General features: G+C 47.6%; 127 protein-coding genes (2 of these 127 cut by a window edge). 96 read left to right on the forward strand and 31 right to left on the reverse strand.

Features of this window, described 5'->3' with window-relative positions; translation table 11 throughout:
• From dxs to spo0A, 5 genes are all read left to right on the forward strand, one after another.
• A protein-coding gene (gene dxs, locus KNO99_RS10035; RefSeq protein WP_214748045.1) for a 1-deoxy-D-xylulose-5-phosphate synthase crosses the window boundary here: on the forward strand, window positions 1-291 show its end. 1602 nt of this gene lie to the left of the window's left edge; only the last 291 of its 1893 coding nucleotides appear in the window; the start codon falls outside the window, past its left edge; it ends in the stop codon at window positions 289-291.
• 6 nt (window positions 292-297) lie between these two features.
• Window positions 298-1113: a TlyA family RNA methyltransferase gene (locus tag KNO99_RS10040; RefSeq protein ID WP_214748048.1), complete on the forward strand. Its 816-nt coding sequence runs from the start codon at window positions 298-300 to the stop codon at window positions 1111-1113.
• A gap of 155 nt (window positions 1114-1268) precedes the next feature.
• Complete coding sequence (gene ahrC, locus KNO99_RS10045) at window positions 1269-1718, forward strand: transcriptional regulator AhrC/ArgR (protein ID WP_214748051.1); 450 nt, start codon at window positions 1269-1271, stop codon at window positions 1716-1718.
• A gap of 13 nt (window positions 1719-1731) precedes the next feature.
• Complete coding sequence (gene recN, locus KNO99_RS10050; protein WP_214748054.1) at window positions 1732-3429, forward strand: DNA repair protein RecN; 1698 nt, start codon at window positions 1732-1734, stop codon at window positions 3427-3429.
• Window positions 3430-4161, forward strand: coding sequence for a sporulation transcription factor Spo0A (gene spo0A, locus KNO99_RS10055; protein ID WP_214748058.1), 732 nt, complete (start codon window positions 3430-3432; stop codon window positions 4159-4161).
• A gap of 655 nt (window positions 4162-4816) precedes the next feature.
• Here the strand turns inward: spo0A and KNO99_RS10060 are convergent.
• Window positions 4817-5065, reverse strand: a complete 249-nt coding sequence (locus KNO99_RS10060) for a DUF2627 domain-containing protein (protein WP_074033291.1) — start codon at window positions 5063-5065, stop codon at window positions 4817-4819.
• A 135-nt stretch (window positions 5066-5200) separates the two neighbouring features.
• Between KNO99_RS10060 and KNO99_RS10065 the strand changes: the two genes are divergently transcribed.
• From KNO99_RS10065 to KNO99_RS10100, 8 genes are all read left to right on the forward strand, one after another.
• A complete protein-coding gene (locus tag KNO99_RS10065) occupies window positions 5201-6838 on the forward strand; it encodes a sigma-54 interaction domain-containing protein (protein WP_214748061.1) in 1638 nt (545 codons plus the stop codon).
• Window positions 6839-6959: 121 nt separating this feature from the next.
• Window positions 6960-7856, forward strand: coding sequence for a phosphate butyryltransferase (yqiS, locus tag KNO99_RS10070; RefSeq protein WP_214748064.1), 897 nt, complete (start codon window positions 6960-6962; stop codon window positions 7854-7856).
• Between the two features lie 25 nt (window positions 7857-7881).
• Window positions 7882-9003, forward strand: coding sequence for a Glu/Leu/Phe/Val family dehydrogenase (locus tag KNO99_RS10075; protein ID WP_214748067.1), 1122 nt, complete (start codon window positions 7882-7884; stop codon window positions 9001-9003).
• Between the two features lies 1 nt (window position 9004).
• Entirely contained in the window at window positions 9005-10096 is a 1092-nt protein-coding gene (gene buk / locus KNO99_RS10080) for a butyrate kinase (protein ID WP_214748070.1), read from the forward strand.
• Entirely contained in the window at window positions 10080-11489 is a 1410-nt protein-coding gene (gene lpdA, locus KNO99_RS10085; RefSeq protein ID WP_214748073.1) for a dihydrolipoyl dehydrogenase, read from the forward strand. The genes buk and lpdA overlap by 17 nt, the downstream gene beginning before the upstream one ends.
• Window positions 11490-11501: 12 nt before the next feature.
• Window positions 11502-12509 carry a thiamine pyrophosphate-dependent dehydrogenase E1 component subunit alpha gene (locus KNO99_RS10090; protein WP_371743086.1) on the forward strand — a complete coding sequence of 336 codons (1008 nt, stop codon included), beginning with the start codon at window positions 11502-11504 and terminating at the stop codon, window positions 12507-12509.
• Window positions 12509-13486: an alpha-ketoacid dehydrogenase subunit beta gene (locus tag KNO99_RS10095; protein WP_214748076.1), complete on the forward strand. Its 978-nt coding sequence runs from the start codon at window positions 12509-12511 to the stop codon at window positions 13484-13486. Before KNO99_RS10090 ends, KNO99_RS10095 begins: the two co-directional genes overlap by 1 nt.
• Window positions 13487-13498: 12 nt before the next feature.
• Window positions 13499-14815 carry a dihydrolipoamide acetyltransferase family protein gene (locus KNO99_RS10100; RefSeq protein ID WP_214748079.1) on the forward strand — a complete coding sequence of 439 codons (1317 nt, stop codon included), beginning with the start codon at window positions 13499-13501 and terminating at the stop codon, window positions 14813-14815.
• A 43-nt stretch (window positions 14816-14858) separates the two neighbouring features.
• Here KNO99_RS10100 and KNO99_RS10105 read toward each other — a convergent pair whose 3' ends face one another.
• The 3 genes from KNO99_RS10105 to KNO99_RS10115 form a co-directional block, all read right to left on the reverse strand.
• Entirely contained in the window at window positions 14859-15074 is a 216-nt protein-coding gene (locus tag KNO99_RS10105; protein WP_214748082.1) for a hypothetical protein, read from the reverse strand.
• A 16-nt stretch (window positions 15075-15090) separates the two neighbouring features.
• Complete coding sequence (locus KNO99_RS10110; RefSeq protein ID WP_214748085.1) at window positions 15091-15471, reverse strand: hypothetical protein; 381 nt, start codon at window positions 15469-15471, stop codon at window positions 15091-15093.
• 118 nt (window positions 15472-15589) lie between these two features.
• Entirely contained in the window at window positions 15590-16363 is a 774-nt protein-coding gene (locus tag KNO99_RS10115) for a sporulation protein (RefSeq protein WP_214748088.1), read from the reverse strand.
• A 99-nt stretch (window positions 16364-16462) separates the two neighbouring features.
• Here KNO99_RS10115 and KNO99_RS10120 point away from each other — a divergent pair, with 99 nt between their 5' ends.
• From KNO99_RS10120 to KNO99_RS10155, 8 genes are all read left to right on the forward strand, one after another.
• Window positions 16463-17647: a class I SAM-dependent methyltransferase gene (locus KNO99_RS10120; RefSeq protein WP_214748092.1), complete on the forward strand. Its 1185-nt coding sequence runs from the start codon at window positions 16463-16465 to the stop codon at window positions 17645-17647.
• A 35-nt stretch (window positions 17648-17682) separates the two neighbouring features.
• Window positions 17683-18111 (forward strand): BrxA/BrxB family bacilliredoxin, encoded by a 429-nt coding sequence (locus KNO99_RS10125; RefSeq protein WP_214748095.1) that lies wholly within the window; start codon window positions 17683-17685, stop codon window positions 18109-18111.
• Between the two features lie 56 nt (window positions 18112-18167).
• Entirely contained in the window at window positions 18168-18509 is a 342-nt protein-coding gene (locus tag KNO99_RS10130; RefSeq protein ID WP_074033280.1) for a DUF952 domain-containing protein, read from the forward strand.
• 182 nt (window positions 18510-18691) lie between these two features.
• Entirely contained in the window at window positions 18692-19483 is a 792-nt protein-coding gene (locus KNO99_RS10135; RefSeq protein WP_012726549.1) for a transporter substrate-binding domain-containing protein, read from the forward strand.
• 60 nt (window positions 19484-19543) lie between these two features.
• A complete protein-coding gene (locus tag KNO99_RS10140; RefSeq protein ID WP_012726548.1) occupies window positions 19544-20203 on the forward strand; it encodes an amino acid ABC transporter permease in 660 nt (219 codons plus the stop codon).
• Window positions 20200-20922, forward strand: coding sequence for an amino acid ABC transporter ATP-binding protein (locus KNO99_RS10145; RefSeq protein ID WP_214748098.1), 723 nt, complete (start codon window positions 20200-20202; stop codon window positions 20920-20922). The genes KNO99_RS10140 and KNO99_RS10145 overlap by 4 nt, the downstream gene beginning before the upstream one ends.
• A gap of 30 nt (window positions 20923-20952) precedes the next feature.
• Entirely contained in the window at window positions 20953-21627 is a 675-nt protein-coding gene (locus tag KNO99_RS10150) for a metal-dependent hydrolase (protein ID WP_214748101.1), read from the forward strand.
• An 8-nt stretch (window positions 21628-21635) separates the two neighbouring features.
• Complete coding sequence (locus KNO99_RS10155; protein WP_224862752.1) at window positions 21636-22205, forward strand: HD domain-containing protein; 570 nt, start codon at window positions 21636-21638, stop codon at window positions 22203-22205.
• A gap of 38 nt (window positions 22206-22243) precedes the next feature.
• On the opposite strand, the gene fadH is transcribed toward KNO99_RS10155, so the two are convergent.
• A complete protein-coding gene (gene fadH / locus KNO99_RS10160; protein ID WP_224862750.1) occupies window positions 22244-23014 on the reverse strand; it encodes a 2,4-dienoyl-CoA reductase in 771 nt (256 codons plus the stop codon).
• A gap of 186 nt (window positions 23015-23200) precedes the next feature.
• Here fadH and KNO99_RS10165 point away from each other — a divergent pair, with 186 nt between their 5' ends.
• Window positions 23201-23815, forward strand: coding sequence for a hypothetical protein (locus KNO99_RS10165; protein ID WP_214748109.1), 615 nt, complete (start codon window positions 23201-23203; stop codon window positions 23813-23815).
• A gap of 47 nt (window positions 23816-23862) precedes the next feature.
• Here the strand turns inward: KNO99_RS10165 and KNO99_RS10170 are convergent, their stop codons facing one another.
• On the reverse strand, window positions 23863-24933 hold the full coding sequence (locus KNO99_RS10170) for an N-acetylglucosaminidase (RefSeq protein WP_251131028.1): 1071 nt from the start codon (window positions 24931-24933) through the stop codon (window positions 23863-23865).
• A gap of 77 nt (window positions 24934-25010) precedes the next feature.
• On the opposite strand from KNO99_RS10170, the gene KNO99_RS10175 reads away from it, so the two are divergent.
• Both KNO99_RS10175 and KNO99_RS10180 read left to right on the forward strand, forming a co-directional pair.
• Entirely contained in the window at window positions 25011-26009 is a 999-nt protein-coding gene (locus KNO99_RS10175) for an aromatic acid exporter family protein (RefSeq protein WP_214748112.1), read from the forward strand.
• A 173-nt stretch (window positions 26010-26182) separates the two neighbouring features.
• Window positions 26183-27310 (forward strand): M20/M25/M40 family metallo-hydrolase, encoded by a 1128-nt coding sequence (locus tag KNO99_RS10180; protein ID WP_214748291.1) that lies wholly within the window; start codon window positions 26183-26185, stop codon window positions 27308-27310.
• A 45-nt stretch (window positions 27311-27355) separates the two neighbouring features.
• Here KNO99_RS10180 and KNO99_RS10185 read toward each other — a convergent pair whose 3' ends face one another.
• Window positions 27356-27529, reverse strand: a complete 174-nt coding sequence (locus tag KNO99_RS10185) for a hypothetical protein (RefSeq protein WP_214748115.1) — start codon at window positions 27527-27529, stop codon at window positions 27356-27358.
• Between the two features lie 74 nt (window positions 27530-27603).
• Between KNO99_RS10185 and rnz the strand changes: the two genes are divergently transcribed.
• Genes rnz through KNO99_RS10220 form a run of 7 tightly spaced genes read left to right on the forward strand, consistent with a single transcriptional unit; the run spans window position 27604 to window position 32265 of the window.
• A complete protein-coding gene (gene rnz / locus KNO99_RS10190; RefSeq protein WP_214748118.1) occupies window positions 27604-28509 on the forward strand; it encodes a ribonuclease Z in 906 nt (301 codons plus the stop codon).
• A gap of 1 nt (window position 28510) precedes the next feature.
• Window positions 28511-29398, forward strand: coding sequence for a hypothetical protein (locus KNO99_RS10195; RefSeq protein ID WP_214748120.1), 888 nt, complete (start codon window positions 28511-28513; stop codon window positions 29396-29398).
• Window positions 29395-29802, forward strand: coding sequence for a DUF4430 domain-containing protein (locus KNO99_RS10200; protein ID WP_214748124.1), 408 nt, complete (start codon window positions 29395-29397; stop codon window positions 29800-29802). Before KNO99_RS10195 ends, KNO99_RS10200 begins: the two co-directional genes overlap by 4 nt.
• A complete protein-coding gene (locus KNO99_RS10205) occupies window positions 29753-30439 on the forward strand; it encodes a hypothetical protein (RefSeq protein ID WP_251131029.1) in 687 nt (228 codons plus the stop codon). Before KNO99_RS10200 ends, KNO99_RS10205 begins: the two co-directional genes overlap by 50 nt.
• Window positions 30417-31373, forward strand: a complete 957-nt coding sequence (locus KNO99_RS10210) for an ATP-binding cassette domain-containing protein (protein WP_214748126.1) — start codon at window positions 30417-30419, stop codon at window positions 31371-31373. The genes KNO99_RS10205 and KNO99_RS10210 overlap by 23 nt, the downstream gene beginning before the upstream one ends.
• Entirely contained in the window at window positions 31346-31891 is a 546-nt protein-coding gene (locus KNO99_RS10215; protein ID WP_214748129.1) for a hypothetical protein, read from the forward strand. Before KNO99_RS10210 ends, KNO99_RS10215 begins: the two co-directional genes overlap by 28 nt.
• A gap of 41 nt (window positions 31892-31932) precedes the next feature.
• Window positions 31933-32265 carry a hypothetical protein gene (locus tag KNO99_RS10220; protein WP_214748132.1) on the forward strand — a complete coding sequence of 111 codons (333 nt, stop codon included), beginning with the start codon at window positions 31933-31935 and terminating at the stop codon, window positions 32263-32265.
• A gap of 31 nt (window positions 32266-32296) precedes the next feature.
• Here the strand turns inward: KNO99_RS10220 and KNO99_RS10225 are convergent, their stop codons facing one another.
• Window positions 32297-33088 (reverse strand): SDR family NAD(P)-dependent oxidoreductase, encoded by a 792-nt coding sequence (locus KNO99_RS10225; protein ID WP_251131030.1) that lies wholly within the window; start codon window positions 33086-33088, stop codon window positions 32297-32299.
• A 148-nt stretch (window positions 33089-33236) separates the two neighbouring features.
• Here KNO99_RS10225 and KNO99_RS10230 point away from each other — a divergent pair, with 148 nt between their 5' ends.
• The 3 genes from KNO99_RS10230 (at window position 33237) to KNO99_RS10240 (ending at window position 36866) form a co-directional block, all read left to right on the forward strand.
• Window positions 33237-34139 carry a peptidase U32 family protein gene (locus tag KNO99_RS10230; RefSeq protein ID WP_214748135.1) on the forward strand — a complete coding sequence of 301 codons (903 nt, stop codon included), beginning with the start codon at window positions 33237-33239 and terminating at the stop codon, window positions 34137-34139.
• Between the two features lie 9 nt (window positions 34140-34148).
• Complete coding sequence (locus KNO99_RS10235; protein ID WP_214748137.1) at window positions 34149-35390, forward strand: peptidase U32 family protein; 1242 nt, start codon at window positions 34149-34151, stop codon at window positions 35388-35390.
• 78 nt (window positions 35391-35468) lie between these two features.
• Window positions 35469-36866, forward strand: a complete 1398-nt coding sequence (locus KNO99_RS10240) for an MATE family efflux transporter (protein WP_214748140.1) — start codon at window positions 35469-35471, stop codon at window positions 36864-36866.
• On the opposite strand, the gene KNO99_RS10245 is transcribed toward KNO99_RS10240, so the two are convergent.
• Window positions 36867-37730, reverse strand: coding sequence for a DMT family transporter (locus KNO99_RS10245; RefSeq protein ID WP_214748143.1), 864 nt, complete (start codon window positions 37728-37730; stop codon window positions 36867-36869).
• A gap of 200 nt (window positions 37731-37930) precedes the next feature.
• On the opposite strand from KNO99_RS10245, the gene KNO99_RS10250 reads away from it, so the two are divergent.
• On the forward strand, window positions 37931-40057 hold the full coding sequence (locus tag KNO99_RS10250) for a DNA topoisomerase III (protein WP_214748146.1): 2127 nt from the start codon (window positions 37931-37933) through the stop codon (window positions 40055-40057).
• Window positions 40058-40072: 15 nt separating this feature from the next.
• On the opposite strand, the gene ytzI is transcribed toward KNO99_RS10250, so the two are convergent.
• Complete coding sequence (gene ytzI, locus KNO99_RS10255) at window positions 40073-40264, reverse strand: YtzI protein (RefSeq protein WP_074033260.1); 192 nt, start codon at window positions 40262-40264, stop codon at window positions 40073-40075.
• A 144-nt stretch (window positions 40265-40408) separates the two neighbouring features.
• Between ytzI and KNO99_RS10260 the strand changes: the two genes are divergently transcribed.
• Window positions 40409-41521, forward strand: coding sequence for a PP2C family protein-serine/threonine phosphatase (locus KNO99_RS10260; RefSeq protein WP_214692854.1), 1113 nt, complete (start codon window positions 40409-40411; stop codon window positions 41519-41521).
• 39 nt (window positions 41522-41560) lie between these two features.
• On the opposite strand, the gene KNO99_RS10265 is transcribed toward KNO99_RS10260, so the two are convergent.
• Window positions 41561-42496 (reverse strand): magnesium transporter CorA family protein, encoded by a 936-nt coding sequence (locus KNO99_RS10265; protein ID WP_074033258.1) that lies wholly within the window; start codon window positions 42494-42496, stop codon window positions 41561-41563.
• Window positions 42497-42652: 156 nt separating this feature from the next.
• On the opposite strand from KNO99_RS10265, the gene KNO99_RS10270 reads away from it, so the two are divergent.
• Complete coding sequence (locus KNO99_RS10270; protein WP_214748298.1) at window positions 42653-43015, forward strand: Hpt domain-containing protein; 363 nt, start codon at window positions 42653-42655, stop codon at window positions 43013-43015.
• A gap of 35 nt (window positions 43016-43050) precedes the next feature.
• Here the strand turns inward: KNO99_RS10270 and KNO99_RS10275 are convergent, their stop codons facing one another.
• Entirely contained in the window at window positions 43051-43932 is an 882-nt protein-coding gene (locus KNO99_RS10275) for a chemotaxis protein CheV (RefSeq protein WP_214692850.1), read from the reverse strand.
• Between the two features lie 222 nt (window positions 43933-44154).
• Between KNO99_RS10275 and KNO99_RS10280 the strand changes: the two genes are divergently transcribed.
• The 9 genes from KNO99_RS10280 to KNO99_RS10320 all read left to right on the forward strand — a co-directional run bounded on the left by KNO99_RS10280 (window position 44155) and on the right by KNO99_RS10320 (window position 52449).
• The gene (locus KNO99_RS10280) at window positions 44155-45591 is read left to right on the forward strand and encodes an NADP-dependent glyceraldehyde-3-phosphate dehydrogenase (RefSeq protein WP_074033255.1); all 1437 of its coding nucleotides are present in this window, start codon (window positions 44155-44157) and stop codon (window positions 45589-45591) included.
• 108 nt (window positions 45592-45699) lie between these two features.
• Complete coding sequence (locus tag KNO99_RS10285) at window positions 45700-46674, forward strand: MBL fold metallo-hydrolase (protein ID WP_214748148.1); 975 nt, start codon at window positions 45700-45702, stop codon at window positions 46672-46674.
• Window positions 46671-47414 carry an SDR family NAD(P)-dependent oxidoreductase gene (locus tag KNO99_RS10290; RefSeq protein WP_214748150.1) on the forward strand — a complete coding sequence of 248 codons (744 nt, stop codon included), beginning with the start codon at window positions 46671-46673 and terminating at the stop codon, window positions 47412-47414. Before KNO99_RS10285 ends, KNO99_RS10290 begins: the two co-directional genes overlap by 4 nt.
• A 14-nt stretch (window positions 47415-47428) precedes the next feature.
• Complete coding sequence (locus KNO99_RS10295; protein ID WP_214748153.1) at window positions 47429-48604, forward strand: ABC transporter substrate-binding protein; 1176 nt, start codon at window positions 47429-47431, stop codon at window positions 48602-48604.
• The gene (locus tag KNO99_RS10300; protein ID WP_214748155.1) at window positions 48591-49364 is read left to right on the forward strand and encodes an ABC transporter permease; all 774 of its coding nucleotides are present in this window, start codon (window positions 48591-48593) and stop codon (window positions 49362-49364) included. Before KNO99_RS10295 ends, KNO99_RS10300 begins: the two co-directional genes overlap by 14 nt.
• On the forward strand, window positions 49361-50068 hold the full coding sequence (locus tag KNO99_RS10305; RefSeq protein WP_214748158.1) for an ABC transporter permease: 708 nt from the start codon (window positions 49361-49363) through the stop codon (window positions 50066-50068). Before KNO99_RS10300 ends, KNO99_RS10305 begins: the two co-directional genes overlap by 4 nt.
• A complete protein-coding gene (locus KNO99_RS10310) occupies window positions 50065-50952 on the forward strand; it encodes an ABC transporter ATP-binding protein (RefSeq protein WP_214748161.1) in 888 nt (295 codons plus the stop codon). The genes KNO99_RS10305 and KNO99_RS10310 overlap by 4 nt, the downstream gene beginning before the upstream one ends.
• Window positions 50945-51526 (forward strand): CDP-alcohol phosphatidyltransferase family protein, encoded by a 582-nt coding sequence (locus KNO99_RS10315; protein ID WP_214692829.1) that lies wholly within the window; start codon window positions 50945-50947, stop codon window positions 51524-51526. Before KNO99_RS10310 ends, KNO99_RS10315 begins: the two co-directional genes overlap by 8 nt.
• Window positions 51523-52449 carry an NAD(P)/FAD-dependent oxidoreductase gene (locus KNO99_RS10320; RefSeq protein WP_214748164.1) on the forward strand — a complete coding sequence of 309 codons (927 nt, stop codon included), beginning with the start codon at window positions 51523-51525 and terminating at the stop codon, window positions 52447-52449. Before KNO99_RS10315 ends, KNO99_RS10320 begins: the two co-directional genes overlap by 4 nt.
• Window positions 52450-52465: 16 nt before the next feature.
• On the opposite strand, the gene KNO99_RS10325 is transcribed toward KNO99_RS10320, so the two are convergent.
• The gene (locus tag KNO99_RS10325; protein WP_214748167.1) at window positions 52466-52819 is read right to left on the reverse strand and encodes an outer membrane protein assembly factor BamD; all 354 of its coding nucleotides are present in this window, start codon (window positions 52817-52819) and stop codon (window positions 52466-52468) included.
• A gap of 102 nt (window positions 52820-52921) precedes the next feature.
• Entirely contained in the window at window positions 52922-53236 is a 315-nt protein-coding gene (locus KNO99_RS10330) for a thioredoxin family protein (protein ID WP_012726511.1), read from the reverse strand.
• 129 nt (window positions 53237-53365) lie between these two features.
• On the opposite strand from KNO99_RS10330, the gene KNO99_RS10335 reads away from it, so the two are divergent.
• Window positions 53366-53908, forward strand: coding sequence for a PadR family transcriptional regulator (locus KNO99_RS10335; RefSeq protein WP_074033894.1), 543 nt, complete (start codon window positions 53366-53368; stop codon window positions 53906-53908).
• A gap of 6 nt (window positions 53909-53914) precedes the next feature.
• Here KNO99_RS10335 and KNO99_RS10340 read toward each other — a convergent pair whose 3' ends face one another.
• The gene (locus KNO99_RS10340; protein ID WP_214748169.1) at window positions 53915-54745 is read right to left on the reverse strand and encodes an aldo/keto reductase; all 831 of its coding nucleotides are present in this window, start codon (window positions 54743-54745) and stop codon (window positions 53915-53917) included.
• A 72-nt stretch (window positions 54746-54817) separates the two neighbouring features.
• On the opposite strand from KNO99_RS10340, the gene KNO99_RS10345 reads away from it, so the two are divergent.
• Entirely contained in the window at window positions 54818-55348 is a 531-nt protein-coding gene (locus tag KNO99_RS10345; RefSeq protein ID WP_214692812.1) for an NUDIX hydrolase, read from the forward strand.
• Window positions 55349-55460: 112 nt separating this feature from the next.
• On the forward strand, window positions 55461-55940 hold the full coding sequence (gene fur, locus KNO99_RS10350; protein ID WP_012726507.1) for a ferric iron uptake transcriptional regulator: 480 nt from the start codon (window positions 55461-55463) through the stop codon (window positions 55938-55940).
• Window positions 55941-55983: 43 nt separating this feature from the next.
• On the opposite strand, the gene KNO99_RS10355 is transcribed toward fur, so the two are convergent.
• The 4 genes from KNO99_RS10355 to KNO99_RS10370 are packed head-to-tail and all read right to left on the reverse strand — an operon-like array spanning window position 55984 to window position 59397.
• A complete protein-coding gene (locus KNO99_RS10355) occupies window positions 55984-56820 on the reverse strand; it encodes a Cof-type HAD-IIB family hydrolase (RefSeq protein WP_214748172.1) in 837 nt (278 codons plus the stop codon).
• Between the two features lie 20 nt (window positions 56821-56840).
• Window positions 56841-57221 (reverse strand): VOC family protein, encoded by a 381-nt coding sequence (locus KNO99_RS10360; protein ID WP_214748176.1) that lies wholly within the window; start codon window positions 57219-57221, stop codon window positions 56841-56843.
• An 11-nt stretch (window positions 57222-57232) separates the two neighbouring features.
• Window positions 57233-58387 carry an MFS transporter gene (locus KNO99_RS10365; protein ID WP_214748178.1) on the reverse strand — a complete coding sequence of 385 codons (1155 nt, stop codon included), beginning with the start codon at window positions 58385-58387 and terminating at the stop codon, window positions 57233-57235.
• An 11-nt stretch (window positions 58388-58398) separates the two neighbouring features.
• The gene (locus tag KNO99_RS10370) at window positions 58399-59397 is read right to left on the reverse strand and encodes an ROK family protein (RefSeq protein ID WP_214748181.1); all 999 of its coding nucleotides are present in this window, start codon (window positions 59395-59397) and stop codon (window positions 58399-58401) included.
• A gap of 223 nt (window positions 59398-59620) precedes the next feature.
• Here KNO99_RS10370 and xerD point away from each other — a divergent pair, with 223 nt between their 5' ends.
• From xerD to KNO99_RS10405, 7 genes are all read left to right on the forward strand, one after another.
• The gene (xerD, locus tag KNO99_RS10375) at window positions 59621-60505 is read left to right on the forward strand and encodes a site-specific tyrosine recombinase XerD (protein ID WP_214748184.1); all 885 of its coding nucleotides are present in this window, start codon (window positions 59621-59623) and stop codon (window positions 60503-60505) included.
• A 23-nt stretch (window positions 60506-60528) separates the two neighbouring features.
• Complete coding sequence (deoB, locus tag KNO99_RS10380; RefSeq protein ID WP_214748187.1) at window positions 60529-61695, forward strand: phosphopentomutase; 1167 nt, start codon at window positions 60529-60531, stop codon at window positions 61693-61695.
• Window positions 61696-61708: 13 nt separating this feature from the next.
• Window positions 61709-62518 carry a purine-nucleoside phosphorylase gene (locus KNO99_RS10385; RefSeq protein ID WP_214748190.1) on the forward strand — a complete coding sequence of 270 codons (810 nt, stop codon included), beginning with the start codon at window positions 61709-61711 and terminating at the stop codon, window positions 62516-62518.
• A gap of 28 nt (window positions 62519-62546) precedes the next feature.
• Window positions 62547-63848 (forward strand): pyrimidine-nucleoside phosphorylase, encoded by a 1302-nt coding sequence (locus tag KNO99_RS10390; protein WP_214748192.1) that lies wholly within the window; start codon window positions 62547-62549, stop codon window positions 63846-63848.
• 127 nt (window positions 63849-63975) lie between these two features.
• Entirely contained in the window at window positions 63976-64416 is a 441-nt protein-coding gene (locus KNO99_RS10395; protein ID WP_074033238.1) for a peptidylprolyl isomerase, read from the forward strand.
• Between the two features lie 89 nt (window positions 64417-64505).
• The gene (locus tag KNO99_RS10400; protein WP_031423428.1) at window positions 64506-64862 is read left to right on the forward strand and encodes a GCN5 family acetyltransferase; all 357 of its coding nucleotides are present in this window, start codon (window positions 64506-64508) and stop codon (window positions 64860-64862) included.
• Window positions 64863-64952: 90 nt separating this feature from the next.
• On the forward strand, window positions 64953-65159 hold the full coding sequence (locus KNO99_RS10405; protein WP_214748195.1) for a hypothetical protein: 207 nt from the start codon (window positions 64953-64955) through the stop codon (window positions 65157-65159).
• A 185-nt stretch (window positions 65160-65344) separates the two neighbouring features.
• Here the strand turns inward: KNO99_RS10405 and tnpB are convergent, their stop codons facing one another.
• Together tnpB and KNO99_RS10415 are read right to left on the reverse strand one after the other, a co-directional pair.
• Window positions 65345-66433, reverse strand: coding sequence for an IS200/IS605 family element RNA-guided endonuclease TnpB (gene tnpB, locus KNO99_RS10410; protein ID WP_214748198.1), 1089 nt, complete (start codon window positions 66431-66433; stop codon window positions 65345-65347).
• 259 nt (window positions 66434-66692) lie between these two features.
• Entirely contained in the window at window positions 66693-67160 is a 468-nt protein-coding gene (locus KNO99_RS10415) for a DUF309 domain-containing protein (RefSeq protein WP_214748201.1), read from the reverse strand.
• 83 nt (window positions 67161-67243) lie between these two features.
• Between KNO99_RS10415 and KNO99_RS10420 the strand changes: the two genes are divergently transcribed.
• The 22 genes from KNO99_RS10420 (at window position 67244) to KNO99_RS10525 (ending at window position 89302) form a co-directional block, all read left to right on the forward strand.
• Complete coding sequence (locus KNO99_RS10420) at window positions 67244-68011, forward strand: segregation/condensation protein A (RefSeq protein WP_214692804.1); 768 nt, start codon at window positions 67244-67246, stop codon at window positions 68009-68011.
• Window positions 67989-68582, forward strand: coding sequence for an SMC-Scp complex subunit ScpB (gene scpB / locus KNO99_RS10425; RefSeq protein ID WP_074033229.1), 594 nt, complete (start codon window positions 67989-67991; stop codon window positions 68580-68582). The genes KNO99_RS10420 and scpB overlap by 23 nt, the downstream gene beginning before the upstream one ends.
• A 4-nt stretch (window positions 68583-68586) precedes the next feature.
• A complete protein-coding gene (locus KNO99_RS10430) occupies window positions 68587-69345 on the forward strand; it encodes a pseudouridine synthase (RefSeq protein ID WP_074033228.1) in 759 nt (252 codons plus the stop codon).
• Window positions 69346-69481: 136 nt separating this feature from the next.
• On the forward strand, window positions 69482-70063 hold the full coding sequence (locus KNO99_RS10435; protein ID WP_074033227.1) for a redoxin domain-containing protein: 582 nt from the start codon (window positions 69482-69484) through the stop codon (window positions 70061-70063).
• Window positions 70064-70082: 19 nt separating this feature from the next.
• On the forward strand, window positions 70083-71627 hold the full coding sequence (gene resB, locus KNO99_RS10440) for a cytochrome c biogenesis protein ResB (RefSeq protein ID WP_214748204.1): 1545 nt from the start codon (window positions 70083-70085) through the stop codon (window positions 71625-71627).
• On the forward strand, window positions 71627-72811 hold the full coding sequence (gene ccsB, locus KNO99_RS10445) for a c-type cytochrome biogenesis protein CcsB (RefSeq protein ID WP_214748206.1): 1185 nt from the start codon (window positions 71627-71629) through the stop codon (window positions 72809-72811). The genes resB and ccsB overlap by 1 nt, the downstream gene beginning before the upstream one ends.
• Before the next feature lie 160 nt (window positions 72812-72971).
• Complete coding sequence (locus tag KNO99_RS10450) at window positions 72972-73688, forward strand: response regulator transcription factor (RefSeq protein ID WP_026825821.1); 717 nt, start codon at window positions 72972-72974, stop codon at window positions 73686-73688.
• Window positions 73685-75394: a sensor histidine kinase gene (locus KNO99_RS10455; RefSeq protein WP_214748209.1), complete on the forward strand. Its 1710-nt coding sequence runs from the start codon at window positions 73685-73687 to the stop codon at window positions 75392-75394. The genes KNO99_RS10450 and KNO99_RS10455 overlap by 4 nt, the downstream gene beginning before the upstream one ends.
• Before the next feature lie 49 nt (window positions 75395-75443).
• Window positions 75444-75995 (forward strand): cob(I)yrinic acid a,c-diamide adenosyltransferase, encoded by a 552-nt coding sequence (locus KNO99_RS10460; protein ID WP_074033223.1) that lies wholly within the window; start codon window positions 75444-75446, stop codon window positions 75993-75995.
• A 7-nt stretch (window positions 75996-76002) separates the two neighbouring features.
• Window positions 76003-77241: an EF-P 5-aminopentanol modification-associated protein YfmF gene (gene yfmF, locus KNO99_RS10465; protein WP_214748212.1), complete on the forward strand. Its 1239-nt coding sequence runs from the start codon at window positions 76003-76005 to the stop codon at window positions 77239-77241.
• On the forward strand, window positions 77238-78497 hold the full coding sequence (gene yfmH / locus KNO99_RS10470) for an EF-P 5-aminopentanol modification-associated protein YfmH (RefSeq protein WP_214748215.1): 1260 nt from the start codon (window positions 77238-77240) through the stop codon (window positions 78495-78497). The genes yfmF and yfmH overlap by 4 nt, the downstream gene beginning before the upstream one ends.
• Complete coding sequence (ymfI, locus tag KNO99_RS10475; RefSeq protein ID WP_371743087.1) at window positions 78476-79189, forward strand: elongation factor P 5-aminopentanone reductase; 714 nt, start codon at window positions 78476-78478, stop codon at window positions 79187-79189. Before yfmH ends, ymfI begins: the two co-directional genes overlap by 22 nt.
• A gap of 93 nt (window positions 79190-79282) precedes the next feature.
• Window positions 79283-80059 (forward strand): YmfK family protein, encoded by a 777-nt coding sequence (locus KNO99_RS10480; protein WP_012726484.1) that lies wholly within the window; start codon window positions 79283-79285, stop codon window positions 80057-80059.
• Window positions 80060-80086: 27 nt separating this feature from the next.
• Complete coding sequence (locus KNO99_RS10485) at window positions 80087-80959, forward strand: helix-turn-helix domain-containing protein (RefSeq protein ID WP_214748218.1); 873 nt, start codon at window positions 80087-80089, stop codon at window positions 80957-80959.
• 32 nt (window positions 80960-80991) lie between these two features.
• Window positions 80992-81570, forward strand: coding sequence for a CDP-diacylglycerol--glycerol-3-phosphate 3-phosphatidyltransferase (gene pgsA / locus KNO99_RS10490; protein WP_214692781.1), 579 nt, complete (start codon window positions 80992-80994; stop codon window positions 81568-81570).
• Window positions 81571-81632: 62 nt separating this feature from the next.
• Window positions 81633-82868, forward strand: a complete 1236-nt coding sequence (locus KNO99_RS10495; RefSeq protein ID WP_214748221.1) for a competence/damage-inducible protein A — start codon at window positions 81633-81635, stop codon at window positions 82866-82868.
• A gap of 66 nt (window positions 82869-82934) precedes the next feature.
• Window positions 82935-83984, forward strand: coding sequence for a recombinase RecA (gene recA / locus KNO99_RS10500; protein WP_214748224.1), 1050 nt, complete (start codon window positions 82935-82937; stop codon window positions 83982-83984).
• Between the two features lie 187 nt (window positions 83985-84171).
• Entirely contained in the window at window positions 84172-85734 is a 1563-nt protein-coding gene (rny, locus tag KNO99_RS10505) for a ribonuclease Y (RefSeq protein ID WP_214748227.1), read from the forward strand.
• Between the two features lie 48 nt (window positions 85735-85782).
• Window positions 85783-86577: a TIGR00282 family metallophosphoesterase gene (locus KNO99_RS10510; RefSeq protein ID WP_214692776.1), complete on the forward strand. Its 795-nt coding sequence runs from the start codon at window positions 85783-85785 to the stop codon at window positions 86575-86577.
• Window positions 86578-86603: 26 nt separating this feature from the next.
• Window positions 86604-86864, forward strand: a complete 261-nt coding sequence (locus KNO99_RS10515; protein ID WP_012726477.1) for a stage V sporulation protein S — start codon at window positions 86604-86606, stop codon at window positions 86862-86864.
• A gap of 166 nt (window positions 86865-87030) precedes the next feature.
• Entirely contained in the window at window positions 87031-88107 is a 1077-nt protein-coding gene (gene tdh / locus KNO99_RS10520) for an L-threonine 3-dehydrogenase (protein WP_214748230.1), read from the forward strand.
• A gap of 13 nt (window positions 88108-88120) precedes the next feature.
• Window positions 88121-89302, forward strand: a complete 1182-nt coding sequence (locus KNO99_RS10525; RefSeq protein WP_214748233.1) for a glycine C-acetyltransferase — start codon at window positions 88121-88123, stop codon at window positions 89300-89302.
• Between the two features lie 690 nt (window positions 89303-89992).
• Here KNO99_RS10525 and KNO99_RS10530 read toward each other — a convergent pair.
• Window positions 89993-90541: a DUF4256 domain-containing protein gene (locus KNO99_RS10530; protein WP_214748236.1), complete on the reverse strand. Its 549-nt coding sequence runs from the start codon at window positions 90539-90541 to the stop codon at window positions 89993-89995.
• Between the two features lie 88 nt (window positions 90542-90629).
• On the opposite strand from KNO99_RS10530, the gene KNO99_RS10535 reads away from it, so the two are divergent.
• Window positions 90630-91421 (forward strand): hypothetical protein, encoded by a 792-nt coding sequence (locus tag KNO99_RS10535; RefSeq protein ID WP_214748239.1) that lies wholly within the window; start codon window positions 90630-90632, stop codon window positions 91419-91421.
• Window positions 91422-91435: 14 nt separating this feature from the next.
• The gene (locus KNO99_RS10540) at window positions 91436-91954 is read left to right on the forward strand and encodes a hypothetical protein (RefSeq protein WP_214748242.1); all 519 of its coding nucleotides are present in this window, start codon (window positions 91436-91438) and stop codon (window positions 91952-91954) included.
• 32 nt (window positions 91955-91986) lie between these two features.
• On the opposite strand, the gene KNO99_RS10545 is transcribed toward KNO99_RS10540, so the two are convergent.
• Window positions 91987-93144, reverse strand: a complete 1158-nt coding sequence (locus tag KNO99_RS10545; protein WP_214748245.1) for an MFS transporter — start codon at window positions 93142-93144, stop codon at window positions 91987-91989.
• Between the two features lie 295 nt (window positions 93145-93439).
• On the opposite strand from KNO99_RS10545, the gene KNO99_RS10550 reads away from it, so the two are divergent.
• Together KNO99_RS10550 and KNO99_RS10555 are read left to right on the forward strand one after the other, a co-directional pair.
• A complete protein-coding gene (locus tag KNO99_RS10550; protein ID WP_214748248.1) occupies window positions 93440-93997 on the forward strand; it encodes a GNAT family N-acetyltransferase in 558 nt (185 codons plus the stop codon).
• Complete coding sequence (locus KNO99_RS10555; protein WP_251131031.1) at window positions 93990-94355, forward strand: transposase; 366 nt, start codon at window positions 93990-93992, stop codon at window positions 94353-94355. Before KNO99_RS10550 ends, KNO99_RS10555 begins: the two co-directional genes overlap by 8 nt.
• 97 nt (window positions 94356-94452) lie before the next feature.
• On the opposite strand, the gene KNO99_RS10560 is transcribed toward KNO99_RS10555, so the two are convergent.
• Window positions 94453-95457 carry a tyrosine-type recombinase/integrase gene (locus KNO99_RS10560; protein WP_214748251.1) on the reverse strand — a complete coding sequence of 335 codons (1005 nt, stop codon included), beginning with the start codon at window positions 95455-95457 and terminating at the stop codon, window positions 94453-94455.
• 101 nt (window positions 95458-95558) lie between these two features.
• On the opposite strand from KNO99_RS10560, the gene hflX reads away from it, so the two are divergent.
• The 4 genes from hflX (at window position 95559) to glnA (ending at window position 99992) form a co-directional block, all read left to right on the forward strand.
• A complete protein-coding gene (gene hflX, locus KNO99_RS10565; protein ID WP_214748254.1) occupies window positions 95559-96806 on the forward strand; it encodes a GTPase HflX in 1248 nt (415 codons plus the stop codon).
• Between the two features lie 2 nt (window positions 96807-96808).
• The gene (locus KNO99_RS10570) at window positions 96809-98107 is read left to right on the forward strand and encodes a methionine gamma-lyase family protein (RefSeq protein ID WP_214748255.1); all 1299 of its coding nucleotides are present in this window, start codon (window positions 96809-96811) and stop codon (window positions 98105-98107) included.
• A gap of 92 nt (window positions 98108-98199) precedes the next feature.
• On the forward strand, window positions 98200-98604 hold the full coding sequence (locus tag KNO99_RS10575) for a MerR family transcriptional regulator (protein ID WP_074033204.1): 405 nt from the start codon (window positions 98200-98202) through the stop codon (window positions 98602-98604).
• Between the two features lie 47 nt (window positions 98605-98651).
• The gene (glnA, locus tag KNO99_RS10580) at window positions 98652-99992 is read left to right on the forward strand and encodes a type I glutamate--ammonia ligase (protein ID WP_214692727.1); all 1341 of its coding nucleotides are present in this window, start codon (window positions 98652-98654) and stop codon (window positions 99990-99992) included.
• A 107-nt stretch (window positions 99993-100099) separates the two neighbouring features.
• Here the strand turns inward: glnA and KNO99_RS10585 are convergent, their stop codons facing one another.
• The 3 genes from KNO99_RS10585 to lexA all read right to left on the reverse strand — a co-directional run bounded on the left by KNO99_RS10585 (window position 100100) and on the right by lexA (window position 102232).
• Window positions 100100-100975, reverse strand: a complete 876-nt coding sequence (locus tag KNO99_RS10585; protein ID WP_214748258.1) for an AraC family transcriptional regulator — start codon at window positions 100973-100975, stop codon at window positions 100100-100102.
• Between the two features lie 196 nt (window positions 100976-101171).
• Complete coding sequence (locus KNO99_RS10590; protein WP_214748261.1) at window positions 101172-101612, reverse strand: metal-binding protein; 441 nt, start codon at window positions 101610-101612, stop codon at window positions 101172-101174.
• Window positions 101612-102232 (reverse strand): transcriptional repressor LexA, encoded by a 621-nt coding sequence (gene lexA / locus KNO99_RS10595; protein WP_214748264.1) that lies wholly within the window; start codon window positions 102230-102232, stop codon window positions 101612-101614. Before lexA ends, KNO99_RS10590 begins: the two co-directional genes overlap by 1 nt.
• A 203-nt stretch (window positions 102233-102435) precedes the next feature.
• Here lexA and KNO99_RS10600 point away from each other — a divergent pair, with 203 nt between their 5' ends.
• From KNO99_RS10600 to KNO99_RS10630, 7 genes are all read left to right on the forward strand, one after another.
• Window positions 102436-102675, forward strand: a complete 240-nt coding sequence (locus tag KNO99_RS10600; protein WP_214748267.1) for a hypothetical protein — start codon at window positions 102436-102438, stop codon at window positions 102673-102675.
• Window positions 102676-102746: 71 nt separating this feature from the next.
• A complete protein-coding gene (locus KNO99_RS10605) occupies window positions 102747-103391 on the forward strand; it encodes a YneB family resolvase-like protein (protein ID WP_074033881.1) in 645 nt (214 codons plus the stop codon).
• Window positions 103392-103451: 60 nt separating this feature from the next.
• The gene (locus tag KNO99_RS10610) at window positions 103452-103685 is read left to right on the forward strand and encodes a DUF896 domain-containing protein (RefSeq protein ID WP_074033199.1); all 234 of its coding nucleotides are present in this window, start codon (window positions 103452-103454) and stop codon (window positions 103683-103685) included.
• Between the two features lie 199 nt (window positions 103686-103884).
• Window positions 103885-105876, forward strand: coding sequence for a transketolase (gene tkt / locus KNO99_RS10615; RefSeq protein WP_214748269.1), 1992 nt, complete (start codon window positions 103885-103887; stop codon window positions 105874-105876).
• 125 nt (window positions 105877-106001) lie between these two features.
• The gene (locus KNO99_RS10620) at window positions 106002-106235 is read left to right on the forward strand and encodes a YneF family protein (protein WP_012726454.1); all 234 of its coding nucleotides are present in this window, start codon (window positions 106002-106004) and stop codon (window positions 106233-106235) included.
• A gap of 125 nt (window positions 106236-106360) precedes the next feature.
• A complete protein-coding gene (locus tag KNO99_RS10625) occupies window positions 106361-108115 on the forward strand; it encodes an ABC transporter transmembrane domain-containing protein (RefSeq protein WP_214748305.1) in 1755 nt (584 codons plus the stop codon).
• Window positions 108105-109868, forward strand: a complete 1764-nt coding sequence (locus tag KNO99_RS10630) for an ABC transporter ATP-binding protein (RefSeq protein ID WP_214748272.1) — start codon at window positions 108105-108107, stop codon at window positions 109866-109868. Before KNO99_RS10625 ends, KNO99_RS10630 begins: the two co-directional genes overlap by 11 nt.
• A gap of 77 nt (window positions 109869-109945) precedes the next feature.
• On the opposite strand, the gene KNO99_RS10635 is transcribed toward KNO99_RS10630, so the two are convergent.
• Window positions 109946-110128: an aspartyl-phosphate phosphatase Spo0E family protein gene (locus tag KNO99_RS10635; RefSeq protein ID WP_074033196.1), complete on the reverse strand. Its 183-nt coding sequence runs from the start codon at window positions 110126-110128 to the stop codon at window positions 109946-109948.
• A gap of 188 nt (window positions 110129-110316) precedes the next feature.
• Here KNO99_RS10635 and KNO99_RS10640 point away from each other — a divergent pair, with 188 nt between their 5' ends.
• Window positions 110317-111015, forward strand: coding sequence for a cytochrome c biogenesis CcdA family protein (locus KNO99_RS10640; RefSeq protein ID WP_012726450.1), 699 nt, complete (start codon window positions 110317-110319; stop codon window positions 111013-111015).
• A gap of 19 nt (window positions 111016-111034) precedes the next feature.
• Window positions 111035-111487 (forward strand): CcdC family protein, encoded by a 453-nt coding sequence (locus KNO99_RS10645; protein ID WP_074033875.1) that lies wholly within the window; start codon window positions 111035-111037, stop codon window positions 111485-111487.
• 34 nt (window positions 111488-111521) lie between these two features.
• Here KNO99_RS10645 and KNO99_RS10650 read toward each other — a convergent pair whose 3' ends face one another.
• The 3 genes from KNO99_RS10650 to KNO99_RS10660 all read right to left on the reverse strand — a co-directional run bounded on the left by KNO99_RS10650 (window position 111522) and on the right by KNO99_RS10660 (window position 114094).
• Entirely contained in the window at window positions 111522-113081 is a 1560-nt protein-coding gene (locus KNO99_RS10650; RefSeq protein WP_214748275.1) for a solute symporter family protein, read from the reverse strand.
• The gene (locus KNO99_RS10655; protein ID WP_214748277.1) at window positions 113078-113407 is read right to left on the reverse strand and encodes a DUF485 domain-containing protein; all 330 of its coding nucleotides are present in this window, start codon (window positions 113405-113407) and stop codon (window positions 113078-113080) included. Before KNO99_RS10655 ends, KNO99_RS10650 begins: the two co-directional genes overlap by 4 nt.
• A gap of 255 nt (window positions 113408-113662) precedes the next feature.
• Entirely contained in the window at window positions 113663-114094 is a 432-nt protein-coding gene (locus KNO99_RS10660; RefSeq protein ID WP_074033193.1) for a DUF2621 domain-containing protein, read from the reverse strand.
• 178 nt (window positions 114095-114272) lie between these two features.
• Here KNO99_RS10660 and KNO99_RS10665 point away from each other — a divergent pair, with 178 nt between their 5' ends.
• Window positions 114273-115343, forward strand: the 5' portion of a protein-coding gene (locus KNO99_RS10665) for a peptide chain release factor 3 (protein WP_074033192.1). 528 nt of this gene lie beyond the right edge of the window; only the first 1071 of its 1599 coding nucleotides appear in the window; it begins with the start codon at window positions 114273-114275; its stop codon lies off the right edge, out of view.

Genomic DNA, 115343 nt, shown 5'->3' on the forward strand with positions numbered 1-115343 from the left:
TGTCGCACGATCAAACCGCTCGATGACGCAATGCTCAATTCTTTATATGTAGAGGGAATTCCGCTCGTGACACTTGAAGAAGCAGCACTCGCAGGTGGCTTTGGAAGCAGCGTGTTAGAACATGCGAATGAAACAGGAGCGTTCCCGCGGATTCAACGCCTCGGGATTCCAGACCGATATATCGAGCACGGCGGCGTCAACCAACTTTTAGAAGAGATTGGTCTCCGGCCAGCCCAAATGGCGGAATCGATTGAACGGTTCGTGATGGAGACAAATCGACAGAATGTGTGAGGGATTATGGAAAAAAGAACGAAAACAAGATTAGATGTATTACTCGTCGAACGCGGTCTCGCTGAAACACGAGAGAAGGCGAAACGGGCCGTCATGGCCGGTCTTGTCTATAGCGGAACCGAACGTCTGGATAAAGCAGGCGATAAAGTGTTTGACGATATCCCTCTCGAAGTGAAAGGTCAAGTTTTACCGTACGTCGGACGAGGCGGGCTGAAGCTTGAGAAAGCACTGCAAGTATTCCCGCTCGACGTTCAAGGCCGCGTGGGGATTGATATCGGTTCCTCTACGGGAGGATTTACAGATTGTGCGCTTCAAAACGGGGCGACACAAATGTATGCGGTCGATGTCGGGTATAACCAGCTCGCCTGGAAGCTTCGTAGCGATGATCGCGTCATCGTTATGGAACGGATGAATTTCCGTCATGCGACAGCTGATCAATTCCCGGTCAAACCAGATTTTGCGACGATCGATGTTTCTTTCATCTCACTTCGTCTCATGGTGCCACCTCTTAAAACGATTTTAAAGCAGGAGGGTGTCGTCATGGCGCTCGTCAAACCTCAATTCGAAGCCGGTAAAGCCGACGTCGGGAAGAAAGGGATTGTACGAGACCGCGACGTACATGAACGAGTGGCGAGTGATATGGTGCGCTATTTTGCATCGGAAGGATTCTTCGTCGAAGGATTGGACTATTCCCCGATCACGGGTGGAGACGGAAATATTGAATTCCTCTTATTTGCCCGTTATACGGGAGTAGGTGGAGTCGAACCATCCCTTCAAGTCGAAGACGTGGTGGATGCGGCACATGCCAAACTAAAGGGATAAGCAATGGCTACAGGCAGATTTGTCTGTAGCTTTTTCTTATCGACGAAGAAGAGATGGGGAATGGTGGAAATACCCACTGGAATGCTAGACCTTTTTTCGACAATACTTTAGAATGATAATGTGTATGTGAAACGAAGAATGAGGTGTCAGCGCTTATGAATAAAGGACAGCGATTGATTAAAATTCGAGACATCGTGACGAATCGTGAAATCGAAACGCAAGATGAATTAGTAGACGAACTTCGTCGCCTAGGATATCCCGTCACACAGGCGACTGTATCTCGGGATATTAAAGAGTTACATTTAGTGAAAGTTCCTTTGAATGACGGACGATACAAATACAGCTTGCCTGCGGATCAGCGTTTTAACCCATACGGAAAAATGAAGCGCATCCTCGGTGACAGCTTCGTTTCGGTCGACTCAGCTCAAAACTTGGTTGTCATGAAAGTACTACCAGGTAACGCGGATGCAATCGGTGTCTTGATTGACCATCTGTCATGGGACGAATTGATTGGAACAGTTTGTGGAGATGACACGATTCTCATGATTGCTCGCGATGAGGAGAAAGCGAAACAAATCATCGATCGACTACTCGGAATGTTATGAGGTGAAAGTACGTATGTTGGCAGAACTATCAATCAAACAGTTTGCGATTATCGACGAATTAAACATTCCGTTTAATCGGGGCATGACCGTTCTCACGGGTGAGACAGGTGCCGGTAAATCGATTTTGTTAGATGCGATTGGGTTGCTTGTTGGAGGACGTGGATCGAGCGAATTCGTTCGTTATGGTCAGGATAAGGCCGAAATTGAAGGAATGTTCATGGTTGAATCGGATCATCCGGTCATTGAGGCGGCCGAACAATACGGCATCGAAATCGAGGACGGGACAGTCATTTTACGCCGAGACTTACATAGTAGCGGGAAAAGCGTCTGTCGTGTAAATGGGAAGATGATGCCACTCTCCACGCTACGTGAATTCGGTCGCTTACTTGTCGATATTCATGGTCAACATGAACATCAACACTTGATGGACTCAGAATTTCACTTGGGCATTCTCGATCATTATGCCGAAAAGGAAATCGGGCCACTATTAGAGGAGTATCAGACAGCGTACGCATCCTGGAAAAAAGTCGCGGATGAACTGAAGCGACTCAGCCAAAGTGAACAAGAGCTTGCACAACGCATGGATTTGCTATCGTTTCAAACGAAAGAGATTGAGGCGGCTGAACTAAAGGCAGGTGAGGAACAGGCGTTAATGGAAGAACGGGACGAATTAGCGAACTTTGAACGCATTCATCAACACATTCGCCTGTCTTATGAGGCGGTCGCGGAAGATTCGAACGGACTTGACCAAATCGGGGTCGCAATGCGCGAGATGGAAGAAGCTTCTCAATTGTCCTCTTCCCTCGCATCCGTGTCAGAAACAATCTCGAATGCTTATTATTTGCTCGAAGATGCGAAGTTTCAATTGCGGGATCAACTCGACTCACTTGAGTTCGATCCGATTCGGTTAGATGAAATCGAGTCACGTCTAGCGCTGTTCCAACAGCTTAAGCGGAAATATGGCACGACAATCGAAGAAGTCATCGCTTACGGTGAACAAGTATCCGATGAATTAAAATCGATGACGAATCGTGAGGAGTTGCTGCAAACACTGTCAGAAGACCTTGTCCGACTAGAGAAGGTTGCAAAAGAGGCAGGTGCACGACTGTCAGCGTCACGTAAAGCGGCGGCTGAGTCCCTTCAGCACGACATCCATCGAGAACTAAAAGAATTGTATATGGAGAAAACAGCGTTTGAAGTTCGATTCCGAACGACGCCATTAAAACAAGACGGTCTTGATGATGTCGAATTTTATATGATGACGAACGTCGGGGAACCGTTCAAGCCACTTGCAAAAGTCGCTTCAGGTGGTGAACTTTCTCGTGTCATGTTAGCCCTTAAATCAATCTTTTCCCGAACGGTGGGAGTCGCATCGATTATCTTTGATGAAGTTGATACAGGAGTATCAGGGCGTGTCGCACAGGCGATGGGAGAAAAAATCTTCCGTCTGTCTGTCGGGTCACAAGTGTTATGTATCACGCACTTAGCGCAAGTTGCTGCAATGGCAGATCAACACCTTTACATTACGAAGACGGAAACAAACGACCGGACGAAGACAAACGTTGCCACTCTTGACCGTGAGAGCCGGATTGACGAGCTAGGTCGAATGATTGCTGGTATTCAAATGACAGACTTGACGAAGCAACATGTTGAAGAGTTGCTCGAAATGTCACAGCAAGTAAAACAGAAGTTCATCAAAGGAGTGTCATAAGTGATTACATTATGTATTGCGGACGACAATCGAGAAATCGTCGATTTGTTGAGCCGACAACTAGAATCTGAGCCTGATCTCCGTGTCGTTGGAACAGCGCACGATGGTGAAGCATGCTTAGAGGTCGTCAAGACACACCAACCGGATGTACTCTTACTCGATATTATCATGCCTCATTTGGATGGAATCGGAGTATTGCAACGTTTACATGAAGAGCTCGGCGATGATAAGCCAGAAGTGATCATGTTGAGTGCGTTCGGAAAAGATGAAGTGACGAAACAAGCGGTTCAATTGGGTGCCTCTTACTTTCTCGTCAAACCTTTCAATATCCAACAACTGTTGACGAAAATTCGTGAGTTGTCGGATGGTGCGAATCGCGAATTCGAAGGAATGTCTCCAGACGAAATTGAAATTTCGCTCTTGCTCCAACAGCTTGGGATTTCTCCTCGAATCAAAGGGTTCAAGTATATCCGCCAAGCCGTCATTTACGTACGCGAGCGTCAAGATTTGCTTGGATTGATTACGAAAGAATTGTATCCGATGGTCGCAAAAGAGCACGATACGACTTCGTCACGTGTAGAGCGGGCGATGCGTCACGCCATCAAGACGGCGTGGGAGAATGGCATGCGCGATCATGAGATGTTTGAAGGGCGACCTGAGCGTGAGCGGAGTCCGAAGAACTCGGAGTTCATTTCATATTTCGTCACTTACTTGTCGTTTAAAAGCAATTGAATCGTTCAGAAGGACTAAGCCGTTTGATGGCTTAGTCCTTTTTGTAAAATAATTATTAAAAAATTTATTCACTTTATTAAAGAAAGCGCTTGCAAAAAGAGTGTGTTTTGTTATAATAAAGGTGTACCAAGTTACTTGGACAAGCGTCAGATGAACGCTTTTCAAACTTGTTCCGGAGCAATGTTTGAAGAAACAAAATCATCTCGGTTCGCTATCCGACAATAGCTCAGAGGTGGGAACGACATCTCAAGTCGTTAATGTCCCGACGTGAGGTCGCGACAGTCGCTCATTCGCGAGACGATTCTATCATCAACTCGAAGCTAGGGGTTGGTATAGGAAAAACAAATCGTTCAGTTAACCAAAAGGAGTGTTGTCAACCGTTGAACAGTTTATGGCAAGCGTTCGACTTCACGATGGATGGTTGGACATGATCCGATAACTAAAAAAGTTAGTAACTCGAATGGAAACGTTCCGTTCACGCAAGACGGCAGTTACTAAAGTTCTTTCATACTTCTTCATTAAGAAGACGTTGGATCTCATGTCAAAGGAAGTAAAGCAGTTGGAAAGGAGATCATCCGTAGTGATCACAATTCAATACGAATAAAAGGTTCCGCACTTGAAATGAAGTCAAGTTAGGGAACCTTTTTTTGTGCGCTTATGAGTCGAGTCGTTGTACTTTACCTGTTTTTTTGTCGCGGTTAAATATATAGCCAGCTACAAATCCGATCCCGCCCATGGCGAGCAGAAGTCCGAACGTCCCCTGCAACATGGAGGCGGCAGCGAGTGAATCAATCCATGTGAACGGTCCACTCGTCTTCAAAAAGAAGCTATCACGAAGTAATTTGATTCCGTAAACACCGAGTAAACCAGGGACGATTAAGATTAGAAGCGCGATGAAACGCATGCAATCTCCTCCTTTACCATACATTATTTTAACAGAAATCTAGTCATTCCACACTGTCTATTTTTAGGCGGCTTGCGCATCATGTTCGGATTCAGTAGCATGAAGATGAGAAGAGAGAAAGATGGGGGAATTCGTATGAACAAACGATTGATGATTGTCGGGGCAGGAAAAGGGGGAACGGAAGTCCTGAACATGTTGATGGACTCTCCGCTTGCTACGATTGTAGCGGTCGTGGACTCCGATGCATCAGCTGAAGGGATGGCACTTGCCAAAAGTTGTGGCATCGCCGTGACGGATAATTGGACGAAATATGCAGATGCATCATTAGACTTTGTCATTGAGACGACAGGGCAGCATCAAACGTTTGAAGAGTTGAAGGATCATTATCAAGATGCGGTTGTGTTGCCGGGAGAGTTTATTCGGATTGTTGTCGAACGATTGAAGCAGAACCAACAGATGCTTGAGGCGATCATCGAATGTACGAGTGAGGCGATTTCGGTAGCCGATCATCACGGCAACACCATATTGATCAATCCATCATATACCCGGTTGACGGGATTTAAAAAAGAGGATGTCGTCGATAAGCCTGCCACGGCCGACATCGGGATGCAGGAGAGTGTACATTTGAAAGTATTATCGACGGGGCAGGGTGTTCGAGATATTCGGATGCAAATCGGGGCGACGCGACGTGACATCCTTGTGAATGCCGAACCGATCATCGTAGAGGGGAAACTAAGAGGTTCGGTCGGCGTCATCCGCGACGTGTCTCAAATTCGTGCGCTTCGTGATGAATTACAAGAAGCGAAAACACGCATTCGAAATCTAGAGGCGAAATATCAGTTTGCCGATATCATCGCGACAAGTGATACGATGCGATTCGTCATCGATCAAGCGAAATTGGCAGCTGTGACACCGGTGACAGTATTGATTCGCGGAGAATCGGGAACAGGAAAAGAACTGTTCGCCCATGCCATCCATGGGGAGTCCCCTCGGAAATTCAAAAAGTTTATCCGGGTAAACTGTGCGGCCATTTCACCCACGCTTCTCGAAAGTGAACTGTTCGGCTATGAAGATGGCGCGTTCAGCGGTGCGAAGCGTGGCGGAAAGACGGGCTATTTCGAGGAGGCAGACGGCGGCTCGCTCTTTTTGGACGAAATCGGTGAACTGCCACTTGATGTCCAAGTGAAGCTTCTGCGTGTCCTTCAAGAAAATGAGATTGTACGAGTCGGGGGGACAACGGCGATTCCGATTGATGTTCGCATCATCGCTGCGACAAATGCCGACCTTGAACAGAAAGTGGCAGACGGGGCGTTTCGTGAAGATTTGTATTATCGCATCAATCGAATGCCCATCCATATCCCTCCCCTTCGTGAACGGTTGAATGAACTTGAGGCACTCTGTGATCGAATTATTCGAAAGTTGAATCAAGAATATGGTCGGAGTGTACAAGGAGTGGATGAAGATGCCATCGTGCTCCTAAAAAGTCAGCATTGGAAAGGGAACGTCCGAGAACTTGAGAATGTGATTGGTCGGGCGATGATTTATATGGCGAGCATGGAACAATGGATTGCTCCACATCACTTACAATTATCACCTCGCACGCCAACTCAGAAAGTCGTCGAGTCTCGAACGCTCCATGAAGCGGTAGCGAAATATGAGCGCGATTTGATTGAACGAACAATCGAAGAAACTGGTGGAAATAAGTCAGAAGCTGCTCGTCGTTTAAAAATTTCGATTCGGACTTTATATAATAAATTAGAAACCATGCAATAAAATGCATGAACTTTTATGCATGGTAAGCATTTATTTGCATGGTCGTCCGCATAATAAAGCGCTTACAATCTAGGAAACAAACTTGCTTATGTTATAGTGTAGAGAGCAAGGGGGGACAATGATGAATTTTGAACGGATGCTGACGAACGCAAAGCAACTAGAGGGTTGTACGGTATCCATTGCGGGGGCAGCGGATGAAGAAGTAATCCGAGCCGTAAAACTTGCCACAGATCATGGATTGTCACGTTTCATTTTATTTGGTGAAGCCCGGGAAATCCGAAAGTTATGTGAACAGTATGGAATCGATGAGTCAGACGTCGATATTTTACATGCAAAAGGTGATGTAGAAATTGCCAGACGTGCTGCACTAGCCGTGAAAAACAAAGAGGCGGATGTGCTCATGAAAGGGATGGTGTCGACATCGACATTCATGAAAGCCGTCCTCAATCGAGAGGCCGGTCTTCGGACGAACCGGACGCTCAGTCATATCGCACTCTTTCAAATTCCAAATCGGGAAAAATTGATTGGTGTGACCGATGCTGCAATCCATATCGCGCCAACGCTCGAAGAAAAGGTCGAAATCATTCATAATGCGGTAGAAGCGATGCATGACATCGGTTACGAATCGCCAAAAGTCGCAGCGATTGGGGCTGTTGAGGTTGTCAATCCTCAGATGAACGCGACGCTCGATGCCGCGTTGCTCAGTCAGATGAATCGTCGGGGACAAATCAAAGGCTGTATTGTAGATGGACCGCTCGCCCTTGATAACGCGGTCGATATGGTCGCAGCGAAACAAAAAGGAATCAATAGTGAAGTAGCGGGGCAAGCAGATTTATTAGTCGTACCATACATAGAGGTCGGCAACGTCCTTTATAAATCAATCATGTATTTCGCAGAGGCGAGCGTTGCGGCGATTGTCGTTGGCGCATCTGCCCCTGTCGTATTGACGAGTCGTGCCGATACAGCGGAGGCGAAACTTTATTCCCTCGCATTCGCTTTGTTACATGCCAAAAACTAATCGTACTTAACAGGAGGAATTGATCATGATGGAAACAAACACAGAACCACGCTTCCGTATTTTTGATGTCTTACAATCTGAGGATTATGAACAAATCGTATTCTGCCAAGACCAAGCGTCTGGTCTAAAAGCAATCATTGCGATTCACGATACGACACTCGGTCCAGCACTCGGCGGACTTCGTATGTGGAATTATGAGTCAGAGCAAGAAGCACTCACAGACGTGTTGCGTCTCGCAAAAGGAATGACTTATAAAAATGCTGCAGCCGGTCTCAATCTCGGTGGAGGGAAGGCTGTCATCATTGGGAATGCAAAGACGGACAAGTCAGAAGCTCTCTTCCGCGCATTCGGTCGTTACGTACAATCACTCAGCGGACGTTACATCACTGCTGAAGATGTGAATACGACGGTTGCTGACATGGACTTCATCCATATGGAGACAGATTACGTCACAGGAGTCAGCCCTGCTTTCGGTTCAAGTGGTAACCCATCACCAGTAACGGCGTATGGCGTCTACCGCGGTATGAAAGCCGCTGCGAAATGGAAGTTCGGAACAGACTCACTCGCAGGGAAGACGGTTGCCGTGCAAGGTGTCGGTAACGTAGCCTACAACTTATGTCGTCACCTCCACGAAGAAGGCGCGCATTTGATTGTGACAGACATCAACGAAGAAGCGCTCAAACGTGCGGAAGCAGACTTTGGTGCGACGGTCGTCAAACCAGATGAGATTTATGCAGTCGAGTGTGACATTTTCGCTCCATGTGCACTCGGTGCAGTCATCAACGACAAAACGATTCCACAATTGAAAGCCCAAATCGTTGCGGGTGCCGCAAACAACCAATTGGCTGAAGATCGTCACGGGGATGTACTTGACGAGAGCGGGATCCTCTACGCGCCAGACTTTGTCATCAACGCTGGAGGTGTCATCAACGTCGCGGACGAACTTGAAGGTTACAACCGTGAACGGGCAATGAAGAAAGTCGAACTCATCTATGACAACATGATGCGTGTCTTTGAAATCGCGGAGCGTGATGGAGTACCGACGCACGTGGCGGCTGACAAGATGGCCGAAGAACGGATTCACATGATGGCACGTTCACGTAGTCAGTTCCTGAAAGTTGAAAAAAGTATTCTAGGGAGACGCTAAGATGACAAAACGGCTAATTCTTGCAATCAACCCAGGGTCGACCTCGACAAAAGTTGGATTGTTTGATGGGAAGGAAGAAGTGATGACACGTACTGTCCGCCATGAAATTGACGTGACCGGTCTCAGCCTTCCTGAGCAGTTACCTCATCGTGAGCAAGAAGTGCGTGCCTTGTTAGAAGAGACTGGCATCGCGGTCAACGATTTGACCGCGATTGTCGGTCGTGGTGGCTTGCTTGCACCGATGACATCAGGAACGTATACCGTCAATGATTTGATGCGAGAGGACTTAACGAGCGGAAGATTCGGTATGCATGCGTCTAACCTAGGAGGATTGATTGCATCCAAAATAGGCGAGCAAGAGGGAATACCGAGTTTCATCGTTGACCCTGTCGTTGTCGATGAGATGCATGAGTTGGCAAGAAAGACCGGGATGGCCGACATCGATCGCCGTAGTATCTTTCATGCCCTGAATCAAAAAGCCGTCGCCAAACGCTTTGCGACTGAAAATGGAAGCGATTACAATGAGCTGAATTTGATTGTCGCTCACTTGGGCGGAGGGATTACGGTCGGTGCGCATCAGCATGGACGCGTCATCGATGTGAACAACGGACTAGACGGTGATGGGCCACTTGCTCCAGAACGGGCAGGCTCAATTCCTGTTGGACAGGTAGTAGAACTATGTTATAGTACCAGGTATAAAGAATCGGAAATGAAAAAGAAAATTGTCGGTCAAGGTGGGTTGTTCGCACACCTCGGTACATTCGATGCGATTGAGATTGAGCAACGAATGGAATCGGGAGATGATGAGGCGAGACTCCTTTATGAGACGATGGCTTACCGTGTCGCACAAGAGATTTCAAAACATGGTGCGACGCTCAGTGGTCGAGTGGATGCCATCTTATTGACAGGTGGGATCGCTTATTCTGACTGGCTGACTGACAAGATTAAAGAGCGTGTCGCATTCCTCGCGCCGGTATACGTTTATCCAGGCGAAGATGAATTGAAAGCCTTGGCAGAAGGGGCACTTCGCGTCATTGAGAAGGAAGAGACCGCAAGAGAATATGAGGGGGATACACATGGCACGAGAATTTGATGTTGTCGTCATTGGTGGAGGACCAGGAGGATATGTGGCTGCGATCAAAGCTGCACAGGCTGGTAAATCTGTCGCAATCGTCGAGGCGAGAAAATTAGGCGGCACCTGCTTACATAGAGGTTGCATCCCTACGAAAGCTCTTCTAAAAGCAGCCCATGTCTATCAAACGGCGAAACAGGGGGCAACGTACGGCGTAGAAACGGGAAGTGTGACGTTCAACATGGAACGAGCCCAAACGTATAAACGCGATCTTGTGGCTGGTCTTGAAAAAGGAATCGAGCACTTGATGAAACAAGGAAAAATTGAAGTGTTTCGCGGAAAAGCCTCGATCCTTGGACCAAGTATTTTCTCGCCACAACCTGGGACCGTATCCGTTGAAGATGAAAGCGGTGAGTCAGAACTCATCTTGCCAAACCAATTGATTATCGCAACAGGTTCGATTCCGCGTGAACTTCCTGGATTGCCGTTCAATCACGAACGTATCTTAAACTCGGACGACCTCCTCAATTTTGAGACACTACCTGAATCGATTGCGATTGTCGGTGGTGGTGTCATCGGAGTCGAATGGGCGTCCATGCTCGTCGATTTAGATGTGAACGTGACGTTGATCGAAGTAGGAGATCGATTACTTCCACTTGAGGACAAGGCGGTCTCTCGTGAGGTGGAACGTCTATTGAAGAAGCGTGGCGTCCGTGTGAAGAAGAGCGTGACGGTCGACGCCGAACGAACATTGATTCACGAAAATACAGTGGAGCTTGCTGTCGGGGAAGAGATGTTACAAGTAGACTGTGTCCTCGTCTCGGTTGGCCGAGTTGCCAACACTGAAGACTTAGGACTTCAAAACACTTCTATCGTCGTAGAAAATGGGATCATTCAAGTCGATAGTCAGTATCGAACGAAAGAACGTCATATCTTCGCAATCGGGGATTGCATCGGAAAATTACAACTCGCTCACGTCGCGTCTGCCGAAGGCGTGAAGGCGGTCGAAACGATTCTTGGACTTGAACCGACACCACTCGATTACGCGCTCATCCCACGTTGTGTATATAGCGTTCCTGAAGTCGCTTCGGTCGGCTTGACGGAAGAGGCGGCAAAAGATGCCGGACGTGATGTGAAGACGGGGACGTATCGATTCAACGGACTCGGGAAAGCGCGGATTGAAGGACAAGCCGACGGATTCGTCAAACTCGTTTCGGACAAAGAAACAGATGACCTTCTCGGTGTTCATATCGTCGGACCGAAAGCGACTGAACTCATCACAGAAGGTGGACTCGCGCTCGTCTTGAACGCGACAGCTTGGGAGATGGGACAACTTGTGCACCCACATCCTGCATTAAGCGAAGCCTTCCAAGAAGCGGCACTTGCCGTCGATGGATTACCGATTCACGCCTAAGGAGGAACAAGGATGGAACAGATGACTGTAAACTCATATGAAGAGCTTGGTTTAACCAAACAAGATTTATTGGCGATGTATGAAACGATGATACGCGCCCGTAAGATTGATGAACGGATGTGGAAGTTGAACCGCGCCGGGAAAATCCCGTTCGTCGTTTCATGTCAAGGACAAGAAGCTGCGCAGGTCGGTGCGGCGTTTGCGCTCGAGAAAGGAATCGACTACGTCTTGCCTTACTATCGTGATGTGGCGGTTGTCCTTCACTTCGGTCAAACATCAAGAGACTTGATGTTATCGGCATTTGCGAAAGCGGAAGACCCGAACTCGGGTGGTCGTCAGATGCCTGGTCACTTCGGCTCGAAAGAACATCGCATCGTGACGGGTTCATCTCCGGTTACGACACAAGTCCCTCATGCGGTCGGGATTGCACTTGCGGCGAAGATGAAAAAAGAAGAACTCGTCACGTTCGTCTCGTTCGGAGAAGGCTCTTCGAACCAAGGTGATTTCCACGAAGGGGCAAACTTTGCTGGTGTCCATAAATTACCGGTCATCTTGTTCTGTGAGAACAACAAGTATGCGATTTCGGTGCCACTTACGAAACAGTTGGCATGCGAGCGCGTATCAGATCGTGCAAAAGGCTACGGCATGCCAGGTGTGACAGTCGACGGGACAGACCCGATTGCTGTATATGCGGTCGTGAAGGAAGCGCGTGAACGTGCACTTCGCGGAGAAGGACCGACGTTAATCGAAGCAGAAGTCGAGCGTCTCGTACCACACTCATCAGATGATGATGACAAAGCATACCGTTCAGCTGAAGAATTGGCCGGATTAAAAGAGCGGGATGGAATTCAATTGTTCCGTCAACGACTGGTGAACGACGGTATTGCAACAGCGGATACACTTGCCGAAATCGATGCACAAATCGATGCTGAAGTGAATGAAGCGACGACATATGCAGACAAAGCACCGTACGCATCACCTGAATCTGCATTGGATTACGTCTATGAGGAGGAAAAATGATGAAAACGTTTATCGAAGCGATCAATGAAGCGATTCATGAGGAAATGGAGCGCGACGAAAACGTCTTCGTCGTCGGGGAAGACGTCGGCGTACGTGGTGGTGTATTCCGTGCCACACAAGGCTTGATTGAGAAGTATGGTGAAGACCGTGTCATCGACGCACCGCTCGCTGAAAGTGCGATTGCCGGTGTAGGAGTCGGGGCTGCCATGTACGGCATGCGTCCGATTGCAGAAATGCAATTCGCAGACTTTATTATGCCAGCAGTGAACCAAATCGTATCGGAAGCGGCAAAAATTCGATACCGCTCAAACAACGACTGGACGTGTCCGATGGTCATCCGCGCTCCTTTCGGTGGTGGCATTCACGGGGCACTCTATCACTCGCAATCTGTCGAGGCGATGTTCAGTTCGACGCCAGGTCTTAAAGTCGTCATTCCATCAGACCCAGTCGATGCGAAGGGCTTGTTGAAAGCAGCAATCCGTTCGAACGACCCTGTCCTCTTCTTCGAACATAAGCGTGCCTATCGTCTTTTGAAAGCGGACTTGCCGACTGACGAATACACGGTTGAAATCGGTAAGGCTGCGGTCAAACGTGAAGGTGACGATATCACAATCATCACGTACGGTCTTTGTGTCCATATGGCACAAGAAGCTGCGAAAACACTCGAAGAGGAAGGAATCAGCACGCATATTATTGATCTTCGTACCGTCTATCCGCTCGACCAGGATGCGATCATCGAGTCGGTCAAGAAGACCGGTAAAGTGTTACTCGTGACAGAGGACAACAAAGAAGGAAGCATCATTGGAGAAGTCGCGGCGATTATCGCAGAGAAGGCGCTCTTTGAACTCGATGCGCCGATTGAACGCTTAGCGGGTCCTGATGTTCCGGCTATGCCATATGCACCACCAATGGAAAAATTCTTTATCGTATCCCCAGAAAAAATTGCCGAGCGGGCGCGTCAGCTCGCCGCGTTTTAAGGAGGCGTCTCCATGGAACAAACGATTACAATGCCCCAACTCGGTGAGAGTGTGACGGAAGGCACGATTACGACCTATCTCGTCAAACCGGGCGACCGTGTGGAAGAATATGAACCACTCGCCGAAGTCATGACGGACAAAGTCACGGCGGAAATCCCGGCAACAAGTGCAGGAATCGTAAAAGAATTTCTCATTCCAGAAGGTGAGACGGTCAGTGTCGGGACACCTGTCCTAACGATGGAAGTCGAAAGTGCAGAGGAAGCTGTGACTGAGACGAAGACAGAACCAGTCGCGGAAGCGGCACCGTCAGTTCCATCTGAAGCGAAGCAAGCTGTCGCGACGGCTCCGAAAAAACAGAGTGGGAACGGTCGATATTCTCCTGCCGTCATCCGACTCGCCAATGAGAACAACATCGATTTGAATGAATTGAGCGGAAGCGGTCTAGGTGGTCGGATCACGCGGAAAGACATTCTTCGTTACTTATCAGAAGGACGTCCTGCATCAACTCCTGAGAAAGCGACACAAGCACCTGTCCAAGAGACAATGGTACAAACAAAAATGGATGTTCCGACTGAGGCACCACGTCCTGCCGTCGAGCCTTCACAACCGGCTGCCTCGACATCTACAGGTCGATACGAAACGATTCCGACAGCTGGTGTGCGTCAAGCGATTGCGAACAATATGGTTCGCTCGAAGCATGAGGCGCCTCACGCATGGCTCATGATTGAAGTCGATGTGACGAACCTCGTCGAGGCACGTGCGAAGTTAAAAGATGACTTCATGAAGCGGGAAGGGGTCAAATTGACGTTCATGCCGTTCTTCATGAAAGCGGCCATCGAGGCGCTTAAGAAGTATCCGATGATGAACTCGGAGTGGGCAGGCGATCACATCAAAGTTCACCAAGACATCCATCTGTCTGTGGCCGTCGCGGCAAACGACGCCCTGTATGTACCGGTCATTCGTCAAGCGGATGAGAAGAATATCAAAGGACTCGCTGTGGCGCTTCAAGACGTAGCGTCACGTGCGCGTGAGAATCGCTTGAAAGCTGAAGAGATGCGTGGCGGCACGTTCACGATCAACAACACAGGGGCGTTTGGCTCAATCCAATCGGCACCAATCTTGAACTACCCACAAGCGGCAATCCTATCAGTCGAGTCGATTGTGAAGCGTCCGGTCTGGATGAACGGAATGTTCGCGGCACGCGATATGGTCAACCTTTGTATGTCGGTCGACCATCGCGTCCTCGACGGTCTCGTCGCAGGGCAATTCTTGCAAGCGATCAAGCAGTCGCTCGAATCGATCGATCCGGACACATATACCGTGTATTGATTCATACAAAATGGAGGCGCTCCCAGCGGGGTGCCTCCATTTTTCATGAGTTATAGCCAAGGAATACCGTGAAGACGAAGCTTGCGGCTGAGATCAGTAAGAGAAGGAACGACAAGGACATGCCTATTGTGACGAGTCCTTTGGAGAGTCGTTGTTTGGATTTATAGAGTGAAAATGCAAACACGAGACTGAATAGGCCGAGCGTCGCGAATAGTGTAAGCGGGATTGCTCGGTCTTGGAGTAACTGAAGTAAATCCAACGTTGAATCATCCTTTCTAATCAAGCGCCTTCTGAAATCGTCGTTGATAGGCAAGATACGTCAATCTGCTGATCACGACGAACAGGAGCAGGAACATCCAGTATATGAAGACATAGTTTAATGAAAATGCAGAGACCCCATCATGTCTGACCGAAGAAATCCAAAGCAAAAGGAGTGAGGCAGGGAAATGAATCAATAGTACAAGATAGGGCATGAACTTCATGAAGGATAAGGCGTTTGACGACGGATTGCGCATGAGACACATGGCAATCAAACCAATCAACACTTCGAGCCCACCAAGCGTGAAGAAAGCGAGTGAATCAGAAAGACTAGTCTCTAGAATCGGTAAGGCAAGCGTTGCAAGACCGAAACTCCCAATCATTATTAAAGCGAACAAGATGTAGTCACCTCCAAAAAAGGGTTGATTCTATGTGTTTATTGTAAAATAATGGATGATAAAATTCAACATCTCAGGAAAACACGCCATTCATAGAAATGGCGTGTCGGTGAGTTCTTTATATCGATTGCTCGATCATCGATTCGATGTCGCGACGAACTTCAGCTTGCGACAATTGAGCGACATCATAGCGGACACGATGTGTCGACTCGTCCGTTCCCGTCAAATCAGCGAAAAGACTACCGAGGTCGTGGACACTGCGGTCGACTTGTATGAGTAATTCAATCGAATCCTCTTCTTGTAAGATGACGACTTCGACTTCATCTAACTGACGCCCAAAACGTGAGCCGTTCGCTGAATATTCGAGTTCTTGTGCAATCGGAAGACGACCTGAGCGATGGCGTGCCGGGAGCATCTCTGTGTCGGCTTTCTTCAGGCGGAAACCGAGTTCGTCCATCGCATCTAAAATGATTTGTTGTGAAGCGTTCGGTTGTACCGTAATCGCATCTTCATCTTTTGGATCGACGGCTTGGGCGATATCAAGCCCGGTCTCAATCCATGATTTCGATTGGCTAACAGAGAGTGGGGTATTAAACGGGACGTTGACCGTGAACGGGATCTCTTTCACTTCTCCAGGTCCAATCATAAATGGAGCCTCATTCAATAAAATCTTTTCGATTGTGAACGTCGAGTATGTCGACTTGTCGTTGACCTCATGTTTATACAGCGTGTTGAAGAACAGATAGATGCTGTCGACCGACTGTTCGACTGAACCTCCTTCTACATGGACTACTCCATTGAGTTCACCACCGGGTGTACAATGGCTTTCATTCAAACGTGTGTCGACTTTTGCGGCACCGATTCCGATTGATGATAAAATCTTTTTAAACATATGTGTATCCTCCTTTGACGTAACGTCATCTTCGTGTAATAGTATGTACGGACAGGTGAAACAATATGTTTCAAAATTTCTAAAAAAGGATTGAATCCATTGGAATATAAAGCGTTACAAGAACGTCTCGAAGACGTGATCCAATCAAATCATCTCGTGTCGGCGACAATCAGTCAACCCCGTCAAAAATCAAGTGATCTCAGACGCGTCAAATTGAAACCGGTCATGCTTCGGAATGCATACCACATCCAGTTCGAATATCAGTACGAACGGGTGATGAACCATAAAAACTTACCACCGGATGAGGCTATAGAAGAATTGTTCGACCTTCTTGAAACGTTCAGACAGGGACAATTTCAATTAAAAGAGTCTGACCTTCAATTTCAGTTATCCAAAAAATTTAAAGTGACCTTTAAAGAGAGACAGACAGCTCAAAAAGAAATTCAGTTGAGCCACAATCGGGAAAAACAATATGTGCTACCACTTGACGAACCAGTCCCATTCTTAATTCGACTCGGCATTCAGTCGAGTGATGGGAAAGTGAAGCGTCAAAAGTATGACAAGTTTAAACAAATCAACCGCTTCCTTGAGTTCATTGAGGACTCGCTTAAACACTTGCCGACAGACCGTACCGTCCGAATCTTGGATTTCGGTTCAGGGAAGTCGTATTTGACGTTCGCGCTCTATCACTTTTTACATGAGATGAAAGGATATGATGTTCATATCACAGGTCTCGATTTGAAAAAAGAAGTCATCGAAGAATGTGCATCGATTGCAAAAGACTTAGGATATGAGCGACTCGAGTTCTTAGTTGGAGACATCAATGAATATGAAGGGGAGACAGCTGTCGATATGGTCGTGACGCTTCATGCATGTGACGTGGCGACCGACATGGCATTGGCCCGTGCCGTCCGCTGGGGGGCGAAAGTCATCTTGAGCGTCCCTTGCTGTCAGAAGGAGTTAAATCGTCAACTTCAAGCACCGAATCTAGACGTGATGCTCCAGCACGGATTGATCAAAGAACGGTTCGCCTCGCTCGCGACAGATTCGATTCGGGCTGAACTTCTTGGACTTGTCGGTTATGAAGCTCAGTTACTGGAGTTCATCGACCTCGAGCATACGCCAAAAAACATCATGATTCGTGCCTATTGGACGAATCGTGTAGCGAGTGATGAGACGAAGGCTCGTTACCTCGCCTTTAAACAAATGTTACAGGCAGATCCGTTCTTAGAACGTGAATTGAGCGATAGACTTGTCCTCGAGGTAGAACAAGACGTAAAATAAGGTAGTATAGACGAAATGTCGAAAGGGGAAACAACATGGATTTTCAATTATATTTTCAAGATGTAGTCGAACAAGCGCGTAACGAAGTGCGTGCTGCAGGATACACAGAGCTCACGACACCGGAAGAAGTAGACGGGGCACTGAAAAAAGAAGGGAAGACACTTGTACTCGTTAACTCGGTTTGTGGTTGTGCAGGCGGGATTGCTCGTCCGGCCGCGGCTTACGTAAACAAGATGGAAGGCGTCAAACCTGACCATTTCGTGACCGTGTTTGCAGGTCAAGACCGTGAAGCAACAGATCGTGCACGTGAGTATTTCGAAGGATATGCACCGTCTTCACCATCGATTGCCCTCCTCGAGGATGGAAACATCGTGACGATGGTAGAGCGTAGTGAAATCGAGTCGTCAACTGCGGAAGAACTCGTCGACCAATTAAAAACATTATTCGATATCTACTTCGCATAATCAAGCATCGGCGCAAAGGCACTGCCTTTGCGCTTTTGTGAAAAGGGGCAGTGTATATGGAACCAGTCATCAAAATTATGACAGAGGCAGAATATATGATTGCCCTGTCACGCGGTGAGATCAATGAACCGTCGCTTCAATCGGAAGGGACGATTAAATGTTGTACACCGCAACAGATCGGAAAGGTCGTCAAAGCGTCGTATCCGGGAGAAGCGGTCGTGCTCGTCTCCCTTTACGTCAATCGTCTTGGGCAACTGTTACATTATGAGTTAGATGAGGATGGGGAACGTTATCCGCACGTTTATAGTGCCATCCCAATGTCATCCGTTAAACAAGTCCAACCATATGGGTCTCGCGACAATGGAACGGTCACATATTTCGCTTTCGAGCGAATGTGACCTTCTTTTTTTGTATAAAATGCATGAATATACTTTACAAGTAATAATTATGTGTATATAGTGGTTGAAGACACAAGTCGGACAACTGATGTGTCCTAGAACAGTTGAGCTACGTTCACACATATGTCATAATTTTGTTAAAGTTCTGATAATTATCATTCAACTATGAAAGGGAGATGAAGATGAAAAAAGGTTTTCTAGCATTATGTTTAGCAGGACTGGCCGCGTTCTCAGTCGCATGTGGGGCAGACGTGAACGAAGGAGGATCGACATCGACCGATGGTGAGGATGACAAAGTCATCGTCATGGGTACAAGTGCCGATTACTTCCCTTATGAATTCGTTGACACAGCGAACGGCGACGAAATCGTCGGATTTGATATCGACATCGCCAAAAAAGTGGCGGAAAACATGGGATATGAATTGAAAATTGAAGATATGGACTTCGGAAGCTTGCTCGGAGCCCTCAACGCGGGTCGTGTCGACTTCGTCATGGCTGGTATGACACCGACAGAAGAGCGTAAAGAAAATGCTGATTTCTCGGATATCTATTTCACAGCGGTGAACTTGATCTTATCAAAAGATGATTCGCTTCAATCACTTGAAGATTTGAAAGGCAAAAAGATTGGTGTCCAGCTTGGTTCGATTCAAGAAGGAATCGCACAGGATCAAATCACAGACGCTGAAATCGTCTCATTGAACAAAATTCCTGAGATCATCCAGGAAATCAAGACAGGACGTATTGACGCAATGGTCATCGAAGATACGGTCGCGAAGAAATACCTCGAGCAAGACAGCGAATTGACAACATTTGAAATCGTGGACGAAGAAGAAGCGGGCTCTGCTGCTGCCTTCCGTAAAGACGATGAACTCCGCGATCAATTCAACGAAGAGTTGAAGAAGATGATCGACAGTGGAGAAATCGAAGAGTTAGCACAAAAATGGTTTGAAGAAGAGGCTGCACCAGCCGAATAATGAATCGTACGAGGCTGACTGAAGATGAATCGGTCAGCCTTTTTTTAGGAGGAACTTACAATGGATTTTAGCCGGATTTATGATTCGATCCCTTACATACTTGAGGGGATCCCAGTCATGTTCCAAGTGGTCATCGTCTCGGCATTGATCGGGATCTCACTTGGTATTGTCGTTGCAACACTGAAAATCGTACCGAATCGTCTCATCAACTTTATTGGACATGCATACACGGCTGTATTCCGTGGGACGCCACTCATCTTGCAACTTGCCATCATTCACTTCGGGTTGCCGCAATTGACTGGCTATATCACGACACCATATCAATCGGCAGTCATCGCCTTCTCATTAAACTCAGGGGCGTATATTTCAGAGATTATTCGTGCTGGTATTCAAGCGGTCGATAAAGGCCAATGGGAAGCATCTGATGCCTTAGGTGTCCCATACGTCAAACAATTACGTTCAATCATCTTGCCGCAGGCGTTCAAGAATATCTTGCCCGCCCTCGTCAACGAGATGATCACGTTGACAAAAGAGTCGGCCCTCGTCTCGACGGTCGGCGTACTCGATATTATGCGCCGCGCACAGATTGTCGGTGGGCAGAAGGCGATCTACTTCGAACCGCTTCTATTCGCCGGTGTGATATACTTTACGATAGTGATGATCTTGACGTATCTTGGACAACGTCTAGAAAAACGGTTAAGAAAGAGTGATGGAAGATGATCGAAGTTAAAGACCTACACAAACAATTTGGTGACTTAGAAGTATTGAAGGGAATCACGACGACGATTGAGCGTGGTGAAGTGGTCGCCGTCATCGGACCGTCTGGGTCTGGTAAATCGACATTTCTGCGTTGCTTGAACATGCTAGAAATCCCGACGAGCGGGACGGTCAGTGTGGATGGATTCGAACTTACGAAAAAAGGGGCGAACGTCGCGAAGGCTCGCCAAAATATCGGGATGGTGTTCCAACAGTTCAACCTCTTCCCGCATATGAGCGTATTGGACAATTTGACGTACGCACCGGTCAACGTCTTGAAAGTTAGTAAGACTGAAGCACTCGAACGTGCGAAAAAATTGCTCGAACGTGTCGGTCTCTCTGAGAAAATCGACGCCTACCCGAGCCAATTATCGGGTGGACAAAAACAACGTGTCGCGATCGCACGTGCTTTGGCGATGGAACCAAACGTCATGTTATTCGATGAGCCGACTTCGGCACTTGACCCTGAGATGGTCAACGAAGTACTCGATGTCATGAAAGGGTTAGCTGAGACAGGGATGACGATGGTTGTCGTCACACACGAAATGGGCTTTGCTCGTGAAGTGGCAGACCGTGTCCTCTTCCTTGACGAAGGAATTTTGATGGAAGAAGGAAAACCTGCCGACTTGTTGTTGAACCCGCAGACAGACCGTGCGAAACGTTTCTTAGAAAAAGTGTTGTAATCTGAACTTAAGAAGGAAGGATGAATGCACATGAAAATCACTTATTATGGACACGCGACAGTAGGATTTGAGATCGATGGCGTAAACGTGTTGATTGATCCATTTTTGACGAGTAACCCTCATACGGAAGTAGACCCTTCTACACTACGCCCAGACTATTTGTTGCTCACCCATGCTCACTTTGATCATATCGAAGATGTCGAATTGATCGCGAAAGAAACGGGTGCGACGATTGTGGCGACGCATGAGCTCGCGACCTATTATGAGAAAAAAGGTTTTTCTGTACACGGAATGAACATCGGTGGCGGACACGCCTTCCCGTTCGGACGCGTCACGATGACGCAAGCCTTTCATAGCTCGAGTTTCGATATGGGTGACACACCGATCTATATGGGAATGCCAGCTGGATTCATCATTGAGACGAATGAGCTGACGCTCTATCACGCTGGGGATACGAGCCTGTTCTCGGATATGAAAATGTACGGAGAACGTTTCGAAATCGATGTCGCCTTCCTTCCAATCGGAGACAATTTTACGATGGGACCTGCAGATGCATTAGACGCGGCGCAGTGGCTCCAAGCCAAACGGGTCGTCCCAATCCACTTTGATACGTTCCCGCCAATCAAGCAGGACGCTCAAGCATTCTGCGACCAGTTACATCGCCGTGGTCTTTTGATTGAACCGAACACGACGATCGAGATTTAAGCGTGGATATGATACAAGCGACGAAAACGTTCGTCGAACAAATTCATGCAGAAGACCATACAGGGCATGACACCGCTCATATTGAGCGCGTCGTCCGACTGGTGGAGCGCTTGATGAAGGATGAGCCTGTCGACGAGACAGTGCTCATCCTTGCTGCATATTTACATGACGTGGAAGACCATAAGTTCGGTCGACCGAAAGGACTCATCAAACAACATTTGACTTCTCTAGAAATCACTGAAGAGCAAGCAAACTTGGTGCTGACTTTAATTGATGAAGTGTCTTTCTCAAAAGGAAGGCAACCAACGACTCGCGAAAGTGAAATTTTGCAGGACGCCGATCGTCTTGATGCCATCGGAGCCATTGGGATTGCGCGAACGTTCCAATACGCTGGTTCTCGCGGAACACCGCTCGATTTGTCAGATCAGAGTGCCATTCAACATTTTCAAGATAAATTGTTGAAACTGGCGTCTAGGATGCACACCGTAAAAGCGAAACAATTGGCGATGTCACGTCATGTGTTCATGGAGCGCTTTTTGGTGCAATTTCACGAAGAGTGGGATGGAGTAGACGTTTAAAAGGACGACCGGGATGCATGTCTCGGTCGTCCTTTTGATTAAAATGGATGTTTATTGAGCCAGTGGCCGCCGTCAAGAGAAATACAATCCCCGTTTAAATAACGCATCTCGTCAGAGGCCATCCAAAAGGCCAAGTCGGCGATTTCTTCCGGTGTCCCAAAGCGTCCGAGCGGGACGTTGCGGCGAATCCGCTCTACTTCTTTCACATGAGACACGAGTTTTTCCGCGCCGCCTGTCCGTTCAATCGGTCCTGGGCTGATCGCATTGACACGGGCCCCGAACTGATAGCCCCATTCGACTGCGAGCGTTCTCGTCAAATTGAGGACGCCTGCTTTCGCTGCCGCACTCGGTGCGACACCAGGACCTGCTTGCCATGCATACGAGGCGACCATGTTAATGATTGACCCGCCTCGTAATTCTTCTGCTTCCCAATGTTTCCCGAGAACATGAGTGCAGTTGAATGTGCCGTTCAAGACGATGTCAATGACGCTCGCCCAACCGTTCGGAGACAAATCAAGTGTCGGACAGACGAAATTACCTGCCGCGTTGTTGACGAGTGCGTGAACCGGTCCGTAAGCGGATACGATGTCAGCGAGTGCTTGAGCGCATCCTTCATAATCACGAACATCATGCTGCACACTCATCGCTTGACCTGCTTCAATAGCGTTCAGTTCGTCCATCGCTTCTAGTAGTCGTTCCTCGTTTCGACCACTGATGGCGACATTCCATCCTTCTTGCTTAAATTTTAATGCCATGGCTTTCCCCATACCAGACGATCCCCCGGTAATCCAAATCGTTTTCATATTGATTCCCCCTTGAAAATGAATGGTCGTTCATTCTATGTATTCGTCTTCTGATTTGAAATTCCTTCAATCCGATGTCATTTGGTGTTGAATCATTTCTTCGACAAGATGCGTATATAGAATATGATACGATTGAAGTGCGTAAGATGATGTCAATCAATTGGAGGGAGCTGCTAAGCCATGAGGCGACTGATGGGGATATCTATTTTCAGTATTCTAGTTGTGATAGCGCTCGTTTTTACGAATATGAGAGATGATGATTTGTCCGAACCGATTGAAAAGGTGACGAATTCTCAAGTCGAAACAAAGGCCGTTCCTGAAATGACTGTGGGCGAACTAAAAGGTATCTTAACTGATTTCCAACGCGATGTGGCCCCGCAAATCAAAAACGATTTCGAACGGAAGTTGGCAGAACGATTGTACGTGGAGATGAAACTGTTTGATGAAAGCATTGATATAAACAGGCTCATAACGCGCGCTACAGAGCAAGCTGATTTTGAACGTGCTTGGTTGACTCATGCGAAAGACGAGTATGGGGTCGTCGTAACAGATGAAGAAGTCGATGGTTGGATTGAACGAGGACCTGATGCGGAGGTAGTCGAGTCACAAAGACGGTATGCCGAGGCAAAAGAAATGAGTGTATATGAGCTGAATCATAATAATGATCGTGATCAATATATGAAGTGGGTCGTATGGGAAAAGCTGATTCCACTCATCACGGAACGATATGAAGAGTCAAGTGAGCAAGTGCTCGACAACAATCGTCTCATCGAGCTTTACGAAAAAGAAGTGAAGGATACTCTATGAATCAATGATACATCAATCAGCCCGACTCATTTGAGCCGGGCTACTGTTCATTTCATTTGTTTCAATTGTTCCAAGCCAAGTTCGCGATCGATGGCATACATCGTACCGGCGACCTTCTCACCCCAATACGGGTCTGAGGCGTAAAAGATGTTAATTCCTTCTTGTTTGTTACCAGGGTAATCTCCGCGTGCGTATTGACCTTTTACATATTTTGTGGCGAACAGTTCGGCAGCCGCGTCAACGCTCGCTTCAACCGTCTCAAAGGTTGTGGCATTGCCGCTCGGGTCGTCATCTGTTGCCCGGAATCCGAACAAGTTACGTTTTTCCCGTGCAATGTCGGACGTCCCAAACCTCGACTCATGACCGGCTACAGCGAGTAGGAATAAGGCATTAATGCCATACGTTTCTTCCGCACGTTTGAAGGCGTCACCCTCTCCAACGAGTGGCGAGTCGATGGATTGTAAATACTGATCGAACGCTTTGGCGGAATAGGGTGACGATGATCGGATCGAAGCGAATTGATAGGGAGAGTCGAAGACGTCTCGGACACGTTCCGTATAAAAACGATCATTTGAGCGTTTTTCTGTCGGTCCGACAAGAAACGTGCCGGCGAGATTCGCATTCGCCTCGACGGAATGATACACTTCACCATTTCGAATCTCATAGTAACCACGTCTTTCCACGACGGCTTCTGGGAACAATGCCATTTGATCCGGTTTCACATAGACATCTGCGCCTGATATGCGTACTTTTAAATGGTTTTCGCCTCGTTCAAGGAGTTGAAGTCTTGTGCCACCAGCGACATATGACTGTCGTTTTTTAAACGATTGATCTTCGTAAAGGTTCGTGATGGCATCGCTTGGAGTAACGACCACACCGGTGCCTGTGAAGTCGAGAACTTCTCCAGAAGGGGAGAATAAGGTGCGGTTGTTTCCGGCTGCCATATAGCGTTTTGCCTCAGCAAGAGATTCGAACGACCGTGTGACACGGTCTCCGTTCGTGACGGTTTCGACAGTATACGTGTCTTCACGGCCGGACTGAATCCATAAAAATGCCGCGATGGCGAGACTAAGCGTCGCAATCATCGGCCAAATCGTACGTTTTTTCTTTCGTTTCAATCAGATCACTTCCAAACTTTTGAATTGCCAAACGAGTTGATTTAGTCAACAATTTGATGGAGAAGGGGGAAATCAGTATGAAAATTGGAACGCGGACGTTAAAAACCGCGGTCGCAGCGGGTATCGCAATGCTCATTTCCGAGACGATTCATCTTGATTATTTTGTATTTGCTGCTATTATCGCCATTTTGAGTATTCAAGAGACACGCAAGAAATCCATTCGCGCCTCGTATGAGCGCGTCATGGCGAGTCTTCTCGCCATCGGGATGGGTGCCGCAATGTTTACGTTACTTGGTTATTCACCGGTGACGCTCACACTTTATTTTGTCATCTTCATTCCACTCGTACAACAACTGAAACTGCAAGATGGACTCATTACGAGTGTCGTGATCTTGACGCATCTTTATACCGAGGCACAGTTCTCGCTTGAATTGTTCATCAACGAGTTATTGCTCATCGCGATTGGTGTCGGGGTTGGACTCGTCGTCAACATGTATATGCCGACGCTAGACCGTGAAATCGAGCGTATCAAAGATAGTATCGACCGATCGCTTGCCGTACTCTTTTACGATGTGGCGGCATGTGTCGAGACCGGTGTGTATAACAATCATTCGATGATGCTCATCAAGACACGGGACTATTTGAAAGAAGGGAAAGATTTGGCCCTTCGTCGTATGGGTAACTCCATTGGGAAACGGAATGAAGATATGGACTATCTCTACTTCCGAATGCGGGAGCGACAATACGATATTTTGAAGCGGGTCGCTGATAACGCAAGAGAGATCACCATGGTCGTCAATGAAGCAAAACCCGTCGCAACATTTTTGCGTCGTGTCGGGGACCACGTGAACGAGCAGGCTGACGCTTCCATTTTTCTGCAAGAACTTGAAGAAATGATTGAACATTATCGAAAAAACGTACCTCTCCCCACAACACGTGAAGAATTTGAGGTACGCTCATCCTTGTTAAATATTTTATCAGATGTGAAAAGTTACTTGATCTTGAAAGAGCGTTATATTTTGCTCTTAAAAGAACATGGTCATGCTCGAGAGAAACGTGCTGATCAAAAAGATTGAGACGATGACGATGACGCCAATTTGAATGATGCGTTGTCGTCTTTTTTGCTTTTTCTTCATAACTTGCCTCCATGTACGTGTTTGCCATCATTGTACAGAATGGAAAAGATTCGTGCAATCTAAGGGAGTTTGTTATAATGGTCAAGAAATGTTTGGATGGAGGGATGTTGTTTATGGTAAACGAGACACGTGTGCTCGACACATTTTTAGAATTGGTCGGCATCGATTCAGAAACGAAGGAAGAAGCTGTCATTTGTGAACACTTGAAAGCGGTATTCACAGAGCTTGGATGTGATGTGTATGAAGACGATGCATCAACGAAGACAGCACATTCTGGTAACAATTTGATCATCACGTTGCCTGCAACGAAAGAGAATGTTGATCCGATTTACTTCACAGCTCATATGGATACGGTGACACCTGGTAAGGGAATCAAGACGAGCATCAAAGATGGTTATGTCGTCACGGATGGTACAACGATTCTCGGAGCGGATGATAAGACAGGTCTCACGGCGATGATTGAGCTTGTTCGCGTGTTGAACGAAAAACAGATTCCACACGGTCAGATTCAATTCGTGATTACGGTCGGAGAAGAATCAGGACTCGTCGGGGCGAAAGTCTTGGATTTATCAAAAATCGACGCGAAGTTCGGTTTTGCGCTTGACTCGGACGGTCCAGTCGGCGACATCATCGTCGCGGCACCGACACAAGCGAAAGTGAACGCGAAGATTTATGGAAAGACGGCTCATGCGGGTGTCGCTCCTGAGAAGGGGATTTCAGCGATTCAAATCGCAGCAAAAGCCATCGCGAAGATGCCACTCGGTCGAATCGATGAAGAAACAACGGCGAACATCGGACGCTTCGAAGGGGGACGTGCTACAAACATCGTTTGTGACTATGTCGAAGTACTCGCTGAGGCTCGTTCGCTCATTCATGAGAAAATGGAGAAACAGGCGGAAACGATGAAGCAAGCCTATATCGAAGTGGCGGAGTCATTCGGTGGTCGTGCTGAAGTCGACATCGACATCATGTACCCGGGATTCAAGTTTGAAGAAGGCGATGAAGTTGTCGAGGTCGCAAAACGTGCGGCGGCGACAATCGGACGTCCGACACGAATCTTGCACTCAGGCGGCGGTTCAGATGCGAACGTCATCGCCGGTGGCGGGATTCCGACAGTCAACTTAGCGGTCGGTTATGAAGAAATTCATACGACAAACGAGCGGATGCCACTTGAAGAGCTATATAAACTCGTCGAGTATGTCGTCACAATCGTCGAAGAAGTTGCATCACCTAAGCAATAAAAAAGAGCCGACCATTCGTCGGCTCTTCGTATGTGTTCGTACTTGTTATGCTGCGAACTCCAAAGACTCTAAAATCAACTCGTCTGTGCAATGAAGTTCGATCGCTATGTCGTGAATTCGGATAGAGGTGCCTTGTTCCTGTTGGTGCAAGCGATTTATCAAAGCCGCACGGTCTCGAATCGTCTCGTAAATGGATTCGGGTTGTTCTGCCTTGGTCATCACAAATCACATCCTTTTCAGCGATTACCACAAGTATAGCATGGAACGGACTTGAAGAAAGGACTAATTTATTTATGAAGTTACAGTTTTTAGGAACTGGTTCGGGTATGCCATCGAAACAACGCAATGTGTCAGGTCTTGCGCTCGTCTTGCCAAAAGTCACTTGGTTGGTCGACTGTGGGGAAGGGACACAACATCAGATGCTCTACACGAAAGTCAAACCACGTAAAGTGACAGCGGTATGGGTGACACATTTGCACGGTGACCATGTGTTCGGATTACCTGGATTTTTATCGACCCGCTCTGCGCTAGACGGAACGGATCCTCTCACGGTTTATGGTCCGAAAGGATTAAAGAAATGGCTCGAAGCGACACTTCGCGTCACAGGTTCTCATCTCGGTTATGAGTTGAACGTCATTGAATTCACGGACGGAGACACATTTGAGCAAGACGGTCATACGATCACTGTGCGAAAATTAGAGCATCGGTTCCCTTCTTATGGGTTTCGTGTCACGGGGCCGGAAAAACCGGGAACGTTGCGCGTCGATCGGGTAAGAGAGCTTGGAATTCCAAGTGGACCCATCTATAAAACAATCAAAGAACAAGAACGGTTCGAATATGAAGGAAAATGGTACGATTCTAAAGAATACGTCACTGAACCGACTCCGGGCAAAGTCGTTGCGATTCTTGGGGACACGACGCCATGCGAGAACGCGCGATTGTTAGCAGAAGGGGCCGACCTCCTCGTTCATGAGGCGACATTCATGGAAAGTGAACAACCGCTCGCCCGAAAATATGGTCACTCGACGACGCGTGAAGCGACTACACTTGCGAAAGCGTCTGCGGTCGGCCAATTGATTGTCACGCATATTTCCGCTCGATATGTCGGACGAGAGGAAGAATTTGAACAAGAGGTCGTTTCGGATTTTCCATCGAGTTTAGTTGCGACCGACTTTTTAGAATATACAGTGGGGGATTGATGTGACCATTCAACTCTATGTTTGGGCCGCGTTTTTAGTGATCAGCGTCTTGTTAGGTGTCCGCTTGAACCAATTGAAAGAACCGGAAGCCAATTTCTTTCCGAAGTTTTTATTTTATTCACTGCTCGGCATCGTTTCGTTTCCAATCGGTGGATTTCATATCCCAATCGGGTTTTTATTGTCTTTTTTATTCTTTCCGAAACAGAACAGCCGCTATAAATGGTATGGAGCACTTTTAGGATTTTTCTTTTTTATCGTCTTATTGTTCGTACCCTTGTTTGACCAATCTGGGTTTCGTGCGGAATCGCAACAAATCGGCGCCGTTTCTGTCACGGATGAATCTTTCGATGAGATGACAGAGAAAATCTTACAACGAGTCAACAGTGACTCCATCAAGCTAGACCGAGGTAAACTTCAAATTCATCGGGATGGGGACGTTCAATCGATTGAGTATTTGCTGATGGTCGAACGAGCCGAATCGTTCCAACAAATTCGCGTGACGTACGCAGACGGCCAATTATCTTATGAACAGGTCGATGAATTACGAAAAGAATCAGGTCAGGCATTCTTTGAAAAGCTCGTCGAATTTGACCATATGTTGTCTACTTTAAGAGAACCTTCATGGGAAGAATATTCAGATGTCATAGTCGCCCCAATCCTACAACTTTCTTACGATGGGCTGTATGATATGTATACGTTCGAGAATGAGTCGATGCTCATGATCAACCGTGACAATGAGCTCGTTAAGTTCTGGCTACAACGTGAACCCGTCCTTGCTAACAGTATCCAGCTCGTCGGACTGACGCAAGAGGGTCGTAGTACAGGTGAACGCTATGCGATTCTTTACAATTATTCGATACACCAACGAGAGGATTTGACAGACCAATGAAATCATATGTAACGATTGCTCTACTAGCGACGGCGCTACTTGCCGGATGTGGCGGGGAAGAGGCGCAGCAAGAATCGTGCGGAGTGAGTCCGACTATTTCGGTCTATAACGCAGCGACTGAGGAAACGCTCTATCAAGAGAAAAGTGTCTGCTTAGAAGAGGACGCGACTGTTCTCGATGCATTAAAAGCAACAGGGCTTGACATTGAGGTGACAGGGAGCGGTGACATGTCCTATGTGACGGCAATCGAAGGGATCGAAGAAAAATCTGAAGGACAATCGTCAGGATGGGTATTTGCTTTTAACGGTGCACCGGGGGATGAAGGAGCGGGCGCCAAAGAAGTGGAATCGACGGATGTCATTCAATGGCGGTTCGAAGAAGATGCAGTGGCTTTCTTCGAATGAGGCAGATTGGGAGCGGAGACATCCTGTCACGCTCCTTTTCTATCTCTTCTGTCACCTTTACATATTAATGAATGTCGAAGACGTCACTCTTTTTGTGGTTGGACTCCTCTTGCTGCTCATCATTGAACGTCGTTTCCCTTGGTCAATGCTATCCATACTGATTGCGTTTGGGTTGATTTCAGTCATGCCCATACTGATTGGATGGGAAATATCTTATGCATACATATGGCGTCAGCTTTTGAAATTGGCTGCCTTTTTACTCGGGATGTTATGGATTGCACGCATCATTCGTCTCGAACGATTGCTCCCGCTCTTATCGAACTTTCCACGATCGTCTTCACTCTTATACGGCGCATGGGCACTCATCCCGTCAATGGAGCAGGCCGTACGTCAGGCAGTCAGGAGTCATCCGAGAGCATCTTGGCGAGAGGGCGTACAAATCGGGATTGAAAGCCAGCAAACTGAGCCGAAGTTCGTTGTTGAACCGATACGGCGTTTTCGTCTAGAGGATTTATGGCAAATCGTCCTCATCGGGATGATCGGTCTGGCTTCAATCCATCTGTTTGTCGGACTTTGGCTAATCTATCCATATCTCACGAAAGGAGGGATGCGTGATGCAATGGTTATCTACCGTTGATGGTTCGTTCGAGCAATACGTCGAACGTTACCGCCCGTATGTGATCGAGATGACGCAATCGTTCTCAGGAAAGGTTGGGCACTTACTTTCGAGTGTCGATCCTTTTCGAGGGGCGGAACTCGCTACACTATTACAAATCGACGCGCTTTATCCGAAGCGGTTTGATGCATGTTCGAGTGGAGAACAACAGATTGTTCGAGTCGCCTACGCCCTGTTAAATCGACCGGACTCCATCGTCCTGATTGAACCATTTCGGCATCTAGACCAATTTCGAAGAGAGCATTTAGAAATGTTGCTCCGCCGTATTTCTGGAATTGGGGTGCAAATCGGTTATACTGAGCGAGCGAAAGAACCTACAGGAGAAGCGACGTTCACGTTCAACGAATCGAAAACGAAACCTTCCATCGATGCAATCGACGTATCTTACCGGCATCCTCTGCAAGCGACTTATGCGATTGATCACGTGACGGTTCAGATGAATGAGCCTGGACTCACAGTTTGTATCGGGACGAACGGGAGTGGGAAGTCAACTTTACTCGAACTATTAGCTAGAAGTAGACGTCCACTTCAGGGGCGAGTGAAAAAGGGAGAACGAGCAGTCTATCTTCCTGCCAATCCAGAAGTGGGTCCGTTCCCACAAGAAGGGAAGCGACGGGTCGCCCAACTTCAATCCGTCCTACACGATCCGTCTAGTGTCCTTTTACTCGATGAACCGACCGTGGATTTGACGAGAGGAGAGCGGGACGCATTCTTTGTTGCGCTTCAACAAAAAGCAAAGTCGGCCCGCGTCATCTGTGCAACACATGACATGGGCCTCATACAGGTTGCGACGGATGTGATTTATCTAGCGAGCGGTCAAGTCGTCTTTCAAGGCGATCGGAACCTTTTTCAAGATCGGAGCACCTTATGGTCACATACGTCTTCGCCATCCTGATCGCGATCGTCGTGCTGTACCGGTTCGAAAAATCTAGAATCCCGATTCAACCACTCGTTCAATTGTTAGCACTTGCGGTCATTGGGCGCTGGCTCTTTATGACGATACCGAATGTTCAACCGACGACGGCCATGATCATGTTGACGGCCTTACTGGTCAGTTTGAACGGGGCCGCCATCCTCGCGCTCTTTGTCCCGATTTTGTCAGGACTATTGCTTGGGATTGGTCCCTTTGTATTTTATCAATTTTTAGGGTGGCTCCTTGTCGTTGTGCTCGTCCGTTTATTTCGACCGATTCTATTGAAATCGACCATCCTCTTCTTACTGCTCGGTTTACTATCAGGTTTTTTATATGGATGGACGACAAACTTGGCGTTCATTGAAGTGGTCGGGACGGATGTCGTGAAGTTATTCTTACTCAGTTTTCCATTTGATCTGGCCCACGGTATTTCGAATGTCGTCTTCTTGGTCATGATTCGTCCGCTATTTGAGCGCATATTCCTTCGTCAACTCGGGTAAATATACAATATTCCTATCATATTGAGTGAGGTGAACGACGGATGAGTGCATATATTAACATTACTGAAGTCGGCATGTTTCTACTCGTAGGGTTGTTGTTTATCTTATTAAACCTTGTTCTTTTAGTGAAACGTTATACGAGGGCACGTTTCGCCATGTTAAGCATTCTAGCGGCAAGTGTATGGCCAGCGCTGATGATTGTTCTATCAGTAGAACAGTTGAGCGTGATGGATCAATTGACCTCGGGTGAATGGTCACTAGATGCTGTGCTTGCGTGGGGAGTCGTCCTCTCGACAGCGCTCATGACAATGATTCCAGCAGGTGTCTTTTTACACCGGCTCGTAAGTGTCTCGCGATTACATTCAGAATCTTAAAAGGAGCGACCGGCGACGGTCGCTCCTTTATTCATGTCGTTGATTCAGCGGCTGACCCGTCTGCTGGTTTTTGGACACGACGCAATACTTCGAGACTGAGAGCACGTGGCATCAACTTGGCCAACCCGACTAGGAGTTGATTCGAGAGACCAGGCACAACCACGCGCTTATTATTCATGACACCTTTATAACCGAAGAAGGCGACGAGGTGAGATGGCATTTTTGAGAAGGACAATTCACTCCCCGCGCGATCAAAGAAATTCGTATCTGTCGGGCCAGGGCAGAGGACACTGACGTGAACACCGCTCCCTTTCACTTCGGCATGCAGCGCCTCGGTAAGTGAGAGGACGTAAGCCTTCGTCGCATAGTAGACGGCCATATACGGACCGGGTTGGAACGCAGCGACGGAAGCGACGTTTAGCACATAACCGTGATTTCGTTCGAGCATACCTGGAAGATAGGCTTTCGTCAGTTCCGTCAATGTGTTGACGTTCAATCGGACTTCGTCCGCCTCCGTCTCAGGATCGAGGTCTGCGAACGCACCAGACGTTCCAAATCCAGCATTGTTAATCAAAAAGTCGACGGTTAATCCCGCCTCTTCAATCATCGAGGTCAATTGATTGGCAGCGTCATGTTTTGCCAAATCAAGCGCGAAGACGTGTACATTGATTCGATATCTCGTTTCAAGGACTTTCTTCAGTTCGTGTAAGCGAGGTTCGTTTCGGGATACGAGAATACAGTCGTACCCGTCTCGTGCGGCGAGTACGGCCAAGTCTAAACCGATGCCCATCGAGGCCCCAGTAATTAAAGCTGTCTTTGACAACGTGATCCACTCCTTTAATGAAAAGTCATACATTGTTACTGAATTCTTCACGAGTTGTTAAAATCCTGCCCCGTTTGCACATTCGATCCTGTGCTAAAGTATAGCAAGAATATGTGATTAGACTCACAAAGTAGGGAGAAGAACAAATATGATGATTCAGCTCGTCACTACGGCGCAAAGCGTCGAACAAGCAGAAGCGTTAATTAAAGCGGGTACGGACCGATTATTTATCGGGAATTCTAGGTTCGGCTTGCGACAAAAGGGAGACTGGACAATCGATGCTGTGAGGGAAGTCACACAGCTTGCCCATCGATACGGAAAAGAAGTGACGGTGGCCGTCAACAATTTGATGCATAACGACCACATTCAAGAATTGCCGGATTATTTACAAATGTTGAAAGCAATCGGCGTCGACGATGTGACAGCCGGGGATCCCGGGGCCATCCGTTTGATCCGTCAAGCGAAAATCCCATATTGGTACGATGCCCAAACGCTTGTCACGTCCGCCAAACAGATTCAGTTCTGGGGGAAACGTGAGGCCATCGGAGCCGTCGTTGCGCGAGAAGTCACTCTCGAGGAATTGGTGTTGATTCAGCAACAAATCGGTCTCCCCGTTGAAGTTCAAGTGTACGGTCCGACGTGTATTCATCATTCGAAGCGACCGCTCATGACGAACTATTTCAATGAACTTGGACGCCCTTCTGAAGAGGCGAAACAACGTGAGTTTTATATGAGTGAGCCAGCAGATGCGGCGAGTCGTTATCCGATTTATGAGGACGAGAACGGCACGCATATTTTCTCTGAAGATTTGACGCTTATGGGTCAGCTACCGACATTAGTCAAAAACGGTCTTCACACATGGAAACTTGATGGCTGGCACGCGGGAGAACAGTTTGTTGAAATCGTTCAGTTGTTTACCGTCGCGCGGGCAAATCTATTAAATGGTCAATTCGACCGAATCGAGATGGAGCACCGCCTCAGAGAGTTACAACCGGAAGCGTTTCGACTTGGAACGGGATTATTGTTACGCAAACCAGAAGAGATCAAGTGAGGGATGAATATGAAACAACGTCCAGAATTATTAGCGCCAGCAGGAAACTTAGAGAAATTGAAGATGGCGATTCATTATGGTGCCGATGCGGTCTATATCGGCGGTCAACAATTCGGGTTACGTTCGCGTGCCGGTAACTTCAGTTATGACGAGATGCGTGAAGGTGTGGCTTTCGCACATGCTCGCGGGGCGAAAGTATATGTCGCTGCAAACATGGTGACGCATGAAGGGGATATCGAAGGAGCTGGTGACTTCTTCCGCACGCTCCGTGATATCGGGATTGACGCAGTGATCGTTTCTGACCCTGCCATGATTGAGACGTGTCTAACAGAAGCGGAGGGCTTACCGGTTCACCTGTCGACACAAGCTTCCGCGACGAACTACGAGACGCTTCGTTTTTGGAAAGAAGAAGGACTCGAGCGGGTTGTTTTGGCTCGTGAAGTATCGATGGATGAGATTGTGCAAATGAAACAGGAAGTCGATGTTGAAATCGAGACGTTTGTCCATGGTGCGATGTGTATCTCATACTCCGGTCGTTGTACGCTGTCGAATCATATGACATTGCGGGATGCCAATCGAGGTGGCTGTGCCCAGTCGTGCCGTTGGAAATATGGCTTCTTTGAAGAGGATGATCTCTTGACGAAAGAGATGGAGACCCGTGATGAAGAGCCGTTCTCGATGAGTTCGGTCGATTTATCGATGGTCCGACATATTCCCGACTTGGTGGACGCTGGAGTCGACAGTTTGAAAGTCGAAGGACGAATGAAATCGATTCATTACGTCGCGACCGTGTGTAACGTGTATCGTCAAGTGATTGACGCATACTGTGAAGATCCTGAGAACTTTGTCTTCGACCCGGCTTGGGAAGAAGAGATTTGGAAAGCGGCACAGCGAGAACTCGCGAGTGGTTTCTATTACGGGATTCCGACCGAGAAAGAACAATTGTTTGGGAAACCACGTTCGATTCCTCAGTACGCATTTGCCGCACGTGTCATCGCATACGACCCGTCGAGCGGGATGGCGACACTCGAACAACGAAATCACTTCTCAATCGGTGAAGAAGTTGAATTTTTCGGACCTGGATTCGTTCGTTTCTCCCAAGTCATCGAAACGATTGAGGATGTTGACGGTCAGCCGATTGAATCCGCCAACCAAGCGATGATGACGATTCGAGTTAAAGTGGAAAAACCCGTCGCGACCGATTACATCATGCGCAAGCGAAAAGGGGTCCCTGCACGCGTCTTCGCTTGACACATCCACCGAGCCAACATAGTCGCCCGAACTGTCTAATCCTGCTACCCTAAGAGATAGAGACGGAGGGATGGAAGGATGAACCAAAATACGGAGCAATTGCGGACAGAGCCCATCGGTCGACTCCTGTTTAAGTTATCGCTACCCGCGATGATCGGGATGCTCGTGACGGCGCTCTACAATATCATTGATACGATTTTTGTCGCTCGTGGCATTGGCGCTTCGGCCGTCGCGGCCATCGGGATTGCGTTTCCTATACAGATGATCTTAATGGCCGTGTCGAGTGCCGTTGGTCTCGGTGGCGCCTCCATCAGTTCTAGGAAGTTAGGGAGAGGTGACGATGCCGGTGCGGCTGTCACATTTTTGAACGTGCTCGTCCTCGTCGGATTGTTTGCTGCACTCGCGGTGAGTTCCGCTTTCTTTATGTTGGATGAGATTTTAATGGTCTTCGGGGCGACGTCCGAAATCATGGAGCTCAGTCGACAGTACTTATCGGTTGTCTTGATCAGTTCACCATTCTTTATGTTCACGCTTGCTTCGAGTGCGATGGTTCGTGCCGAAGGTCAGGCACCGTATCAAATGAAGGTCATGTTGACGACCGTTCTCGTCAACCTCGTGACGACGCCACTGTTCATCTTCACGTTCGACTGGGGCATGTACGGTGCAGCGACTTCGACGGCACTCGCTCAAGTCATCGGTTCCATTTTGATGCTTCGATTCTTCTTCGCCCGAAAACCAAAAACGGAACTGCGCTTCAAATGGCGACAGTTCCGGATACGATTCGATGAGATGAAAGAGATTATGGCAATCGGTTCCTCTTCATTCATCATGATGGTGTCCCAATCCATCTTGTTCGTTGGCGTCAACGTGATGCTCGGAACGTATGGTGGGACAGAGGAGTTGGCGATTTTCGCCATTATCAATAAGTTCATGGCGCTCGTCGGCATGCCGATCATGGGAATTGTCCAAGGGATGCAACCGATTGTCGGATATAACTATGGTGCCGAACGGTATGATCGTATGCGTGAGACCATATGGACAGCGATGCGGGCAGGGATTGCAATCGCTGTGATCATCTGGCTCATCTTGCAGGTATTCCCGAATACGTTGATGGGTTGGTTCTCGACGGACGAGGCATTGATTGCGGGAGGCGTGACGGCGATTCACATCTTGTTCGCCGTCTCGTTTTTACCGAGTGTTCAAATGCTCGTCAACGGGATTTACCAGTCACTCGGGAAAGCGCGAGTCGCCATGTTCTTGTCCCTTTCACGTCAGACGCTCTATACGATTCCGCTCGTCTTTATACTTCCGTCGTTCTTCGGAGTGTTCGGGGTCTGGTTGGCGTTTCCGATTGCCGATGCGATGACGTTTTTGACAGCGGTCGCCTTGGCGTTCTGGGACCGAAAATTATTGTTCCGTCCTTCAGAAGAAGATCAAGAAGCGCATGATGTAAATCCGAAAGCGACAAACTTATAATCAAACGTCCGCTCGTGTCGAGCGGGCGTCTTCTTTTAGGAACAAGTAAATCCCGCCAAGCAAGACGATGGCGCCGAGCCACTGGAACGGACCGAGTCGCTCACCGAAAAAGGCGTACCCGAATAGCATTCCCCATAAGGCCTCTCCGAGGATGGTAATACTGACGACGGTCGCACTGACCCGAGCGAGTGCATAATTGAACAGGTTATGCCCTAATATCGTCGGGAAAAAGGCAAGGGCGAGGAAATACCACCAGTTGACCGTTTCAAAGTCGGTGAACGTCGTCCCGCGTACGAGGAGCATGAAGCAAAGGACGACCGTTGCGACGAGATAGACGCTAAACGAGTACGTATTCGTGTTCATCGATGTCCGGACATGTTGACCGACAAGCCAATACCCTGCAATGAGGAGGGCGGCAATCAGAGCGAGCAGGTCACCCAATAGTGCTTCTCGTCCGAGCTGAATGTCACCTGCAGCGACAAGCATCCCACCGAGGACGGCGACGAGCGCGTATGCCAATCCTTTTCGCGTCGGGTTCCTTTTAAAGATCAAGGTGTTTCCAATTAAGACGAAAATCGGGCTCGATGTGACAAAAAGGGTGGAGCTGGCGACTGTCGTATAATCGAGTGATAAAAACCAGAGCCAAAAGTGAAACGCGAGCAGCGTCCCGCTAAGTAACAAAGCATATCGTGTCATCAGTCGCGTTGTGATGAGTGATTTGAAATCGACGAATGGGAGTAGCATGAGACATGTGATCAGCATGCGGTAAAACGCAGCTGTCTCGGCTGGAGCAGACGTCCATTTGACGAACAAGACGCTCGTCGACAAGAAAAAAACGGCAGCGAACAAAATGAGGTAAGACATGACGACACTCCTTCACATATGTATGTTCTCTGTTAATCATATCGGAAAACAGCCGTGTGGCAAGATATGATTCATGGAATACAAACAAATGCTCCCCTCTCGATATGTCCATCCTCGACTTGGTATAGTAAAATACATAGAAGAAGCAATCCCACCACGTACGTCTTGCCACGAAACTGAAGGCAAAGTAAGGAGTTCTTATGAGACTAATCATCGCGGAAAAGCCATCGCAAGCTCAAAAGTTGGCGGCTCCCTACCCATCTAAAAAAAGAAAAGATGAGATTGAAATCTCACCATGTTCACGTTTCCCGGAAGGAGCAATCGTCGTCTGGGCGGTCGGTCACCTGTGCGAACTGCAGGAGCCTTCACACTATCGTCCTGAATGGAAGTCTTGGAAATACGAGGCACTTCCGATTGTTCCGGAACGGTTCGATTATCGAATCTCGAAAGGAAAATCAAAGCCGTTTTATGCCATCAAGAAATGGCTACATGACCGCTCCATCACCGATGTGATTATCGCTTCGGATGCCGAGCGGGAAGGGGAGGCGATTGTTCGATTAATTCTTCGGCTCGCCGGAAACAAAAAACCGTTAGCGCGACTATGGATTTCGAGTCTGACGGAGCAAGCGGTCGACCGTGGATTCTCTCAACTGTTACCGGGTGAGCAAACAGTCCCTTATTATCATGAGGCGATGAGTCGCGCATGTGCCGACTGGCTCGTTGGCATGAACGCTTCCCGTGCATACACGACCTTGTTGAAAACAATCGGGATCGAGGACGTGTTCTCGCTCGGTCGTGTCCAGACTCCGACACTCGCCTTGATTGTCAATCGCGAACGAGAAATCAAGCAGTTCGTGCCAGAACCGTACTTTGAAGTCGAGGCGACACTTGCAAAAGGTCGGGGCACGTTCAAAGCGAAATATACACTTGGAAAGACGACGAAGCTCAAAACACGTGAGGAAGCAGATGCGGTTGTGAAGCGAGCTTCTGGCACCGCAACAGTCAAAACAATCGATAAAGAAGAAAAGATGGAGCAACCTCCGTTTTGGTTCAGTTTATCCGGGCTTCAGGCAGAAGCAGGGAAACGATTCGGTTTCGGGGCGAAAAAGACGCTCGATATCGCTCAAAAGCTATACACGAAAGGGTGGATCAGTTACCCGCGGACGGATTCTGGCTTTGTCACCCCAGATGAAGCGACGCTATTCCCTCAGACGAAGGCGAGATTGCTGAAGTCAGCCGCTTATGAAGGTCTTCGCGACGTTTTAACCGAGGATCCGTCAAAAAATCGTCGATACGTCAATGCGAAAAAGGTCAGTGATCACTACGCAATCATTCCGACCGAAGCTTGCGGTGACGTCACACGTCTCGGCGGAGATGAGGCAAAGCTGTACGATTTGATCAACCGACGTTTTCTCGCGGCATTTGCACCTGCGGCGAAGCTCGAGAAGACAACAGTTGATTTGATTGATGGAAACGACCTATATCGGGCAAAAGGTACCGTCGTCGTGAGTCCAGGTTATCGTCAAGTCGTCGAGATGAAATCAAAAGACGTCGAGCTTCCTGCATTGACAATCGGCGAAGAATTGAAAGAGAAGAAAGTTGAAGTGTTGTCAAAACAGACGGAGCCACCGAAGCGGTATACGGAAGGTTCACTGATCATGGCGATGAAAGTCGCAGGAAAACAGCTCGATGACGAAGAGCTGATTCATATCATGAAAGAAGTCGAAGGTCTTGGCACCGAGGCGACACGCGCTAACATTATCGATGGATTGAAAAAGCGCGGTTATGTTCAACTTCAGAAAAAAGAGCTCGTTCCGACAGACAAAGGACGTCTCTTGATTGATGTGCTTGGAGACAGTATTTTAGCATCGCCTGTCATGACGGCGAAGTGGGAGAAACGCCTTCACGAAATCGGCCAAGCATCGGCATCTGCCGCTGAGTTCATAGAACAAGCGAAAAAGATGTCGATTCATTTGGTTGAAGAGGCGAAGTCGCGAGTTGAGGCAGCAAACCCGGAAGGTTATACGATTGAGGCGAAGCGTTACGGGAAAAAAGGAGCGACTCGACCGAAACCCTCGTTTGGAGTCTGTCCGAATTGTGGCAAAGCCCTCGTCGAGCATCCGAAGTTCATCGGTTGTAGTGGTTATCGGGAAGGATGTCGGTTCACCGTCTCCAAACAAGTACTTGGTGTCGGACTTGTCAAAGATGAGTTGAAGCAAATGATCAACGGAGGTCAATCGAACGTACATACGTTCAAAAAAGGCGAGAAGACGTTCAATGCTTCTTTATATCTTGAAAAAGGGACGCTCCGATTCGAATTCAAATAAAAGAAGGGTCGCGTTTTAAAGCGGCCCTTCTGTCTTGTCAGTCTTCTCTCTTTTCTGGTCGTCCTCGATGCGACGATTGATTTCGTCATAGTCTAGAACGATGTCGTCTTTATTATCTTTATAAGCGTACCCTTTTTGGATGACGACGATGGACGCAATCAGGACGAGTAAAATAATCAAACCGCTGACGGCAAATATCCAGGCCATAAGAACCCCTCACTTTCTCTCTTCAGTATGCCAAATAGTGAGTCGATTCTTCAACTGGAACGAACAGACGGTAATTTCGTGTGACATTGAAAAGATATGGTACAATACGATGTAGAACACTAAGTAGAGAAGGAAGGGATAGTCATGGCGATTTTGATTGTGGACGACGAACCGGTCAATACGCTCGTTCTCGAGCAACTGCTTCACCAGCACGACTATGAGACGATATCGGTCTCGAGCGGAGAAGAAGCGCTCGATTTATTGATGGCCCCACAAGCCGCATCGCTGTATGATCTCGTCCTGTTGGATGTCGAGATGCCCGGGATTTCTGGAATCGAGACATGTAAACGAATTCGACAGATGGCTGATTACGAAGAAATGCCAGTCATCATGGTGTCGGGTCGTACAGATGAAAAGCAGATTGCTGAAGGACTAGATGCAGGAGCGTCAGACTATACGACGAAACCGATCAAGGTGACGGAGTTGCTCGCACGTATCCGCTCTGCTCTTCGCTATAAAGCGGCCGTCGATGAACGGAAAATCTATGAGGCCCGTCTCCAATACGATTTGGATCTTGCGCAAAAAATCCAACAAAGTGCGCTCACGCCACCAATCAGTAATGAAGAGATTGACGTGCGCGCTCTCTATCTTCCATCAAAAAAATTAGCGGGGGATATGTATGCGTGGTTCCAGGTCGCACCGGACCGGTATGGTGTCATCATCTTTGATGTCATGGGTCATGGGGTCTCTTCGGCACTCATTACGATGGGTATTCGCTCGATTCTTCCGGGACTTGTTGGAAATGTTCAGTATCCGGTGGACGTGATGACCGAGTTGAATCGTCAAATGACGTTCTTATTCTCGGGTGACGATATGCACAGTTACTTTACAGCGGTGTATTGCTATATCGATACAACGAAGCGTCGAATTGAGTATGTGAATGCAGGGCATCCTCCAGTCATTGTGACGTCAGAAGAAGGCAATTGTCGTCTTGAGACGACGGGAGTACCTGTTGGCATGTTCGAAGAGCCAAATTATGAGTCTAAAGAAGTTGATATTGCTCCGGGTATGACACTTCACATGTACACGGATGGACTCATGGAATGTTACAGCAAAGATATTGACGATGGGATTCGCTGGCTTGAGAAGGATGTCTCCACGTACGGTCTCGACTATAGTCGTCACGTTGCAGAGCAACTCGTCCCGAAAATTGAAATTGAGGATGACCTTTGTCTCGTCACGGTCAAGATCACATAACAAAGAGCCTGACGTATGATGCGTCAGGCTCTTGTGCGTTTAGAAATATCGTTTTCGCCATAAGATATAAAAGGCAAGACCAGAAAATCCAATCATCATAGTAATCGCCATGATGAATCCGAACGGCTGTCCTTCCCATGGAACTTGGACGTTCATCCCAAAGATTCCAGAAATCATCGTTGGAATACTGAGTACAATCGTAATCGACGCCAAGAACTTCATGACGAAGTTGACGTTGTTCGAAATGATTGATCCGAATGCTTCCATCTTAATGCTGATGATATCATTATAAATTGACGCCATTTCCATGGCCTGGCGGTGTTCGACGAAAACATCTTCTAATAGTTCTTCGTCCTCTTCATGTTTCTCCAAACTTGGTGTCTTGACGATCCGGTCTAAGACACTATCGTTCGCTTTCAAAGAGGTCATGAAGTAGACGAGGGATTTTTGCAGGTTCATCAATTGAAAGATCTCTTGATTTCGCATCGAACGTTGTAGTTCCTGTTCAAGCTCGTCCATTCTCCGGTCGATTTGTCGCAAGAAGCGTAAGTACGTCATACTCACCCGATGTAAAATCTGAAAGACGAAACGACTTCGATAATTCGTCCGGAACAGTCGTGCTTTGCCGTTTGCGAATAAGTTCAAGACGTCAAGCTCACGTGAGCAGACGGTGATGAAATGTCGTCCAGTCACGATGATACCGAGCGGGATTGTATTGTAAGTTCGCCCCGTATCATCTTCCTCCACGTACGGGACGTCAATGATCATGAGAAGTCCCTCATCATCTTTTTCAAAACGTGGTTTTTCCTCAATATCAAGTGGGTCATATACAAAGTCTTCTGGAATGCCGGACGCCTCGATGACTTGATCGGCCTCATCTTTTGTCGGATTCACGAGTTGAATCCAGCTTCCTTTATCAAAGTCTTCGATTTCATCCACATGGCCTGATGCGTCAGTACGGTAAATCGTCAGCATGCATCTTCCTCCTACCTTAACTCAATCTTATTATAGGTAGCGAAAATGAAGAGTGCAATCCAAAGCAGGAGATTTTTTGTTTTCTCTAGAAAACATGTTAAAGTGAGAGGGAACGGTTGGATAATCGTTTATTGAGGAGGGGTTATATTGACAAAAATGCCCGAAGACGCTCTGTTCAATGAAGATAAATTAGCGGAGCTCCACCAAATCGCAAATGGAAATATGGATTTTTTAAATAAAATTGCTACCACATATATTAAGCAGTTCGAAGAAAAATACCCTGAATTGCAAGCAGCTGTCGAGTCGAATGACTATTCACGGGTCGAACAACTCGCCCATTTATTAAAAGGGGCGTCCTATTCGGTCGGCTTGGAACAGACAGCGCTTCTTTTTCATGACCTTGAAGTGGCAGGCGAGAATGCACATCTTGAAGGTGCAAATGAAACGCTTGCGACAATCGAGTCGCATAGTCAGCGCTTTTTAGTTGAATGGAACAATCATTTTGAGCAGTTGACATAAAAAAGTTTGCGACCGTGAAGTCGCAAACTTTTTTGTTATCCTACAAATTCGTCGAGTGTCGCAATCAAAATGCCGATCTCGGGTTTCGTGATTTGAGCGTTCGCCCCGACGGCCTCACCCTTATGCTTCAAGTCGTCTGAGATGAGCGACGAGAAGATGATGATTGGGAGGGACGCGTAACGGTCCATCTCTCGAAGACGCTTTGTTAAATGGAGTCCATCCATTTGTGGCATCTCGATGTCCGTGATGAGAAGGTCGCACTCTACGCCATCTTGTTCGAACGCATCAAGCGCCTCTTTCCCATTGTTGAAGACGGTCGTATTGAAGTATCCGGCATCATCCAATGTATCGAGGATGAGCGTTCGGAGCATTTCAGAGTCTTCAGCAATCCAAATGTTTTTGTTTGAGCGTTCACGAGCACCGAGACGTTTGACCGATTCGCGGGCCATGATGTCTTTACGTGAAAGCTCGAGTGCGATTCGTTCATAATCAAGTAAGATGATCATTTGATCACCTGTTTTGACGACACCATTCGTGATGCCTTGGACGCCACGTGCAAGATCGGAAGGCGTATCAATCTGCTCCCATGAGATGCGTTTGATTTCCGTCACCTGGTCGACACGAAGAACTGATTTTTCCCCGTTAAACTCACAGACAATCAATCGATCGTCACTTCCGACCTCACGCGGATGATTAATGACCATCGGAAGGTCGATGACGGTCATGACTTCGCCCCGTAATTCAATCAGTCCCATAATTGCCTCTGGTGTACCCGGAAGAGGTGTCAATGGAAGCATCGTGATGATTTCACGTACTTTCATGACGTTGATACCGAATAAAAACGGTCCAGCTTGGAAGATGACGATTTCAAGTTCGTTCGTTCCAGCCTCTAGTAAAATATTATGATCAGTGCTCAATGGTTGTCCCTCCTATTTCACGTACTCTCTCCTTTACTATCGGTTTCAGATCATCAAATCTATAGTGAAAAGTTGTTGAACTCTCGTCAGAATTCACAAAAAGTTTCATAGTAACCGTTTACATCTCATAAACTGAATCGTTATAGTTGTCCAATGCAAAAAAATCTGCATACAATGGGGTTGGCAACGAGATATTACAGCTTACTCAGGAGGCAGATAGAGATGATGAGTATGAACACATATCCATATTTATTGAATGGTCAATGGCAGGAATCATCAAGTCAGGAAACGATTGAACTCGTTTCACCATATAAAGACGAAGTCGTAGGTCGCGTTCAGGCGATGTCACGCGACGAAGTAGATGCAGCCATCCATGGCGCAAAACGTGCACAACAAGAATGGGCGGCGCTTCCGGTCAACAAGCGCGCTGAATTGTTGTATGCATGGGCAGAGAAACTCGAAGAACGCGTCGATGAGATCGGTCAAATCATCATGCAAGAAGTCGGAAAAAACTTGAACGATGCGAAAAAAGAAGTCGTTCGTACAGCTGAAATCATCCGTTACACGGCGGAAGAAGGTATTCGTTTCAATGGTGGATTCATGCAAGGTGATTCGTTCCCTGGTGGTTCGAAAAACAAGATGGCCATCATCAAGAAAGAGGCGCTCGGTGTCGTGCTCGCGATTTCACCGTTCAACTACCCGGTCAACTTGGCAGCGGCAAAAATTGCGCCAGCTCTCGTCACGGGGAATGCGGTCGTCTTCAAACCGGCGACACAAGGTGCGATCAGCGGAATCAAGATGGTCGAAGCCCTTCATGATGCAGGACTTCCGAAAGGTCTCTTGAACCTCGTGACAGGACGCGGTTCGGTCATCGGGGACTACTTGACGTCTCACCCAGGAATCGACATGATCACATTCACAGGTGGAACAGGTACAGGTCAACACTTGTCACAACAAGCGTCAATGGTACCGGTCGTGCTCGAACTCGGTGGGAAAGATCCGGCACTCGTCCTTGAGGATGCGGATTTGACACTTGCGGCAGATCAAATTGTCAGTGGTGCATTCTCGTACTCAGGTCAACGTTGTACAGCCATCAAACGCGTCTTCGTCCTCGAAGACCAAGCGGATGAGCTCGTTGGCATGTTGAAAGAACGCGTCGCGAAACTCTCGGTCGGTTCGCCTGAAGAGAACAGCTTCATCGTTCCTTTAGTTGATGCGAAAACGACAGATTACGTTCAAGGTTTGATTGACGATGCGGTCAACAAAAAGGCGACGGTCGTTCATGGAAATGAGCGTGAAGGAAACCTCATTTATCCGACATTGCTCGATCATGTGACGACAGACATGCGTGTCGCATGGGAAGAACCGTTCGGACCAGTCCTTCCTGTCATTCGCGTGAAATCACTCGAAGAGATGATTGAACTCACGAACGAATCTGAGTTCGGTCTTCAAGCGAGTGTCTTCACACAAAATGTGAATAGCGCCTTTACAGTCGCTGACAAGTTAGAAGTCGGTACGGTCCAAGTAAACGGACGTACGGAACGTGGTCCAGACCACTTCCCATTCATCGGCGTGAAACAATCGGGACTTGGCGTTCAAGGAATCGGGCGTAGCCTCGAGACGATGACACGCGATAAAGTGACGGTTATCAACTTATAATATTCACCATTCGTGAGGGGGAGATGTCCCCCTCTTTTTTGTTTGATTGAAAACGCATCTTTCAGACGGGTATAATGGAGAAAGACAGGAAGAAGGGGTGGTGATGACGTGGCGGACTGGATTTCAAGCCAACTGGCAAGACTCGATATTCCGACACCGTTCGAAGTTGGAAACGTGAACGTATATATCGTTGAACATATGAATCGCTTTTTTATGGTCGACTGTGGACCAGATACGGAAGAAGCGTGGACTTCATTGAATCGGCAACTTGATGAGCTTGAACTATCGTTGTCTGACATCGACTTTTTATTTTTGACGCATCATCATGCCGACCATGCGGGGCAGGCGTGGCGACTTCGTGATGCATCGATTCCGGTGTATGGGCACGAGAAGCTCGTTCGATACTTAGAACAAACCCCGAATTTTCTAAAAAGGGGCAACCACTTTTTACATGAACTAGCCCTCTCATTTGGAGCACCGGCACCACTCGTGGAAAAATTGCCAGACTATCGGGAAGCGTTACGTTGGATTGGGCCGACGACCGTCACCATGACTTTCAGTGACGGACAAACTGTGACACCGGACGGGGCGTGGCAGACGATTCATTTGCCGGGACATGCGAGTGACCAGCTCGGATTGATCGGTCCTGGCGGCGTTTTGATTGCGGGAGATCACTTGATTGATAAGGTCGAACCAAATCCACTCATTGAACAACCGTATGAGGATGAAGGGTTTGCCTCACCGGTTATTCTCTACATCGATTCACTTAAAAAGTTGCGTGGAATCGATTTGAAACTTGTCGTCAGTGGACACGGTGAACCGATTCATCATCCGAACGATTTGATTGAGAGTCGAATCCGACAACGGTATGAACGCAGTGAACAATTGCTTGCTGAATGGGAAGATGGACTCAGTGTCTTTGATTGGTCGATGAAATTATATGGGAGAAAGATGCGAAGTGGTATGCCACTCGTCTTTAGCGAGGTGTTCGCACGACTCAGTTTACTCGAAGAGCGTGGCGACATCGAGAGACGCCGGGATGACCAAAAATGGATTTATACAAAGAAAGAAGCGATGTCATGAAACGGGTAGTCATTACAGGTGCGTCAAGCGGACTCGGTGCCGCATTGGCGCATTCTTTTTATGAAAAAGGATATAGCGTGTTATTGATCGGAAGAAATGAAGAACGTTTGAAAACAATTGCGACCACGTGTGAGGGAGAATGGATGCGCGCGGACGTCACGAAGGCGGATGCTCTTGTCGATGATGTGATCGAGCGATTTGGGAAGTTTGACATTTGGGTCAATAATGCAGGAATGGCTGAATTTGATTTCGTGACCGATCAATCGACTGATGTGATGGAAGAGACGATGCATGTGAATGCCGTCGCTCCGATGTTGCTGTCGAGAAACGCTGCCAGAGTGTTAGGACGTGGAGGTGTCATCATTAACATTTGTTCGCAAGCTGCAAAAGTTCCGACACCGAAATCAGCCGTGTACGCAGGATCGAAGGCGGCACTTCTTCAGTTCTCGAACGCCCTTCGACTCGAGTTGAAGCCACGTGGCGTCCATGTCATGACTGTCAATCCGGGACCGATTGCCACGCCGTTCTTTGATCGGGCCGACAAGAGTGGTACATATGCTCAAAGCGTTAAAGGAATCATGCTTGACCCGAAACGGTTGGCCGACGTGATTGTCAAAGGAACTATTACACGCAAACGCGAAATCAATGCACCGTGGTGGATGAACATCGGGGCGAATGTGTACGCAATCTGCCCAAGTATGTTCGAAATGCTCGCAAAACGGGGATTTGAGAAAAAGTAAAAAGGGGGAGAACGATGAAGAAATGGAGAGTATTGCTCGTAACGTTTATGCTCACATTCGTTGCAGCATGTGGGAATGAAGAGGCAGTTGAGTTTTCGGACTCATTTGAAGCTGCGGCTGAGTCAGCGGAAGGGTCGACCGTCAACTTATATATGTGGGGTGGGGACGAAGGAATCAATAGCTATATTGATGACTATGTGGCACCCCGGCTTAAGGAATCTTACGATGTCGAATTAAATCGTGTCGCGATGGATACGGCAGAATTCGTACGTCAGCTATCGCTCGACAAAAAAGCGGACAGACAGGTCGGAACAATCGACGTCGTCTGGATTAACGGCGATAATTTCCGAAATGCGAAAGAAGCAGGACTCCTTCGGGATGGACTGATGGAGCGTGTCCCAAACGCAACATTATTAAATGAAACGGCTCAACAATCAGATGCCGGTACACCGACAGATGACTTGGAACTCGCTTGGGGAAATGTACAGTTTATCTTGCATTATGATGCAGCGAAAGTAGACAATCCTCCTGAATCGTTTGAGGAATTACGTCGCTGGACCGAAGACAATCCAGGTCGTTTCACGTATCCTGAAGTCACAGATTTCACCGGAAATGCTTTTGTCCGCCATCTTTTATTTGAGCGCTACGGTGACGAATTGAACAAAAATGCGAACGTTGAAGAGTCGTTCTGGGATGATTTGAAAGCGTGGTCCCCGAATTTATGGAAAGAAGGACAGACGTATCCGAAGACGCTTGAACAACTCGATCAACTCTATGCATCTGGTGAAGTGTGGATGACGATGGGCTTCAATGAACGTCGAGCCGAAGCGGAAGTGAAAGAAGGCATTTTCCCGAAAGAGACACGTGCACTTCTCTTAGGTCACTCGATTGCCTCGACGCACTTCTTGGCCATCCCCTTCAATGCACCAAATCCAGATGGGGCGCTCGTCCTCATTCAAGAACTGTTATCGCCTGAAGCTCAGCTCGTGAAACAAGGTCCTGATTACTGGGGAGATGGGACATCACTCGATTTGACAAAACTTGATGCAAACGACCAACAAGCCTTCGAAGAGCTAGGAGACGGCGTGACGTATCCGAATCCGGAACAGTTGCTCGAACGCTCGATTCCAGATTACGGGCCGAACATCATTGATGTCGTACGCGAGGAGTGGCCGCGTGTTGCGAAGTAGTGTCGCATTAACGATTCTCGTATCTTTTTTGCCGCTCGCTGCCCTCCTTTTTCTAGGAATGGAGGCACTCGGGACGGATTGGGGCGCACTGTTGACGGACGAAACGTGGCGAGATAGTTTGTTCACGACGCTTTATGTCGTCAGTGTGTCAACCATCCTATCACTCTTCTTCGGAACGTGGGTTGCACGAACGGTTGTAAAACAAAGATGGCGATTCACATCGACTGTCTTGAAAATCCCAATGTTCGTCCCACACATCGCAGCGGCGTATTTGTTTTGGCTATTATTTAGTGGGTCCAATGGTTTTTGGGGGATTGAGTCGAACGAGCGAGATTATGTGACGGTCATCCTGACATACATATGGAAGGAGACACCGTTTGTCTTCTTAATGATGATTGGAACGTACGAACAATTGAATCGGGGTTACGTAGAAACGGCGAAAACGCTGCAACTTTCTCCCTATGCACAGTTCAAACATGCAGAGTTCCCGTTCTTGATTAAACCGTTGCTCGACTCGACCTGGATTTTAATTGCTTTTATTTCATTTGCGTATGAGGTTCCGGCACTGCTCGGTGTGACCTATCCGAAACTAATCGGTGTCCTCGCATACGAACGACTCTCTACGGGACTCTATTTGGAGGCGACAGAACCGTATGCCGTCGCCCTTATTTGGACATGTTTTGTCGGATTCGGTGTATGTGTGTCTTACGTGATGACCGCATCCGTTCGACGACGGATTGAACGGGGGGTAAGGCGATGATTCGTCAAGGATTCATCCTACTTATTGCGTTACTCCCGTTCGTCAGTTTATTTTTAGTCGCTCCGTCAATGGAAATCGGGAATGTTGAGTCTATTGTTCATACGGTTGGATTAACTATTATTCTATCTGGCATCAATGTGTGGCTCGCAACGACATTTGCCTGGTGGCTCTTATGGACAGAATCAAGATGGAAAAGTGTCATAGAATGGCTCGTGTTTTTACCGTTGTTCATTCCGATGCTTGCCACACTGTTTGGGCTTTATCTGATCTTAGCTGAAGTTGGGCTAATCGGGACTTATATCGGAGTCATAATCGCCTTGCTCGTCGTGACGATTCCATATTCAATCCGTCTCGCTTATAACGGAATGGCGGTCATCGGTCGTCCACTTTTAGAACAGGCCCGACTATTGCCAATGAGTCGACGAGTCGTCTATGTACTGTATCCTCTCTTCTCTAGAACGATGCGAACTATCGCGTTATTCACGACCGTCATTTTACTCAGTCAATTCGCACTCATTCAGCTGATTGGTGCAGGATTGATCCCGACGGTGACGACAGAATTGTATCAATCTTACGCGGGAAACAATAGGAGTCTCGCGCTCTCGAACACATGGATGCTCATTTTATTCCCCGTAGTCATCTATTTTTTGCTTTCCGGATGGAATCGGTGGATGGTGCGTATGCTGAAAGGACGTCTACAATGAGTTTGAATGTACACGATTTACGTAAACAATTTGGATCAAGACACATATTGGATGGTGTTCATTTTAAGGTTGCACCTCATGACATTCATGCAATCGTCGGGGTGAGCGGCTCAGGGAAATCAACAATTCTCCGAATCATCGCAGGTCTCGAGACGGCTGATGGAGGTGATGTATGGTGGAATCATCGCTCCTTAAACAACATTCCTGCCCATAAACGTCGCGTTACGATGCTATCGCAGACTGCATTGTTATTCCCACATCTGACGGTAGGGGAGAACGTCACACTCGCGACACGTGGGCGTTCACGTAAACAAGCAGAACATTGGTTACAAGTCGTTCGCCTCGCTGACCGGTACGATGCTGAAATACACGAACTATCTGGTGGCGAACAGCAACGCGTGAGCCTTGCCCGGGCTCTAGCAGCAGAACCGGAACTTCTGTTATTAGATGAACCGTTCACAAACCTTGACCCGAAGCTAAAACTTGATTTGCAACGTTTCATCCGTGACTTAGTCAAAGAGCTCGGCCTCACGGCAGTATTGGTCACCCATGACCGAGAAGAGGCGATGCTCATGGCAGATCGAGTGACACTGCTTGAAGCTGGCAAGGTGACGCAGACAGGGACCGTAGAGGAATTGTATGACTCCGCACCTGGATTCGGAGATTTTGTCATGCTCGATGGTGAACTTCGACCATTGACCGAGGTGGAAATATCCGAAACGATTGGTGAACCGGTGCAACTGATGAAGAAAATTTATCGGTTCGGTCAGTGCTTTGGAGAATATCATTTCGAGGATGAGAGGTCGGTCATGTTACCGACGCATGAATGGTTTCAAATCGGAATGACATATCGAATCAAACGAAAGGAGGAATACCATGCTTGATACGTACGGGAGTCGTTACGTCCAACCTGTCATTGAACGGGGGGCGAATCGACTGCTCAAATGGAACTTCACACCGAATGAAGTAACCATTTTAGGCGGAATCATAGGGGTTTCGACAGGAATCTTTATTTATAATGACATGCACTGGACGGCCGTTATCTTATTGTGGCTATCTGGTTTGTTTGATGTCTTGGATGGAACGATGGCACGAAAATCCAAAACGACTGGTTTTGGAACGGTGCTCGACCTCGTCTTGGACCGGTTCGTCGAATTGTCGGTCGTGATTGCCCTCGCACTTCGCTATCCGGAATACATGCCAATCTTTCTCATATTGATTGGATCATTTGTCATTGCGATGACGCTATTTTTGGCTGTCGGTGCAAGTAGTTCAAGGCGATCAGAGAAGACATTTTATTATCAGCCTGGAATCATTGAACGAACGGAATGCTTCATCTTGTTCACATTGATGATTCTCTTCCCGAACTGGGTCGGTGTGATTGCGCTCATCTTTTTAGTACTTGAAGTGATGACAATCACGCAACGATTCATCGAGGCGCGGAGAATTTTGCGATGAAACCAGTATTGGTTTTGGCAGGACTCGGTCACGGTCAGCTTGAAATTTTGGACCGTCTTGATGAGATTCGAGAGCATTACGAAGTTCAATTCATCGGAGGACGTCAGACGGTGTATACAGGTGCCTTCCCACAAGTGATTGCCGGGCTCATGAACTCCGCGACAGTCCAATTGCCACGACTTGAGCCGGTCGCAGAACGGGTTATCTCAATTGACCCTCATCAGCAAACCGTTCAAACGGAACAGGGCTTGTTTCACTACGATCAACTTGTGCTGGCGACTGGTGCAAAGAGTAGAGGCATTGGGACACCGCTTAAACCGATGTCACAAGCTTTACTTGACCGTATCGATTCGAGTCCGGTAGTGACGATTGTCGGTGGGGGCAAGGCCGGTGTAGAATTGGCGTTTATATGCGCTCGGACGAAAAATGTGACGCTGTATGCAAAAAAGATTTTGCCAGACGTGCCGCTCCATAGACAGAAACAAATTGAACGTCTTTTAGTCAAATCAGGCATTATGGTCGTGAAACAACAGTTTCAAGATGACGCATCGGAGGGGCTTCTGCTAGATGCGACGGGCGTTGTTTCCGTAGAATGGTGGGCTGAATCCGGGCTTGCAAAACCTGACAGATTTATAGCGACGGATGAATATTTACGTCATCATCAGTTTACGAATATATATATAACAGGAGATATGGCATCCTGCTTAAATGGAGGCGTCGATGCCGTCAGATCGGGGCGCTTTGTCGCCAAGCGCTTACTCGGTGAGACGAGTCAACCATTTCGAAGACGTCAATCGATGAATATACTATTGACGACACCAGGTCGTGCCTTGCTGACATTTGGACAGTTCACGTGGCATGGACGACTTCCGTATTACGTGAAGCGTTTCATTGACTCGCGATATGTTCGGCACTACAAGTAGTCGGATGTCTAAATCTTCATTCGCTCGGCAAATAGCCAATCACTTCATTCGATTCTGATTCAACGAGCACTTGTGAAATCTCGATCGTGCGCTGTGAATCAGAAGGAAACGTGACGAGCCAGGCGCGTGTTCCTTCGAAGCGTGAATCAATTAATTCAAAACGATCGTCGACTGTGATGGATTGAATCGTGGCCTGTTTGCCATCTTCGTCGGTTGGTAGCCAATCCATATTGTTTATATATTCAATTGCATGATTTATGATGACTTTCTCATCATCCGGTGGTATAGGTGATGAGGTGGATGATTGTGTACAGCCGACTAACATGAAGATAGAGAAACAAAGTGCAGTAAAAAGGCGAGCTCGAATCATGATCATTCTCCTTTCCTGTTTGGTTATTTCTTACAGTATAGACGAAGATGACATAAGCGTGTACAAAAAAATCCTGCAGCCGATAGGTCTGCAGGAATCAGGTTATGCTTGAATCGTATCGAGGAATGAACGAATTTGCATCTCCGTCTTGGCGTTTGCCGAGTGGAGGTGTTCTTGTTTTACCCCGTCTTTATAATAGAGAAGTGAAGGGATGCCGCGAACTTCTTGAGCATCAGATAATTCTGGTAGTTCGTCGCGGTCGACGACATGCCAGTTAAACTGTGGATAGTCTTTGACGAGCTCGTCGACATACATGTCGAGACGTTTGCAGTCCGGGCACCATGACGTGGTGAAGACTACCATTCCATGATCTTTTGTGGCTTCGTCAAATTGTTGTGATGAATGAATCGGTTGCATAGACAACTCTCCTTTCTTCTATCTATTTTGTCGGGTTTTAAACGAGTCGTCAACAGATTGGCATTCTCGAATTCATTGAAGAATGTGATACACTTATAAAAATAGCATGATAAGGAAAAGGTGATGGATATGGCGTTACGTCACGCATTGCTCGGGTTATTGACCCATCAGCCTGCGACCGGGTATGCCCTGAACGCGACGTTCAAGGCGCAGATGATTCATTTTTGGAACGCACACCATACACAGATTTATCGGGAACTGTTAAAGATGGAAGAAGATGATCTCGTCTCAGCGGAGCATATTTCGCAACAGGAGTTGCCAGATAAGAAAATCTACTCGATCACGGACCAAGGACGTGAGGAGTTGATCAACTGGCTACGTCAACCGACATCGTTTCAACCAAAAATGAAAGATGAGAACCTTTTGCGAGTCAGTTTGCTTCAATTGCTTCCAGTCGAAGAAGCGGTCCGATATATTGAAGAGACAAAAGCCCATCACGAACAAGTTGCCCAACAAATTCGGATGTTTCAGGAAGAACATCAATCTGATGAAGATACGCTCGGTTATTTATTGACGAGTGAATACGCGATTCGGATGATGGAAAACTATGCCGGATGGGCAGACTGGGCAATCGAACAGATTAAAGCGCGTAATGAAAAACACGTGACCTGAAACAGTTCAGGTTACGTGTTTTGTATAAGGATGGATTGGCAGACGGGCGAGTAGTCGGTCAAGCGCTTCTTCATCGATTTTAGTCTCGTACGCGCGAATCGTCTCGTTCAATTGCTTCACTGAAGAGGCACCCGGTAAGACGACGTCACAGAACCGCTTAGCGGCTTCGAGTGCATACGCCTGAATCGGATTAGGCATCATCACCAATTCACTGGCAAGTTCCTCTTTTCGCCACGACTCAAATCCTTTATCCCCGAGTCGTGTCTCCCATTCATCCGTCAGTAATCCTTTGGCAAGAACACCACGTCCAACGATTGGAATCGACAAATCAAGCGTCTCTGGTCGTCGGTCAAGAAGGGAATACGGCGTCATGAGCACATCGAGAGCTCCAGAAGCGACCCAATGTTTGATGACGTTCGGTCGAATGGACGAGAGTCCAATTTGTCGGATGAGACCGTCACGCTTTTGTTTTTGCGCCCATTCAATCGTTGCGTCGAGATCGTCCTCGAGCGTACCACCGTGAATATAATATAAATCTAGATAATCGGTTTGTAATCGTTCGAGCGATCCGTGTAACGCTTCCTCTAAGTACGACGGATTAGGATTCCAACGCATCCCGTCTTCAGTCAGTTCGTTTCCACCTTTACTCGCTAAAAAGAGTTGTTTTCGTTCCTGACCTAACGTTTCCCCGATTACGCGCTCGACAGCTTGTCGTGCATAGACATCTGCTGTATCGATATGGCGAATCCCCGATTGAATGGCCGTCTCGAGGATCTTCTTTGCCTCAATTTCTCCATGTTTCAAAATGGTCATCGTTCCGAGTCCGAGTTCACTCATATGGATTCCTCCTTGTTCGAAATGTTGGTTTGACTCATAATCAGAGTATATCGAAAAGTGAGGAGTAATCATATGGAAGAAAAAACGATTGAGCGGGAAGTCATCTACGAAGGTAAGATTTTCGATGTGGAAAAGCATGTCGTCTCCCTTCCGAATGGAAACACGTCTGTGCGCGAACTCGTCTATCACAATGGTGCTGTTGCCGTGCTCGTCATCGATGAATCGGACAAAATTGTCATGGTAGAGCAGTATCGAAAAGCGTTTGAATCGATGTCGCTTGAAATCCCAGCAGGCAAACTTGAAAAAGGGGAAGAACCGGTATCGAGTGCCGAACGTGAGTTAGCTGAAGAAACCGGATATACGGCGGAGTCGCTCGAAAAGATTTTCTCTTTCTACGGAGCCCCGGGTTTTTGCAGTGAGCGAGTCGATGTGTTTGTCGCGAAAGGATTATCAGCGGGTGAGATGAACCTTGACGAAGATGAGTTTTTAAACGTGAAACGATATTCTTTTGAAGAGGCGGTTGATTTGTTAGACAGAGGTGTCATCACCGATGCGAAGACAATCATGGCGATACAATGGTGGCAATTATCTAGATTGAAATAATTCTAATCTGAAATTTTATATGGTAAACTTACATAGTAATGATTTTAAATTGAAAATTGATTAAAACTTCGGTATGCTTTGTGTAGTGAACTATGTAAAGAGGGGGCGCCTTATGGAAACGCGAATTGAACGAATTAAACAGCAATTGAGCGCCAAAGGATATAAATTGACACCGCAACGTGAATCGACGGTTCGCATCTTACTTGAGAATGAGAGTGACCATTTGAGTGCCGAGAACGTCTTTATGCTCGTCAAGAGCATCGCACCGGAAATCGGACTCGCAACGGTGTATCGCACACTTGAGTTATTGACTGAACTCGGTGTTGTCGATAAAGTCAACTTCGGTGATGGGGTCGCACGCTTTGATTTGCGTCCAGAAGGGGCGAATCATTCGCACCACCATCTCGTCTGTGTCGAATGCGGCTCGGTCGAAGAAATCATGGAAGACTTGCTCGTCGATGTCGAGAAAAAAGTCGAGAGCAAATACGAATTTCTCATTAAAGACCATCGCTTGACGTTTCACGGCATCTGTAAAGTATGCCAAGCAAAAGGCGTCACGCTCGAAGGTCATAAAGCAGTGATCAACGGTTAAAAGATGAAGGACAGACGGCCCAATCGGGTCATCTGTCCTTTTTTCAATGAGTAATGTATCGTTCAAGAACTCTTGAAATCCCGTCTTCATTGTTTGATGTTGTGACTTCACTCGCTATGTCAATCAGTGCCTCGACTGCATTTCCCATGGCAATTCCGATTCCTGCGTACTCAATGATTGAACGGTCGTTATGACCATCCCCGAAAGCAATGACCTGTTCACGGTCAATCGACAACTCTTCAAAGACGTGACGAAGCGCTTTCGCTTTATCGATTCCTAAATCGGTGAATTCATAATACATCGCTGCCGTAAACATACTCGTGACCCGATCGTCAAAAGGGGCTTTCATGGCAGAAGCAACTTCTTGTAAATAATCAGGTTGACCTGCGACGAGGATTTTATGAACAGGGAACTCGATGATGTCTCTTAAATTCGGCTCTTCGCGTAGTTGAAATCTTCCGCCTCTCGACTCGTATTCGATGATGTTAACGAGTTGTCCGTTCATCTCAATCATTCCGGCAAATACATCTTTTACATACATATACGTTTCATCGTTAATCATCGGAATGACGTCGAAATTCTCTAAATGCTTTAAAATTGAGCGAACATCCTCGATTTGCATCGCTTGTTCAAACAACGTATCGCCTGTCGTAGCGTCCGTGACACAAGCTCCATTTGAAGAAACAATCAGCCCGTTGTACTCGTTTAGTCTCAACTCTTCGGCATAGGGCAACATCCCTCGTTTCGGACGGCCAGAGGCAAGAACGACTTTGACACCTTGTCGTTGTAATGCCATGAGCGTGCGCTTCGTCTGTTCGGTAACCAATTTCTGGTCATTCAACAGCGTTCCGTCTAAATCAAGTAAAATAGCCTGAATCATATTGTTCGCTCCTTTTCAAATTAGATGGTCAACTCGATATTATTTCCTTCTGGATCGAGACAGACACTTTCGTAATAGCCATCCCCGGTCATCCGTGGGCCGTCCACGTGTGTGTATCCGTCGAGTCGAAGCCGCTCCGTCAACGTATCTACCGCTTGCTTACTTCCGAGTGAGAAGGCGATGTGGGCATATCCGATCATTTCTTTCGTATGCTTCACAAGATCTGGTCGGTGCATCAATTCGATTCGGCAACTTGAATCAGGAAACGTCAAAAAATACGATTCAAATCGCTTCGGTGGATTTTCATATTTCTCATTCGATTGGGCGTCGAAGTAGGTCTCATAAAACATGCGCATGTTCTCAAGATCTTCGACCCAAAGCGCAATATGCTCAATTCTCATGTAGGCTCCTCCTATGTTGTTCGTCTAATCCTTTGATTCAATCGCTCTGTACTAAAAAGCATCCCCATCATGATCATGACTGTCACGAGTGGCAGGAAGTCAAGTGACGTTTGAGAGACGAGCAAACCAAACAATGGTGGTAAAAACGTACTTCCGGTGTAAGCGAATGCCATTTGGAAACCCATCAATCGTTTTGATTGGGCAGACCCGAACCGGTTCGGTGTATCGTGAAGCATACTCGGATAAATCGGAGCCAATCCGAATCCAATCAATATCAAGCCGACTAACATCGTCGCGGATGTCGGGATGAAAAAGAAAATACTACCGAGAAGGGCAAGCGATTGTCCCATCCGAATCATCTGTTTGTTTGTGAAACGGAATGAGAGAAACCCGCTCACGAATCGCCCGAGCGTGATACTACCGTAATAGATTGACACCCATGCCGCAGCCGTCGCGATCGAAAATTGTTTCGTCTGCACGAGGTAACTACTTGTCCATAAGCCAATCAATGCTTCGACCCCGCAATAAAGTAAAAACGTGACCAATGCATAAGAAATTCCAAGTGGCCACTTGCGTTCGAGCGTCGTGACGGCTGTTTCTTGATGGTGTGTAATTGACTGACCTTTCTGTTTCCAGAGTGGAAAGGACAGCAATAACACGAGGGCCAAACCGAACTGAACTGCAGCGATGATCAAATAGCCGTCACGCCATCCATTCTCCGTCAACACTCCCGCCATTACGAGTGGTCCACCGGTTGCGCCAATCCCCCAAAAACAGTGTAACCAATTCATATGATGTGCTTCGTAGTGTTCTGCAACGTAATGATTCAGTGCGGCATCGACGGCACCTGCCCCTAAACCAAGCGGAATGGCTAATGCGAACAGACAACCAATTGAAGGCGCCCAATAGAAACCGAACAGACAGAGCGCGGTTAGTAGCGTTGAACCGAATGTGACTTGTTTCGTGTCAAAGTGCTCTAATAGTTTGCCGCTGAGTATACTCGACAGAATCGTTCCGCCAGCAATTGTCATGAAAATCCAACCGACCATCGATAATGGGGCTGAAAACTCTTGATGCATGAGTGGCCAACCGACACCGAGCAGAGCATCCGGGAGACCGAGGCTGATAAACGCGATATAAATTACAGCCAATAATAAAATCGTCATATGTCACCTCGTTATATGGTTTCGAGCGTCAATTCAATGCCGAGTCGGGCCAGTCCCGAAAAATAATCTTCCTCCCATTGCCCGATTCGAAGGACGGGAATGTGACGGGAGGGAAGGTATCGTTCGCAGGCACGGTTAATGTGAAGCAAATCCTCTTGAACGAGATCGACATCTGAGAAAATAAATGCGTGGGGGTTGAGTGTCGCAGCAAACGTAGCGACGAGACGTCCCAATGCATCAATTTCTTCTTTCTTCAGAACGTTTGGTCCATAAGGCTTATCTTTAATACGGTCATAAAACGATGCATCATCATAAAGCGGAAGAAATGAAACTTCTCCACTAAACCCGGATTGTCCACGAGCGACGTGTCCATCGAACAAGATACCAGCACCAGGACCATTCTTCCCGAGACCGAGATAGACGATGGACTGATGTGTTGTCGTCTCATCTCGTTTAGAAAATCCATAAACGGCGGCATTCATATCATTTTCAATGACGACGGGAAGTCCTGTTCGTTCCATCAACCAGTGTTTTAAATCTAGGTGCGCAAGCGACGGGTATTCTGGGGCGAAAACAATCCGACCCATGTCTACAGCAGCGGCGACTCCGACAGAAATCGCTCCGATTTTTGTCTTGTCCTCAATAAACGGATCAACTAGTTCTCCTAATGCTTCTAAATGACTGTCGGTGACTAGGGACACTCCATCTTCTACAATCTGATGTTGACAGTCAATCAAGCGGTAGCGAATCTCTCTCGCTTCGATATATAACGTCAAACAGTGACGGAATTCAGGATTATACCCATAACTTTTTGCAGGGCGCCCACCTTCTGGCGCCTTCTGACCGTGTTCGATGACTTCCCCACGTACAATCATGTCATCGATCATCTTTTTGATGGTAGGGAATGAAACGTGTGTGACTTTACTCAATTCAGAGATTGTCGATACGCTATACAGAGCCATCTGCTTTCGGATATCAACTAGTAATTCATGTTGTGGATCTTTCAACACGACCACACTCCAGTCTACTTTTTAAAATATTTTAATAAGTCATTTGTAGTATATCGTTCCGAATTGGAATATGCCAGAAAAATTAAAAAATAGAACAATGACACATCACCTTTTATGTTCACAAAAAAGTGATTAAAAAATGAGGTCAGACATCTTCACAACAGTTTACATAAGTGATATGCTGTAAGCGTATTCAGGTGAAACGAGGAAGGAGGAGGGTATGATGCGTTCGCATATCGAGTCATTTCTTCAGTACATGACGGTTGAAAAGCGGATGTCCGCCAACACGAGACAGGCGTATGCGAGCGACTTGACGCAATACGCATCGACCTTAAACCAGTTGGGGGTGAAAGATTGGAACGACGTGACACGTTCTCATATCGTAAAGCATATCGAAGAACTGTCACAGGCGGGACGTGCTTCGTCTTCTTTGAGACGAGCTGTCAGTTCAATCCGGATGTTCCATCATCATCTAAAAATGACCGGGGTCACGACGACTGATCCGTCTCTGTATCTAGAGACGCCGAAAGCAGAAAAGCAACTTCCGGATACTTGGTCGCAACAGGAAGTCGAGCGTCTCTTAGATAGCGTCCCGACATCCGACCCGCTCTCACTTCGGGACCGTGCGATGCTCGAGTTGCTTTACGGGACCGGAATGCGGGTCAGTGAACTTTTAGGTCTTGATTTGGATGATTTGCAGTTCGAATTGGGGTATCTACAATGTGAAGGGAAAGGCGAGCGCGCTCGAATCATTCCGGTTTCGTCGGTCGCGCAAGGGTTTGTTGAGCGATATATTCAACAAGCTCGAAACGGACTCGGCGGCAGAGAGACCGAAGCGCTCTTTTTAAACGGCAGAGGTGGACGGCTCAGTCGTCAAGGATTTTGGAAGATGATCAAACGACGTGCCAAGCTTGCCGGAATTGATAAGGAGATCACACCTCACGTTCTCCGTCATTCCTTTGCGACACACTTACTCGAGAACGGCGCAGACTTACGTGCCATTCAACAAATGCTCGGTCATGCGGATTTAGCGACGACGCAAGTGTATACACACGTCAATAAGTCGCGGCTACATGATGTGTATCGCAAGCATCACCCTCGTGCCTAGACATCGAAAAGGAGGAATTTTTTGTGAAAAAATTTAAACGTATTTTTTTAGTGGTCATGGACTCGGTCGGTATCGGTGAAGCACCGGATGCTGAACAGTTCGGTGACAAAGGGGCCGATACGCTCGGACATATCGCTCGTGAACATAACGGATTGAACATGCCGAATATGGGGAAACTCGGACTCGCGAACATTAAACCGATTCAAGGAATCGACGTGTCAGAGACGCCGAGCGCATATGGTCGCATGGAAGAAATCTCGGCTGGTAAAGATACGATGACAGGGCATTGGGAAATCATGGGTCTTCATATCGAGACGCCGTTCCGTGTTTTTGAAGAATTCCCGGACGATTTGATTCATCGTCTAGAAGAGTTCAGTGGCCGTAAAGTCATCGGAAACAAGCCGGCATCAGGTACAGAAATCTTGGACGAGCTCGGTGCTGAGCATGTCGAGACGGGCGCATTGATTGTCTATACATCAGCGGATTCAGTCCTCCAAATCGCAGCACACGAGGACATCGTGCCAATCGACGAGTTGTACCGAATTTGTGAATACGCGCGTGAGATTACACGTGAAGACCCGTATATGCTCGGTCGTATTATCGCCCGTCCGTTCATCGGCACACCGGGTGCATGGGTACGTACGGCAAATCGCCATGACTACGCACTCAAACCTTTCGGTAAGACAGTCATGAATACGCTCGAAGAGGCTGGGAAAGATGTCATCGCTCTCGGGAAAATCAGTGATATCTACGACGGTGAAGGTGTGACGAAAGCGGTCCGTACGAAATCGAATATGGACGGGATGGACAAGTTGGTCGAATCACTCGAAGAAGATTTCGAAGGGCTTTGCTTCTTGAACTTGGTCGACTTTGACGCATTGTTCGGTCATCGTCGTGATCCGGAAGGCTACGCCGTCGCGCTTGAAGAATATGATGCCCGTCTACCTGAAGTGATGGAGCGTCTCCGTGAAGACGACTTACTCATCATCACGGCAGACCACGGGAATGACCCAGTACATGCTGGTACAGACCACACGCGTGAATATGTACCGCTCATCGTGCATCACACTGGAGCGAAAGCAGTTGATCTAGGTATTCGAGGTACGTTCGCAGATATCGGTGCGACAGTGGCTGACAACTTTGACGTTGCGGCACCATCAAACGGAAAGAGTTTCTTAAACGAAATTTGAGGAGGCAATATTCATGGTAAATTGGAATGAAACAAAAGCGTTTTTGCAGGAGCGTATGGGCGATACACCAGAAATCGGACTTATTCTCGGGTCAGGCCTTGGAGTCCTCGCGGACGAAATTGAGAATCCGGTTGCAATCCCTTATGAAGAGATTCCACACTTCCCAGTATCAACTGTCGAAGGGCATGCGGGACAACTCGTGTTCGGAGAACTTGAAGGAAAACGCGTCGTCGCAATGCAGGGACGGTTCCACTTCTATGAAGGATACTCGATGGAACAGGTGACGTTCCCTGTTCGTGTCCTCAAATTGATCGGTGTCGAGACACTCATCGTCACGAACGCGGCGGGCGCGTGTAACGAGTCGTTCAACCCTGGTGATTTGATGATCATCACGGATCACATCAACTTCTTCGGGACGAGCCCACTCATCGGGAAGAATGCGAGTGAATTCGGGACTCGCTTCCCAGATATGTCAGAAGCGTACGATAAAGAGCTCGTGAAATTGACAGAACGCGTCGCTTCTGACCTCGGACTCACTGTCCAAAAAGGGGTCTACTTCGGAAACACAGGCCCAACATACGAGACACCAGCAGAAGTAAAAATGGCACGTCTTCTCGGTGGTGACGTCGTCGGGATGTCGACGGTACCAGAAGTCATCGTTGCGCGTCACTCGGATATGCGCGTCCTCGGGATTTCGTGTGTCTCGAACATGGCGGCAGGGATTTTAGATCAACCACTTAACCATGAAGAAGTCATCGAGACGACGGAACGTGTCCGTCAAGACTTCCTTTCACTCGTGCGCGGCACGATTAAAAGCATGTAAGTAACTTATTTCTAGGAGGACGACAGTTATGCGTATGGTCGATTTGATTTTGAAAAAACGTAACGGTGGAGAATTGAACGAAGAGGAGATTCGCTTCGTCGTCGAAGGATTCACGAACGAAACGATTCCTGACTATCAGATGTCGGCATTGTCGATGGCCATCTATTTTAACGGGATGACTGAAAACGAGACAGCAGCCTTGACGATGGAAATGGTGAAGTCGGGCGATACGATTGATCTTTCGAACATCGAAGGGAAGAAAGTCGATAAGCACTCAACGGGCGGAGTCGGTGACAAGATCAGCTTGATCGTCGCACCACTCGTCGCGTCAATCGGGATCCCGGTCGCGAAAATGAGTGGCCGTGGTCTGGGTCATACGGGTGGTACGATTGATAAACTCGAATCGTTCCCAGGTTTTAACGTCGAATTGACGGAAGAACAATTCACGAAACAAGTAAACGACATTAAGATGTCGATTATCGGTCAGACGGGGAACTTGACGCCAGCTGACAAACGTCTTTATGCCCTCCGTGATGTGACGGCTACCGTTGAATCGATTCCACTCATCGCGAGTTCAATCATGTCGAAAAAGATCGCAGCAGGAGCTGACAGTATCGTCCTTGACGTCAAGACGGGTTCTGGTGCGTTCATGAAGTCGTTCGATGATGCGAAAGCACTCGCAGAAGAAATGGTCGCCATCGGGAAGAACGTCGGTCGTAAAACGGTCGCTGTCATCACCGACATGGACCAACCGCTAGGCTTTGAAATCGGGAACGCGAACGAAGTGAAAGAAGCGATTGAAGTCCTTTCAGGTAAGGAAGTAGAAGACTTGAAAACAATCGCCCTCACCATTGCAGGACATATGGCTGTTCTTGGTGATTTCTATCCAACGTTTGACGAAGCATATGCAGACCTTGAAAAACGAATTGCTGACGGTCATGCCCTCGAGGTGTTCCGCAAGTTCGTCGAAGCACAAGGTGGAGACGCGTCGCTCGTCGATGACGTGACAAAATTACCACAATCTTCCTACGAGACGACATTCGTCGCAAAAGAAGCAGGTTATGTCGAATCAATCATCGCAGACGAAGTCGGTGTCGCAGCGATGCTTCTCGGAGCAGGTCGTGCGACGAAAGAAGACAAGATCGACTTCGCGGCGGGCATCACGCTCGAGAAAAAAGTTGGCGACCGTGTCGAGGCGGGCGATGTGATTGCCGTGCTCCGCTCGAACATGGAAGACATGTCTTCGGCTGTCGAACGTTTAGATCACGCGTATACAATTGGTGCGACGAAACCAGAAGCTCGCCCACTCGTTCACGCTGTCATCCAATAAGGTAGACAATAAGGCAGAACGTCTGTTTCCACAAAAAAAGTGGAGACAGACGTGTTTTTTTGATAAGATGGGTAATGTGAGTGAAAAACAGCAGGATACATATTCAAATAAAGGGGTTGCTTGAAACATGAAAAAAGGTTCTATGAAACTTGAAAATGGCGAAATGATTGAATTTGATTTATTCCACAACGAGGCACCAATCACGGTTGAAAACTTTGAAAAACTTGCGAACAGCGGGTTCTATAACGGATTAACATTCCACCGTGTCATTCCTGGATTCGTCAGCCAGGGCGGTTGCCCGGATGGTACTGGAATGGGTGGCGCTGGTTATACGATTCCATGTGAGACATCGACTTCTTTCCCACACAAACACGAAGCGGGATCACTCTCGATGGCACACGCAGGACGTAACACAGGGTCTTCACAGTTCTTTATCGTCCATGAGCCACAACCACACTTGGATGGCGTCCATACAGTTTTCGGTAAAGTGACATCTGGTCTTGAACATGCCGTCAAACTTCGTCAAGGAACGAAGATGGCAGAAGTGAAGGTTTGGGACGAGAATTGATTATTGCCTGAAGGTTATGGCACAATGAACCATGTCTCTCACGTCTTCACATCGTGAAACTTGAATGACTAAAGGTGGTGAACCCAGCGATGCTGGTCAAATATAAACGTTCTTATGAAAAGACGGCGATGGGTCTACTCGCATTCTCATGCAGTGACAAATCTCCGCTTAGCTTGCTTGAACTCGTCCGATCGTATGACGAGGAAGAGTCGAAGTTCCTCTATTTGTGGAAAGTCGGTGAAGACTTCGTCGGCATCATTGGAATGGAGCAGCAAGGAACGACGATGGTCATCGACCATATCGCCTTGTCGCCATCATTCCGTGGCGAGAAACGTTCTTACGAGCTTTTAGACGAGGTGAGAAACGTACTTCCACTTGATTTGACGTTAACCGGTACAGGCAAGACGGGCGATTTATTGGATAAATGGAATCAACTAGTCGTCTGATGACAAAAACCCCCGTAATCACGATTGTGATTACGGGGGTTTTACATATTGCATGGAGTAAATCACAAACTCATAAAATGAGGTGGATTCTTGAATCGAGTAACAATCGATGAACTAATCAATCGATTGGAGCAAGTGCTCAGGCAAGAACGAACGCGAGAAGAAATTTCTGACTGGGCATATCAGTGGATGGAACAGTATGAAAATATAGATGGATTTGATTGGACAGCTTCTGACGAGGTGGTTTGGTTTGGTTTGGTCCTGCTTACAAACGATAGTTGGCATGGATTTACTTGAAACCCTTTCTGAATATTTACATGATCGGAGCAATTTCGAGAGTTGGGTGACGGCGTTTAAGAAGGTGAACTACTCGCCACTTATTTGCTTCGCAAATTGAAGGGGGAGCTTCTTGGGAAGACCGTGCTCTTATTAGCCACAGTTGTTTACCAAGCTCGTCGGGCAGTCCCTGCCCTGAAGGATTGTCAGTCGGCCAACATCAACAGGTTGATGCTCGCGTTGATGTCACGGTCATGATGCGCGCCACAAACACACGTCCATTCACGGACATCCATCGCCTTCTTCTCGCCCTTTACTCCGCAAGTGGAACAGATTTGAGTGGATGCGTACCAAGGGTCTGCCTTGATGAGTGTCCGTCCGTAGAAGTTTGATTTGTACTCGAGTTGCCGGACGAACTCGTACCAACTGACATCGCCAACCGATTTGGCCAAGCGTCGGTTCTTCATTATGTTGCTCGATTTCAATGTCTCCACGACGATGACTTGGTTCTCGTCAACGATCCGTCTTGACAGTTTGTGAAGGAAGTCCTTGCGTTGGTTGGCAATCTTTTCGTGTTTCTTGGCGAGGATCAGCCTGGCCTTCTCACGGTTCTTGCTCCCGATCTTCTTTCGCGACAGCGCCCGTTGCGCCTTCTTGACCTTCGCTTCGGATTGTCGAAGGAAACGTGGGTTTTCGATTTTCTCCGATACCATCGCGTCGTTCGTCATGACGGCGAAATGTTCCAAACCGAGATCGATCCCGACCTTGTTCTCGGCTGGAATCCATGGTTCATCGTCCTGTTTGACGAGGATGGAGATAAAGAACTTGCCTGTCTTGGTCATCGAGACCGTCGCCGACCGGATGACGCCCTCGAACGGGCGATGTTGTGTGAACCGCACGAACCCGACCTTCGGCAGACGGACCTTGCCCGCCTCGATGCGGATCGTGCCGTGCTGGTTGTTCGTCGTGTAGGAGGCGCGCGACCGTCGTCTCGATTTGAAGTTCGGGAAGCCGCCCGTCCCGGCGAAGAACTTCGCGAACGCGGTGTCGAGGTTCAGCTTCGCGTTCGCGAGCGCGAGACTGTCCGCCTCGGCGAGGAACGGGAACAGGGGCTTGTAGGATGCGGGTGTCGCCGGTTTCCGTCTCGTCACGATCCCCGCTTTCGCCTCATCGCGGATGGCGATGCGGTCCTCGAGCAGCTTGTTGTAGATGAACCGGGCGCAGCCGATCGTCCGGACCAGGAACTCGGCCTGTGCCGGCGTCGGGTGGAGCCTGTATGTATAGCCCTTCAGCATGTCCGTCCCTCCTCCCTTCAGAAGATCGTGATGTGTCCTCCTCATCCGATACCCGTGGAGGGGGAGGGAAAATCTGACGGGATCACGAACTTTTGTTCGTCACATCTGTCACAGGGGAAAAGACTGTTAGACCGGGCGATTCATCTCCCACCAACGCTGGGCTTCGCTCCGAGACGCTTAGAGGAGGGAGAATTTTCGCCTGATTTAGTTAAAAAAGATCATCATTGATCATGAAAAGGAGACTTCTTGAATCTTGACGTCAACTTCTTGCACGTTGCCTTTTTAAAAGTGCCAACTCCCGTTCCGTGATGACCTCACTCCGGTCACGGTGAAGATGCTTGTGGACCAATTCCTCGAACGACAGATTCGTCGATGGGAACGTCGGTTTTAGTGATTCGACCGTGTCACGAACATCCTGTTGTAAGGGGAGCTTCGTGTGTAACGGCCATTCATCAAGCAGTGCGATGAAGGAGTCGACATCCAGACCGAGCTCATGTAAATAGGGGGAAGCGATGTCCATCTTTCGACGTAAGAGTCGCAAGCTCTTTTTCGCACCGATTAGATTGTCTCGTCGGAGATGATAGTGAATGACGGCGTATTGAATGAGTGCCGCATAGCCGTGATGACGACGTCCGTCTGCCTGCCACGCTTCTTCTAATACCTCATGACATTCGAAATAATCGGCATGACATTCAAAAAGCAACGTATAATGAATAAAAGGGGTCATGAATCATTTTTCTCCTTTCGTGTCCACGGTGTTATAAAACATGTTATACTAAAGCGCAAAAATGTAAAATGGCAGGTGTCTCTATGGAAGCCTATAACGTTAAAATCGATACGTTCGAAGGTCCACTCGACCTGTTGCTCCATTTGATCGGAAAAATGGAGATTGATATCGTCGACATTTCCGTGGCAGAAGTCACTGACCAGTATGTCGGCTATATTCGCACGATGCAAAAATTTGAACTCGACGTGGCCAGTGAATACTTGGTCATGGCGGCGACGTTGCTCCAGTTAAAGAGCAAGCAGTTGTTACCGCCTGTTCAGGTCGAGGATGAGGATGTTCCAGACTTTAGCGAAGAACCAACACGTGAGGGACTCATTCGTCAATTGATCGAATACAAAGCATATAAAGAAGCAGTCGTTTTTATGCGTGAACAGGAAGAACATCGTCTTGAATTGTATACTCGACCGGGAGAAGATTTGACGAACTACATGTCAGAGGAAGTGTCGAAGTACGACGGACCGCTGAACTTCTCAGACCTTCTTCATGCCTATTCTAAAATGATTGAACGGAAACGTTGGAAAGAACGACGCAAAAAGACGATTAAACGCGAAGAGCGAACGCTCGAGGAACAGATGACGAGACTTCATGAACACGTTTCTTCTACGCGACAGACATCGTTTTTCGCCTTCTTTGTAGAACGACCGAACGTCTCAGATCTCGTCGTGACGTTTATGGCGCTTCTTGAGCTGATCAAGCTACGGGTCGTCGAAACGAAACAACTTGACCAAGACATTCAAATCTCGTTCATCGAATCATCAAAGAAAGGGGATGAAGCGGTTGCTGTCCTATGAAACGATTATCGAAGGATTGCTGTTCGTCGTTGGGGACGAAGGGATGGAAGTCCGAGCGCTCGCAGAGACGCTCGACATCTCAGAGGCTGCTGCGCGAGAACAGCTCAGTAAGTTAGAAGCTTCGTTCAAAACATCGAACCGACCGTTCCAACTCATGGAATCGGCAGGTGTGTACAAACTTGTGACTGTTCCAGATGTGTCTCCCTACATTCAAAAATATGTCGGGACGATGGCGGAGCAGGCACTTTCACGCGCGGCGATGGAGACGCTCGTCATTATCGCCTATAAACAGCCTGTCACGCGGGCGGACATCGAAGAGGTTCGCGGTGTCAAAGTGGAGCGAGTCATTCATACGCTATTATCAAAAGGGTTAATCGAATCAGCTGGTCGTGCTAAAACAATTGGTCGTGCCAAGTTATATCGGACGACAGAGCATTTCCTCGACCACTTTGGATTTAACTCGCTCGAAGAATTACCACCATTAACATTTGAGGATGAACTGACAGACGAAGGCGATTTGTTCTTCGGTCAGGAATCACCGAAGCAAGAAGAGAGATTGGAGAAGGATTAATCATATGGAACGTTTGCAAAAAGTAATCGCACAAGCGGGGGTCGCCTCGCGTCGTAAAGCGGAAGAAATGATTTTGGATGGTCGCGTCCGTGTCAACGGAAAAGTGGTACGTGAACTCGGGACGAAAGTCGGACCGAAGTCAGAGATTGAGGTCGATGGCGTCAAAATCGAGCAAGAAGAGCATGTCTACTACGTGCTCTATAAACCGAGCGGCTATGTGTCGACGGTAGAAGACGATAAAGGACGTAAAGTGATCACGGATCTCGTACCACCAGGAGCACGGGTTTTCCCGGTCGGACGTCTTGACTATAACACGACAGGACTCATCATCTTGACGAATGATGGAGAGTTCTCGAACATGATGACGCATCCGAAATATAAGATTCAAAAGCGCTATGTGGCAAAAGTGAAGAACATCCCTTCTTACTTGGCAATCAAGCAACTGGAGTCAGGTGTTCAGCTCGATGACGGATTCAAAACGGGTAGTGCGAAAGTGAAGATGAAGTCTGTCGACCAGAAAAAGAATACGGCCATCCTTGAGATCGTCATCTCGGAAGGACACAATCGTCAAATCCGTCGCATGGTCGAAGCAATCGGTTCTGAGGTCATCAAACTGAAGCGTGAACAGTTCGGTTTCTTGACGCTCGACGGTCTCAACACTGGCGACTGGCGTGAACTTTCACACAAAGAAATCAGCAAGCTTCGTGAACTCGCGAATCCGACGGTTCCACCTAAACCACGAGGCAAAAAGAAGAAAAAATAACAACAAAAAATCGTCCTGAAATAGGATGATTTTTTTGATTGTGTAAATTGTGTGACAAAAAAATGAAAAAAGTCTGTTAATGTGCGTTTTTAATGTTTTTTCAGTACAATAGCAACTGAAGGATGGTGTGAAAACGATGACAAAAGATCAAAACAAAGACGACCGCATGGAACAAGCGGTCGCGAAAAAGAAAAAGAGGTCATTTTGGCGCTTAATGATTATGACGGTCGTTCTCTTTGCGGGAGCCATCACCGTCATGCAATTGTTCGACCAAGCCGGTAATGACGGACGCATCGAGGCAGGGGACGAGGCACCGAACTTCAAACTCGTCACACTCGATGGTTCAACCCTTTATGAACGTGACACATACGAAGGAAAAGGAATGCTTCTCAACTTCTGGGGTACATTCTGTGAACCTTGTAAGAAAGAAATGCCAGTCGTACAAGAAAATTACGCAACACTCCAAGACATGGGTGTCGATTTTTGGGCGGTGAACGTCGGTGAGACGCCGCTTCGCGTCGATAACTTTGTGAACGACCTCGGTGTCGGTCTCGATTATCCGATCTTGATGGACACGAAGAGTGAAGTCGAGAAAGCCTATGGCATTTATAACTTACCTGTCACATTCGTCATCGATGGTGAAGGAAACGTAATTGAAAAATATGAAGGTGAACTCACGAAAGAGAAATTGATGGAGCTAGCCGAGAAGTCATTGTAAGCGAACGGGGGACGCACAGATGCTAGATATGAAATACGAAGGCGCTGATTTACGGTCGAAGCGTCGTCCTAAATCGGTCATTGACCGGGTGTGGAACTTCTTCGCATCGGTCAAAGTGGGATTGTGGTTGATTGCGCTGATTATTGTCGGCTCGGCAATCGGGACGATTTTCCCTCAAGAAATGTACATCCCACAACAGTTACCTCCAGAGCAATATTACTTGGAGGAATATGGGACGCCAGGTTCGATTTATTATGCACTTGGATTCCACAACCTATATACGTCATGGTGGTATATCGGTCTCATCGTCATGTTGACGCTCTCGCTCATCGTCGTATCGATTGACCGTGGTGTCCCGCTCTATAAAGCGCTAAAGAATCAGCCGGTTAGACGGACAGAGCGCTTTATGAAAGGACAACGCCTCTTCGGACAAGGCGAAGGAACAGACGCTCAGATTGACGAGATGGAAGTGTCGCTCAAGAAAAAACGGTATCAAATCAAACGGGACGGAGATGCCTTGTTGGCTGAAAAACACCGTTTCGGTCGTTGGGGTCCATACGTGAACCACGTTGGTCTTGTCATCTTCTTCCTCGGGGCGATGCTCCGCGTGTTCCCGGCATTCCACACGGATACACTCGAGTGGGTTCGTGAAGGAGATACGGTCTCACTAGAGGCGACAGACGGGGAGTACTATTTACGGAACGACCAGTTCATTCTTGAAATGTATGACCCGGAGAACAATGAGGAAGATGCGAAGTTCGCAGCTGCCATTGAAAAAGCCGGGGCCGTTCCGAAAAACTACGAGACGGAACTGACATTATTTAAGAAGACGGGAACGAACGAGGACGGATCGCCGCAACTCGAGCAAGTCGATGTCGGTTCGACGAAAGTCAACCACCCGTTTAAGTTCGAAAAATATGAAGTGTATCAAGAGCAATATTCAAGTCGACCGGAATTCTTGTCGATGTCGTTCATGCTCGCCGATAAACAGACAGGTGACGAGTATGGTCCGTTTAAAGTTGATTTGGAGAATCCGGAACAATCGTATGATCTCAATGGAGTCACGGTTTCGCTGAAGGATTTATATCCCGACTTTGAAGTAAAAGACGGACAACCGAACACGAAATCGCCGCGTGCACTTAATCCTGCATTCTTCTTCAATGTCGAAACGCCAGATGGCGCGACAGAATCGAATTTGATTGGAATTCGACTCAATGTAGCCGATGAAGACAACCGCTATGAAGTGAAATTTGCGGGTACCGAGATGGCGAGTACGAGCGGACTTCGAGTGAAGAGTGACTCGACATATCCAATTCTCATCGTCGGTGCAACGATCTTCATGATTGGAATCGTGATGGGAATGTATTGGCCACACCGCCGTGTCTGGATTCGTCGTCATGAAGATGAGGTACTCGTTGCAGGCTTTACGAACAAAAACCCGTCCTCGCTCCGTCGAGAGGTTTCGCCATTATTAGAACAGTCCGGTTTACCGATGTGGGAAGATCAGGCGAGATTTACTTCGAAGCCGGAGAACGAGTCAACAGATGAAAGAGGGGAATCTTGATGGAATGGATTGAATGGAGCAGCCGAATGCTGTTTATCGCGTTCTTCCTTTACGCAATCTCAACGGTGCTCTTTACCATTGCTGTGAGTGGCATGCGTAAAGAACGGAACGTCAACCGGATTGCTTACGGGAAGTATGCATATATCTTGGCAATTATCGGTTTTATCGCTCAATTGACATATTTCTTTATGCGTTGGGCAGGTGTCGGTTATGCACCGGTATCGAACTTATACGAGTACACGACGTTCTTTGGTATGATGATGGTGCTCGGGTTCCTCGTCGTATACGGGATTTATAAAAATGATGTACTCGGATTGTTCGCGATGCCGGTGGCGTTACTCGTTATTGCCTTCGCATCAATGTTTTCAAGCGAAGTCGCACCGCTCATTCCGGCACTTAACAGTGTCTGGTTAAAAATCCACGTCACGACGGCAGCGCTCGGACAAGGGATTTTAGCCATCAGCTTTGCGTCAGGTCTCATTTTCTTATTGAATGAGACGTCAATGAAAGAACAGTCTAAATCACGGACGTGGCTTGAAGTGACGATGTTCGTTCTCATGTGTACACTCGGGTTCATCATCGTGTCGATGCTCTTCAAAGGAATCGGTGCCGGTGGAGTCGTCGAATTTGCGAATGACCGCGGTCAAGTCGAGACGTATGAATATTTCATGCCAATCCTATTCGTACCAGAAGGGGCACAGCTCTTGTCAGGAGCGAGCGGTTTGTCACTTGAGTTGCCGAATTGGATCAATACACTCAAGTTGAACACGCTCATCTGGTCGGTTATCGGTGGTGTCGTGATTTATGCGTTGCTCCGTTTCGTCATTTTACGAAAACGCGTTGCTGAAGCGCTTCAACCGCTTGCGAAAAAGGTCGACCTCGACCTTGCTGATGAGATCAGCTATCGCTCGGTCGCAATCGGATTACCTGTCTTTATCCTCGGCGGACTCATCTTTGCGATGATTTGGGCACAGATTGCATGGAACCGCTTCTGGGGTTGGGATCCAAAGGAAGTATGGGCCCTCATTACGATGCTCATTTATATTTATTACTTGCATATGCGCATCCAGCGCGGTTGGACCGGAACGAAAGCGGCTTGGTTATGTGTCGGTGGATTTGCCATCATCATGTTCAACCTCGTCTTCGTCAACTTGGTCATCGCCGGTCTACATTCATATGCATGACGCGAAAGAAGTCACAATTGTGACTTCTTTTTCATTTGGTCCATCAAATCATCGTTGTGAAGCGAAATAATAGAGTGGTATAGTTATGGCAGGGAGTGGAATGTTCACAATTGTGCAACATTCGCTACAACTCGTAATGGGTCTTAGGAGGGTTTTTGGTATGGCTGAGAAAACGAAGATTTTAGTAGTCGACGACGAAGAGAGAATTCGCCGACTTTTGAAAATGTACTTAGAACGTGAACAGTATGTGATTGAAGAAGCGGTCAATGGAGAAGAGGCACTCGCTCTCGCTCTTGAAAACGAATACGACGTCATCTTACTTGATTTGATGATGCCGAAAATGGACGGAGTCGAAGTATGTACAGAACTCCGGAAAACGAAAGCGACACCGGTCATCATGCTTACAGCGAAAGGTGAAGAGATTGATCGTGTCCAAGGATTTGAAGTCGGGGCGGACGATTACATTGTGAAACCGTTCAGTCCGCGTGAGGTCGTTCTTCGCGTCAAGGCACTCCTTCGTCGTTCTGGCTCGACTAAGTTTATGCAGACGAGTGAGAAATCAAAAGATTTGATCGTGTTCCCGCACTTGACGATTGACAATGATGCGCACCGTGTCACGGTCGACGGAGAAGAAATCGCCCTTACACCGAAAGAATATGAATTGCTGTTCTTCCTTGCGAAGCAGGTCGATAAAGTCTTTTCTCGTGAGCAGTTGTTGAAAGAAGTATGGAACTATGAATTTTTCGGAGACCTTCGAACCGTCGATACGCATGTGAAACGTCTTCGTGAGAAATTGAATCGCGTCTCACCAGATGCGGCTCATATGATCACGACTGTATGGGGTGTTGGGTACAAGTTCGAAGCTGCTAGTGAATGATGATTCGGCGAAACAGCATCGTCACGAAACTGTGGCTGACGATTCTCGTTTTGGTCAGCGTCATCTTATTCATCGTCTCGGTATTGATGCTTGAATTTTTCAACTCTTTTCACATCGACCAAGAACGTGGTCACCTCGCCAAACTTGGCGGACAGGTTCAGTCGGTGTTGTTGAATGAAGGTGACACGTCCCAGACGATTGATCAAATCATCGAAGTATATGGTGCGAACTATATTTTAGAAAACGGGACCACGCGCTCAAATTTCGGGAATCAAGTGGACGGGCTGATGGTTGAACTTGAACGTCAAGATTGGGAAACCTATCAGGCAGTCGGAGAGACGGCCATCGGTAATTTTTCTTCTTTTGATGACCAAGCTGCTCTTGCCTACCGGACGACGTTTTCGTTATCGACCGGACAATATACACTCTACTTACTTGAACCACTCGATGCGATTTCGAGTGCAAATGCTGGTGCACGAACAATCATTTTTTGGACTGTTGCTTCTGCCATCATCGTGACGACCGTGTTCGCCTTCTTCTTATCGACGCGGATTACGGCGCCGCTCCGAGCGATGCGGGATGCGGTCAATAAGACGGGGAAAGGACAATTTGACTTGCGTCTTGAGACGAAGACTCGAGACGAAATTGGAGAACTTGCCGCCTCGTTCAACGCGATGAGCAGTCAACTGGCGAAATATGTCGATGCGTTAGACCGAGAACGTCTGCAACTTGCCTCCATTCTTCGTTCGATGGCGGACGGTGTCATCACGCTCGACCGTCACGCAAACGTGATCGTCACAAATCCACAGGCTAGTCCGTTGCTTCAAGACGGTCAGCCGCATGAAGTCGTTCTGTCACTTTATGAAGAAGTGATGGAAGGGACGGCTGAGAAGACGATTGAAGTGAAACAAGATGACCGTTACTATACGTTGACGGTCACGCCGCTCATCGGGGAGGATGATTTCGAAGGAGCTGTCGTCGTCATTCGCGACACATCTGAAAGCCACCGTCTCGATAAGATGCGGACCGATTTCGTGGCGAACATTAGCCATGAACTTCGGACACCGCTCGTGACGCTACAAGGTTATTCAGAGGCAATCATCGACGGGATGACAGAAAGTGACGAGGCGACGAAAGAGTTTGCGTCAATCATTTATGACGAATCTCTTCGACTTGCGCGACTTGTCAACGACTTACTTGATTTGGCCCGCATCGAATCGGGTAAAGAAACGATGCAATTCAGTTCGTTCGATATCGGTGATTTCTTGCCACGTGTCATGAGAAAGTTCAATCAAATGGCATCTGAAAAAGAGATTCGATTACAGACGGACGTACCGCATCGACAGATTGAAGCAGACGGTGACCGACTCGAGCAAGTATTCACGAACTTGATCGGCAACGCGATTGCCCATACCGATTCAGGAGAGATTCGAATTGAGGCGACCGAGATGCCTGATGGGTTGCAGATTCGACTGTCCGACACAGGACACGGGATCCCGAAAGAGGACTTGCCGTTTGTGTTTGAGCGATTCTATAAAGCTGACAAAGCACGGACGAGCGGGTCGAAGACCGGTACCGGGATCGGTTTAGCCATCGTGAAAAATGTGATCGATGCCCACCATGGAACGGTCAGCGTATCGAGCACACTCGGTGTCGGAACGACGTTTGACATTTACTTACCATTTGAACAACCACATATCTCATAATGGTGACTCGTCTGAGTCACCATTTGTGGCATTTTAAGGGGGAAGCTGAATGAAGCGATATACACGCACGGGCGACACGGGTGAAACATCACTGATTGGTAGCCGCGTCGACAAACATCATCCTCAAATCGAAGCGATGGGGCATCTTGATGAATTAAACAGTCACATCGGATTAGCGATTGCGCAACAGACCGACGAGTCGCTCCGGGAGCAGCTGACGAAGATTCAGCACGACTTGTTTGACCTCGGTTCGGAGCTGATGTATACGGACGCGCCCCCGAAAACGGTCGATTTGTCGATTGTGACGGAACTTGAACAATGGATGGACGAATGGGAAAAATCATGTCCAGAACTTGTGCGTTTCATCTTACCGGGAGGAAGTGTCGCAGCGGCGAGTCTGCATGTGGCACGATCCGTTTGCCGTCGTGTCGAACGAGATTTGACCGCACTCGGTGTCGCCGACCGACAACTTCCATATTTTAACCGATTGAGTGACTATCTTTTCACGGTCGCACGGTACGCAAATGTTGTCGCAGGCGTACCGGACCAAGAATATGCACGCGGCGCTGCCGTGTTTCAACCAAAACGAAAAAAGGAGTGATCGGCTGATGAAAGGAATCGAACAGTTCCAACATCAATTGCACTATTCGGTCTATCCGACCAAAAAATTTAAAACGACGACTTGCCTCGTCTCGTTTGCGGCCCCGCTGTCTCAGGACACGGTGGCAGACCGGGCACTGCTTCCATTCATTATGGAAAAATCGACAGAAGCTTATCCATCAATTGAGTTATTTCACACACCGCTAGAAGATTTATATGATACAAACTTGTATGCAGGCGCATCAAAAATTGGGAAAGAGCATGTCATTCAATTTCAACTCGAAGTCGTTAATGACAATCTTGTCGGTGAAGACGTCTTAAGTCAGGCCATTCAATTACTGGAGGAAGTGTTACTTCGTCCGAATGTCTATGATGGCGCGTTCCAACCGCTCATCGTGGAGCAAGAACGCCGATTGCAGCGTCAGCGAATCGAGTCAGTCTATGATGACAAGATGCGTTTCGCTCAACAGCGCCTGCAAGAGATGCTCGGAGGCGAACTCGCCATCCCGTCTCTCGGTACGCTCGAACAGCTCGATCACGTCACGCCGAAATCACTTTTCAATGCCTATCAATCGATGATTCAGAACGATCGTGTCGATATTTATGTCGTCGGCGATGTCGACCGTCAACAAGTCGAACAGGCATTTAACCCGCTCGAATCGCTCGGGACGCGTCAGCCGAGACATCTGCCCGAACCGAGCCGTGGTGAGTTCAAACGCTTAGAAGAGCATCAAGACATCAAGCAAAGTAAACTTCATCTCGCCTACGCGATTGACGTCGACCCGCGGACAGAAGATGCCATCCGTATGCAAGTCGTGAACGGATTATTCGGTGGATTCCCGCACTCGAAGCTGTTCATGAACGTCCGGGAAAAGGAAAGTTTGGCATACTACGCCGCATCACAATACAGTTCGCTCAGTCGAAAACTGTTCGTGTATGCGGGGATCGATGCATCGAATCAACAAAAGACCGAGCACATTATCGAAGAGCAATTAAAAGCACTGCAGGCGGGTGAGTTCGAAGACGAGACGTTGCAACAGACGAAAGAAATGTTGTTCCACCAACGTCGCCAACTCGGAGACAGCCCTCGTCAGTTGATTGGATGGATGAGTGGTGCAGACATACGCCCGTTTTCACTCGACGAAGAGATGGCGATCATCGAGAGTACGACACGCGACCACGTCATCGCGCTTGCGAATGAGATTTCGCTCGAAGCAGTTTACTGTCTGAAAGGAGGAGAAGCATGAAACTAGATTTCCCAAACGTCGGAGAGACTTTACATCACCACGTTCTCGACAATGGCCTCTCCGTGTATTTGCTGAAGAAGACTGGATATGAGAAAACGTTCGCGACGTTCACGACGAAATATGGTTCGATTGACCGTCGCTTCAAATTAGAGGATTGGATAGAGGTGCCGGATGGAATCGCACATTTCTTAGAGCATAAGATGTTCGAAAAAGAGGATGGCGATGTCTTTCAACAGTTCGGTCGCCAAGGGGCGTCAGCGAATGCCTTTACCTCATTCACGCGGACGGCATACTTGTTCGGGGCGACATCGAACGTGCCGGAAAACGTTCAAACGCTACTCAATTTCGTTCAGGAACCATATTTCACGAAAGAGTCAGTCGAGAAAGAAAAGGGCATCATCGGTCAAGAAATTCAAATGTATCAAGACAATCCGGGATGGCGTCTTTATTTCGGATTGATTGAAGCGATGTATGAGACGCATCCCGTCAAAATCGATATCGCTGGAACAATCGAATCGATCTCAAAAATCACGGCAGAAGATTTGTATACGTGTCATCAGGCGTTCTACCATCCGAGCAACATGGCGTTGTTCGTCGTCGGGAACATCGAACCGGATGAGATGCTTGAATTGATTCGTGACAATCAGGCAGCTAAATCATTTGACGCGCCACCTTTAAGTGCACGTGAGACGGTGGAAGAGCCGACCACGGTTCGTCTGTCAGAACGGGTCATTGAGATGGATGTCTCGGTTCCGAAAGTGATGATTGGCTATAAAGATGTTCCACAAGCTGGAGAAGCCGGTCTCAAACAAGAGTTGACGGTGGAGCTACTCATGCACGCGCTCTTTGATACGACAGCCCCCCTCTACACGGAATTGTACGCAGAAGGGTTAATCGATGATGCATTCTCATTTGATTATACGTCAGAAGAGACGTTCGCCTTCGCCGCACTATCGATGGAAACGTCCCATGTCGATGCCTTTGTCGAGCGTGTCACGGGTGCGTTGGAGCGCCCACTTCATCTTGATCAAGAGACGCTAAATCGTAAGAAGCGGATGATGCAGGGACAATTTTTAAAGGCACTGAATTCGCCAGAGTTTATCGCCAACCAGTTCTCACGGTATGCACTCAATGAAGGGAACTTGTTCGAGATTCCGAATTTGATCGACGCGATCACATTAGATGAACTTCACGAAGCATACGTACGATTGTTCCGAAGTGAGCAACGAACGGTGTGCGTTGTCAAAAAGCCATGAAGACGTTGATTGTCGGAGCGAGCGGCGCGATTGGACGTGCCGTCTCGCTCGCTTTTCGTGAGGATGAGCTTTTGTTGCATGCGAATCGAGGTCGTGAGACACTTTCTCGAATGATGGAGACTGAGAAGCTACAGGCTGAACTGATTATATGTGACTTATCAGACCGAGCAGAAGTAGAGAAGTGGGTGTCGTCAATCGATACCGTTGATCGAATCATCTACGTCGCTGGTCACGCGCTACACGGTCTCGTCGTCGACCAATCGGTAGATGAGCTGGATCGACTTTACGATGTGCATGTACGCGCCATGGTTCGATTGATTCAGTCAGTTGTTGCGCGTAAACCGTATGACCATCCACTAGATATTGTCGTCGTCTCAAGCGTTTGGGGTGAAGTCGGGGCAGCAGCCGAAGTGTTCTATTCTACGGTCAAAGCGGCACAACTCGGTTTCGTCAAAGCGTTTGCGCGTGAAGCAGGACCGTTCAATGTTCGAATCAATGCGGTCACACCAGGGTGGATTGATACGCCGATGAATGATACGGTAGAAGAGTCGAAACAAACCGTGATGGATGACATTCCGCTTGGGCGTCTTGGTACCACTGAAGACGTGGCGAAGACGATCCGTTTTTTATGCTCATCGGATGCTTCATATATGACCGGCACAGTATTACGCATTGATGGCGGTTGGCAATGATCTCATCAAGATGCATAAACGAGTTCTTTTCAATTCTTCTAAAATAATTTAAAATAGGCAAGGTAGCGAATTTGCTCGAAAGGATGGTTCGGGATGGAACATAAATTCGAAGAGTGGTATCTCGAATATGAATTGTGTCAAAATCGACCGGGTATCCTCGGAGACATCGCGTCTCTCATGGGAATGCTTCAAATCTCCATCGTCACCATTAATGGAGTCGACCTGCAACGTCGTGGCATGCTGCTCAAAGCTCCGGCCGCAGATCATGTCCATCGACTCGAGCATATTTTAAAACGTATGGAAGCCATCGCAGTCATCAAATTGCGCCGCCCGAAATTACGGGACCGGATAGCGATTCGACATGGTCGTTACATCGACCACGACAGCGATGATAAGAAAACGTTCCGTTTCGTCCGAGAAGACTTAGGGATTCTTGTTGATTTCGTAGCAGAACTGATGAAAGAAGAACGTCATCTATTGATTGGCGTACGGGGGAACCCGCGCGTTGGGAAAACAGAATCCATCGTCGCAGCCAGTGTGTGTGCGAATAAACGGTGGTTGTTCTTGTCATCGACCCTTATGAAACAGACGGTCCGAACCTCTTTGTTTGAAGAAGAGCGGGAAGGCGATCATGTATACATAATCGATGGAGCGGTCTCTACGCGTACGATGGACGAGCGACATCGTCAACTGATCCGTGAGGTCATGCGGTTGCCTGCCGTGAAGGTCATTGAACACCCTGACCTTTATGTCCGAAACACCGATTGCGTGTACGAAGACTTTGATTATATTATTGAATTGAGAAACAATCCGGATGAGACGATTATCATCCCACAAGAAACGCATCGTGAGTCAGAATGGTTTGAATAATTATGTGAATGGAAGGTGTGGACCCCTGTGACAGAACTAGGGACTTTTTTGAAACAAAAGCGTGAGGAGAGCGGATTGACGCTCGACCAAATCCAGCAGACGACGAAGATTCAAAAGCGCTATATCATCGCGATTGAGGAAGGTGATTACAAAAATCTCCCTGGCTCTTTCTATGCACGGGCGTTCATTAAAACGTATGCGGAGTCACTCGGTCTCGATGTGGACGAATTGTATGAGACTTACGCAAAAGATCTACCAAAAATCGAAGCACAGCCATCCGTTCAACTTTCTCGTAAAAAGACGTATTCCAAAGCGTCCGAGTCGACGAGTCGAGTGTCGAGATGGGTTCCGAAAGTACTTCTCGCCCTTACCGTCTTTTTGCTCATTACAGCAATCTATTTTGCCGTAAGAAGCATCGACTTCGGTGGACAAGACGCAAGTCCGGCTGAACCACCGAGTTCAAATGTCACACTCGACCAGAACGAGGATGTCCCAGCGGATGAACCTGCAGAGGAAGAACCGGCATCAGAGGAGCCTGCTGAGGAAGAACCGCCAGCGGAATCTGGTCCGATTGCGGTAACGGAGTCAAATGGGGCGGACATCACATATGAGCTCGCGACGAGCGATAAACTATCGACCGAGATTTACGTGAAAGAATCGCCAGCCTCATATGTCGGTGTTCGTGATACATCACTTGAAGGTCCGTTCCTTGCGCCTGAATATCCGAACCAATCGAAACAGAATCCGATTGTCATTGAAGATGCTGAAACGGACACGTTACGAATCCGGATCGGACTCATCGCAGGTGTTGAGAAAATCGTCGTCAACGGTCGCGAGCTCGAGCTTCAAGAGTCTCCGGTCACACAAAATATATTTGTAAAGAGAGTCGACGCAGAATAAGTCGACTCTCCTTCTAAGAGGAGGCGTTCTACATGAACCTACCTAACCGATTGACGATGTTACGCGTGGTGTTGATTCCCGTATTCGTCGTCTTACTCGCTGTTGATTTTGATTGGGGAAACATTGCCTTTTTAGGTGCTGAGATCCCGCTACACCAATTTATCGCTGGTGTCATCTTTACCATCGCGGCTATTACAGACTGGTTGGACGGTCATTTGGCGCGGAAACACAACTTGGTCACGAACTTTGGGAAATTCATGGACCCGCTCGCGGACAAACTACTCGTGACAGCGGCGCTCGTGTTGCTCGTCGAGATGGACCTCGTGGCTGCGTGGGTAGTTGTCGTGATTCTTTCTCGTGAGTTTGCGGTCACGGGTCTTCGACTTGTCGCTGCCGACGAAGGGATTGTCGTCGCGGCAGGTAAGTCAGGCAAAGCTAAAACATGGGTGCAACTGTTCGCCATCATTTTCCTCCTATTCGGTAACCCGATTTTCAGTTATGTCGGCATCCCGTTTGGGGAATGGGCGATGTGGTTGGCTCTCGCACTCACGATTTACTCAGGTGCCGAGTATTTCGCACAAAACTACAAGATTATTGTGAAGTCGATGTAAGTCGACAAAGACGAGTTGGTTGATCTAGCTCGTCTTTTTTTTGAAGTCGAGGAGGAAATAAGATGAAACGAGCCGAAATCATTGCGGTAGGAAGCGAGTTGCTCTTAGGAGAAATCGTCAATACGAATGCGAGTTACATATCGGAACAACTGTCGAAATACGGTGTCTCGGTCTTGTATCATCAAGTTGTCGGGGATAACGCGGAACGAATGCGGGAGACGTTCGAGATTGCGCGTCGTCGTTCAGACCTTGTCATCGTTACGGGTGGACTTGGACCGACGGCAGATGATGTCACGAAGACAGTCTTGTCTGATTTGCTCGAACGCCCGATTGTTCGAGACGAAGAGGCGTTTCACACGATTCAACAATTTCTTCAGTCACGTAACCGTGAGATGAATGAAGGGGACGCTCGTCAGGCGGATGTCTTGTCAGGTGCGGACGTTTTACAAAATCCGGTCGGTCTGGCTCCAGGTATGTGGATTGAAGGGGAGACGACGTGGATGCTACTTCCTGGTGTGCCACGCGAGATGCGGGCGCTCATCGATGCGACGTTTCCGAAAAAGTTTTCAGGCGCAACGCTCGTCTCGGAATCGTTACGATTTTATGAAATTGGAGAATCGGCACTTGATAATGCCGTCAAAGACTTGTTGAACGGGTCTAACCCGACTGTCGCACCTTATGCTGAGACAGGAGAAGCGAGACTTCGAATCAGTGCTCGGGCGGTAGATGATACGGCTGCACGACTGATGATTGAAGAAATGAAAGATGAAATCTTACGACGTGTCGGTTCGTATTATTTCGGGTCAGATGACGAAACGATTGCCTCATACCTCGTGCAATCATTAACACGTCATCACCAAACATTGGCAATTGCTGAGTCATTGACCGGAGGAGAAGTCCAATCGATGATCACATCGACTCCGGGAGCATCCGCTGTCTTTTTAGGGGGAGTCGTTACCTATTCAGATGAGCTAAAAAATAGGTATTTAGGGGTCGCTCTTGATACAATTGAACAGCACTCAGTCGTCTCAAAAGAAGTTGCTTATGAGATGGTAGATGGATTAGTTAAACAAACGAATGCGGACTACGCGCTCTCGTTCACCGGTGAAGCTGGACCAACCTCAAATTCAGGGCGTCCCGTCGGTACGGTCTACATCGGGGTGAAAACACCGGATGGAATCGAGGTCATCGAACGTGTTTATCCGCATCAAGAACGTAATGTCATTCGGCTGCGGGCTGCAAAAGATGGACTATGGGCCCTCATACAACGAATTAAAAAGGCGAATAAATGTTCGTAAAAAACTTGTGTATCGCTATATGTTCACGTATAATGAAAGTATCAATTAAAGGAGGCTCATTTATCTATGAGTGATCGTAAACAAGCGTTAGAAATGGCATTGCGCCAAATTGAGAAACAATTCGGTAAAGGCTCGATTATGCGCCTTGGTGAAAATACAGACCAGCAAGTATCGGTCATCCCTTCTGGGTCGATTGCCCTCGACGTCGCACTTGGAGCGGGTGGATATCCACGCGGTCGTGTCATTGAAGTGTACGGACCAGAATCTTCAGGTAAGACGACTGTTGCCCTTCATGCGATTGCAGAAGTTCAAAAACGTGGCGGTCAAGCTGCGTTCGTCGATGCCGAGCATGCGCTCGATCCAAAGTATGCTAAAAATCTTGGCGTCAACATCGATGAGTTGTTGCTCTCTCAGCCAGATACAGGAGAACAGGCGCTCGAGATCGCTGAAGCGCTCGTTCGCTCGGGAGCAGTTGATATCCTCGTCGTCGACTCGGTTGCGGCACTCGTACCGAAAGCCGAAATCGAAGGGGAGATGGGAGACTCGCACGTCGGTCTTCAAGCTCGTTTGATGTCTCAGGCACTTCGTAAATTGTCTGGTGCAACGAACAAATCGAAAACGATTGTCATCTTCATCAACCAAATTCGTGAGAAAATTGGAATCATGTTCGGTAACCCGGAAACGACACCTGGTGGACGTGCCTTGAAGTTCTACTCTTCAGTACGCCTCGAAGTACGTCGTGCAGAAACGCTCAAACAAGGTCAAGACATGGTCGGGAACCGTACGAAGATCAAGATTGTAAAAAATAAGATCGCACCACCATTCAAGACGGCGGAAGTCGACATCATGTACGGTGAAGGGATTTCACGTGAAGGGGAACTCATCGACATCGGTGCAGACCTCGATATCGTTCAAAAGAGCGGTGCGTGGTACTCGTTCAACGAGGAGCGTCTCGGTCAAGGTCGTGAAAATGCGAAACAATACATGAAAGAAAATCCAGCCATCGCGGAAGAAGTGGAACGTCAAATTCGTGATCACTACGGCTTGAACGGAGAAAAAACAGTCACAGTTGAAGGTGAAGACGACGAAGTTCTCTCACTTCTTGATGACGAATAAGCACATGGTCTCACTCGGAATCATCCGAGTGAGATTTTTTTAGTATAATTTTTAGGCAATTGGTAGTTCTATCCTGTCCGTGCATTGCATTCTCTCTCTTAAATAAGTACAATAAAGTTATGCGCGGGCTTGCCTGCGTTACTCACTTATTAAAAAAATAAAATAACCTTGCGAAAGGGAGGTGAACATGATGGAATGGCTATACTGGCTTATTCTGATCCTCCTTTTGCCGATAGCTTTTGTTGCAGGTTTTTTTGTGCGTAAATCGATCGCCGAAGCGAAGATTCAAGGTGCCGAGACGGAAGCGACTAAGATTGTAGAACAAGCAAAACAACAATCGGAAGCGATGCAAAAAGAAGCACGGCTTGAAGTAAAAGAAGAGATGATTCAACTTCGTAATGAGACGGAACAAGAATTGCGTGAACGTCGCGAAGACCAGAAAGTGAAAGAGAATCGCCTCGTTCAAAAAGAAGAGCTTCTCGACCGTAAAGCAGATATGCTCGAGCGGAAAGAAGATTCGCTAGATGAACAGGAGCGCGGGCTCGAAAAACGCAAACGTGAAGCAGAAATGCTCGAAAGCAAAGTGGAGGACTTATACGAAGAGGCACGCCAAGAACTTGTACGCGTGGCAGCCCTCTCGAAAGATGAAGCACGTACCATCATCATGGACGAAGCGAAGCAGGAAGCGCTTCACGATGCTGCTCTCCTTCAAAAAGAAATCGAGCAAAAAGCAAAACAAGAAGCGGATAAAAAAGCGAAACACCTCTTATCTCTCACGATGCAACGATACGCTGCTGAACATGTCGCGGAGACGACGGTATCTGTCGTCAACTTACCGAGTGATGAGATGAAAGGTCGCATCATCGGGCGTGAAGGACGTAACATCCGTACGCTCGAAACGTTGACTGGAATTGATCTCATCATCGATGACACGCCAGAAGCGGTCATTTTGTCAGGTTTCGATCCGGTTCGCCGTGAAATCGCCAAAATGACGCTCGAAAAACTCGTTCAAGACGGGCGCATCCACCCGGCTCGCATCGAAGAGATGGTAGAGAAGTCTCGTCGTGAAGTCGATGAGCGCATTCGTGAGTACGGAGAAGAAGCTACTTTCGAAGCCGGTATTCACGGACTCCATCCAGACCTCGTCAAGACACTCGGTCGCATGCGCTATCGTACGAGTTATGGACAGAACGTCTTGTCTCACTCGGTCGAGGTGGCACATCTTGCCGGGATGATGGCAGCCGAACTCGGGGAAGACGTCACACTCGCGAAGCGAGCTGGACTCTTGCACGATATCGGAAAAGCGATCGACCACGAAGTCGAGGGCAGTCACGTCGAAATCGGGGTAGAGCTTGCAACGAAGTACAAGGAACATCCGGTCGTCATCAACTCGATTGCTTCCCACCACGGGGACGTCGAGGCGACATCGACGATTGCAGTACTAGTCGCAGCAGCTGACGCCTTGTCGGCAGCTCGCCCTGGAGCTCGTCAAGAGACGCTAGAAAGCTACATTCGCCGTCTCGAACGACTCGAGTCAATCTGTGAGTCGTTTGAAGGTGTCGAGAAATCGTATGCGATTCAAGCGGGACGTGAAGTTCGAATTATCGTTCGCCCTGACGTCGTCGACGATGTCGTCGCCGGTAAGATGGCACGCGATATTTGTAAACGAATCGAGGATGAACTCGATTATCCTGGACAAATTAAAGTGACGGTTATTCGTGAAACACGTTCCGTCGATTATGCGAAGTAAACGAAGCGGAGAATTTCTCCGCTTTTTCTGTTTGAGGGAGGATTTTATATGAAAATTTTATTTATCGGTGATGTCGTCGGGAAACCCGGACGAGATATTTTGAGCAATCAAATTGGTCGGTTGAAAGACAAATACAACCCGACGTTCATGCTCGTCAACGGTGAGAATGCGGCAAACGGTCGTGGTCTCACAAAAAAGATTTATCAACAGTTTTTAGAACTCGGCTTCCATGGGGTGACGATGGGGAACCATACGTGGGATAACCGTGACATCTTTGATTGGATCGACGATGCCGACCGGATCGTCCGTCCAGCAAACTATCCGGACGGGACACCTGGGGTCGGGATGATGAAGTTAAAACAAAATGGAAAGAAATTGGCCGTCATTAACGTCATGGGCAATGTCTTCTTGCCATCCCTTGACTGTCCGTTCCGTACCGTCGATCGTCTCGTTGAAGAAGTGCGTGACGAGGTAGACGCCATCTTCGTCGATGTCCATGCCGAGGCGACAAGTGAGAAGATTGCGATGGGGTATCACCTTGACGGGCGTGCCCAAGCCGTAGTCGGGACGCATACGCACGTACAGACGGCAGATGAACGTGTCTTGCCGAACGGGACAGCGTATATTACCGACGTCGGGATGACGGGTCCACTTGACGGGGTACTCGGGATGGATGCATCCGTTGTTTTAAAAAAATTTATGACACAACTCCCAGTTCGGTTTGAAGTTGCCGAGGGACGGGAACAACTTAATGGAGTTTTCATTACAATCGATGATCAGACGAAACGAGCGACAAAAATCGAACGAATACACCTAGATGATCAGACCGTCTGGTTTGATTGAACAACCTACCCGAGGGGGAAACAAGAATGGACGTACTCAAAGTTTCGGCAAAATCGAACCCTAACTCCGTTGCGGGTGCTTTAGCGGGTGTGCTACGTGAAAAAGGAACGTGTGAGATACAGGCGATTGGGGCAGGTGCGCTGAATCAGTCCATCAAAGCCGTCGCGATCGCCAGAGGCTTCGTCGCGCCAAGCGGTCTCGATTTGATTTGCATTCCAGCCTTTACCGATATTATGATTGACGGAGAGGAACGTACTGCCATCAAGCTCATCATTGAGCCACGATGAGCGGTCGGGACATAGGTCCTATTCTTGTGAAGAGGAGCCATCGGCGCGGATGGCTCCTCTTTTTTTGTGGAAAATGGACGTTCCGTCTTCTCAGTTTCGTCATTTTATGACAAGATGATAAAGAACGTATCGTTCGATCATAAGAGACAAGAGGGGGACGTTTTCAATGGAACAACTCGTGTCAACCACAGAGAAGGAAACAACGACACCAGTAATGAAAGCGATTCAAAAGCACACGGCCGGTTTTGGGGCAAAACTGGTCGAGGTACCGGTTCCGACGCCAGGGCCTGGAGAAGTACTCATTCAAGTCAAAGCGACATCGATTTGCGGGACCGATGTTCATATCTATGAGTGGGATGAATGGTCACAGAGCCGCGTCAAACCACCATATGTATTCGGTCATGAGTTTTCGGGAGAAGTCGTGGCACTCGGGGAAGGGACGAAACGCATCAAAATCGGACAGACCGTATCCGCTGAGACGCATATCGTCTGCCATCAGTGTAAACAATGTTTGCGTGGACAGTATCACATCTGTAAAAATACAAAAATCATCGGTGTGGACACGCAAGGTTGTTTTGCAGAGTACGTCGTTATGCCTGAAGAGAACCTATGGGTGAACCCAGAAACGATGCCGGCCAAATTGGCATCCATTCAAGAACCGCTCGGAAACGCGGTACACACGGTGCTAGCGAGTGACGTGTCTGCCAAATCGGTCGCCATCGTCGGATGTGGACCGATCGGACTCATGGCCGTTGGCGTTGCCAAAGCAGCTGGCGCGAGTCGTGTCTATGCGATTGATGTCAATCCGTATCGTTTAAAGCTCGCAGAAGAGATGGGGGCAGATGTCGTCATCAACAGTTTAGAAGAGAATCCTCTCGAATTGATTGAACGTGAGACGGATGGAGACGGAATCGATGTCGTCTGCGAGATGAGCGGTCATCCGATTGCCATCGATCAGGCGTTCAAAATGGTCACGGCAGGCGGGGATGTCAACGTCCTGTCACTCCCTGCTCGTCCGGTCGCCATCGACCTCACGCGTGATGTCGTTTTCAAAGGCGTCCGTGTCCAAGGGATTACAGGACGGAAGATGTACGAGACGTGGGGCCAAGTCTCGACGATGCTCGCGACAGGTCAGTTGAATGTCGAACCGATTATTACGCACGTTTTCAAGCTCGAGGAGTTCGAAAAAGGGTTCGAACTCATGCGGGCAGGGAAATGTGGGAAAGTCGTCTTACTACCTTAAAGGGGGAAACAACATGGCATTTGAACATATTACAGAAGCAATCAATGAGATGAAAGAACAGGGGACGTTCCGTAAGCTCGTCCCACTCGAATCGGCACAAGGGAACGAAGTGACAATTGACGGGAAGTCACTCGTCCAGCTGTCATCAAACAACTATCTCGGACTAGCGAACCATCCACGTTTGAAGCATGCAGCGATTGAAGCGGTCGAACAGTACGGTGCAGGAACAGGATCGGTCCGGACGATTGCCGGTACGTTCGAGATGCACGAAGCATTTGAGCGCGAACTCGCCGAGTTCAAACATACGGAAGCCTCACTCGTCTTCCAATCAGGATTTGCGACGAACCTTGGGGTCTTGTCTGCACTTCTCGGACCGGAAGATGTCGTCATCAGTGACGCACTCAACCATGCGTCGATTATCGACGGGATTCGTCTTACGAAAGCAGCGCGACGCATTTATAAGCACGTCGACCTTGAAGACTTGGAGAAGGCATTAAAAGAAACACAAGATTATCGGACACGTCTCGTCGTAACGGACGGTGTGTTCTCGATGGACGGGAACATCGCACCACTTCCGGCGATTGTCGAACTTGCAGAGAAATATGACGCTGCTGTCATGGTTGATGATGCGCACGCATCTGGCGTTCTCGGGAAGAACGGTCGCGGAACGGTCAACCACTTCGGTTTAGACGGACGTGTCGCGTTACAGGTCGGGACGCTCTCGAAGGCAATCGGTGTCTTAGGCGGGTATGTTGCCTGTTCACAAGACGTACGCGATTACTTGATCCATAAAGGTCGTCCGTTCCTCTTCTCGACATCACATCCACCGGCAGTCGTAGCGGCGAACCGTGAAGCGATCCGTGTCATGAAAGAGGAAGAAGAGTTGTTCGATAAGTTGTGGGCGAACACGGAATTCTTCAAGAACGGACTACGCGACCTCGGCTTCGATATCGGACATGCGACGACACCAATCACCCCGGTCATGCTTGGCGAAGAGACGCTTGCGCATACGTTCTCAGACAAATTGAAAGAGCATGGCGTATTCGCTCAGAGTATCGCTTTCCCAACGGTCGAGCGTGGAAAAGCACGCATCCGGACCATCGTCACAGCGGAGCACACAAGAGATGACCTCGAACGTGCACTTGAGGCGTTCAAAACAGTCGCAGAAGAATTGAATGTGACACTACACGCATAAACGAGGACTGCAGACAATCTGTCTGCAGTTTTTTGATGGGATCTGTACACGAAATCGATTATATTCAGATAGAGCATAGATAGGGTAAACGAGAAATGTAGCATTTTCTTTGATATTTCAATTACCGTATTATTAGATTTTTATAAATCAAAAAGAGCGAGGAAAAGCTATGTTTCAGCAAGTAATATTTCAAGTGGGAATGGTGTTAGATCGAGAGACGTTTTCCATTCTAACGATTTCACCACCATTCATCATAAATGTGATCTTTAGCGTCATGATTGTGATATATGTCTTGTACTTTCGGAGTGAGGGTTGGAAAGAGAAAATGTGGAACGTTGTACTAATGTGCTACGCGCTCTTATTCATCTCTGTCTATATAGGAGCCTGGTTTGTGAGGCTGAAATACAACCTTACACCGAGTTTCGATGAGTCGTTCGCCCTCGAATCCTTTCCTGGATGGAAGGTTTTTTTCAATCAATGGATTGAGAACGGGATAGAAGAACCGAATTTGACAGCGAATGCGATTACGTTTGGTGCATTGTTGTTCTACTCTCGGAAGTTAAAAAGTAGAATTATGTGGGTGTTAAGATTACTTGCAATGATTCCTGTCAGTTTGTTTTTCATCATGTATATTCCGCAATTCCTTAGTTGGTTATTCCGATAAAAAAGAAGCAAGGCGCATTGCCTTGCTTAAATCGTGATCATTCCTCTAAATCCTCGAGCCGCATAATAAGAGTCTGCACCATTGTGATAGACGAAGGTGTGATCATAACGGCGGTCGCAGAACAGGGCGCCACCTTTTTGACGAATCTCATTCGGTGTCAGAATCCAACTCGAGGTCTTCAAATCGAATTGACCGAGCGTTTGTAAATGTCGGTATATTTCTTCGTCGAGAAGGGTGATGCCCATCTGTTCAGATAAGGCGACCGCGCTTCCGATGGGCTTATTCTTTTTACGTGCCTCAAGAGCTGGTTCGTCATAACAGAGACTTCGTCGACCACTCGGACTCTCGACTGAACAGTCGCAAAAAGCGAGATCTCCGTTAGCTAGACGTATCACGTCGGGTTCGCCTCCTGTCTGTTCCATTAAGGAGAGTGTAGCCAACTTGTCCTGATTAACTTGAATTCGTTCCAATACGTCTGACCAGATGAGGTCAGGATGACGTTCAACGTTTTCAGTGAATCGAGACTCGAGGGTATTAAGTAATTCTAGGGTTTCTTCGTGTGAAAGCTTCGACATGAGAATCACTCCGATCAATTGTTTCTTTTAGTATACGATATGAATCGCTACAGTTTGTCTTATCCATTGTGAGAAAGGGGAATCTAATTTGAATTTTGATGAAATATACGTTGAGCATCTAAAAGTGAATGTATTTCAGACAATGGATCTGTTCACATTGAAAACAGACTATTTGAGTCGATTGCCTGTCGGTTCGTATCGAGTCACAGACTATTGTGAACTTGACGTGATTGTCACAAAGTCACAATTAGGACGACTTCGGTACGTTGACTTGACCTTGCCGTTGGGCGTTTATATAGAGGGACAGCTTCTCTTTTTGTATGATCCGTATCGTCGTGCGATCTATTCAACACATGCACGAGTCGATTATCCAAATGAACAAAGTATCTCGACTGTTGATTTCTTATGTGCTCATAGTCACGACTTTCATGATCCTGATTCGTATTCACTGAAGAGTGAAGACTTGTATAAATTACCATCGGATAGTCATTGGAGGGAATTTGGGTTGCCGAAAGTAAAGTCATCTGCCACATTCCTCTTGCGACTAGTCAAATCACTGAACGTCTCTTCATTTCAGACAGTTTCGAAGAAAAATCGATTTCTATCTGATCTCAAAAAATGGGCAGATCAGACAAAGTGTGAGTACAGTATTGAACATAATGAAAAATGGATGTGGTCGAATGACTATATGATGACCTGTAATTTTTCAAATGTATCTGATGTTGAACTTCTTCAATTGGTTACGATGATTGAGGCAAGTGGAGAAATAGATGGAATTCGTTTTTTGATTAAGACCGAAGCGTGTATTCTGTCACTTTTTATTTTAGGAGATTTGAAACGTGGCTATGGCGTCGGAGTGTTTCAATACGAAATTGACTAAAAGGGGGGATGACAATGAAGTTCGAAGATTTATTCTTCTATCACGGTATGATGCACGTGTTTGATTTTCAACATGATTTAGGATCGAGCCGTCTTACTTTTCAATTACAGTTACTCGATCACCAGAAGAAGCGAAACACGAGATTCCGTGAACGGGTCGAAGTTGGTGGAGTTCATTCCCAGCGAGAAGTGATCAATGTAAAACTATGTTTTGAAGACGTGATCTACTTAGAGACTATTCAAGAGTCATTTGCGGATGGAATCATGGATGAACCGTCAGATGAGTTTGGGGGGTCACAAATCAAGCGATTCGAGCAATCCGGATATTTGGATTTTTTGAAACGAACGCGTTTCTCATTTTGGGAAGTGATACATGATGACTCAACAATCTTCACGCACTATCGCATTTGTGGGCTGAACTCAGTTCTAGAAATCATCACGCTTTCGGAACCGACCATTGCATCTGTGCTTTCACTCGATTGTATTCGAAAAGGGAGTCCAACCATATATTTTGGTGGAAAGTTCTATACATAAAGGCGCCCTCTCTTTGAGAAGGCGCCTGTTACTTATACAGATGATACGGTCAAGATGGACTGTTCTGTTAATCGCCCGATCCATATCAACGGAAGTGTCAAGAATGCTCCGAGAAGGTAAACCGAATCAATCGGTAGTCCGTCCGCAAGAAGTCCGAACAGTAAACTCCCCACACTGAATGCAAGGGCGTATCCTGTCTGTTGCACACTATATACATAAGGAAGCTGTGTAGCCGGAATCTGTTCTTGAATGACGGTGTTCGTCTGGATGATGCGAATTTGTGTCGCTGCGCCTTGAATCACTAGCGCCAAAATTGCAAAGGCGAGATGTGCAGTCATGCCGAACAAGAGGGCGGCGACAATGGATAAGATGGCGGTCGATGATAACGAGGGCGCTTGTCGTGACCGATAAAGGTAGGCGCTCACCGCAATCATACTGATTAAAAATGCTGCGTTGAGCGTCCCCCACCAGCCTGTATCGACTTGTAGATGTCGCTCGAGATAGACGAGAAGCAACGCTGAAATCCAGAGCGTGCTGACAAATGATTCATACGTCACAAACCATGTCACACGACGGGCGAATGGTGACGTTCTTACATAAGTAAGACTGGCGCGTAAGGTAATCGATTCATCCGTTACATCATCGACGACGTCTTCCGCAAGCGATTGATCGAAGTAAATTGTCACAATCGTGGAAAGAACGAAGAGGACGAGGGAAACGATTAACGCAATGGTGCTCGACGTGAGAGAGACGAGCATCGTCCCGAGTGGCCACATCGCGAGTTGGATGAACTGATTGGACCCTTGCACGAGGCTGTTCGCTTGTTGACGATTCGTCGTCAATCTTGGGATGAATGATGCTTGGATGGGACGTGCGAACCCATCGAGGAAAGCGATCAACACGACAAGACCGAGAACTAGAATCGAATCCGTGAAGAGAACGAGAACAAGGGTGACCGTCTTCATCAGTTGTGACAGGACGAGCGTTTTCCCTAGCGAGTAGCGGCTGAGGATACGGGCGAAAAAGAGTCCGCTGAGTGTCATACCGGCAGTCACGGCAATCGGGAAGCTGGCCGCCATGAGAGCGGAACCGGTTTGTTGATACAACGAGGCAATGAGCGCGACGATGTATAGGACATCGCCAATATTGGCGAGCCATTGGCTAACGAGCAGTGTATAAAACGATTTCATCACAAATCTCCTCCGAATCTATTCAATTAGGTAGGGTGGACGAATCGTTTTTACACATTTTCACCTCTTCATAAAATAATATAAAAATAATTATACAAAATTTGATGAATTCTGTAAACTTATCGTATGGGTAAAATTGTATTTGTGAGATGGAGAATTGAATATGCGGAGTTGATTTTATGGTTTACTTAAAAGAGTAACCACAACATCCCCTTTTGAAGTTGAAGTGACGAATATTATTTAAAGTTGATATAAAATGATACATATTTTGATAAGTGAGAAGGATGAGGTAAAAATGCTTGAATATAAATTAAATAACGATATCACACTTAGAATGTTTAATGTAAACGATGCAGACGCACTGTTTGAACTGACGATGGCATCGAAGCCTTATCTACGAGAGTGGCTCGGTTGGCTTGACTACATTGAATCAGTGGAAGACTCGAAGCGGAACATAGAAGGACGAATCAAAGGGCTGATTGAGACGGGTGGATTCCCAAAATCATTCGCTGTGATCTATAAAGGCGTGCTTGCCGGGACAATCGGATTTAACGAAATCAATCGTGGGATTCAATGCGGTACAATTGGTTACTGGCTCGGACAAGAGTTTCAAGGTAATGGAATCATGAGTCAAGCGCTCGAGACCATCATCGAGTACGGATTCCGAGACCTTAAACTAAATAAGATTGAGATTCGAGTTGCGACTGAAAATGTAAAGAGTCGTGCACTCCCGGAACGACTTGGCTTTAGGGAAGAAGGGCTCATTCGAGATGCAGAATGGCTGTATGATCGTTATGTTGATCATGTTGTTTATGGGTTGCTTCAGGATGAATGGAGAGGAAATAATGACTGACGTGAATCAAGAATTTGTTAGGGCAATCTATGACACTGTGATCAGAGAAGGAATCGATGAATATAAAGAAATGTATGAGACGGTAGAAGTGGATTCAAACATGGATGCGTTTTGGAATTTATATCAAAACTCTAATCCAGAAGAAAAGGAAATCTTATTAAAGATGATGGAACAAATCATGATTGATACAGTCTCTCATATGCTAGGGATTATTGACGGAAGTTCCACACTAAATGATAGCGAGCTCGAGCCTAAGTTATTGCTAGACTCACAAGATACAAAGAATGAATTGCAGGACTCATTCTTAGAATTGGTCGAATTGAACTTGGATGGCAATGACGAGGAGAATAGAAGATAAGATATTATATTGAGTTATATGATGATTCTAACGATCGATTTGAAGTGGCTTCGTATTTTCCACTAGATTCTTGAGTTACATGACAAAGACCCGTCCTTCACGAGAGGGCGGGTCTTTCGTCTGACTCGAACAATTCAGTACCGAATTCTTCATACGCCTGTTCATAGCGACGTAAGGAAGATTCTTTATGCATACACGTGACGTTCATTCGCTCAGATGGAGTCATATCGGTTGCATACGTTTTTAACACATGGGCGTTTCGAAGCATTGACGGGGTGACCGATCGTGCGAGTCCGCTCCGTTCATTTAGCTGTCGCATCATCTTCGTGATCATGACGATCGTCAATTGCTTCGGTTGATTCTTCGCATACACCCAGCGGAACGTCATTCGCGCGAAATCAAATGAGACGAAGACTGGATCTTCCGAGTACCAGCGTGGTCGCACCGGTGTCGGGATGTCAGCTAGGTAGTTCATGAGTAACGATTGGTCTTCTTGCGAGAGCTTCAACGTGAACTGGTTCCCGAGACGGTCATACACGTCAAAGGTGTGATCAGCCAGATGCAGGTCGCTCATACGCAAACGAATGATGTGATGGACGCGCAAGCCGTATTTATAGAAGAGCGTCACAATCAGTTCGTTACGATTGACAAGATAAGGATGGGCTTGCAACTGATTCTCGCTCAAGCCCCTCGTCGAACGAATCGTATGAACAAGACGATTGAATTCAGACTCGAGTGCGATTTGGTCGATGGATAACGTATGTGCCGGCTGCGAGTAGGCAAGCATCTTCTTCCGAAGCGGATTTAAAAAGTGGGTCAGGCTATTAATGACCGTGACGATTCGAGCGACGGTCGCCTGTTGATAGTGCTTCTCTTCGATTAAAAAGTCATTCACAAACGTCTTCCACGATTCGATGGGGACGTCTAACCAGTCCGTCGGTTCGTTCAGTTCGACATTGTGGTCGTGAAAGTATTTATGCACGTCAATCAAGTCGTAGCGATATCGTTTTAGCGTCGAGGGTTGACGGCCGCTTGCTCCGAGATGATACAAGTATGTTTCGATAAATTCCGGGAGCGGATAGTCTTTTCTACGTTTCGTCATGGTCGAGCCTCCTTCTTCTTTTATCCTACCACAAACGGACGTTCTCTATACGTTGATTCGTGGTAAGATGAAAGGTGAGACTTTATGGAATGAGGGATTACATGATAGAACGTGAAAAAGTTGTCATCGTCGGCTGTCAGTTACCGAATGTCGATGATTGGACATATGAACAGTCGATGGGCGAGCTCGTCGAACTCGTGGACACGGCGCAAGGTGAAGTCGTCGCACGACTCGACCAGAAACGTCAACAAGTCGACCGTCGTACCTTTATCGGGAAAGGGAAAATTGAGGAGCTCGCGATGCTCGTCGAACAGTTCGAGCCGGATTTGTTAATCTTCAACGCCGAGTTGACACCGGCGCAGTCGAAGAACATTCGCATCGCCTTGAACGACCCGGATGAGATGAAGCTGATTGACCGTACACAGCTCATCTTAGATATCTTTGCGAGCCGTGCGCAATCGCGCGAAGGGAAATTGCAGGTCGAACTCGCGCAGATGAACTATTTACTACCACGTCTCATCGGACAAGGGACACAGCTCTCGCGACTCGGTGGTGGAATCGGGACTCGTGGACCGGGTGAGACAAAACTTGAGTCGGACCGTCGCCACATCAAGCGTCGCATCGATGAGATTACGAAACAACTCGAAGGAACGGTCGCACACCGAGATCGCTACCGGGAACGTCGGAAAGAAAATCGCGTCTTCCAGGTCGCGCTCGTCGGGTATACGAATGCTGGGAAGTCGACAATCTTTAATCGATTGACGGATGCAGATACGTATGAACAGGATGAGTTGTTCGCAACACTTGACCCGTTGACGCGTGAACTCGAACTTCCACGCGGTGGAAAAGTGTTGATTACCGATACGGTCGGATTTATTCGTGATTTACCGACGAAACTCGTTGCCGCTTTCCGTTCGACTTTGGAAGAAGTGGTCGGTGCCGATTTGATCCTCCACGTCATCGATGCATCGAACCCACATTATTTGAACCAAATCGATACAACGAATGCGGTATTGGAAGAACTCGGTGCGAGTGAGGTCCCACAACTCGAGGTATATAATAAGAAAGACCGGCTCACAGAAGACTTCGTCGGTGGACCGCTGTTGATCTCTGCGATCGCATCAGAAGACATCGAACAGTTGACTGGTGCACTCGAAAATAAAATCTCGGACATTTTAACAAAAGTCCACGTCGTCTTACCGGTGACGGCTTTTGAACATTACCACCCAGCCAAAGAGGCGATGTACCGTCTTGAAGAAAAATTCTTGGATGACGGTTCTGTCGAGTTGGTAGGCTATATGAGAGAAGACACGCGTCTATATGCGACGCTAAAACAATTTGAGGTGTAAGTATGTGGCAAGAAAAGATTGAACATTATGATGCACTCGCGCCGTATGTGAAAATGGCCGAGGCACGAGTGAAACCATTTTTTGAGAAGATTGAAGAGACGGCTGAGTTCAACCAGTATCGTGTTCTCGAATCGTTTAAAAAGCACAAAGTATCGGATTTCCATTTTAATCCGACGACGGGGTATGGATATGATGATCTCGGTCGTGACACGCTCGAGTCGATTTATGCAGACGTGTTCGGAGCAGAGCTTGCATTATGCCGACCGCAAATCATCTCGGGTACGCATGCAATCGGGATTGCCTTGTTCGGTGTCCTTCTACCAGGTGACGAATTGCTGTATATCACAGGGAAGCCATATGACACGCTCGAGGAAATCGTCGGCATCCGTGGGGACGGTCGCGGCTCATTAAAAGAGCTTGGTGTCCACTATGATACTGTCGAATTAAAGGAAGAACGTGAAATCGACATCGACCGCGTCATCGAACGGATTCGTCCGGAGACGAAACTCGTCGGGATTCAGCGCTCGAAAGGATATGCGAATCGTCGCAGCATTCCAGTCGAAGAAATCAAGATCGCCATTGAACGCATCAAAGCGGCGCATCCGCATGTGTATGTGTTCGTGGACAATTGCTACGGTGAATTTGTCGAGACAATTGAACCGACGCACGTCGGAGCCGACTTGATGGCGGGTTCCTTGATTAAGAACCCAGGAGGCGGGTTGGCGAAGACGGGAGGGTATATCGCAGGGACGAAAGAACTGATTGAACGTTGTTCGTTCCGGATGACGACTCCAGGTATCGGGAGTGAAGCCGGACCATCACTCTATTCGCTTCAAGAAATGTATCAGGGCTTTTATATGGCTCCTCATACTGTCGCACAGGCATTGAAAGGGGCACACTTGACGGCAAGCCTTTTATCGTTGATTGGATTTGAGACTGACCCACATTATTCGACTCCAAGAACGGACTTGATTCAGTCAGTGACGTTCCGCGACCGTGAGAAGATGATCGCGTTTTGTCAAAGCATCCAAATGGCATCACCGGTAAACGCTCATGCGTTACCCGTTCCGGCCTATATGCCTGGATATGAGGATGATGTCATCATGGCAGCAGGGACGTTCATCCAAGGTTCATCAATCGAGCTGTCAGCGGATGGACCACTCCGGGCACCATACACAGCGTATGTTCAAGGTGGTCTGACGTATGCTCATGTGAAAGTCGCGCTTATGTTGGCGTTGAGCCAATTACACGATAAAGGACTGGTCGAATTTAACGACCAAAATCAACAAGCACATTTGTAACCGTTCTGTCATGTTAACTTTCTTAACATCTATTGACAGGATTGTTGTCATGTATTATTCTCACATTGTGAGACAGAAAAGGAGGGGTAAGGATGGCTGATCAATTTCGTCGCTCCAACCCGTTGTTTCCGATTGGAATCGTCCAAGATCTGACGCAACTGACTGGTAGACAGATTCGGTATTATGAAGAACAGGGTCTGATTTCGCCTAGTCGGACGGAATCGAAACGACGGCTTTATTCCTTTAATGATGTCGAACGTCTACTCGCAATCAAGGATTACATTGACCAAGGCTTTAATTTGGCGGCAATTCGCCACATGTTAGAGCAAGAAGGTGAAAAAGAAGCGGAAACGTCTGCTCCGGCCGCACCGGTCAATGAAGCACCAAAGGTTTCGGAAAAAGAGTTACATCATTTGTTGAAAACACAGCTTCAAGAAGCCGGTCGTTTCAATAAGACGTCGCTCATTCAAGGCGAGCTTTCACGTTTTTATCGATAACGCCGCACACATCAACCATTACACAATGTGAGAGGGGACATTTTACCATGGCCAGAAAAACGTTCACAAAAGAAGACATTAAACGCATCGCACAAGAGGAAGACGTACGCTTTATTCGTCTTCAATTCACGGATATCCTCGGAACAATCAAAAACGTCGAGGTACCGATCAGCCAATTGGACAAAGCACTTGATAACAAGATGATGTTTGACGGATCGTCAATCGAAGGATTCGTCCGCATCGAGGAATCAGACATGTACTTATATCCAGACCTCAACACATGGGTTGTCTTCCCGTGGACAGATGGCAGCGGAAAAGTCGCTCGCTTAATTTGTGATATTTATAACCCAGACGGTACACCATTCAGTGGTGACCCGCGCGGTACACTCAAGCGTAACCTTGAGAAAATGCAAAAACTTGGCTTCTCAGCGTTCAACGTTGGACCAGAGCCAGAATTCTTCTTGTTCAAGAAAGACGCATCAGGTCGTCCGACACTTGAACTCAACGACCAAGGTGGATACTTCGACTTGGCACCAGTTGACCTCGGTGAAAACTGCCGTAAAGAAATCGTCATCGAACTTGAAAACATGGGCTTTGAAATCGAAGCATCACACCACGAAGTTGCACCAGGACAACACGAAATCGACTTCAAATACGCAGATGCTGTCACAACGGCAGATAACATCCAAACGTTCAAGCTCGTTGTTAAGACGATCGCTGCGAAGTATGGTCTTCACGCGACATTCATGCCAAAACCACTCTTTGGAGTGAACGGTTCAGGAATGCACGCGAACATGTCACTCTTCAAAGGCGACACAAACGTCTTCTACGATCCAAATGGCGACATGGAACTTTCAGACACAGCTCGCGCGTTCACAGCTGGTATCTTGGAGCACGCTCGTGCGTTCACAGCAGTATGTAACCCGACTGTGAACTCTTACAAGCGTCTCGTACCTGGTTACGAAGCACCTTGCTACGTTGCATGGAGCGCACGCAACCGTTCACCACTTGTACGTGTACCAGCAGCACGTGGCCTCTCGACTCGTATCGAAGTACGTTCGGTTGACCCAGCAGCGAACCCGTACCTCGCACTTGCAGCTCTCTTGGCTTCAGGTCTTGACGGAATCGAAAAAGATTTGAATGCACCAAAACCAATCGATAGCAACATCTACGTGATGGACAAACCAGAGCGTGTAGCGAACGGGATCGACGACCTTCCAGCAACGCTCTTCGACGCACTCGAAGTGCTTCGTGCGGACAAAGTCGTGATGGAATCACTCGGTGAGCACATCGGCGAACACTTCCTCGAATTGAAAGAAATCGAGTGGGATATGTTCCGTATGCAAGTAACGGAGTGGGAACGCGATCAGTACATGACGCTCTACTAATAGAAGAGATATGCAAAAAGAGCACGGAATGACCTTCAGCTGAAGATCATTCCGTGCTCTTTATTTGCAATATTAAGTGTACGGTCGCTCAATTGATTTCTTTCTTGTTATGTTTGTTTATCCTCTTTTGACTTGATTGGAACCCAAACTTCGCTATAGACGTTCTCATAACCCATTTCAATTTTACTAAATGTAATCCCTGGTAAGTCTTGAAGTTCATATCCGGAAGATGGCAACCATTCTGCGTAGGTTTTAGCCATCGTTTCTTGAAGCGTTTGTGGGAATGGACCGCAATTCGGGAAGACAGCCCACAAGCTTTTCGGAATTGAGATTTGTTCTAGGTCATCATATACATCTTCTCTTGTCGTAGCGAACCCGATCATATGGGTCAAATATCCTTCTTCTTCTAAGTGACCATCATCGAAATTGAACGATGCATTTAGTACATGGTTCGGGTAAAGATTTCCCATTTCACGCATATGCATACGCTGTTGTTCACTTATAGACTGTGCTAACGCCACAATTTCTTGATTTATCCCTTCGAACTGGATAGGGACACGTTTTGAAACACCGACGATTTGAAATGCGTCTTTCTCTTCTATTTTGAATTCCATTGATGTTCCTCCTTTGATATCGATATAAAACGTGAAGCGAGGAAACGACTTTTGTATATGATTCTTCATGACTTCGGAAGGCAAGAATCCTGACCACTCTCGAAATGCTCTCGAGAAGCCTTCGATCGAATGGTAACCATATCGAAATGCAACATCTGTCACGCTAGAACCATGAATCAATTCCTCATTCGCAATCGATAGACGGCGATTTCGGATGTAAGTAGTCAATGTTATTCCCGACATATACGAAAACATTCTTTTAAAATGGTGGGCAGAGAGCCCGGTGATTTTTGTGATGTCAGAATCTGAAATTTCTTCGGTCAATTGCTGTTCGATATGTTCCATTAACTCATTTAGCGCTTCTACCAACATCATCACCTCCTTCATAATTCGACTATAAGGGAATTGCATCTGAGTATCTTGATGATTTGAGTACAAGAATTATCGGATAGGAAAAATGAATACATACTTCAACACATTATGGTATGAATACCCTAATGTGTTGCGAATTCGTCTGTAAAAAAGACCACCTCCGCGAAAAACGGCAGGTGGTCTTTTAAATTGTTCAGAATGCTTTTTTTATAAATGTCGATGTATAGTCGAGCGTCGTGTGCAGTGTCGTTGCAAATACAAGACCTAAAAAGAACGACATGCCGTGTACGTCCACCCACGACCGGATTTCTGTTTCATATGCTGTGAAGGGCAAGAGCAGAATGAGTGGGAAGCCGATGTACGCAATCCGAATCAGATCACTCAAAACAGGTAAATGCGAAAAGAGCGAACGGTGCGGCATGAGCTTCACATATGGGAGCCATATGAATTTAAGTGGACCCCATCGGTAATAGGCATCTGATTTTAAGTCAAGATCTGGGGAGAGCCAGAGTGTACCGATAATCGCACCGATGATCAATGCGAACGGAATATCGATGTCAATAAAAGGCGTGGCAACCGCAAGTGCGCCGGTTGCCACGAGATTCGTTCGGGTATGGGTCTTGCCACTAGCCATTAATGAATCGTCCGGTATACACCGATGACCTTCCCTAAAATCGAGACGTTGTCAAAATACATCGCTTCCAACTCATCGTTTTCCGGTTGAAGACGGACTTTTGAAGCTTCTTTATAAATCCGTTTCACAGTCGCCTCGCCCTCATCGGTCATGGCGACGACAATCTCTCCATTGTTGGCGGTGCTTTGCTGACGAACGAGCACGCGGTCCCCGTCCAAAATTCCGGCGTTGATCATAGAATCTCCGGAAACGGACAACATATATACATTATCTGAACCGACGATATGTGCCGGGAGCGGGAAGTGTTCTTCCACGTTCTCGATGGCGGTAATCGGTGTCCCGGCGGTAACTTTCCCGATGACCGGTACGTACATGACGGACTCCTGCTCTTCCATTGCCGGCATATCTTCAGTCAAAATTTCAATCGCGCGAGGTTTCGTCTTGTCTCGACGGATCAACCCGCGTTTTTCCAAACGATCTAAGTGACCGTGTACGGTCGAACTAGAAGCAAGGCCGACGGCTTCTCCAATTTCACGAACAGAAGGCGGATATCCCTTTGCCCGAACTTCGTCTTTGATGAAATCAAGAATCTGTTGTTGTCGCGCTGACATTTTTTTCATTATGTTCACCTCGATGTAATCGAATAACCTGCAAACGCATCCTATTCTTTATGTGTCTAGTGTAACACAAGAACACATGAGCGTACAAACATTCGTTCGTTTTTTTGTGTTGACCGAACACGGGTTCTTGTTTTATGATGAGAACAGATAAACGAACAAACGTTCTAACGAACATATATTCTTATACAGGAGGCAATGTAATCATGAAAGACACACTTAACGGAATCATTTTAGTCGGGATGCTCTTGGTCGGGATGTTCGCTTTTTATTTGGCAGGGGAGATGCGAGGGGAACCGGCAGTAGTCGAACCAGTCGTCACTACGGAAGAGCGTACGATTGAAGAAGAAGTCGCTTATGTCCAAGCGGAATCACTCGAAGCACAAATTATGGCAGAACGAGAAGAGCATCATGAACGAAAAACAAAATGGTATGCCGCTGAGTGATTGTTGATCATTGCGAACCGTTCTCGAACTGTGTATCGTAAGGAATGAATGCGATGAAAGGGAGTGATGCGATGCGAGTCGTCATCTATTGTCGGGTATCGACGAACAAGTCCACCCAAGAGACATCACTCAGTCGACAAGTCGATGAATTACAGCATCTGGCTTCGCAACTAGGGGCAGAAGTCATAGAAATCATCACGGAGCAAGAGAGTGGATATGAAGTGAATCGACAGGGGCTCCTTGATTTGCTTGACCATGTGTCGATGTCTGATTTGGATGCCGTACTTGTCACGGACGACAGTCGTCTGGGACGAGGAAATGCCAAGATTGCCATCTTGCACACATTGATGAAGCATGACGTTCGGTTGCTGACGATGCAATCAACGTCGGACTATGTCGTTTCTGATGCCGAAAAAATGGTATTAGAAATTGTCAGTGTTGTGGAAGAGTATCAACGTAAAATTCACAACGCTAAAATTTCTCGTGGGATGCGCCGTGCCGTCGCCAACGGATTCAACCCACAGCGCAATATTCAAAACAACGATCAAGGTGGGCGACACCGAATTGAAGTGCCGATTGAGGAGATTATCCAACTGCGCGAGCGCGGGTTGACGTTTGCTGAGATTGCGGCAACACTCCGTGGATTCGGTTATGAAGTGTCGAAAGCGACCGTCAATCGACGGTATCTCGAGCACCAGTCAGTAGCTGAAACTTGATTCTTCCTCTCTGATTTTGTAAAGTATAAGAACAAATTCACTAGAGAGGGGGCGAGTCAGATGTTAGCACCAGGACAATTGGAGCGAATCAATTTCCTCGCCAACAAAGCGAAGACAGAAGGACTGTCTCAAGATGAGATGAACGAACAACAAGATTTACGCCAAGAATATTTGAAGGCGTTCCGTCAATCGTTCAAATCGCAAATGATGGGGATGAAGGTCGTCGATCCAGAAGGAAACGACGTCACACCAGAGAAGTTGAAAGAAGATCAAAAACGCTATCGTGGCGAGTGATGCTGAATGCACATCCTATTTCGTATAGGATGTGCATTTTTGTTATACACGAACGGTCATCAGACGAACGGATTGCTGTTTTTTTAAGGCAATTGAAGGAAACGATTTCACTAAATGTGTTATACTAATTAATTAGTTGTGACACACGAATGAGTGTGATAAAATATGACGGGTAGAAAACCTTCTTAACACAGAGAGGATGAAATTAGTGGAAACAACTACTAAAGAATTATTAGCGATTAACTCGATTCGGACGCTCTCAATTGATGCGGTCCAAAAAGCGAACTCTGGTCACCCAGGGATGCCGATGGGTGCTGCACCTATGGCGTTTACACTTTGGACAGACAAAATGCGTCACAACCCGAAAAACCCGAACTGGTTCAACCGTGACCGATTCGTTCTTTCGGCAGGTCATGGATCGATGCTCTTGTATTCGCTCCTTCACTTGTCTGGATATGATTTGTCGATGGACGACCTTAAATCATTCCGTCAAATGGACTCGAAGACTCCTGGTCACCCAGAATACCGTCATACGGCTGGTGTAGATGCGACAACGGGCCCACTTGGACAAGGGATTGCAATGGCTGTCGGGATGGCCATGGCAGAGAAGCACTTAGAAGCGACTTACAACCGCGACGAGTTCAACGTCGTTGACCACTACACGTTCGGGATTTGCGGAGACGGAGACTTGATGGAAGGTGTATCGGCAGAAGCGGCATCACTCGCTGGTCACTTGAAGCTCGGCAAACTCGTCGTTCTTTACGATTCAAACGATATCTCACTCGATGGCGATCTTCACAAATCGTTCTCTGAAAGCGTAGAAGACCGTTTCAACGCGTACGGATGGCAAGTCATTCGTGTCGAAGACGGAACAGATATCGATTCGATCGCAAAAGCAATCGATGCAGCGAAAGCTGAAACGTCAAAACCGACATTGATCGAAGTGAAAACGGTCATCGGATTCGGTTCACCGAACAAATCAGGTAAATCGGCATCACACGGTGCTCCACTTGGAGATGCTGAAATCGAATTGACGAAACAGTTCTATAAATGGGAAGGTGAGTCATTCTACGTACCAAACGAAGTATATGACTTATTCAACGAGAAAGTTGTCGAGCCTGGCGCAAAATATGAGTCAGACTGGAACGAACTCGTAGAAGCGTACAAAGCGGCACATCCAGAACTCGGTGCGCAGTTCGTGCGTGCGATGAACAACGAACTTCCTGAAGGTTGGGACAGCGAGTTGCCAACATTCGAAATCGGTTCGAAAAAAGCAACACGTCAAACGAGCGGTGAAGTTTTAAACGCAATCGCGAAAGCAGTACCGACACTCTTCGGTGGATCTGCTGACCTTGCCGGGTCAAACAACTCGATGATTAAAGGTGCAGTGGACTTCGATGAAGATCCAGCTGGACGTAACATCTGGTTTGGTGTTCGTGAGTTCGCAATGGCGGCAGCTGTAAACGGAATGGCACTTCACGGCGGCGTCCTTCCTTACGGTGCGACATTCTTCGTCTTCTCGGATTACCTTCGCCCGGCAGTTCGTCTTGCTGCACTCATGGGACTTCCGTCAACGTTCATCTTGACGCACGACTCAATTGCAGTTGGTGAAGATGGCCCAACACACGAGCCAGTTGAACATTTGATGAGTTTCCGCGCGATGCCGAATCTATCTGTTCTTCGCCCGGCAGATGGGAAAGAAACAATCGCTGCTTGGAAACAAGCGGTAACATCGAAAACGACACCTTCACTCCTCGTCTTGACACGTCAAGCGTTGCCAGAGCTCGAAGGCACATCGGTTGAAACGGCAGCAAAAGGAGCATACGTCGTTGCAGGTGAATCGAAAGATGCAGACGTCCTCTTGCTCGGTACGGGTTCTGAAGTACACGTCCTCGTTGAAGCGCGTGAGCAGCTTGCGGCTGAAGGCGTGAATGCGGCAGTCGTATCGATGCCATCATGGGAACTCTTTGAAGCGCAATCTGCTGAATATAAAGAGTCTGTCCTTCCATCTTCAATCACGAAGCGTGTATCACTTGAAGCAGGTGCGACACTTGGATGGTATAAATACGTAGGATTCGGTGGAAAAGTACTCGGAATCGACAAGTTCGGAGCATCTGCACCTGGGGACCTCCTCATGAAAGAATACGGCATGTCAGTCGACAACGTCGTCAATGCAGTAAAATCACTTTAATCTCAAGTTAGATTGTTGTGACGGCCATTCGTTTGGCCGTCACTTTTTTTCTAGACGACTAGCGAAGTTGGTCAATTTAGTGTATAGTAAAAAACGATGTTTCATATGGTAGAGGAGGTAAAGCCTTGAGTACATTATTCTGGATTCTTCTTGTCGTGGCAGCACTCATCGGGGGTATCGCGATCGGATTCTTTATCGCGCGTAAATACATGATGAACTACCTTGAACAGAACCCGCCAATCAATGAAGATATGATTCGTACGTTGATGATGCAAATGGGTCAAAAGCCATCACAGAAGAAAGTTAACCAAGTGATGCGCGCCATGAACGTGCAGATGAAAAACGAAAAGAAATCATAATCAATCACGAGAGCACTTCGGTATCCGAAGTGCTTTTTTTGTTTCCTCTTTTTGTTAGACAATCGAACAAACTTTCGCTACGATTAATGAATAATCTTTATATAAAGACAAAGGGGGCGTTTCATATTCGTGTATTTAAACAATTGTCTTGGTTTTTGCGTCTCGAATGGAAGACGTATGCACTCGGCATCGTCTTGCTCATATTCGTCGCAGGGCTAGAATTGATTCCACCGCGTATCATTGGTCGAATCGTCGACGAAATCAACCGTGGTTCACTCTCCTCAAATACGCTCTGGATGTTACTCGGAGGTCTCGCAGCAGTCGGGATTGGGAATTATGTTGCCCGCTTCTTTTGGCGCTATTTCATCTTCGGCGCTTCGATTCGACTAGGGAGAATGTTACGTAGCCAACTGTATCGGCACTTTACCGATCTCGATCAACGATTTTACAAAAAGTCACGTGTTGGCGACCTGATGGCCCACGCGACGAATGATGTGCAGGCCGTATCGATGACGGCAGGGGCGGGGATATTGACACTCGTCGATAGCGTGACGTTGGGGACATTCGTCATCATTACGATGATCACGACGATCAGTTGGAAGCTCACACTCGTTGCCTTGCTCCCACTGCCGATCATGGTCGCTCTGACGACACGGTACGGGAAGATGTTACATAGCCGCTTTGGCGTCGCCCAAGCAGCATTTTCAGAATTGAATGACAAAGTGCAAGAGAGTGTCAGTGGGGTTCGTGTCTTGAAATCGACCGGGGAAGTCGACCGAGACGTGGACTCGTTTGAGAACTTATCGAGTGAGGTCATGGCAAAAAACGTACGAGTCGCCAAAATTGATGCTCTATATGATCCGACCATCTTTGGGATTGTTGGCTTGTCCTATATCCTCTCGGTCGGGTATGGCGCCGTCTTGATTGAACAAGGTGAATTGACAATCGGACAAATTGTCAGTTTCACAGCCTATTTGGCGCTGTTGACGTGGCCGATGCTGGCGTTCGGTTGGTTATTCAACATTGTCGAGCGTGGACGGGCATCATATGATCGAATCGAGCGAATGCTCGCCGTCAAACCGGAGATTCAAGATGACCGGATGGCCGCGACAACACTTGCACATTCAGAAGTGGAAGTCGATGTGCGACACTTCGCCTATGACGAAACCGTCGTACTCCGTGATGTCCATTTTCGGATTGAGCGCGGAAAGACGATTGGCATTGTCGGCAGGACAGGTGCGGGTAAGACGACGATTGTCCGTCTGTTGACCCGTGAGTATGATGTGAAAGACGGAAAGATTAAAATCGGAGGCATCAATATTCGCCAAGTGAAAAAATCATTATTGATGGACAAAATTGCCGTCGTGCCACAAAATCATTTCTTGTTCTCCGATTCAATTGCGAACAATATCGCTTTCGGAAGACCCGATGCGAGCATGGAAGAAATCATCGAGGCGGCTAAAGTCGCGGAAGTGCATGAGGATATCATCCGGCTACCGGAAGGATACGCGACGCTTGTCGGGGAACGCGGTGTGACGTTGTCAGGTGGACAGAAACAACGGATTTCCATCGCGCGTGCGCTCATGACTGAAGCGGACGTCTTGATTTTGGATGACGCGCTATCTGCAGTCGATGCGAAGACGGAAGAGTCGATCATCGAACACTTCCGTGTCGGAAACCCTGAACAGGCACGTGTGATTGTGGCGCATCGCCTCTCAGCTGTCGAACATGCAGACGAGATTCTCGTGATTGAAGACGGCAAAATCGTCCAACGAGGTCGCCATGACGCATTGCTTCAAGAGACGGGTTGGTATCGTGAAACGTACGATCGTCAACAACTTGAGGCGATTGTAGAAGGGGGTGGACACGATGAAGCATGATGTTCAAGAATGGCAGGTTATCAAACGGCTACTCAGTTATGCAACACGATACGGGAAGTCGCTCAGTATCGCTTTCGTCTTCCTGTTGATTGCGACAGGTGCCAAATTGGCCGGTCCGTTTTTAATCAAAGTGTTCATCGATGAGTTCGTCACGCCAGGTGTCTACCCGACGAACTGGGTCATCGCACTCTTCGCGGTCTATATGGTTCTTCATGTATCCGCAATCGTGTTTGATTATCTGCAGTCGATTTCGTTTCAAAAGATTGCGTTGAAGATTGTTCAAAACATACGTATGGATATCTTCCGCCACGTCATGGGGATGCGGCTCGCCTATTTCGACCGAACACCAGCTGGCGTCCTCGTGTCACGGATTACGAATGATACCGAGGCGGTCAAAGAATTGTACGTCGGTGTGATGAGTACGTTTGTCCAGTCGGCTGTTCAATTGATTGGGACGTATATTTTCCTATACATATTAGAACCGCCACTAGCGACGATGGGGCTCGTCTTGTTGCCACTCTTCTGGCTCATCATTTGGGCGTATCGTCGTTTTTCGACAAAATATTTTGCGCAAGTGAGGGACCTGTTGTCACAGCTCAACGCTCAATTGAACGAGTCGATCAACGGCATGGGGATTATTCAACAGTTTCGTCAAGAGGAGCGGCTCATCCGTCAGTTCGAAGAGACGAATGAGGCGCACCAAGAGGCACGATATCGAAACTTAAAGCTCGACAGTATGTTGCTACGCCCAATCATCGAGCTCCTTCTTGCTTTCTCAATTATCGGTCTACTCGGATATTATGGGGTGCTCTCGATGAGTGAACAAGTACAAGTCGGGGTCGTCTACGCATTCATCAGCTATATCGAACGGATTTTCCGACCAGTTCTCGATATTATGCAGCGATTGAGTGAATTCCAACAAGCTGTCGTATCGGCAGACCGCGTCTTTAAAATCTTGGATACAGACGAGCCGGCACCAGGAAAGCAAATGCCAGGCGAGGCAGAGATTACAGAAGGTGAAGTGCGGTTTGAGAACGTGACGTTCAGCTATGACGGGGAAGTCGATGTGTTGAAGCAAATCTCATTCGTTGCAAAACCTGGTGAGACGGTCGCGCTCGTAGGCCATACGGGTAGTGGGAAGAGTTCGATTATCAACCTGTTGACCCGCTTTTATCCATATGGTTCGGGTCGTATCACCATTGACGGACAGCCACTCGAACAATTTGAAGAGCAAGAGCTTCGTCAACAAGTCGGATTGGTGCTACAAGATCCGTTTCTATTCACTGGGACGATTGAAGAAAATTTAAAGTTATTCAATCCAAATATCGATTCAGAACGTGCCCGTGAAGCCGCTGAGTTTGTCCAGGCACACACGTTCATCGAGAAGTTAGATGCCGGGTACGGTCATGTTGTCGGAGAGCGTGGCGCGACATTTTCGGGCGGTGAGCGACAATTGCTCGCATTTGCGCGAACGGTTGCCCGTAATCCGAAAGTACTCATCCTCGACGAGGCGACGAGTTCGATTGATACGGAGACAGAAGAACGCGTACAGACGGCGCTCGACCGTATGCGCCGTGGTCGTACAACGATTGCCATCGCTCACCGTCTTTCAACGATTCAAGATGCTGACTTGATTTTAGTCCTGCATCGAGGAGAAATCGTCGAGCGTGGGAATCATCAGCAGTTATTGAAGCAAAACGGTCTGTACAAAAAAATGTATGAATTACAGTCTGGACAACGTCTGATGTCTTGAATTGGAAGGGATACCTATTGGGGTGTCCTTTTTCCATGGAAAAAAAGCTCGCCACGGAGAGTGACGAGCCATCAAGGTCAATTCGAATGCTGATCTTTTTTATGCTTTGATAGGACATGACGAGTAATGAGAGAGTCAAGTTCTTGACTGACCAAAATGACTTCTGGTGAGGTCCAAGTGTGCTTTGACGCGATTTTATACAGTTCATCACGTTTCTGTTCAATGGCCTGGTGTAGTGTATCTGCTGCGGTGACTGCCACGTTCGTTCCCCCATCATGTAAATTAGAATTTTGCGAACTAGAATATCCAAATCTTAGCACCTACGTTTACAGATGACAAGTTTCATTTCCATTTCAAAAATTACAAAATGATGTTTCGTTCTGAAAGAAAAGATTCGAGCAATTTAAATAGGTTTTCGCTATAATGGTCGTGAAAGGTGGAAATCGTCATGGAAGTCACATTATGGCTCGCATTTGGGGCGGGCGTCTTATCGTTTTTGTCACCATGTACGCTCCCGTTATATCCAGTGTTTCTCTCGTATATTACAGGGGTTTCCGTATCTGAATTAAAAAATGAAGGATTGAAACAGCGTACAGCTTGGTTCCACACGTTTTCGTTCTTGTTCGGCTTTTCGATTGTCTTTCTCGTGCTTGGATTATCGACTTCGTTAATTGCAGACGTCTTCATCCAGTATAAAGATAGTTTGCGGATGTTCGGCGCCATTTTAATTTTCGTGTTCGGCGTCTTTTTGGCCGGTCTATGGCAACCGCAATTTATGATGCGCGAAAAGAAGATGGACATTGGCGAGCGAAAGAGCGGCTATTTTGGAACCGTATTAATCGGAATTGGTTTTGCTGCGGGATGGACGCCGTGTACGGGTCCGATTTTAGCAGGTGTGATTGCACTTGCGGCAACTAATCCGAGCCAAGGTCTCGGTTACATGTTGGCGTATGTCATCGGTTTCGCGATTCCATTCTTAGTGATGGTCGCGTTTGTAGGCAAGATCAAGTACTTAGCACGTAACAGTGCGAAAGTTGCAAAAGTCGGGGGCTATCTGATGATGGCATTCGGCGTATTATTATATTTTGACGGGATGAACCGCTTCGCTGCTTGGATGAGCGAACTTGTCGGATTCACCGGATTTTAAGGGGTTGACCGAGATGTCAATGTTATGGGGGTCGACTCTCGTTGCGTTATTGATGGGTATCGTGGCGAGTTTCGTGCGTGTGAAAGCATCAGCGAAACCGACGAATGCAAAAAAAATCTTAATTCCACCACTTGCGATGACGACCGGGATGATTCAGTTCTTGATTCCCGCATTTCGTTTGTCGTGGGTCGAAGTACTTGAGGCGTTAGCGGTCGGGCTAATCTTTAGTCTGTTCCTCATCAAAACGTCAAACTTCGAAAAACGGGACGGAGAAGTATACTTGTCACGCTCAAAAGCATTTTTTATCGTCGTGTTCGCGCTACTTGCGATTCGTACGGCAATGAAAGTTTGGGTCGGTCATGAAGTCGATATCTTCTCAACAGGTGGATTGTTCTACTTGATTGCCTGGGGGATGATTGTCCCATGGCGAATCGCGATGTATCAAAAGTATAAACGAATTGCAATCACGTAAAAAATGGAGTGGCTCATGGCCGCTCCATTTTTGATTACGATTCTTTTGTGACAGCCACTTCCGTCTCCGAATCGATTCCCGTGTTTGCTTTGACGAGAATCCGTTCGTAGTTTCCGGCGGCTTCGTCGGACTTCGTGACGAGCGTACCGATGAATGCTGCAAGGAAGCCAAGTGGGATTGAGACGATACCTGGGTTAGAGAGTGGGAAAAGTGCTTCTCCAATGAAAATAGCTGACCCGTCCGGTGCCCATAGGTTCGGACTGAGTGCGACCAAGATTAAAGAAGAGAACAAACCGACGACCATCCCCCAGATTGCACCACCTGTGTTAAAGCGTCTCCAGAAAATCGTGAAGAGAATGACTGGTAAGTTCGCACTTGCCGCAACAGCAAAGGCGAGTGATACGAGAAACGCCACGTTCATCGATTGAGCGAAGAACGCAAGTCCCATCGAGACGAGAGCAACGGCCACAGAAGCGATCCGGGCGGCTTTTACTTGTTCTTTCTCTGTCGCTTCCCCTTTCCGAATAATGTGACCATAGAAGTCGTGAGCGAAAGCAGAAGCGGCTGACAAAACGAGACCGGCGACGACTGCTAGAATGGTCGCGAATGCGATGGCTGCCACGAAGGCGAACAAGAGGTCGCCACCGAGTACTTGAGCAAGGAGAGGAGCCGCCATGTTACCTGCAGGGTTTGCGGCGAGAATGGCGTCTCGTCCGACAAATGCTGCTGCCCCGAAACCTAAAAAGATTGTCAAAATGTAGAACGCTCCAATGATCCATGTTGCATACACAACTGACTGTCTTGCCGTCGGTGCATCTTTGACGGTAAAGAAGCGAATCAAGATGTGTGGAAGACCAGCCGTACCGAGGACGAGCGCCATATTTAACGAAATCGTATCGAGCGGGAGCTTGAATTTGTTACCTGGGTTCAAGAAGTCACTACCGAGCGGTGTGGCTTTACTCACTTCATTGAACATCGTCATGATCGAGAAATCGAATCGTGCAAAGACGAGGAAGGAAATGATGGCTGTCCCAATCATCAACAAGACGGCTTTTGTGATTTGTACCCATGAAGTCGCCGTCATCCCACCGAATACGACGTAGACTGTCATCAATATCCCGACGACAACGACACTTGTCGTATACGGGATGCCGAGCAATAGTTCAATCAATGCACCTGCACCGACAAGCTGGGCAATCATATAAAAAATAGAGATGACGATGGCATTCATCGCCGCGACACCGCGCACGCGTGGCTTATTGAAGCGAGCGGCAATCATGTCGGCCATCGTATACTTCCCAAGATTGCGGAGCGGCTCCGCGACGAGATAGAGGACAACGAGATAGGCAACGAGGAAGCCGATGGAATAGAAAAAGCCATCAAATCCAGCGAGTGCGATCATGCCTGCAATGCCTAAGAAGGAAGCGGCAGACATATAGTCCCCTGCAATCGCGAGACCGTTTTGGAAGCCAGTCAACCCACCATCAGCCGTGTAGAAATCACTGGCGGTTTTCGTTTTTCTAGCGGCGAAATATGTAATGACAAGGGTGAGACCGACAATGGCGGTAAAGAGGGCAATTGCTGTCCAGTTCATGATTTCACCTCTTCCTTCAGTTGTCTCACGAGTGCATCAAAGCGTCGGGCACGACGACTATAGAGCACGCACAGTGTCCACGTCATAATAAACTGGGAGAAGGCGAACGCCCAAGCCCAAGTGATGTCACCAACAATTTTTGTATTCAAGATCGTGGTGTAACTTGTCAAAACAGGAAGCGTGAAATAGAAAATAAGTGAGAAGATGATAGCGGGAACGATAAAACGATTTTTTTCACGCATCAGTTGATGGAACGACTCGTGTTCTGTAATCGACTGAGCGGAATGGCTACTGGTCGTTTGAGTAACTTGCGTCACGTCATGCATAAAATCCCTCCTAATCTGTAAGATAAATCCATTATGCAGTGTGAAAATGAGAGGAGTCATGCCTTTTTTTCATGTCGAATTCACTAATACTATTGTAATATTGGTCATACCAATTTATTGTAAGCGTTTTCAATATTGTCTAAATATTGAACGTTATTTCTACATAATGAAAAACGAGAGAAAAGGTACTTTCGACCCAATAGGCAAAATGCACAATTCGACAAATAAAAAAACTCTAACCTGAATGGAAAGAGTTTACTGCTGAAAATAGTGTTCGTAAGGTGTCCAGTCGATTTGTTCTTCGGCTAGCGCTTTTTTAAGGAATTTGTGGTCTCGCTTCGGCGTTGCGGCAATATATCCTTTTACAACGAGTTCGGTCGTCATCTTCTTTGCACGAGATTCGAGGGCAAACTGACCGATTTTACCTGCGATTTTTCGGATGGCGACGTCTCGAAATAGTTCAGGAACCGGTGAAACGAGTCGATCTAACAGGGTCCGCGTTTCCGGCGTCCATAAATGACGCGTTCTCTCTATATAATCATCCTCAATGTCTAAAAGGGAACGCCCGTCTTCTTTCGGCATTCGTTTTAAAAACTTACGAAACATGAAGTACCCGCCAATCGTCATGAGTCCAATCATGACGAATCCCCAGAATACAATGAAATACATCATCAAGTTTTCTGGCATCGTCTTTCCCCCGTTCTATACATTCACTTACTGTCATCGTTAGTATACAAAAAAGAATCCATTTGCAAAAGGCGTACGTCTCGTTAGGATAGACGAACTCAATCGATTTCGTTAGAATAGATAGCGTTGCTACGAGAATAAGCATGAAGTGAGTCGAGAAAGGAAAGGTCTATCGTATATGAGCCAATTGAAACAAGAAGTCGAGAGACGCCGAATATTCGGGATCATCTCTCACCCGGATGCGGGTAAGACGACATTAACAGAGAAGTTACTTTTGCACGGTGGTGCAATTCGTGAAGCGGGTACCGTCAAAGCGCGTAAAAATTCAAAACACGCAAAATCAGACTGGATGGAAATTGAGAAACAACGTGGAATCTCTGTTACATCGTCTGTCATGCAATTCATCTATCAAGACAAAGTCGTGTCGATCATGGATACACCTGGGCACAACGATTTCGGTGAGGATACGTATCGCGTATTGACATCTGTCGACAGTGCGGTCATGGTCATCGATGCCGCGAAAGGGATCGAGACGCAGACGAAGAAACTATTCCAAGTTTGTCGTATGCGCGGTATTCCAATCTTTACGTTCATGAACAAATTGGACCGTCAGGCAAAAGATCCGCTTGAATTGATGGAAGAACTTGAGGAAGTGCTCGGCATGCCTTCAGTTGCCATCACATGGCCGATCGGCAGCGGGATGCAGTTCGAAGGTGTTTATGACCGAATGAAAAATGAAGTTCATTTGTTCCGCGGAGACAAGTCGACTCTTCAACTAAGTGAGGACGGGGTAAACGACCCGGTGCTCGCTGACCATCTTTCTGAAGAAAACTTGACGAATCTTCGCGATGAAATCGATTTACTCGACGGAGCAGGAAATGAGATTGATGTGGAAGCAATCCAAAGCGGTAAATTGACGCCCGTATTCTTCGGAACGGCGCTCGTTGACTTTGGTGTGACTGCGTTCTTGAATCATTATTTGGAGATGTCTCCAGCTCCAGAGGCGCGTAAATCGAACGTCGGTCCAATCAATCCGACATCGGAAGATTTCAGTGGGTTCGTCTTTAAGATTCAAGCGAACATGAACCCTGCGCACCGTGACCGCATCGCATTCGTTCGGATCTGTTCGGGTGTGTTCGAACGAGGAATGGACGTCACACTCACGCGAACCGGCAAGAAAATCAAATTGAGCCAGTCTACGCAGCTCATGGCCAACGATCGTGAGACGGTTGACCAAGCGTTCGCAGGA

This window comes from Exiguobacterium sp. s189, from assembly GCF_018617615.1.
GTDB lineage: Bacteria > Bacillota > Bacilli > Exiguobacteriales > Exiguobacteriaceae > Exiguobacterium > Exiguobacterium aestuarii_A.

Excerpts from the sequence above, each read along its gene's own strand:
- KNO99_RS10040 (WP_214748048.1), top strand. The coding sequence starts at position 298 with ATGGAAAAAAGAACGAAAACAAGATTAGATGTATTACTCGTCGAACGC.
- ahrC (WP_214748051.1), top strand. The coding sequence starts at position 1,269 with ATGAATAAAGGACAGCGATTGATTAAAATTCGAGACATCGTGACGAAT.
- recN (WP_214748054.1), top strand. The coding sequence starts at position 1,732 with ATGTTGGCAGAACTATCAATCAAACAGTTTGCGATTATCGACGAATTA.
- KNO99_RS10060 (WP_074033291.1), bottom strand. The coding sequence starts at position 5,065 with ATGCGTTTCATCGCGCTTCTAATCTTAATCGTCCCTGGTTTACTCGGT.
- KNO99_RS10065 (WP_214748061.1), top strand. The coding sequence starts at position 5,201 with ATGAACAAACGATTGATGATTGTCGGGGCAGGAAAAGGGGGAACGGAA.
- yqiS (WP_214748064.1), top strand. The coding sequence starts at position 6,960 with ATGAATTTTGAACGGATGCTGACGAACGCAAAGCAACTAGAGGGTTGT.
- KNO99_RS10075 (WP_214748067.1), top strand. The coding sequence starts at position 7,882 with ATGATGGAAACAAACACAGAACCACGCTTCCGTATTTTTGATGTCTTA.
- buk (WP_214748070.1), top strand. The coding sequence starts at position 9,005 with ATGACAAAACGGCTAATTCTTGCAATCAACCCAGGGTCGACCTCGACA.
- lpdA (WP_214748073.1), top strand. The coding sequence starts at position 10,080 with ATGGCACGAGAATTTGATGTTGTCGTCATTGGTGGAGGACCAGGAGGA.
- KNO99_RS10090 (WP_371743086.1), top strand. The coding sequence starts at position 11,502 with ATGGAACAGATGACTGTAAACTCATATGAAGAGCTTGGTTTAACCAAA.
- KNO99_RS10095 (WP_214748076.1), top strand. The coding sequence starts at position 12,509 with ATGAAAACGTTTATCGAAGCGATCAATGAAGCGATTCATGAGGAAATG.
- KNO99_RS10100 (WP_214748079.1), top strand. The coding sequence starts at position 13,499 with ATGGAACAAACGATTACAATGCCCCAACTCGGTGAGAGTGTGACGGAA.
- KNO99_RS10115 (WP_214748088.1), bottom strand. The coding sequence starts at position 16,363 with ATGTTTAAAAAGATTTTATCATCAATCGGAATCGGTGCCGCAAAAGTC.
- KNO99_RS10125 (WP_214748095.1), top strand. The coding sequence starts at position 17,683 with ATGGATTTTCAATTATATTTTCAAGATGTAGTCGAACAAGCGCGTAAC.
- KNO99_RS10130 (WP_074033280.1), top strand. The coding sequence starts at position 18,168 with ATGGAACCAGTCATCAAAATTATGACAGAGGCAGAATATATGATTGCC.
- KNO99_RS10135 (WP_012726549.1), top strand. The coding sequence starts at position 18,692 with ATGAAAAAAGGTTTTCTAGCATTATGTTTAGCAGGACTGGCCGCGTTC.
- KNO99_RS10140 (WP_012726548.1), top strand. The coding sequence starts at position 19,544 with ATGGATTTTAGCCGGATTTATGATTCGATCCCTTACATACTTGAGGGG.
- KNO99_RS10145 (WP_214748098.1), top strand. The coding sequence starts at position 20,200 with ATGATCGAAGTTAAAGACCTACACAAACAATTTGGTGACTTAGAAGTA.
- KNO99_RS10150 (WP_214748101.1), top strand. The coding sequence starts at position 20,953 with ATGAAAATCACTTATTATGGACACGCGACAGTAGGATTTGAGATCGAT.
- KNO99_RS10155 (WP_224862752.1), top strand. The coding sequence starts at position 21,636 with ATGATACAAGCGACGAAAACGTTCGTCGAACAAATTCATGCAGAAGAC.
- KNO99_RS10165 (WP_214748109.1), top strand. The coding sequence starts at position 23,201 with ATGGGGATATCTATTTTCAGTATTCTAGTTGTGATAGCGCTCGTTTTT.
- KNO99_RS10175 (WP_214748112.1), top strand. The coding sequence starts at position 25,011 with ATGAAAATTGGAACGCGGACGTTAAAAACCGCGGTCGCAGCGGGTATC.
- KNO99_RS10180 (WP_214748291.1), top strand. The coding sequence starts at position 26,183 with ATGGTAAACGAGACACGTGTGCTCGACACATTTTTAGAATTGGTCGGC.
- KNO99_RS10185 (WP_214748115.1), bottom strand. The coding sequence starts at position 27,529 with ATGACCAAGGCAGAACAACCCGAATCCATTTACGAGACGATTCGAGAC.
- rnz (WP_214748118.1), top strand. The coding sequence starts at position 27,604 with ATGAAGTTACAGTTTTTAGGAACTGGTTCGGGTATGCCATCGAAACAA.
- KNO99_RS10200 (WP_214748124.1), top strand. The coding sequence starts at position 29,395 with ATGAAATCATATGTAACGATTGCTCTACTAGCGACGGCGCTACTTGCC.
- KNO99_RS10205 (WP_251131029.1), top strand. The coding sequence starts at position 29,753 with ATGTCATTCAATGGCGGTTCGAAGAAGATGCAGTGGCTTTCTTCGAAT.
- KNO99_RS10210 (WP_214748126.1), top strand. The coding sequence starts at position 30,417 with ATGCAATGGTTATCTACCGTTGATGGTTCGTTCGAGCAATACGTCGAA.
- KNO99_RS10215 (WP_214748129.1), top strand. The coding sequence starts at position 31,346 with ATGGTCACATACGTCTTCGCCATCCTGATCGCGATCGTCGTGCTGTAC.
- KNO99_RS10220 (WP_214748132.1), top strand. The coding sequence starts at position 31,933 with ATGAGTGCATATATTAACATTACTGAAGTCGGCATGTTTCTACTCGTA.
- KNO99_RS10230 (WP_214748135.1), top strand. The coding sequence starts at position 33,237 with ATGATGATTCAGCTCGTCACTACGGCGCAAAGCGTCGAACAAGCAGAA.
- KNO99_RS10235 (WP_214748137.1), top strand. The coding sequence starts at position 34,149 with ATGAAACAACGTCCAGAATTATTAGCGCCAGCAGGAAACTTAGAGAAA.
- KNO99_RS10240 (WP_214748140.1), top strand. The coding sequence starts at position 35,469 with ATGAACCAAAATACGGAGCAATTGCGGACAGAGCCCATCGGTCGACTC.
- KNO99_RS10245 (WP_214748143.1), bottom strand. The coding sequence starts at position 37,730 with ATGTCTTACCTCATTTTGTTCGCTGCCGTTTTTTTCTTGTCGACGAGC.
- KNO99_RS10250 (WP_214748146.1), top strand. The coding sequence starts at position 37,931 with ATGAGACTAATCATCGCGGAAAAGCCATCGCAAGCTCAAAAGTTGGCG.
- ytzI (WP_074033260.1), bottom strand. The coding sequence starts at position 40,264 with ATGGCCTGGATATTTGCCGTCAGCGGTTTGATTATTTTACTCGTCCTG.
- KNO99_RS10260 (WP_214692854.1), top strand. The coding sequence starts at position 40,409 with ATGGCGATTTTGATTGTGGACGACGAACCGGTCAATACGCTCGTTCTC.
- KNO99_RS10265 (WP_074033258.1), bottom strand. The coding sequence starts at position 42,496 with ATGCTGACGATTTACCGTACTGACGCATCAGGCCATGTGGATGAAATC.
- KNO99_RS10270 (WP_214748298.1), top strand. The coding sequence starts at position 42,653 with ATGCCCGAAGACGCTCTGTTCAATGAAGATAAATTAGCGGAGCTCCAC.
- KNO99_RS10280 (WP_074033255.1), top strand. The coding sequence starts at position 44,155 with ATGATGAGTATGAACACATATCCATATTTATTGAATGGTCAATGGCAG.
- KNO99_RS10290 (WP_214748150.1), top strand. The coding sequence starts at position 46,671 with ATGAAACGGGTAGTCATTACAGGTGCGTCAAGCGGACTCGGTGCCGCA.
- KNO99_RS10295 (WP_214748153.1), top strand. The coding sequence starts at position 47,429 with ATGAAGAAATGGAGAGTATTGCTCGTAACGTTTATGCTCACATTCGTT.
- KNO99_RS10305 (WP_214748158.1), top strand. The coding sequence starts at position 49,361 with ATGATTCGTCAAGGATTCATCCTACTTATTGCGTTACTCCCGTTCGTC.
- KNO99_RS10310 (WP_214748161.1), top strand. The coding sequence starts at position 50,065 with ATGAGTTTGAATGTACACGATTTACGTAAACAATTTGGATCAAGACAC.
- KNO99_RS10315 (WP_214692829.1), top strand. The coding sequence starts at position 50,945 with ATGCTTGATACGTACGGGAGTCGTTACGTCCAACCTGTCATTGAACGG.
- KNO99_RS10320 (WP_214748164.1), top strand. The coding sequence starts at position 51,523 with ATGAAACCAGTATTGGTTTTGGCAGGACTCGGTCACGGTCAGCTTGAA.
- KNO99_RS10325 (WP_214748167.1), bottom strand. The coding sequence starts at position 52,819 with ATGATTCGAGCTCGCCTTTTTACTGCACTTTGTTTCTCTATCTTCATG.
- KNO99_RS10330 (WP_012726511.1), bottom strand. The coding sequence starts at position 53,236 with ATGCAACCGATTCATTCATCACAACAATTTGACGAAGCCACAAAAGAT.
- KNO99_RS10335 (WP_074033894.1), top strand. The coding sequence starts at position 53,366 with ATGGCGTTACGTCACGCATTGCTCGGGTTATTGACCCATCAGCCTGCG.
- KNO99_RS10340 (WP_214748169.1), bottom strand. The coding sequence starts at position 54,745 with ATGAGTGAACTCGGACTCGGAACGATGACCATTTTGAAACATGGAGAA.
- KNO99_RS10345 (WP_214692812.1), top strand. The coding sequence starts at position 54,818 with ATGGAAGAAAAAACGATTGAGCGGGAAGTCATCTACGAAGGTAAGATT.
- fur (WP_012726507.1), top strand. The coding sequence starts at position 55,461 with ATGGAAACGCGAATTGAACGAATTAAACAGCAATTGAGCGCCAAAGGA.
- KNO99_RS10355 (WP_214748172.1), bottom strand. The coding sequence starts at position 56,820 with ATGATTCAGGCTATTTTACTTGATTTAGACGGAACGCTGTTGAATGAC.
- KNO99_RS10360 (WP_214748176.1), bottom strand. The coding sequence starts at position 57,221 with ATGAGAATTGAGCATATTGCGCTTTGGGTCGAAGATCTTGAGAACATG.
- KNO99_RS10365 (WP_214748178.1), bottom strand. The coding sequence starts at position 58,387 with ATGACGATTTTATTATTGGCTGTAATTTATATCGCGTTTATCAGCCTC.
- xerD (WP_214748184.1), top strand. The coding sequence starts at position 59,621 with ATGCGTTCGCATATCGAGTCATTTCTTCAGTACATGACGGTTGAAAAG.
- KNO99_RS10385 (WP_214748190.1), top strand. The coding sequence starts at position 61,709 with ATGGTAAATTGGAATGAAACAAAAGCGTTTTTGCAGGAGCGTATGGGC.
- KNO99_RS10390 (WP_214748192.1), top strand. The coding sequence starts at position 62,547 with ATGCGTATGGTCGATTTGATTTTGAAAAAACGTAACGGTGGAGAATTG.
- KNO99_RS10395 (WP_074033238.1), top strand. The coding sequence starts at position 63,976 with ATGAAAAAAGGTTCTATGAAACTTGAAAATGGCGAAATGATTGAATTT.
- KNO99_RS10400 (WP_031423428.1), top strand. The coding sequence starts at position 64,506 with ATGCTGGTCAAATATAAACGTTCTTATGAAAAGACGGCGATGGGTCTA.
- tnpB (WP_214748198.1), bottom strand. The coding sequence starts at position 66,433 with ATGCTGAAGGGCTATACATACAGGCTCCACCCGACGCCGGCACAGGCC.
- KNO99_RS10415 (WP_214748201.1), bottom strand. The coding sequence starts at position 67,160 with ATGACCCCTTTTATTCATTATACGTTGCTTTTTGAATGTCATGCCGAT.
- KNO99_RS10420 (WP_214692804.1), top strand. The coding sequence starts at position 67,244 with ATGGAAGCCTATAACGTTAAAATCGATACGTTCGAAGGTCCACTCGAC.
- scpB (WP_074033229.1), top strand. The coding sequence starts at position 67,989 with ATGAAGCGGTTGCTGTCCTATGAAACGATTATCGAAGGATTGCTGTTC.
- KNO99_RS10430 (WP_074033228.1), top strand. The coding sequence starts at position 68,587 with ATGGAACGTTTGCAAAAAGTAATCGCACAAGCGGGGGTCGCCTCGCGT.
- KNO99_RS10435 (WP_074033227.1), top strand. The coding sequence starts at position 69,482 with ATGACAAAAGATCAAAACAAAGACGACCGCATGGAACAAGCGGTCGCG.
- resB (WP_214748204.1), top strand. The coding sequence starts at position 70,083 with ATGCTAGATATGAAATACGAAGGCGCTGATTTACGGTCGAAGCGTCGT.
- ccsB (WP_214748206.1), top strand. The coding sequence starts at position 71,627 with ATGGAATGGATTGAATGGAGCAGCCGAATGCTGTTTATCGCGTTCTTC.
- KNO99_RS10450 (WP_026825821.1), top strand. The coding sequence starts at position 72,972 with ATGGCTGAGAAAACGAAGATTTTAGTAGTCGACGACGAAGAGAGAATT.
- KNO99_RS10455 (WP_214748209.1), top strand. The coding sequence starts at position 73,685 with ATGATGATTCGGCGAAACAGCATCGTCACGAAACTGTGGCTGACGATT.
- KNO99_RS10460 (WP_074033223.1), top strand. The coding sequence starts at position 75,444 with ATGAAGCGATATACACGCACGGGCGACACGGGTGAAACATCACTGATT.
- yfmF (WP_214748212.1), top strand. The coding sequence starts at position 76,003 with ATGAAAGGAATCGAACAGTTCCAACATCAATTGCACTATTCGGTCTAT.
- yfmH (WP_214748215.1), top strand. The coding sequence starts at position 77,238 with ATGAAACTAGATTTCCCAAACGTCGGAGAGACTTTACATCACCACGTT.
- KNO99_RS10480 (WP_012726484.1), top strand. The coding sequence starts at position 79,283 with ATGGAACATAAATTCGAAGAGTGGTATCTCGAATATGAATTGTGTCAA.
- pgsA (WP_214692781.1), top strand. The coding sequence starts at position 80,992 with ATGAACCTACCTAACCGATTGACGATGTTACGCGTGGTGTTGATTCCC.
- KNO99_RS10495 (WP_214748221.1), top strand. The coding sequence starts at position 81,633 with ATGAAACGAGCCGAAATCATTGCGGTAGGAAGCGAGTTGCTCTTAGGA.
- recA (WP_214748224.1), top strand. The coding sequence starts at position 82,935 with ATGAGTGATCGTAAACAAGCGTTAGAAATGGCATTGCGCCAAATTGAG.
- rny (WP_214748227.1), top strand. The coding sequence starts at position 84,172 with ATGATGGAATGGCTATACTGGCTTATTCTGATCCTCCTTTTGCCGATA.
- KNO99_RS10510 (WP_214692776.1), top strand. The coding sequence starts at position 85,783 with ATGAAAATTTTATTTATCGGTGATGTCGTCGGGAAACCCGGACGAGAT.
- KNO99_RS10515 (WP_012726477.1), top strand. The coding sequence starts at position 86,604 with ATGGACGTACTCAAAGTTTCGGCAAAATCGAACCCTAACTCCGTTGCG.
- tdh (WP_214748230.1), top strand. The coding sequence starts at position 87,031 with ATGGAACAACTCGTGTCAACCACAGAGAAGGAAACAACGACACCAGTA.
- KNO99_RS10525 (WP_214748233.1), top strand. The coding sequence starts at position 88,121 with ATGGCATTTGAACATATTACAGAAGCAATCAATGAGATGAAAGAACAG.
- KNO99_RS10530 (WP_214748236.1), bottom strand. The coding sequence starts at position 90,541 with ATGTCGAAGCTTTCACACGAAGAAACCCTAGAATTACTTAATACCCTC.
- KNO99_RS10540 (WP_214748242.1), top strand. The coding sequence starts at position 91,436 with ATGAAGTTCGAAGATTTATTCTTCTATCACGGTATGATGCACGTGTTT.
- KNO99_RS10545 (WP_214748245.1), bottom strand. The coding sequence starts at position 93,144 with ATGAAATCGTTTTATACACTGCTCGTTAGCCAATGGCTCGCCAATATT.
- KNO99_RS10550 (WP_214748248.1), top strand. The coding sequence starts at position 93,440 with ATGCTTGAATATAAATTAAATAACGATATCACACTTAGAATGTTTAAT.
- KNO99_RS10555 (WP_251131031.1), top strand. The coding sequence starts at position 93,990 with ATGACTGACGTGAATCAAGAATTTGTTAGGGCAATCTATGACACTGTG.
- KNO99_RS10560 (WP_214748251.1), bottom strand. The coding sequence starts at position 95,457 with ATGACGAAACGTAGAAAAGACTATCCGCTCCCGGAATTTATCGAAACA.
- hflX (WP_214748254.1), top strand. The coding sequence starts at position 95,559 with ATGATAGAACGTGAAAAAGTTGTCATCGTCGGCTGTCAGTTACCGAAT.
- KNO99_RS10570 (WP_214748255.1), top strand. The coding sequence starts at position 96,809 with ATGTGGCAAGAAAAGATTGAACATTATGATGCACTCGCGCCGTATGTG.
- KNO99_RS10575 (WP_074033204.1), top strand. The coding sequence starts at position 98,200 with ATGGCTGATCAATTTCGTCGCTCCAACCCGTTGTTTCCGATTGGAATC.
- glnA (WP_214692727.1), top strand. The coding sequence starts at position 98,652 with ATGGCCAGAAAAACGTTCACAAAAGAAGACATTAAACGCATCGCACAA.
- KNO99_RS10590 (WP_214748261.1), bottom strand. The coding sequence starts at position 101,612 with ATGGCTAGTGGCAAGACCCATACCCGAACGAATCTCGTGGCAACCGGC.
- lexA (WP_214748264.1), bottom strand. The coding sequence starts at position 102,232 with ATGAAAAAAATGTCAGCGCGACAACAACAGATTCTTGATTTCATCAAA.
- KNO99_RS10600 (WP_214748267.1), top strand. The coding sequence starts at position 102,436 with ATGAAAGACACACTTAACGGAATCATTTTAGTCGGGATGCTCTTGGTC.
- KNO99_RS10605 (WP_074033881.1), top strand. The coding sequence starts at position 102,747 with ATGCGAGTCGTCATCTATTGTCGGGTATCGACGAACAAGTCCACCCAA.
- KNO99_RS10610 (WP_074033199.1), top strand. The coding sequence starts at position 103,452 with ATGTTAGCACCAGGACAATTGGAGCGAATCAATTTCCTCGCCAACAAA.
- tkt (WP_214748269.1), top strand. The coding sequence starts at position 103,885 with ATGAAATTAGTGGAAACAACTACTAAAGAATTATTAGCGATTAACTCG.
- KNO99_RS10630 (WP_214748272.1), top strand. The coding sequence starts at position 108,105 with ATGAAGCATGATGTTCAAGAATGGCAGGTTATCAAACGGCTACTCAGT.
- KNO99_RS10640 (WP_012726450.1), top strand. The coding sequence starts at position 110,317 with ATGGAAGTCACATTATGGCTCGCATTTGGGGCGGGCGTCTTATCGTTT.
- KNO99_RS10645 (WP_074033875.1), top strand. The coding sequence starts at position 111,035 with ATGTTATGGGGGTCGACTCTCGTTGCGTTATTGATGGGTATCGTGGCG.
- KNO99_RS10650 (WP_214748275.1), bottom strand. The coding sequence starts at position 113,081 with ATGAACTGGACAGCAATTGCCCTCTTTACCGCCATTGTCGGTCTCACC.
- KNO99_RS10655 (WP_214748277.1), bottom strand. The coding sequence starts at position 113,407 with ATGCATGACGTGACGCAAGTTACTCAAACGACCAGTAGCCATTCCGCT.
- KNO99_RS10660 (WP_074033193.1), bottom strand. The coding sequence starts at position 114,094 with ATGCCAGAAAACTTGATGATGTATTTCATTGTATTCTGGGGATTCGTC.